The 115,343-nt window shown below is 43.8% G+C and carries 93 protein-coding genes (1 of these 93 running past the window's edge); 49 read left to right on the top strand and 44 right to left on the bottom strand.

Translation table 11 applies throughout. The features are described from left to right. The 3 genes from PLE34_RS02785 to PLE34_RS02775 form a co-directional block, all read right to left on the bottom strand. Positions 1-190, bottom strand: the 5' end (the start) of a protein-coding gene (locus PLE34_RS02785; protein ID WP_324553993.1) for a FecR family protein. Its footprint begins 1,037 nt before the window's first position; only the first 190 of its 1,227 coding nucleotides appear in the window; the start codon lies at positions 188-190; its stop codon lies beyond the left edge, outside the window. 86 nt (positions 191-276) lie between these two features. After that, the gene (locus tag PLE34_RS02780) at positions 277-933 is read right to left on the bottom strand and encodes an RNA polymerase sigma factor (protein WP_324553991.1); all 657 of its coding nucleotides are present in this window, start codon (positions 931-933) and stop codon (positions 277-279) included. Positions 934-1,345: 412 nt separating this feature from the next. Then, entirely contained in the window at positions 1,346-4,753 is a 3,408-nt protein-coding gene (locus PLE34_RS02775; RefSeq protein WP_324553989.1) for a ThuA domain-containing protein, read from the bottom strand. 199 nt (positions 4,754-4,952) lie between these two features. On the opposite strand from PLE34_RS02775, the gene PLE34_RS02770 reads away from it, so the two are divergent. After that, a complete protein-coding gene (locus tag PLE34_RS02770) occupies positions 4,953-5,426 on the top strand; it encodes an SRPBCC domain-containing protein (protein WP_324553987.1) in 474 nt (157 codons plus the stop codon). Between the two features lie 95 nt (positions 5,427-5,521). On the opposite strand, the gene PLE34_RS02765 is transcribed toward PLE34_RS02770, so the two are convergent. The 3 genes from PLE34_RS02765 to PLE34_RS02755 form a co-directional block, all read right to left on the bottom strand. After that, positions 5,522-6,250: a shikimate dehydrogenase family protein gene (locus tag PLE34_RS02765; RefSeq protein ID WP_324553985.1), complete on the bottom strand. Its 729-nt coding sequence runs from the start codon at positions 6,248-6,250 to the stop codon at positions 5,522-5,524. Continuing rightward, positions 6,247-7,020 carry a phosphosulfolactate synthase gene (locus PLE34_RS02760; protein WP_324553983.1) on the bottom strand — a complete coding sequence of 258 codons (774 nt, stop codon included), beginning with the start codon at positions 7,018-7,020 and terminating at the stop codon, positions 6,247-6,249. Before PLE34_RS02760 ends, PLE34_RS02765 begins: the two co-directional genes overlap by 4 nt. Before the next feature lie 70 nt (positions 7,021-7,090). Then, positions 7,091-8,512 carry a tetratricopeptide repeat protein gene (locus PLE34_RS02755; RefSeq protein WP_324553981.1) on the bottom strand — a complete coding sequence of 474 codons (1,422 nt, stop codon included), beginning with the start codon at positions 8,510-8,512 and terminating at the stop codon, positions 7,091-7,093. A gap of 147 nt (positions 8,513-8,659) precedes the next feature. Between PLE34_RS02755 and PLE34_RS02750 the strand changes: the two genes are divergently transcribed. After that, positions 8,660-9,049, top strand: coding sequence for a hypothetical protein (locus tag PLE34_RS02750; RefSeq protein WP_324553979.1), 390 nt, complete (start codon positions 8,660-8,662; stop codon positions 9,047-9,049). Positions 9,050-9,413: 364 nt separating this feature from the next. Then, on the top strand, positions 9,414-10,787 hold the full coding sequence (locus tag PLE34_RS02745; RefSeq protein ID WP_324553977.1) for a 3-keto-disaccharide hydrolase: 1,374 nt from the start codon (positions 9,414-9,416) through the stop codon (positions 10,785-10,787). A 192-nt stretch (positions 10,788-10,979) separates the two neighbouring features. Here PLE34_RS02745 and PLE34_RS02740 read toward each other — a convergent pair whose 3' ends face one another. Together PLE34_RS02740 and PLE34_RS02735 are read right to left on the bottom strand one after the other, a co-directional pair. Then, positions 10,980-11,396, bottom strand: a complete 417-nt coding sequence (locus tag PLE34_RS02740; protein ID WP_324553975.1) for a CBS domain-containing protein — start codon at positions 11,394-11,396, stop codon at positions 10,980-10,982. Between the two features lie 159 nt (positions 11,397-11,555). Then, on the bottom strand, positions 11,556-12,590 hold the full coding sequence (locus tag PLE34_RS02735) for a LacI family DNA-binding transcriptional regulator (RefSeq protein WP_324553973.1): 1,035 nt from the start codon (positions 12,588-12,590) through the stop codon (positions 11,556-11,558). A 130-nt stretch (positions 12,591-12,720) separates the two neighbouring features. On the opposite strand from PLE34_RS02735, the gene iolB reads away from it, so the two are divergent. The 9 genes from iolB (at position 12,721) to PLE34_RS02690 (ending at position 24,710) form a co-directional block, all read left to right on the top strand. Further along, entirely contained in the window at positions 12,721-13,596 is an 876-nt protein-coding gene (gene iolB, locus PLE34_RS02730; protein ID WP_324553971.1) for a 5-deoxy-glucuronate isomerase, read from the top strand. A 53-nt stretch (positions 13,597-13,649) separates the two neighbouring features. Further along, positions 13,650-14,666, top strand: coding sequence for a 5-dehydro-2-deoxygluconokinase (gene iolC, locus PLE34_RS02725; RefSeq protein WP_324553969.1), 1,017 nt, complete (start codon positions 13,650-13,652; stop codon positions 14,664-14,666). Positions 14,667-14,937: 271 nt separating this feature from the next. Beyond that, positions 14,938-16,404: a CoA-acylating methylmalonate-semialdehyde dehydrogenase gene (locus tag PLE34_RS02720; protein ID WP_324553967.1), complete on the top strand. Its 1,467-nt coding sequence runs from the start codon at positions 14,938-14,940 to the stop codon at positions 16,402-16,404. Between the two features lie 153 nt (positions 16,405-16,557). Then, positions 16,558-17,577 (top strand): inositol 2-dehydrogenase, encoded by a 1,020-nt coding sequence (iolG, locus tag PLE34_RS02715; protein WP_324553965.1) that lies wholly within the window; start codon positions 16,558-16,560, stop codon positions 17,575-17,577. An 83-nt stretch (positions 17,578-17,660) separates the two neighbouring features. Continuing rightward, a complete protein-coding gene (locus PLE34_RS02710) occupies positions 17,661-19,271 on the top strand; it encodes a sodium/sugar symporter (protein ID WP_324553963.1) in 1,611 nt (536 codons plus the stop codon). Between the two features lie 48 nt (positions 19,272-19,319). Next, positions 19,320-20,261, top strand: coding sequence for a class II fructose-bisphosphate aldolase (locus tag PLE34_RS02705; protein WP_324553961.1), 942 nt, complete (start codon positions 19,320-19,322; stop codon positions 20,259-20,261). 30 nt (positions 20,262-20,291) lie between these two features. Beyond that, positions 20,292-22,154 (top strand): 3D-(3,5/4)-trihydroxycyclohexane-1,2-dione acylhydrolase (decyclizing), encoded by a 1,863-nt coding sequence (iolD, locus tag PLE34_RS02700; protein WP_324553959.1) that lies wholly within the window; start codon positions 20,292-20,294, stop codon positions 22,152-22,154. Positions 22,155-22,158: 4 nt separating this feature from the next. Continuing rightward, positions 22,159-23,061 carry a myo-inosose-2 dehydratase gene (gene iolE, locus PLE34_RS02695; protein ID WP_324553957.1) on the top strand — a complete coding sequence of 301 codons (903 nt, stop codon included), beginning with the start codon at positions 22,159-22,161 and terminating at the stop codon, positions 23,059-23,061. A 290-nt stretch (positions 23,062-23,351) separates the two neighbouring features. After that, on the top strand, positions 23,352-24,710 hold the full coding sequence (locus tag PLE34_RS02690; protein ID WP_324553954.1) for a Gfo/Idh/MocA family protein: 1,359 nt from the start codon (positions 23,352-23,354) through the stop codon (positions 24,708-24,710). A 106-nt stretch (positions 24,711-24,816) separates the two neighbouring features. On the opposite strand, the gene PLE34_RS02685 is transcribed toward PLE34_RS02690, so the two are convergent. From PLE34_RS02685 to PLE34_RS02660, 6 genes are all read right to left on the bottom strand, one after another. Then, complete coding sequence (locus PLE34_RS02685) at positions 24,817-25,476, bottom strand: hypothetical protein (RefSeq protein WP_324553952.1); 660 nt, start codon at positions 25,474-25,476, stop codon at positions 24,817-24,819. Between the two features lie 329 nt (positions 25,477-25,805). Then, on the bottom strand, positions 25,806-26,546 hold the full coding sequence (locus tag PLE34_RS02680) for a class I SAM-dependent methyltransferase (RefSeq protein ID WP_324553950.1): 741 nt from the start codon (positions 26,544-26,546) through the stop codon (positions 25,806-25,808). 54 nt (positions 26,547-26,600) lie between these two features. Beyond that, complete coding sequence (locus tag PLE34_RS02675; protein WP_324553948.1) at positions 26,601-26,813, bottom strand: hypothetical protein; 213 nt, start codon at positions 26,811-26,813, stop codon at positions 26,601-26,603. Positions 26,814-26,815: 2 nt separating this feature from the next. Further along, the gene (locus PLE34_RS02670; protein ID WP_324553946.1) at positions 26,816-27,130 is read right to left on the bottom strand and encodes a rhodanese-like domain-containing protein; all 315 of its coding nucleotides are present in this window, start codon (positions 27,128-27,130) and stop codon (positions 26,816-26,818) included. Continuing rightward, positions 27,114-27,587, bottom strand: coding sequence for an OsmC family protein (locus PLE34_RS02665; RefSeq protein ID WP_324553944.1), 474 nt, complete (start codon positions 27,585-27,587; stop codon positions 27,114-27,116). Before PLE34_RS02665 ends, PLE34_RS02670 begins: the two co-directional genes overlap by 17 nt. A gap of 61 nt (positions 27,588-27,648) precedes the next feature. After that, the gene (locus PLE34_RS02660) at positions 27,649-28,278 is read right to left on the bottom strand and encodes a Crp/Fnr family transcriptional regulator (RefSeq protein WP_324553942.1); all 630 of its coding nucleotides are present in this window, start codon (positions 28,276-28,278) and stop codon (positions 27,649-27,651) included. A 78-nt stretch (positions 28,279-28,356) separates the two neighbouring features. Here PLE34_RS02660 and PLE34_RS02655 point away from each other — a divergent pair, with 78 nt between their 5' ends. Together PLE34_RS02655 and PLE34_RS02650 are read left to right on the top strand one after the other, a co-directional pair. Beyond that, positions 28,357-29,235 carry a HipA family kinase gene (locus PLE34_RS02655; protein WP_324553940.1) on the top strand — a complete coding sequence of 293 codons (879 nt, stop codon included), beginning with the start codon at positions 28,357-28,359 and terminating at the stop codon, positions 29,233-29,235. Next, positions 29,213-29,596, top strand: a complete 384-nt coding sequence (locus tag PLE34_RS02650) for a DUF3037 domain-containing protein (RefSeq protein ID WP_324553938.1) — start codon at positions 29,213-29,215, stop codon at positions 29,594-29,596. The genes PLE34_RS02655 and PLE34_RS02650 overlap by 23 nt, the downstream gene beginning before the upstream one ends. Positions 29,597-29,748: 152 nt before the next feature. Here the strand turns inward: PLE34_RS02650 and PLE34_RS02645 are convergent, their stop codons facing one another. The 4 genes from PLE34_RS02645 to PLE34_RS02630 all read right to left on the bottom strand — a co-directional run bounded on the left by PLE34_RS02645 (position 29,749) and on the right by PLE34_RS02630 (position 37,036). Continuing rightward, complete coding sequence (locus PLE34_RS02645) at positions 29,749-31,131, bottom strand: c-type cytochrome domain-containing protein (RefSeq protein ID WP_324553937.1); 1,383 nt, start codon at positions 31,129-31,131, stop codon at positions 29,749-29,751. 17 nt (positions 31,132-31,148) lie between these two features. Then, positions 31,149-32,261, bottom strand: coding sequence for an NHL repeat-containing protein (locus PLE34_RS02640; protein ID WP_324553935.1), 1,113 nt, complete (start codon positions 32,259-32,261; stop codon positions 31,149-31,151). Positions 32,262-32,344: 83 nt separating this feature from the next. Beyond that, complete coding sequence (locus PLE34_RS02635; protein ID WP_324553933.1) at positions 32,345-33,811, bottom strand: DUF1501 domain-containing protein; 1,467 nt, start codon at positions 33,809-33,811, stop codon at positions 32,345-32,347. A 24-nt stretch (positions 33,812-33,835) separates the two neighbouring features. Further along, a complete protein-coding gene (locus PLE34_RS02630) occupies positions 33,836-37,036 on the bottom strand; it encodes a DUF1553 domain-containing protein (RefSeq protein ID WP_324553931.1) in 3,201 nt (1,066 codons plus the stop codon). Between the two features lie 319 nt (positions 37,037-37,355). Between PLE34_RS02630 and PLE34_RS02625 the strand changes: the two genes are divergently transcribed. The 6 genes from PLE34_RS02625 to PLE34_RS02600 all read left to right on the top strand — a co-directional run bounded on the left by PLE34_RS02625 (position 37,356) and on the right by PLE34_RS02600 (position 46,701). Then, complete coding sequence (locus tag PLE34_RS02625; RefSeq protein WP_324553929.1) at positions 37,356-38,630, top strand: glucuronyl esterase domain-containing protein; 1,275 nt, start codon at positions 37,356-37,358, stop codon at positions 38,628-38,630. Positions 38,631-38,846: 216 nt separating this feature from the next. Beyond that, complete coding sequence (locus tag PLE34_RS02620) at positions 38,847-39,866, top strand: Gfo/Idh/MocA family protein (protein ID WP_324553927.1); 1,020 nt, start codon at positions 38,847-38,849, stop codon at positions 39,864-39,866. Positions 39,867-39,966: 100 nt separating this feature from the next. Beyond that, positions 39,967-41,310 carry a Gfo/Idh/MocA family protein gene (locus PLE34_RS02615; RefSeq protein ID WP_324553925.1) on the top strand — a complete coding sequence of 448 codons (1,344 nt, stop codon included), beginning with the start codon at positions 39,967-39,969 and terminating at the stop codon, positions 41,308-41,310. 114 nt (positions 41,311-41,424) lie between these two features. Next, a complete protein-coding gene (locus PLE34_RS02610) occupies positions 41,425-42,591 on the top strand; it encodes a hypothetical protein (protein ID WP_324553924.1) in 1,167 nt (388 codons plus the stop codon). A 92-nt stretch (positions 42,592-42,683) separates the two neighbouring features. After that, positions 42,684-45,842 carry a PVC-type heme-binding CxxCH protein gene (locus PLE34_RS02605; protein WP_324553922.1) on the top strand — a complete coding sequence of 1,053 codons (3,159 nt, stop codon included), beginning with the start codon at positions 42,684-42,686 and terminating at the stop codon, positions 45,840-45,842. 34 nt (positions 45,843-45,876) lie between these two features. Beyond that, entirely contained in the window at positions 45,877-46,701 is an 825-nt protein-coding gene (locus PLE34_RS02600; RefSeq protein ID WP_324553920.1) for a 3-keto-disaccharide hydrolase, read from the top strand. A 68-nt stretch (positions 46,702-46,769) separates the two neighbouring features. Here PLE34_RS02600 and PLE34_RS02595 read toward each other — a convergent pair whose 3' ends face one another. Beyond that, positions 46,770-48,134: a TrpB-like pyridoxal phosphate-dependent enzyme gene (locus PLE34_RS02595; protein ID WP_324553918.1), complete on the bottom strand. Its 1,365-nt coding sequence runs from the start codon at positions 48,132-48,134 to the stop codon at positions 46,770-46,772. Between the two features lie 222 nt (positions 48,135-48,356). Here PLE34_RS02595 and accD point away from each other — a divergent pair, with 222 nt between their 5' ends. The 3 genes from accD (at position 48,357) to PLE34_RS02580 (ending at position 50,855) form a co-directional block, all read left to right on the top strand. Further along, complete coding sequence (gene accD, locus PLE34_RS02590; protein WP_324553916.1) at positions 48,357-49,292, top strand: acetyl-CoA carboxylase, carboxyltransferase subunit beta; 936 nt, start codon at positions 48,357-48,359, stop codon at positions 49,290-49,292. A gap of 51 nt (positions 49,293-49,343) precedes the next feature. Beyond that, a complete protein-coding gene (gene smpB, locus PLE34_RS02585; protein ID WP_324553914.1) occupies positions 49,344-49,784 on the top strand; it encodes an SsrA-binding protein SmpB in 441 nt (146 codons plus the stop codon). Positions 49,785-49,904: 120 nt separating this feature from the next. Further along, the gene (locus PLE34_RS02580) at positions 49,905-50,855 is read left to right on the top strand and encodes a hypothetical protein (protein WP_324553912.1); all 951 of its coding nucleotides are present in this window, start codon (positions 49,905-49,907) and stop codon (positions 50,853-50,855) included. A gap of 13 nt (positions 50,856-50,868) precedes the next feature. On the opposite strand, the gene PLE34_RS02575 is transcribed toward PLE34_RS02580, so the two are convergent. From PLE34_RS02575 to porW, 3 genes are all read right to left on the bottom strand, one after another. Beyond that, positions 50,869-52,152: an alpha-amylase family glycosyl hydrolase gene (locus PLE34_RS02575; protein ID WP_324553910.1), complete on the bottom strand. Its 1,284-nt coding sequence runs from the start codon at positions 52,150-52,152 to the stop codon at positions 50,869-50,871. A 369-nt stretch (positions 52,153-52,521) separates the two neighbouring features. After that, complete coding sequence (locus PLE34_RS02570) at positions 52,522-54,915, bottom strand: penicillin-binding protein 1A (protein ID WP_324553908.1); 2,394 nt, start codon at positions 54,913-54,915, stop codon at positions 52,522-52,524. 81 nt (positions 54,916-54,996) lie between these two features. After that, on the bottom strand, positions 54,997-57,897 hold the full coding sequence (porW, locus tag PLE34_RS02565; RefSeq protein WP_324553907.1) for a type IX secretion system periplasmic lipoprotein PorW/SprE: 2,901 nt from the start codon (positions 57,895-57,897) through the stop codon (positions 54,997-54,999). A 195-nt stretch (positions 57,898-58,092) separates the two neighbouring features. Here porW and PLE34_RS02560 point away from each other — a divergent pair, with 195 nt between their 5' ends. The 5 genes from PLE34_RS02560 to PLE34_RS02540 all read left to right on the top strand — a co-directional run bounded on the left by PLE34_RS02560 (position 58,093) and on the right by PLE34_RS02540 (position 62,813). After that, positions 58,093-58,491, top strand: coding sequence for a hypothetical protein (locus tag PLE34_RS02560; RefSeq protein ID WP_324553905.1), 399 nt, complete (start codon positions 58,093-58,095; stop codon positions 58,489-58,491). A 20-nt stretch (positions 58,492-58,511) separates the two neighbouring features. Continuing rightward, a complete protein-coding gene (locus PLE34_RS02555) occupies positions 58,512-58,931 on the top strand; it encodes a bactofilin family protein (RefSeq protein WP_324553903.1) in 420 nt (139 codons plus the stop codon). Between the two features lie 287 nt (positions 58,932-59,218). After that, a complete protein-coding gene (locus tag PLE34_RS02550; RefSeq protein WP_324553901.1) occupies positions 59,219-60,325 on the top strand; it encodes a DUF3810 domain-containing protein in 1,107 nt (368 codons plus the stop codon). A gap of 103 nt (positions 60,326-60,428) precedes the next feature. Continuing rightward, positions 60,429-61,526 carry a Gfo/Idh/MocA family protein gene (locus PLE34_RS02545; protein ID WP_324553898.1) on the top strand — a complete coding sequence of 366 codons (1,098 nt, stop codon included), beginning with the start codon at positions 60,429-60,431 and terminating at the stop codon, positions 61,524-61,526. A gap of 132 nt (positions 61,527-61,658) precedes the next feature. Beyond that, a complete protein-coding gene (locus PLE34_RS02540; RefSeq protein WP_324553897.1) occupies positions 61,659-62,813 on the top strand; it encodes an alpha/beta hydrolase family protein in 1,155 nt (384 codons plus the stop codon). Between the two features lie 137 nt (positions 62,814-62,950). Here the strand turns inward: PLE34_RS02540 and dcd are convergent, their stop codons facing one another. Continuing rightward, positions 62,951-63,487, bottom strand: coding sequence for a dCTP deaminase (gene dcd, locus PLE34_RS02535; protein ID WP_324553895.1), 537 nt, complete (start codon positions 63,485-63,487; stop codon positions 62,951-62,953). A gap of 149 nt (positions 63,488-63,636) precedes the next feature. Between dcd and PLE34_RS02530 the strand changes: the two genes are divergently transcribed. The 3 genes from PLE34_RS02530 to pbpC all read left to right on the top strand — a co-directional run bounded on the left by PLE34_RS02530 (position 63,637) and on the right by pbpC (position 72,343). Continuing rightward, on the top strand, positions 63,637-64,218 hold the full coding sequence (locus tag PLE34_RS02530; RefSeq protein ID WP_324553893.1) for a 4'-phosphopantetheinyl transferase family protein: 582 nt from the start codon (positions 63,637-63,639) through the stop codon (positions 64,216-64,218). A 54-nt stretch (positions 64,219-64,272) separates the two neighbouring features. Then, positions 64,273-69,855 (top strand): alpha-2-macroglobulin family protein, encoded by a 5,583-nt coding sequence (locus PLE34_RS02525; protein WP_324553891.1) that lies wholly within the window; start codon positions 64,273-64,275, stop codon positions 69,853-69,855. A 145-nt stretch (positions 69,856-70,000) separates the two neighbouring features. Then, positions 70,001-72,343: a penicillin-binding protein 1C gene (gene pbpC, locus PLE34_RS02520; RefSeq protein ID WP_324553889.1), complete on the top strand. Its 2,343-nt coding sequence runs from the start codon at positions 70,001-70,003 to the stop codon at positions 72,341-72,343. Positions 72,344-72,346: 3 nt separating this feature from the next. Here pbpC and PLE34_RS02515 read toward each other — a convergent pair whose 3' ends face one another. Both PLE34_RS02515 and PLE34_RS02510 read right to left on the bottom strand, forming a co-directional pair. Continuing rightward, entirely contained in the window at positions 72,347-72,682 is a 336-nt protein-coding gene (locus PLE34_RS02515) for a type II toxin-antitoxin system PemK/MazF family toxin (protein ID WP_324553887.1), read from the bottom strand. After that, complete coding sequence (locus PLE34_RS02510) at positions 72,672-72,902, bottom strand: hypothetical protein (protein WP_324553885.1); 231 nt, start codon at positions 72,900-72,902, stop codon at positions 72,672-72,674. Before PLE34_RS02510 ends, PLE34_RS02515 begins: the two co-directional genes overlap by 11 nt. 262 nt (positions 72,903-73,164) lie before the next feature. Here PLE34_RS02510 and sucD point away from each other — a divergent pair, with 262 nt between their 5' ends. Next, complete coding sequence (gene sucD, locus PLE34_RS02505) at positions 73,165-74,064, top strand: succinate--CoA ligase subunit alpha (protein ID WP_324553883.1); 900 nt, start codon at positions 73,165-73,167, stop codon at positions 74,062-74,064. Positions 74,065-74,197: 133 nt separating this feature from the next. Here sucD and PLE34_RS02500 read toward each other — a convergent pair whose 3' ends face one another. From PLE34_RS02500 to PLE34_RS02485, 4 genes are all read right to left on the bottom strand, one after another. Continuing rightward, positions 74,198-74,998, bottom strand: coding sequence for an ABC transporter ATP-binding protein (locus PLE34_RS02500; RefSeq protein WP_324553881.1), 801 nt, complete (start codon positions 74,996-74,998; stop codon positions 74,198-74,200). A 15-nt stretch (positions 74,999-75,013) separates the two neighbouring features. Next, positions 75,014-75,751 (bottom strand): MlaE family ABC transporter permease, encoded by a 738-nt coding sequence (locus PLE34_RS02495; RefSeq protein WP_324553879.1) that lies wholly within the window; start codon positions 75,749-75,751, stop codon positions 75,014-75,016. A 100-nt stretch (positions 75,752-75,851) separates the two neighbouring features. Beyond that, positions 75,852-76,907: a hypothetical protein gene (locus PLE34_RS02490; protein WP_324553877.1), complete on the bottom strand. Its 1,056-nt coding sequence runs from the start codon at positions 76,905-76,907 to the stop codon at positions 75,852-75,854. Positions 76,908-76,936: 29 nt separating this feature from the next. Next, positions 76,937-77,902: a hypothetical protein gene (locus PLE34_RS02485; protein WP_324553875.1), complete on the bottom strand. Its 966-nt coding sequence runs from the start codon at positions 77,900-77,902 to the stop codon at positions 76,937-76,939. Positions 77,903-78,163: 261 nt separating this feature from the next. On the opposite strand from PLE34_RS02485, the gene PLE34_RS02480 reads away from it, so the two are divergent. Both PLE34_RS02480 and PLE34_RS02475 read left to right on the top strand, forming a co-directional pair. Further along, complete coding sequence (locus PLE34_RS02480) at positions 78,164-80,056, top strand: Nramp family divalent metal transporter (protein ID WP_324553873.1); 1,893 nt, start codon at positions 78,164-78,166, stop codon at positions 80,054-80,056. A gap of 145 nt (positions 80,057-80,201) precedes the next feature. After that, positions 80,202-81,743, top strand: coding sequence for a YifB family Mg chelatase-like AAA ATPase (locus PLE34_RS02475; protein WP_324553871.1), 1,542 nt, complete (start codon positions 80,202-80,204; stop codon positions 81,741-81,743). Here the strand turns inward: PLE34_RS02475 and PLE34_RS02470 are convergent, their stop codons facing one another. After that, positions 81,744-82,526 carry a sugar transferase gene (locus PLE34_RS02470; protein WP_324553869.1) on the bottom strand — a complete coding sequence of 261 codons (783 nt, stop codon included), beginning with the start codon at positions 82,524-82,526 and terminating at the stop codon, positions 81,744-81,746. A 510-nt stretch (positions 82,527-83,036) separates the two neighbouring features. On the opposite strand from PLE34_RS02470, the gene PLE34_RS02465 reads away from it, so the two are divergent. From PLE34_RS02465 to PLE34_RS02455, 3 genes are all read left to right on the top strand, one after another. Next, a complete protein-coding gene (locus PLE34_RS02465) occupies positions 83,037-84,140 on the top strand; it encodes a YveK family protein (RefSeq protein WP_324553867.1) in 1,104 nt (367 codons plus the stop codon). Positions 84,141-84,249: 109 nt separating this feature from the next. Next, complete coding sequence (locus PLE34_RS02460; protein ID WP_324553866.1) at positions 84,250-85,569, top strand: hypothetical protein; 1,320 nt, start codon at positions 84,250-84,252, stop codon at positions 85,567-85,569. Positions 85,570-85,571: 2 nt separating this feature from the next. Continuing rightward, positions 85,572-86,798 carry a hypothetical protein gene (locus PLE34_RS02455; RefSeq protein ID WP_324553864.1) on the top strand — a complete coding sequence of 409 codons (1,227 nt, stop codon included), beginning with the start codon at positions 85,572-85,574 and terminating at the stop codon, positions 86,796-86,798. A 5-nt stretch (positions 86,799-86,803) separates the two neighbouring features. Here PLE34_RS02455 and PLE34_RS02450 read toward each other — a convergent pair whose 3' ends face one another. Then, on the bottom strand, positions 86,804-87,508 hold the full coding sequence (locus tag PLE34_RS02450; RefSeq protein ID WP_324553862.1) for a class I SAM-dependent methyltransferase: 705 nt from the start codon (positions 87,506-87,508) through the stop codon (positions 86,804-86,806). A 169-nt stretch (positions 87,509-87,677) separates the two neighbouring features. Between PLE34_RS02450 and PLE34_RS02445 the strand changes: the two genes are divergently transcribed. From PLE34_RS02445 to PLE34_RS02425, 5 genes are all read left to right on the top strand, one after another. Further along, a complete protein-coding gene (locus PLE34_RS02445) occupies positions 87,678-88,775 on the top strand; it encodes a glycosyltransferase family 4 protein (protein WP_324553860.1) in 1,098 nt (365 codons plus the stop codon). 2 nt (positions 88,776-88,777) lie between these two features. Then, positions 88,778-90,676: an asparagine synthase (glutamine-hydrolyzing) gene (asnB, locus tag PLE34_RS02440; protein ID WP_324553858.1), complete on the top strand. Its 1,899-nt coding sequence runs from the start codon at positions 88,778-88,780 to the stop codon at positions 90,674-90,676. A 79-nt stretch (positions 90,677-90,755) separates the two neighbouring features. Next, on the top strand, positions 90,756-91,949 hold the full coding sequence (locus PLE34_RS02435; RefSeq protein ID WP_324553856.1) for a hypothetical protein: 1,194 nt from the start codon (positions 90,756-90,758) through the stop codon (positions 91,947-91,949). 107 nt (positions 91,950-92,056) lie between these two features. Continuing rightward, entirely contained in the window at positions 92,057-94,204 is a 2,148-nt protein-coding gene (locus PLE34_RS02430; RefSeq protein ID WP_324553854.1) for a bi-domain-containing oxidoreductase, read from the top strand. 10 nt (positions 94,205-94,214) lie between these two features. Then, complete coding sequence (locus PLE34_RS02425) at positions 94,215-95,471, top strand: O-antigen ligase family protein (RefSeq protein WP_324553852.1); 1,257 nt, start codon at positions 94,215-94,217, stop codon at positions 95,469-95,471. Positions 95,472-95,497: 26 nt separating this feature from the next. Here the strand turns inward: PLE34_RS02425 and PLE34_RS02420 are convergent, their stop codons facing one another. The 8 genes from PLE34_RS02420 to rpmB all read right to left on the bottom strand — a co-directional run bounded on the left by PLE34_RS02420 (position 95,498) and on the right by rpmB (position 101,481). Continuing rightward, a complete protein-coding gene (locus PLE34_RS02420; RefSeq protein ID WP_324553850.1) occupies positions 95,498-96,256 on the bottom strand; it encodes a WecB/TagA/CpsF family glycosyltransferase in 759 nt (252 codons plus the stop codon). A 93-nt stretch (positions 96,257-96,349) separates the two neighbouring features. Then, the gene (locus PLE34_RS02415; protein ID WP_324553848.1) at positions 96,350-97,510 is read right to left on the bottom strand and encodes a prenyltransferase/squalene oxidase repeat-containing protein; all 1,161 of its coding nucleotides are present in this window, start codon (positions 97,508-97,510) and stop codon (positions 96,350-96,352) included. Between the two features lie 108 nt (positions 97,511-97,618). Continuing rightward, a complete protein-coding gene (locus tag PLE34_RS02410) occupies positions 97,619-98,923 on the bottom strand; it encodes a radical SAM family protein (protein WP_324553846.1) in 1,305 nt (434 codons plus the stop codon). Between the two features lie 5 nt (positions 98,924-98,928). After that, positions 98,929-99,906, bottom strand: a complete 978-nt coding sequence (gene ftsY, locus PLE34_RS02405; RefSeq protein WP_324553844.1) for a signal recognition particle-docking protein FtsY — start codon at positions 99,904-99,906, stop codon at positions 98,929-98,931. A gap of 274 nt (positions 99,907-100,180) precedes the next feature. Continuing rightward, on the bottom strand, positions 100,181-100,711 hold the full coding sequence (locus PLE34_RS02400) for a GNAT family N-acetyltransferase (RefSeq protein ID WP_324553842.1): 531 nt from the start codon (positions 100,709-100,711) through the stop codon (positions 100,181-100,183). Between the two features lie 73 nt (positions 100,712-100,784). Next, positions 100,785-100,958, bottom strand: a complete 174-nt coding sequence (locus PLE34_RS02395; protein WP_324553841.1) for a DUF4295 family protein — start codon at positions 100,956-100,958, stop codon at positions 100,785-100,787. Positions 100,959-101,038: 80 nt separating this feature from the next. After that, positions 101,039-101,221, bottom strand: a complete 183-nt coding sequence (gene rpmG / locus PLE34_RS02390) for a 50S ribosomal protein L33 (RefSeq protein WP_324553839.1) — start codon at positions 101,219-101,221, stop codon at positions 101,039-101,041. A 23-nt stretch (positions 101,222-101,244) separates the two neighbouring features. Further along, complete coding sequence (gene rpmB / locus PLE34_RS02385; RefSeq protein ID WP_324553837.1) at positions 101,245-101,481, bottom strand: 50S ribosomal protein L28; 237 nt, start codon at positions 101,479-101,481, stop codon at positions 101,245-101,247. Between the two features lie 153 nt (positions 101,482-101,634). Here rpmB and PLE34_RS02380 point away from each other — a divergent pair, with 153 nt between their 5' ends. Together PLE34_RS02380 and PLE34_RS02375 are read left to right on the top strand one after the other, a co-directional pair. Beyond that, entirely contained in the window at positions 101,635-102,645 is a 1,011-nt protein-coding gene (locus PLE34_RS02380; protein ID WP_324553834.1) for a T9SS type B sorting domain-containing protein, read from the top strand. 249 nt (positions 102,646-102,894) lie between these two features. Further along, complete coding sequence (locus tag PLE34_RS02375; protein WP_324553833.1) at positions 102,895-104,559, top strand: glutamine--tRNA ligase/YqeY domain fusion protein; 1,665 nt, start codon at positions 102,895-102,897, stop codon at positions 104,557-104,559. Between the two features lie 16 nt (positions 104,560-104,575). Here PLE34_RS02375 and PLE34_RS02370 read toward each other — a convergent pair whose 3' ends face one another. Next, complete coding sequence (locus PLE34_RS02370) at positions 104,576-105,181, bottom strand: 2,3-bisphosphoglycerate-dependent phosphoglycerate mutase (RefSeq protein ID WP_324553831.1); 606 nt, start codon at positions 105,179-105,181, stop codon at positions 104,576-104,578. A 418-nt stretch (positions 105,182-105,599) separates the two neighbouring features. On the opposite strand from PLE34_RS02370, the gene PLE34_RS02365 reads away from it, so the two are divergent. From PLE34_RS02365 to PLE34_RS02350, 4 genes are all read left to right on the top strand, one after another. Next, positions 105,600-106,190 (top strand): helix-turn-helix domain-containing protein, encoded by a 591-nt coding sequence (locus PLE34_RS02365; RefSeq protein WP_324553829.1) that lies wholly within the window; start codon positions 105,600-105,602, stop codon positions 106,188-106,190. Positions 106,191-106,301: 111 nt separating this feature from the next. Then, positions 106,302-107,540, top strand: a complete 1,239-nt coding sequence (phnA, locus tag PLE34_RS02360; protein WP_324553827.1) for a phosphonoacetate hydrolase — start codon at positions 106,302-106,304, stop codon at positions 107,538-107,540. Positions 107,541-107,560: 20 nt separating this feature from the next. Beyond that, positions 107,561-108,973, top strand: coding sequence for a phosphonoacetaldehyde dehydrogenase (gene phnY / locus PLE34_RS02355; RefSeq protein ID WP_324553825.1), 1,413 nt, complete (start codon positions 107,561-107,563; stop codon positions 108,971-108,973). Between the two features lie 267 nt (positions 108,974-109,240). Further along, the gene (locus tag PLE34_RS02350; protein ID WP_324553823.1) at positions 109,241-109,669 is read left to right on the top strand and encodes an FKBP-type peptidyl-prolyl cis-trans isomerase; all 429 of its coding nucleotides are present in this window, start codon (positions 109,241-109,243) and stop codon (positions 109,667-109,669) included. A gap of 207 nt (positions 109,670-109,876) precedes the next feature. Here PLE34_RS02350 and PLE34_RS02345 read toward each other — a convergent pair whose 3' ends face one another. Beyond that, complete coding sequence (locus PLE34_RS02345; RefSeq protein WP_324553821.1) at positions 109,877-110,311, bottom strand: acyl-CoA thioesterase; 435 nt, start codon at positions 110,309-110,311, stop codon at positions 109,877-109,879. A 245-nt stretch (positions 110,312-110,556) separates the two neighbouring features. Continuing rightward, positions 110,557-112,218 carry an alpha-glucan family phosphorylase gene (glgP, locus tag PLE34_RS02340; protein WP_324553819.1) on the bottom strand — a complete coding sequence of 554 codons (1,662 nt, stop codon included), beginning with the start codon at positions 112,216-112,218 and terminating at the stop codon, positions 110,557-110,559. Positions 112,219-112,628: 410 nt separating this feature from the next. Here glgP and PLE34_RS02335 point away from each other — a divergent pair, with 410 nt between their 5' ends. After that, the gene (locus PLE34_RS02335; RefSeq protein ID WP_324553818.1) at positions 112,629-113,375 is read left to right on the top strand and encodes a DUF6089 family protein; all 747 of its coding nucleotides are present in this window, start codon (positions 112,629-112,631) and stop codon (positions 113,373-113,375) included. A gap of 499 nt (positions 113,376-113,874) precedes the next feature. Here the strand turns inward: PLE34_RS02335 and PLE34_RS02330 are convergent, their stop codons facing one another. Next, positions 113,875-114,279, bottom strand: a complete 405-nt coding sequence (locus tag PLE34_RS02330; protein ID WP_324553816.1) for a hypothetical protein — start codon at positions 114,277-114,279, stop codon at positions 113,875-113,877. Positions 114,280-114,349: 70 nt separating this feature from the next. After that, positions 114,350-115,000, bottom strand: a complete 651-nt coding sequence (locus PLE34_RS02325) for a YdcF family protein (protein ID WP_324553814.1) — start codon at positions 114,998-115,000, stop codon at positions 114,350-114,352. Between the last annotated feature and the right edge of the window lie 343 nt (positions 115,001-115,343).

The raw sequence follows: 115,343 nt of genomic DNA, 5'->3' as shown, positions 1-115,343 counted from the left end.
TATTTTCAAGCCGGAAATCCCCGTTTATCTTTTCTTCAAAACGCAACCGGTCATCCGGGCCAATAAATACAGCCGCTTCTTCAGCATGATCTGCTATGTATTTAAAAAGTTCTTCTGCTGCTGCTCTGCTAATGTCATCATTAATGTATCCTTCCAACAGCGCTTTGTAATAATCCGGTTTGTTGTTCATATGCTTATTAAAATACCTTCAGAAAGCTATCCCTGTACTATGAGACTGCAAACGGTGAAAAAAGGGTGGGTGAAAATGGAGTTTTTTCAAAAAAACTTACCAAGTATAATAACAATAAGGGCCGGTTGACCCTTTTCGGCAAAATAGTTACGGAGAAAACGCAGCGATTGCACCATATGATCTTTTACCGTATTTCGCGAAATACCTAATTCCATTGCAGCCTCCTCATAGGTTTTACCTTTTTCCTTGCACAGGATAAAAATCTTCTGCCGCTGTGGGGTTAGCGCAGCCACTGCATTCCGGTACAGCTCTTCATAATGGTTGAGCCTTTTATCTTCCGATTCAAATTCAATGAAATGAGGATCCATCCATTCCAGTACTTCCTTTCTGAGTGTTGCATCTTTCGCTATTTTTTTTAATGCATCAATCGCTTTATTGTGCGATATCCTGTATAAATAGGCAGAAAAAGAAACAGTGATCTCCATTCGCTCCCGGGCTTCCCATATTTTCATAAATACTTCGTGAACAAGGTCTTCCGCCAGTTGAGGCACTTTTACAAAATCGAGCAGGTAAGCGTATATACCCTGGTGGTAACGGTTGTATAACCCGGTAAATGCGGCTTCGCTTCCGCTTTTCAACTCTTGGAGTAACCGGGCTTCGGTATGGCAGTCGTTTGGGGTCAAAACAATTTGCTCAAAAATGTTTAATGGTGTAAATCTAAATAAAAACTTTAACTCAGCCATACCGGGCTGTTGATCGGGTTTTCAAATTCTCCGGTGGAGCGCAAATCAGCGTATCAGATAAATGCTAGTTTTTTCCCGGAAATGAATTTAAAGACACAGATAAACCACTTATTGATGCGATAAAATCGGAGAACAATATGCTAAAGGTTCACCAAAACAAATGTTACAAAATTTGACGGACCTGGTGCTGAACAATTACTACGCATATCGGGATTATTAGGGCCTGTTAGATTAACCTTCGTGCATGAACAATTGGATAAAATACCACTATAGAACAATCAGACATTTCTTCCTGTATTGATTTTTCCGTTTTTTGAGCAAGCCCTGATCATATATGTAAAAAGATAAGTGAAAAGCAGGACGTGGTATCCTGCTTTTCACTTATCACTTACTACTTACCACTACTTAACACTTACTTCGCCATCAGCTCAAGCACCCCCAGCCCTATTGTGCTGCCGTCATCTTTATCTTTCGGTTTGCTTATAATATAAAGGCTTTGTTTTCCTTCTGCGGTAATCACGTCAAAATTAAATTTCAACTTTGCCATTTTCTGCTTATCCTTAACAGCAGTTCCGTCAAGCACTGCTTCTGCTATCTTCTGACCGTCCGGAGCGCCCAGCTTTAACTCCAACACATACCCCGCCTTTGGCGCATCGTTATCACCCTGCCAGCGGGCCAGCAGCTCAGCACCGTTTACGCCCTGTAAATCAATGCTGTCAACACTGAACCAGCCTTCTTTATCACCGGGTACAACCATAAACCTCATGCCACCGGCATTCATAGCACTATACTCTTTCATATTGGTTACTCCCCCAAACGTTAGCTTACTGCTGCGTAATGCAAAAGCCGCTTCTCCTGAAAGTGGTTTTATGGAAGCGCCGCCTTTATCTGTGTACGTGGCGGAAATGTACAGGGCCTCATTTTCTTTTACCGCTTTAACAGGAATGGAACCCTTTTCGGACAATGATTTTTTAATAGCGGCCGGGTTTGCCAGCGTAAGTATCCAATGCACAATTTGTTTTGCATCGTCTTCTGCCAGTTCGGGATGTGCCGCCATGGCTACTTCTCCCCATACGCCGCTGCCACCTTTAATAATTTTACCCGTGAGATAATTTACCGCACCTTCATTTTTATGATACCGCTTTGCTACTTCGGTAAAGGATGGTCCGATGGATTTTTCATCTGTTTTATGACAGGTTTTACAATCCAGCGAAAGCATAATGCTTCTCCCGCTTACGGTTGCCGCAGCGGTTTGGTGTCCCTGGGGTATGGCTGCTTTATCAGCGCCTTCTAAGTAGTCGGCTGTAACATACAGATGATCTGCAGTAATACCGCTTCCTTCCTCCTTATCATTAACCGAAACGGCATAATATACAGGTTTGCCCGGGAAGTAAAAAGACTGGTTACCCGTAATTTGTATCGTTACTTCCGGCGCCGTGTTGCCCGCATATACATTTATCGTATTGCTTTTTGAAACGGCGCCTTTTTTATCTTTCACTTCTACCGACAGCACATAATCGCCGGGCTTGTCTAACGTAAGCTCCGCTTCGGGAGACGAGGTTTCTTTCGTTTGCCCGTTACCGGTAGTCCAGGTGTAGGTCATGGCATCATTTTCGGGATCTGCTGCTTCAACGGTTGCTTTAACCGTTAGCGGAAGCGCGCCGGAAGTTTTATCTACCTTAATCGCCGCAATTTTAGGCGGCCGGTTTCCCCCATTATAATCTATACGGCTCAGCCCGGCATCTTCATTTCTTGCGAACCAGCCGGTTCCATATTCCAGTACATACAGCTTCCCGTCGGGACCCACTTCCATATCAATGGCATTGTGCCATTTGGTATGCTCCATGAAGGGTTCCATCTTGTCGAAATCACCATTGGGCAGCATGGTTACCGCTTTTATCCATCCTCTTATCCAGTCGTAAATAAATAATTTACCATTATAATAATCAGGCAGCCTGGTTTTTGCAGGCCACATATCGGTATAGTATACCGGGCCTGCCATGGCATTGCGGCCGCCGGTTCCTACCTGGGGGAACTCGGCTGATGCGGCATAAGGATACCATATAAAAGGTGGCGCCACGGCAGGCAGCTCTTTTAAGCCCGTATTGTTGAGCGATTCATTCAAAGGCTTTTCGGGGTCAAACACTTCCCCTGAAGTTCCTGTCGCATAATCGTAACGGTTATACGCATAGTTTTTTCCTACAAACAAAGGCCATCCAAAAAAACCAGCCTTGCGTGCCTGGTTCAGCTCATCATAGCCACGGGGGCCTCTTACGCCAAAGCTGTCGGTACTGGCATCGGGACCAACCTCACCCCAATACAGGAAGCTGTTCTTCTGATCAACAGAAATACGGTAAGGATTACGGTTACCCATTACATATATTTCAGGCCGCGTTTTTTCGGTTCCTTTGGCAAACAAATTCCCGTCGGGCACTTCGTATGTGCCATCTTCATTCACTTTTATCCGCAGTATCTTTCCCCTCAGGTCGTTGGTATTGCCTGAGCTTCTCCTGGCATCATACTGCAGGTGCCCCGGACGATCATCTAATGGCCCATATCCCTGGTTGGTATACTTTTGATTGGGTTCATTAAAAGGTGTGGAATTGTCGCCTGTGGATACATACAATAAGCCATCGGGGCCAAACGCGATAGAGCCGCCGGTATGGCAGCATATTTCTCTCTGCGAATAAAACTGCAGGATCACCTGCTCTGTTTTATTATCAATGGTGTCGTTCTCAAATTTAAAACGCGACAACCGGTTTACAGAAGTATCTGCAGGGCTGTAAAAAATATATACCCAGTGATTCTTACTAAAGTTGGGATCTTTGCTGATACCCAAAACACCTTCTTCTGCATTTGCGCCGGCTGTGCTTGTTTTGAAGTAGGCGTTTAAAAAACCAACCTGCTTCAGTTGCCTGGTTTCATTTTTATACAGCATGATCTCTCCCCTGCGCTGTGTAACAAGGATATCGGAATTGGGAAGAATGGTCATTTCCGTAGGTTCAAAGAATCCTCCCTGCACCAGGGGAGTTTTAGTAAAGCGGTCTTCATCCGGAGGGTACTGCGATACCACTCCACTGTAATCTAATTTTTCATTACCGCCTATGGCATATTGAATGCCTCCCAGTATGTGCTGTAAATACAGGGGTTCGCTGTATGATTCATCCGTATGACCCAGCTCTGTATAAAAAGCCCTTCCTCCGTCATATTCATGATACCAGGCCATGGGGTGATTGTCGCCATTTTTACCGCCCTCATAACTTTTTTCATCAATACTAATCAGCACATGAACATCCTTATTCAGCTTTTTAAAATTATACCACTCATCTTTTCTTGTCCATACATCCGGCAGGTGTTTGGTTGATGCGTGGTTCTTGTCTTTTACTATCAGTTTAGCTTCCTGCTGGCGGGGATGGCTTTCAAAATTAGCCCCTGCCAGGCGGGTATACCAGCCCCAGTCGTACTCTGCATCGGTAGCAGCGTGTATACCTACATAACCACCACCCGCCTGCATGTATCTTTCGAGCGCAATACGCTGAGCAGTATTAAACAGGGGGCCTGTGGTATTCAAAAAAACAATAGCTGAATATTCACGCAGTATATCATCTGAAAACATATTGGCATCAGATGTGGTATCTACATCAAAATCGTTCCCTGCACCAAGCTTTTGGATAGCGGCAACACCTGCCGGTATAGATTCATGATGAAATCCGGCTGTTTTGGTAAACACCAGTATCTTTGGTTTACCACTACGTTTGTTACAGGCAGAAAAAAGAAAGAGCACAACGCAACATAAGAGAAGCGGAAAATTTTTCTTCATTGTGGAATCGTTGAAACATTTTTTAAGAGGGATAAATGTAAGTTCATTTCTTCAATTTACATTACTCACCCGCAAAATTGTTCGGTACCCGCACGGGATGATACCTGTAAAATGATGCATGGAAGGGCATATATTATCGTTATTTTTATCTTTGGTAAAATAAGTACTCCTATACGTTAACCCAATTATAAATAAAACAATGCGTAACCCCTTAATCGTAAAAAACAGCATTACCATCAATGCTGCTCCTGAAAAAGTTTGGGATGCTTTAGTTAACCCGGAGCAAACAAAAAAGTATATGTTCGGCTGTGAAACGGTTTCCGACTGGAAGACGGGGAGCGATTTGTTGTGGAAAGGTAATTATGAAGGAAAAGAAATGGTTTTTGTAAAAGGTAAGATCCTTAGTCTTGAACCCGGTAGTTTTCTATCGTACAGTACCATTGACCCCAATTCCGGGATTGCCGATATACCGGAAAATTACCTTACGGTAACTTATACCCTAACGCCTCAAAACGGGCAAACCCTTTTAACCGTAACGCAGGGCGATTATGCAACGGTGGGCGACGGCGAAAAGAGATACCGGGAAACGATAGATGGCGGCGGCTGGGATCCTATCCTCACTGCGATCAAAAAACTGGCAGAAGAGCCTATCTCAAAAGGGCAGGCAGGTTAGCGACTTTGGGGCAAAATAATGTATGTGCCTATGTTTCTATGTGGTTCAATAACATCCAAAACGCACGTTATTACTTTTTAGACAGGCTATTACAGCTATTCATTCCATAATTCCCAACTGGCTTCAGCCTGTGCAATCAGCATATCATACCCGTTCTGAACAGCCGCACCACGCTCAGCTCCTTTTTCCAGGAATAATGTTTTTTCAGGATTATAAATCAAATCGAAAAGAAAGTGCCGGTCTCCTATAGCTTCATAAGGAATATCCGGACATTTGTTTACATCAGGGAATGTGCCTACCGGCGACGCATTAATGATCAATAAATTGCTTTTAATGATCGCTGCGTTGAGCATGCTGTAACTAATGGCACCCTGCTTCGGGCTGCGGCTTACCAATGTATAGTCAATGCCCAGTTGCTGCAACACGTATTCTACCGCCCTGGAAGCGCCTCCGGTACCAAGTACCAGCGCCCGGGTATGATACGGTTGCAGTTGCCGCATCAGCGACTGCTTAAATCCTATAGTATCCGTATTGAACCCCGTAAGCCTGCCATTGCTTATCCGGATAGAATTGCATGCTCCAATTTGCTGAACGCCGGGAGATAATTCATGAAGAAAGGGAATGACCTTTTCTTTATACGGAATAGTTACGCATAACCCCAGCAGGGAAGGATTATTTTGCAATACGGCAGGAAGGAGTTCTATATTTTCTATAGCGAAATTTTCAAACCGGCAGTTGAGCAGCTCTTTTTCAAATTTTTGCGTAAAGTATTTTTTTGAAAAAGAATGCCCGAGCGGATAGCCAATCAGTCCGTACAATTTCATTCCACATCATCTTTATTTAAAAACAAATGAAAAGTGTCTCCCCGCAGCCCGATACGCATGGATTCCAACGGGATCACTTCCGATGGAGCAATATTACCCAGGTTGGCATTGCAGCCCAGCAGTTCAATAAAATACAATTGCTGCGCTTTTTGCGGGGCTTCCCAAATAATGCTTTCTTCCGGGATCTGGGTCAGGATTTCCTGCACCAGCCCTTCCCGCACTTCGCCCGTACCCCTGTAAATACCTACATTACCGGCTTCCCGCGCTTCAGCGATCACATAAGTTGAGCCCGCGTTCAGCTCAGCTTTCATCAGCTCAATCCATTTATAGGGCGGAATGATATGCTCGGCATCCTTACTTCCCACTTCACTAAACACTACGCCGTATTTGGTAAGCTTCTCAATATAGCCACACTTTTCGGCATGCGGAATAGTAATAGAACCATCGCTTACCTCCATATACGAGATGTTGTATGCTTTAAGAGTATTAATATAATCCTGGAACTGGTTGCGGATCAAAAAAGCTTCAAATAAAGTACCCCCGAAATACAGGGGCAAATCATAGGACTGGTATACCTCAATTTTTTCGCGAAGCTGCGGAGTAACAAATGAGGTTCCAAAACCCAGTTTAACAATATCAACATAGGGGTGCGCTATACTCAGAAAATTTTTTGTCTCTTCAATACTTAAGCCTTTATCCATTACCATTGTGATACCTGAACGACGGGGTTTACTTTTTCGTTCGGGTATCTGACTCAGATTAAAATTCATGAAAGATGAGATGTTTTAAAGAATGCGCAAAAATAAGGAAGATTCTGTTTCCCGTGCAGGTTATTCCTTGCTAGATGGAACGTTTCCGTTTGTAATAGGCAATTAGATCAACTACCTGCTGGTTCTGAAGTATGGTAGGATTAAGTTCTATAAACTTTTTAAGCAGCCTTGGCGCTCTTTCCATAGCCTTTTGCAGGATCAGCAGCGCCTCCTTGCTTTTACCCATAGCAAACAAAACAGCGCTTTGGTAAAACAGGAACAATGGCTTATCTCCCGCAACCTGCTGTGCATTGTCTATCTGCTCTGTCGCTTCTTCCAGGAAATCTTCTTTGTACAGGCATCTTATAAGCGCTTCCCACCCGGCAATTCCCCGGGGTTTAGCCTTTACAACATTGGAAAAGTGTATAATGGCATCCTTGATATTTCCTAATTCCAGCAAACATTCACCCATAGCCAGGTTATACTCCGGTTGCATACGATGGATACGCATGGCCGACTCCAAATATTGCACGGCTTTACTGAACGACAGCTCATTAATATAAGTACAGGCGATCTTATAATACAATTTGCTGTCGTCGCTGTTAAGATGCGAAGCTTTTTTATAATAAAATCTTGCCTGGGCATATTGCTTCAGCCTGTCGTAACAATGACCAATAGCTTCGTAAATCACATCTTCCGGACGTGCCAGCTCAATTACTTTTTCCAGCGATTCAATAGCATCCCGGTATTTCCTTAACCTGATGTATGCATCGGCCATATTCCTGTACGCATAGTCAAATTTTTCATTGATTGCCAGGGCGTACTTATAAGCGTCAATTGATTTTTCAAACAGCTTCAAACCCTGGTATGCCGCGCCAAGGTTAAACCATGCCAGCTCGTTATACGGATACTCATTAATAATGTGCTGGTGCAACCTGATGCTTTCTTCACTTCTTCCTGTAAAATCCGTCCAGAAGCATATTTTATAGAGCGCTTCTTCATTATTAGGTTCGTATTCTAATATATGCACCAGGCAGTCAAACACTTTATCGAACTCTTCGTAATCATCGTATACATCCGCCAGCTCAAACAACAGGTTAATACGGTTTTCTCCTTCAAACAGGCTGATGGCTTCTTCCAAAAGCCCCACCGCTTTCTCATGCTCGTCTAATGCGAGGAACACATCGGTTTTAAGAATGTAAATATCAATATCGGAGCTGTCGAGTATTTCGGCCTTTTCTAAAATTTCAAGGGCATCGTTATACTTGCGGGTAGCAATTAATAAATCGGCCTTTTTAACCATTAAAGAGGCGGAATACGGAAATTGGCCAACACCCAGTTCTGCTGCCTCTAAAGCTCCGGCAATATCATCCTTGTCGTCAAAATAATCTATGATCTTTTCAAAAGCATCTTCTTCCAGGAAGCCATGGCTCATACCGGTCCGGAGATTTTCAAATTGCCTTAGCAAATCCCGCATCTCATCCCTTTCGTTTCGATAAGAATTGTCCTGCATTGTGATGTAAGTTAATGAAAGTTAACACTTTATTAAGAATAAAAGTATTTTTGTAACTTTTTTATTGTGCAAACGTTAAATAACCTGTAAAATTTATGATGAACGGTATAGGAAATACTGAATATAAATCATTATTTTTGCTGAACAATGAAACCGAACAAGAACATACCTGCAAGAATTGTTAAAAATAGCTTCATACTGGTGGCTATGTTTGCAATTGCGCAATATGTATTTGCAGTGAGCGGGATCAGGATGAATGCAGGAGAGAAAGAAAGAAGTAAAGAAGCACGACATGCCTCCGGCGCTTTTTCTGATCTTAAATCTACCATTACCTTTTCTATTAAAGATAATTATACTTTTAATAATAAGAATTACGGGAAAACTGATTACAGGTCTTCCGAACCGGCTAAACAATCCAGTTCCATTATCTCGTACAAAAAAGGAAATACCGTATACATATTACCTTATAAGCCACAGCCTGGTATCAAATTACCCGGTTTCATCAGCATGACCCCATCTGAGCCGGTATCCAGATAGTAAACATTCTAAGCCATTCTCCGCAATACAGGCTAATTAATTATTTTGATGCGCTGCATGCGAAAATAATTCAATGATAAGGCCGTAGGCCTGTCTGCATATTGTAACTCCGGAATAATAAAGCATACTAAGACTTCATTGCTTACAGCTTTCTGTTCTTTACTATCTTCCTTATGCAACGGGCTGAAGCTCGTTGTTACAAAAAAGAGACCGAGGCTACGCCTCCTGGTTCTTACATTATCTGTAATAAAAACGGGTATAGCACATCAAAATATTAATTAGCCATAGTATTCTTCTATGTTCTAAACGGGATATAATGAATATATTAGCGGAACTATAAAATATAAACCATCAAGGCACAGGTATGAAAAATTTATTACTCCTCGCTCTATCTTTTCTTTTCAGTTTTAATTCGCTTCCCGTTAAGGCGCAAAAAGCTACATGGACAAAACTATTCGATGGCAAAACGCTCCAGGGATGGAAACAGCTTGGAGGCAATGCAAAATACACTGTTGAAAAAGGTGTTATTGCAGGCACAACGGTAGCTTCCACCCCAAACAGCTTTTTAATAACCGAAAAAGAATATAGCGATTTTGTTTTAGAGCTGGAAGTGCTTATGCCCGATACCGTTACCAATTCGGGTATACAGATCAGGAGTCATTTTAACCCCGCCGCCAATGATGGAAAGGGACGGGTATATGGCTACCAGTATGAATTAGACGCATCCTCCCGTGCATGGACTGCCGGGATATATGATGAAGGCCGGCGGGGCTGGCTATATCCTTTAGATTTAAACCCCGCGGCCCAAAAAGCATATAAACAGGGGGCATTTAATAAAGTGAAGGTGGAATGTATAGGAAACACCATCAAAACATGGATCAACGATGTGCCCGCCGCTTACCTGGTAGATGACGCGGATGCTAAAGGCTTTATTGCCCTGCAGGTACACAGTATTGGCAAAGCCGAAGATGCCGGGAAAAAGATCCTTTGGAAAAATATCCGTATTCAAACCGGTAATCTTTCTCCTGCACCCTTTCCTGCCCATGTTTTTGTAGTGAACAATGAACCCAATACATTAACCGCTTTTGAAAAAAGCAATGGCTGGAAGCTATTATTTGACGGGGTAAGCCCAAAAGGATGGAGAGGTGCTAAAATACTGAGCTTTCCCGAAAAAGGATGGGAAATAGCAGACGGAAACATTACCGTATTATCTTCAAAAGGAGAGGAATCTGCCAATGGCGGCGATATTGTAACGGACGATTTATACAGCGCTTTTGATTTTTCTTTTGAGTTCAAACTTTCCTTTGGCGGAAACAGTGGCGTGAAATATTTTGTAACGCTTTCCGAAAACAATGTAGGATCCGCCCTCGGATTAGAATACCAGGTATTAGATGATAAAAACCACCCCGATGCTAAAATGGGCATAGCAGGCAACAGAACCCTCTCTTCATTGTATGATTTAATACCGGCAAAAAAAACAGACCGCTTTGTAAAGCCCATAGGCGAGTGGAACCAGGGAAGAATTATTGTATATCCCAATAATCATGTGGAACATTACCTCAACGGTGTAAAAGTATTGGAATACGAAAGAGGCTCGCAGGCATTCCGGGGCCTGGTAGCCGGCAGCAAATTTAAAAACCGTCCCAATTTCGGTGAAGGAAAAGAAGGCAGGCTGCTGCTCCAGGATCATGGCGATGACGTAAGCTTCAGGAGCCTGAAGATTAAAGTATTGAAATAAATAGTGCTGTGTGAAACGTGAGAAGTGAGGGGTAAATTCACTATTACCTGTTCACCTCTCACCCCTGTCCTCTCACTTTTCATGATAGCATACAGGCATCGTTTACCTGACCTAACACTAATAAAAAAGGAGCTGTTAGGATATAACAGCCCCCGACGGTTAAAGTATAGATGTTTTCTTATGTTGCGTTACTTAATACTGGTCGAGCATATATTTTATGACATCGGTAGTGGTAACAATACCTTTCAATTCTCCATTGTCAACTACCGGAAGCGAATGGTATTCTGCCGTACTGAAAATTTCCGCCACCTCTCTGATAGCTGTATCACTGCTTACCGTACGTAAGTCGGCGGTCATTACCTGCGGAATGGTGAGCATCTGCAATATGGCTTCATCGGCTCCTTCCTGGTTATCGAAAAGCGCGCCGAATGTAAGCCGGTTAATATCGTTACGGCTTATCATCCCGGTTATCTTTTCTCCTTTTTTTACCGGCAAATGCCTGATGCTTTTTTTACGGAAAATAGCTGCCACCTCATCTAATTTATCGTTTTCCGCAACACTAATAACATCTTTAGTCATAATATGGGAAACAGGTTCTCTCTTTTTCATATGCTTTACTTTAGATTCAGGTTCAAAATTAAACTACCGTGCATTTCCGGAGTATGATGAAGATCAGGCTTCCCTGCAATTAATATCAGGATAAAAGAAAGAGCGCCGCGAAACTTTCTTTGTGCAATCAACTTCGTGCCTTCTTTGTGCGTTCTGCGGCTATCTTCTAATTCCTGCAGAAGAATCTCTTATGATCAGTTGCGAAGGCAATACAATATGCACGGGGTTATCTCTTTTAGCAGCGGCATCGGGGTAATTCAGGAAGATCCTGGCAGCTTCTTCCCCGATCTGTCTTCCGGGTCTGCCTACTGAGGTAAGCGATGGTGAAATATAGGCTGAGATAGGCGAGTTATCAAAACCTACTACGGCAATATCTTCCGGAACCCTCCATCCTTTTTCTCTTATTACTTTCATGGCTCCTATAGCCACCTGGTCATTCACGCCAAAAATGGCATCAGGCCGCTGATCCAGCTCCAGCAATTGAGCAGTGGGCTCCAGCGCGCTCTCTACTTTAAAATTGGTATTTATAATAAGTGATTCTTCTAATGGTAAGCCGTATTGCCTAAGACATTCCGCGTAACCCTTAAAGCGCTGTTCCGTAACCGCCATACCGTTAGGACCTTTCAGGTGGGCAATGCGTTTTCGTCCGGTGTTTACCAGGTGTTGCACTGCTGCAAAGGCGCCATGGTAATCGTCTATGGTTACGCTTCCTGCAGAAAATCCTTCATAGTCACGGTCAATAAAGATCAACGGCAAATTTCTCTTGCCCACATTTTCCAAGTGCTCATAATGCCCAAAATCATAGGTCTCCTGTGAAACAGAAAGAAAAATACCTTCCACGCGGTTCGACAACAGCTTTGTTATATATTCCGATTCCAGCAGGTACTGCTCATTGGTTACACATATATTAAGCGTATAACCCAATGGGTGCAGTACGCCATCTATGCCTTCAATAATGGCCGATTCATAATAATTATTGATGGTAGGCACAATAACCCCAATGCTTGCTGTTTTTGTATTAAGCAGGTTCAGGGAAACCTGGTTTCGCTGGTAACCTACTTTTTGTGCATATTCCTGCAAGTTGCGCCGGGTATCTTCATTAATGGAAGGATGGTTGTTCAGTGCCCGCGATACCGTTGAAGGCGAGCACCTGAATTTTCTGGCAATATCTTTAATAGTAACAGGCTTATTCATATTTCAATAGCACTAATCGCATCCCAAGTTCCGCTTTTTTCTCAACTCAAAAAATTTCAAACGTTTGCAAACCACATAAACCGTTTAAATAGAATTATAATGTTAAGTTTACCAGCGTAAAATACTACTGATGCCAGATCAAAAATTGCTTGTCAGGCCCGATCCGGGAAACCGGAGGTATCATCATTTCACTGCACAGGATGCAGGCTGGAACTATCTTAACTTTGAAACAAGGTTATTAGATAAAAATGAAGCTTTCTCACAACACACGGGCGACAATGAATATTGCATTGTTTTACTGGGTGGTAATTTTAAGGTAAGCTCCGATAAGGGTGAATGGGAAACCCGTAACGGCAGGAAAGATGTATTCAGCGGCATTGCCCATACCTTATATCTTCCCCGCAATACCGATTTTACACTTACCGCGCAAACCGCTAATACCGATATAGCCATATGCTGGGTAGCTACCAATGAAGATCATCCTCCTTATTTAAAGCAGCCGGAAGAGGCAGCCATTGAATTCAGGGGAGGCGATAATGCTAACCGCCAGATCAATAGCCTGCTCCAACCCGGTTTCGATTGCCATAAAATAGTATGTGTGGAGGTGTATACACCATCGGGCAACTGGAGCTCCTACCCTGCGCATAAGCACGACGAACGCAAAGTGGATGCCAATGGCAACCTGTTGGAAGCGGAACTGGAAGAAATCTATTTTTATAAAACAGATAAGCCGAACGGATTTGCCATTCAGCAGATATATACAGATGACCGGTCATTAGATGAAGTAATAAAAGTGCATAATAACGAAGCGGTGCTGGTGCCCAAAGGATATCACCCTGTTGTTGCCGGGCACGGGTATAATGTATACTATCTTAATTTTCTCGCGGGCAGCGATCAGTCTTTGGCAAACACGCCCGATCCGCAGCAGGAATGGATCTTCGGCACATGGAAGGGACAGGATCCGCGGCTGCCAATGGTTACAGCGGAAATGAACACAAGAATTTGAAATTTCAAACCTGCCTGCCGGCAGGCGGGTTTGAAAATTTGAAATTATACCTGATGAATAATATAAAAAAATACGACCTCCTTACTATCGGGCGATCTTCTATTGATCTGTATTCCGCTAATGTGGGCAGTCCTTTCACAGATATTTCCGCCTTTAACGCTTTTGTGGGCGGATGCCCAACCAATATTGCGGTAGGGGCAACAAGACTTGGATTAAAAACTGCGCTGCTTACCGGCATTGGCAACGACCAGGTAGGCGCTTTCATTAAAAATTTCTTACAAAAAGAAAAGGTAATCACAGATTTTATACCCACAATAACGGGTACCCGAAGTTCGGCCGTTATACTGGGTATTGAGCCGCCGGATAAATTTCCATTGGTTTATTACCGCGATAACTGCGCAGATATACAATTAGATATTGACCATGTAAATGCTATTCCTTTCAGCGATTTTAAAGCGGCTATCTTTTCAGGAACGGCATTAAGCAAAGATCCCAGTAGAACGGCCATGTTTTACGCGCTGGAGCTGGCACAAAAAAACGGAGTTATCAAACTGCTGGACCTTGATTTCAGGGCCGACCAGTGGCACGATCCGCGTGCTTTTGGGATAGTTATCCGCACGATCTTACCACAGTTTAATATAGTAATAGGTACTGAAGAAGAAATACTGGCTGCCTGCCTTACCGATATCAGCCAGGTATCCATCAAACACCAGCAAATATCGGCTCCCGAAATAAAAGGCAACATTGATAATGCCATACAAAATATTATAGCAACCGGCGTTGATACGCTGATCGTAAAAAGAGGAAAAGATGGCGCTTCTGTATTTGAGAAAGGAAAAGAGGAGGTAAAAGTACCAGGCTTCCCTGTGGAAGTATTGAATGTGCTTGGAGCGGGTGATGCCTTTGCAGGAGGGTTTTCATACGGCTATCTGCGGGGATGGGATTTGTATAAAAGTGTGCGCATGGGCAATGCCTGCGGCGCCATAATTGTTACGCGGGAAGGTTGCGCTAACTTTATGCCAACACTGGAAGAGGTGATGCAATTCACAGGTGAACGGGGTGGGCTGTGAGAATTTGAGAACGTGGAAATTTGAAAATTTGAAAATGAAAAATCAGTGGTCGGTACGCGACGAAGGAGCGTCAGACCGCGGGGATGGTTGCAGGTTGCAGGTTTCAGGTTACAAGTTGCAGGTTACAAGTTGGAGGGGGCAAGTTTCAGGGTGAAAGTTTCAGAATCCAGTAAAGAAAGCATTCCTGAGATGAGAAATGAAAGTATAACAGCAACCGATACCGCTGATTGCTGATCGCTAATAGCTGATAGCTAAAAAAAATATAATCAATATGGAAAAACTAAGAAATTATATCAACGGACAATGGGTGAGCAGTAGTGCAACCACGTATGTGAATGTAGTAAACCCGGCCAGCCAGGAAGTGCTTGCCCAGGTTCCTTCGGGTACTCCCGCCGATGTGGATGCAGCAGTTCAATCATCTGAAAATGCTTTTGCCACATGGAAGCGCGTGCCGGCAGGGAAACGGATCCAGTATCTTTTTCATTTAAAAAGATTGCTGGAAGAAAATATGGATGAACTGTCCAAAACCATCACGCTCGAATCGGGCAAAACATATGCCGAGTCGAAAGCCGAATGGGTTCGCGCTATTGAGAATGTAGAAAATGCATGTGGTATACCCGCTTTAATGCAGGGCGATTTTTCGGAAGATATTTCTTTAGGTATTGATGAGTATATGATCCGCCAGCCACTGGGTGTTTGCGCCTGCATATCGCCCTTTAACTTCCCCGGCATGATCCCTTTCTGGTTTCTGCCCTATGCTATTGCATGTGGCAACAGCTTTCTCATTAAGCCTTCGGAAAAAGTGCCGCTTACCATGACCAAGGTAATGGAGCTGATAGCAAAATTAGATCTGCCTGCCGGCGTAATTAACATGGTGCATGGCGGAAAAGCCGTTGTAGATGGCATACTCGAACATCCCGGTATTAAAGCGGTAAGTTTTGTAGGTTCATCTGCCATTGCCCGTTATGTATACGCCAAGGGCGCCGTTAATGGCAAGCGGATGCAGGCGCAGGGCGGAGCCAAAAACCCGGTGATCATTTTACCCGACGCAGATATAGATATGACCACTCAAATTGTGGTAGACAGCGTGTATGGCTGTGCAGGGCAACGTTGCCTTGCCGCTTCTACCATTATTACCGTGGGAGAACATGCGAATATTACAGAAAGCCTGGTAGAACTAAGCCGCCAGCGCACTACGGGTTTTGGCTTAGATGAAGCGGTGCAGATGGGGCCGGTAATTACAGCAGATAGTAAAACACGGGTAAACAGCCTGATAGAGAAAGGCATACAGGAAGGCGGCAGGTTATTATTAGATGGCCGGAATGCGGCCATTCCCGGATACGAAAAAGGTAATTTCATACAACCCACCATTATAGAGGATATCCCGCTTCATGGCGAAATTGCCGGAACCGAAATATTCGGACCTGTAATGAGCTTAGTGCATATCAACAGTATTGAAGAAGCTATTGCCTATGTAAACAGCAATAAGTATGGCAATATGGCCTGTATATTTACCAGCAGCGGGTTGCACGCCCGCCGGTTCAGAAATGAGGCAGATGCGGGTAATATCGGTATTAATATAGGCGTTGCGGCGCCGGTAGCACAGTTTCCTTTCAGCGGGTGGAAAGAAAGTTTCTTTGGCGATCTGCACGGACAGGGTAAACATGCCGTTGAGTTTTTTACTCAAACCAAAGTAGTGATTGAAAGGTGGCTGAAAGAATGGACCAGGAAATTTTAGTGGTAAGTGATAAGACATAAGTGGTAAGGCAGCGATGTCTTCGTTGCGTACATTGCTTCCTTTGTGCTCGTTGCCAGCCCGAATGCATTCGTTTAGGCGGGCGTGAAACAGCAAAAGGCATCAAATTTCAAATGATAAATCTCAAATTATAACATGTCAAAAAAATTAAAAGCCGGCGTAATCGGGCTCGGGCGCATCGGGCAGATACATCTCTCCAACCTGCTGTACAATACACAAAACGCGGAAGTGATCATTGCGTCTGATGTTTCTCCTGCCGCGCATGATTATGCCAAACGCCTCGGCGTGGCACAGGTAACCACAAAGGCGGAAGATGTGATTAACCACCCGGATGTGGAAGCGGTTATTATTTGCGCACCTACACCACAGCATGTGCCTTATACTATCGCTGCCGCACAGGCCAAAAAACATGTGTTTTGTGAGAAGCCGCTGGATGTTACGCTTCCGGCTATTCTTTCCACCCAACAAGCAGTAAGGGAAAACGGCGTAAAGCTTATGCTGGGCTTTAACCGCCGGTTCGATCCCAATTTTGCCAGGATCGGATCATTAGTCAGGAACAACAGCATTGGCGACCCGCATATTTTGCGGATCACCAGCCGCGATCCGGCGCCGCCGCCATTGGAATATGTAAAAGTATCGGGCGGACTTTTCCTTGATATGTCTATACACGATTTTGACATGGCGCGCTTTATAACAGGCAGTGAGGTAAAAGAAGTATATGTAAAAGGAGATGCTTTGATAGATCCCCGCATTAAACAATACGATGATATAGATACCGCAGTAATTGTACTTACGTTTGAGAACGGCACCATTGGTGTAATAGACAATAGCCGTAAAGCAGTGTATGGCTATGATCAGCGCCTCGAAATATTTGGCTCAGAAGGAATGGCGAAGGCTGAAAATAATACGCCTGATAATGTAATCCGGCATAACAATGAAACAGTACAAACTGCTTTACCACTACACTTTTTCTTAGAGCGCTATGAAAAAGCCTACCGCACCTGCATCCAATCGTTCATAGATTGCGTGTTAAATGACACGCCTTCACCGGTAGATGCGCATGACGGGCTGATGGCTACGGCTATAGGACTTGCCGCAGGCCTGTCATTAAAAGAAAACAGGGCAGTGAAGATGGAAGAAATAATAAAAATATAATAATAACGGAAAAAGTGAAAGATGAGAGAAAGAATGATTCACTTACCACTTATCACCGACCACTCACTAAATAACCCCTGACGATGAACCAAACTGGCCTGCACACATTAGACTACCTGGTTTTTTTTATGTATCTCGCTATTATTGGCGGTTATGGCTACTGGATATATAAAAAGAAAACCAACAAATCCAATACCGCTTCAGGTTTTTTCCTTGCAGAAGGATCGCTTACCTTTTGGGCCATTGGCGCCTCGCTCATTGCTTCTAACATTTCGGCCGAACATTTCATAGGCATGTCGGGCTCCGGCTTTGCTATCGGACTGGCTATCTCTTCCTACGAATGGATGGCAGCGGCTGCGTTAATTGTAGTTGCCGTTTTCTTTCTGCCCGTATATCTTAAGAACAAGATATATACCATGCCCCAGTTTTTGCGGCAACGGTATAACCCTGTTGTAGCTACAACCATGGCGGTGTTCTGGCTGTTATTATACATATTCGTTAACCTCACCTCCATCATTTATCTCGGCGCGCTGGCCTTAGAAGTAACCGCCGGCATCAATTTTAATGTAGCGGTTGTGGCTTTAGCGCTCTTTGCCATATTAATTACCATTGGCGGCATGAAGGTAATCGGGTATACCGATGTTGTGCAGGTAATTGTGCTCATTATTGGCGGGTTGATCACCACTTATCTGGCGCTTGACCTGGTGGCAAAAGAATTTGGTAAACCAGATATACTCAGTGCTTTCGGAACATTAAAAACACAGGCCGATTCTCATTTCCATATGATACTGAAACAGGATAATCCATACTACAAAGATTTACCCGGACTGACAGTGATCATTGGCGCCATGTGGATCAATAACCTGAATTACTGGGGTTGCAATCAGTATATTATTCAACGTACGCTGGGCGCCGACTTAGAAACAGCCAGGAAAGGGATCCTCTTTGCGGCCTTTTTAAAACTGCTGGTTCCATTGATCGTTGTTATACCAGGCATAGCCGCTTTTGTGCTGCATCAAAATGGCATGTTCCAGCAGGAAATGGTAGATGCGGCGGGAACGGTAAAACCCGATCATGCTTACCCCGTATTGCTGAACCTTTTACCCATGGGCTTAAAAGGTGTAGCTTTCGCAGCGCTTACCGCGGCTATCGTGGCATCACTGGCGGGAAAAGCCAATAGCATTTCTACCATCTTTACTTTAGACATCTACAAACTGTATATCAAACCCGGCGCATCCGAAAAGCACCTCATCCGCGTAGGCCGTATCGCCGTATGGGTATCCATGCTTATCGCGGTATTAATTGCTCCGCAGTTAAAGGTGCTGGAACAGGCTTACCAGTTCATACAGGAATATTCAAGCTTTATTACACCGGGTGTATTCGCTATATTCTTTTTCGGTATGTTCTGGAAAAAAGCCACGTCGGCGGCAGCGTTAACTACAGCGGTGCTTACCATACCCCTGTCTACCGCATTCAAATTCTGGTTCCCCGAAATACCTTTCTTAAACAGGATGGGTATAGCTTTCCTGATCTTGTCGGCGGTAATGGTCGGCATCAGCCTCACCTCAAAAAACAAAAACAACCAGGGACAAATTGAGATAGAAATGCCTTCATTTAACCTGAGCCGCTCGTTTATCGTTGGCGCTACTATTATATGCGGTATCCTGGCGGCTTTGTATACGGCGTTCTGGTAACGCCATTTGAAATTTCAAATTTGAAATTTCAAATTATAAATTGAGATTATGTTACTAACTACAAAAGAAATATTCAGCAAATGCTACGGGCAGTACGCCGTGCCTGCGGTGAATGTTTTTTTTATGGAAGAGATACATGGGCTGTTTGCAGCGGCACGGGAAGCCAAAGCGCCGTTTATTGTGCAAACCACGCCCTTCGCCCGTGACTATGCGAACGCACACATGTTGCTGGCAATGATACAGGCGGCAGCGAAAATATATCCCGGAACGGTATACGCCGTTCACCTCGATCATGGATATGAAGCACATATATGGGATGCCATTGAAAGCGGAGGGTATACTTCGGTAATGATTGACGCTTCGCACGATGACATGGAAAAGAATATCAGCCGCACAAAAGCCGTTGTAGAAAAAGCCCATGCCAAAAATATAAGTGTGGAAGCCGAACTGGGTGTGCTGGCAGGCGTGGAAGATGATCTTACCGTGGAAGCGGCTCATTCATTCTATACCAATCCAAAGGATGTAGAATTTTTTGTAAACGAAACCGGCTGCGACAGCCTCGCCATTGCAGTAGGTACCAGTCATGGCGCTTATAAATTTTCCGGCGGACAGGGCTTACAATTACAAATACTCAAAGAAATACAGGAACGCCTGCCCGGCTTTCCACTGGTATTGCATGGAGGATCCAATGTAAACGAAGAAGTGGTGCAAAGAATTAACGAAGCAGGCGGGAAATTAAAAACAGGCGCCAAAGGTGTTCAGGAAGATGAGCTGAAAAAAGCGATAGCGCTTGGTATTTGCAAAGTGAATATCGCTACAGACACACGCCTGTTATGGACAATGGTAAACCGCGAATTTTTTCACGACCGCCCGGATGAATTTGCGCCAACAACACCGGGCAAAATATTTATGGAAACGTACAAAGCATTTATGCTGAGGAAATTTGAATTGATGGGGGCAGCGGGAAAGGCGGGGGAATTTGAGATTTGAGATTTAAAATTTAAAATTCATAAAATCGTTATGAAAAAAAGATTAACTGTTGCGCAGGCAACCATTGCCTTCTTAAAAAACCAGTACACGGAACGCGATGGCATTGAGCAACCTTATTTTGCAGGATGCTTCGGCATATTCGGTCATGGCAACGTTGCCGGACTGGGGCAGGCGCTGCAGGAAAACCCTGACTTCAGGTATTACCAGTGCCGAAATGAGCAATCCATGGTGCATACCGCTGTTGCTTATGCGAAAGTAAAAAACAGGCTAAGCGCTTTTGCCTGTACTACCTCTATTGGCCCGGGCGCTACCAATATGTTAACCGGGGCTGCATTGGCAACCATCAACCGCATCCCGGTATTATTATTGCCCGGTGATATTTTTGCCACCCGTGAACCCGCGCCTGTGCTGCAGCAATTAGAAAGCGCTGTTACACAGGATATTTCAGTGAACGATTGTTTTAAACCGGTTTCCAAATACTGGGACAGGATCAACCGTCCTGAACAATTGATCTATGCATTACCTGAAGTGATGCGGGTGCTTACTTCTCCGTCTGAAACCGGAGCTGTTACCCTTTCCATGCCGCAGGATGTGCAAACGCATGCCTATGATTTTCCCGCTTCGCTTTTTGAGAAAAGAGTATGGCATATCCCCCGCTCGCGGCCGGATAGCAGCCTGCTTAAAAAAGCCGCCGGGTGGATCAGCAAAGCCAAGCAACCCGTTATTGTTGCCGGTGGCGGAACCATATACAGCGGGGCAAGCGAAGCATTGCACCGGTTTGCCGCACAAACCGGCATACCCGTGGGTGAAACCTTTGCAGGCAAAGGCTCGGTGATGTACGATGCGCCATACTGCATTGGCGGACTGGGTGCTACCGGCACCAAATATGCCATTGAAATTGCGAATGAAGCAGATGTGGTAATTGGCATTGGTACGCGATACAGCGATTTCACCACCGCTTCCAAATCCATTTTTAAAAACTCCGATGTTAAATTCGTCAACATCAATATAAGCGAATTTGACGCCCATAAGCATAATGCCCTCCCGCTAACCGGCGATGCAAAAGTTACACTGGAAGAATTGCTTTCAACACTTGGAGATTACAAGGTAGATGGCAACTACCGGCAAAGAGTAGCCGGAATGAATAAGGCCTGGGATGATGAGGTAACGCAGATTTACGCAGAAGGTAACGGAACCGTTCCTCCTATTGACCAGGCGGTAGTGATTGGAACGCTCAACAGCTTTATGAACAGGGAAGATATTATGATCAATGCTTCCGGCAGCGCCCCCGGCGACCTGCATAAATTATGGAGAGCAACCGATCCTAAAAATTTCCACCTAGAATATGGCTACTCCACCATGGGCTATGAAATTGCGGCGGGGCTGGGCGCAAAGATGGCGGCGCCGGAACGCGAAGTATATGTTATTTGCGGTGATGGCGGCTACCTGATGAACAACCACGAGATCATTACCTCCATACAGGAAGGCGTACGTTTTACTATCTTATTACTCAATAATAACGGATATGCCAGCATTGGCGGCTTATCGGAAAGTATAGGCAGCGAAAGGTTCGGTACCAGGTACAGGTACAGGGAGGATCAGTCGGGACAGCTAAGTGGTGAAATACTACCTGTAGATCTTGCCAAAAACGCGGAAAGCCTGGGTGCAGTAGTGATAAAGGCTACGGACGCAGCTTCACTGCAAGCCGCGTTGGCATCTGCAAAGCAACAGCAACGCACAACCGTAATTTATATAGAAACGCATTTGCACCGTACCGTAAAAGGATACAATGCCTGGTGGGAAGTGCCCGTTGCGGAAGTATCGACTTCGCCTTCTGTACAAAAGGCCTATGAAACCTATAAAGAAAATAAAAAACAACAACGTATATTCTGATCATATGAATTTCGAAAACATACAGTTGGGCATAGCCCCTATTAACTGGACGAACGACGATATGCCCGAGCTGGGCGCTGAAAATACATTTGAGCAATGCATCAGTGAAATGGCCCTGGCGGGCTTTACCGGCTGCGAAGTAGGTAATAAATTTCCGCGTGATATTACCATCTTAAAAAAAGCGCTTAGCTTAAGAGGCTTGCAAATTTGTAACCAGTGGAACAGTTATGAGCTAACGACTAAGTCGCTGGAGGAGAACAAAAAAAGCTTTACGCAATTACTTGATTTCTTAGAAACGATGGGCGCCAAAGTAATTGGTGGCGGGGAAACCGGCAATAGCTGCCAGGGGAAAAAAGAAGTGCCCGTGCTGGAAGGGAAGGGCATGCTGAACAGCAACGAAGAATGGAAGAACTTTACTTATGGTTTAAACGAATTGGGCAAAATAGCCCGCGACCGGGGCATTAAATTAGCCTTTCATCATCACATGGGCACCTGCATACAAACGCGTGAGGAAACGGAAAGGATGCTGAATGAAACCGATCCGGAAAATGTTTACCTGAATTACGACTGTGGTCATTTTTATTTTGCGGGGGAAGATCCTGTTGCCTGTCTTGAACAGTTTATATCCCGTACCGCACATATACATTTGAAAGATATCCGCCCGAATGTTTTACAGCAGGTAAAAGATAACCGGATGAGCTTTTTAGATGCCGTGAAAGACGGTGTATTTACCGTGCCCGGCGATGAGGAAGGCTGCATTGATTTTCCGGCATTGGCTGCTGTTATTAAAAAAAGCGATTACAAAGGCTGGATGGTAGTGGAAGCCGAGCAGGATCCGGCCAAAGCTAACCCGTTAGAGTATGCGCTGATAGCAAGACAGTATATAAGAAAGGTAACAGGATTGTAAAAGATATTTCAATACAAGCATTTTTTTAACCTCTGTACATATTAGCTATGTATTAGCTATGCGTGGCGTCCCTCGCCACGCATTTATTTATTATCGCTTCCGGCGATCGGTAAAATTGTATTACCGGGACACAGTCCCGGAAGAACATAACAGTTACGAAGTCTGAGACTTCGTACAGCGGGGAAAAAAGTTTTCAGGAAAAAAATAAATTACAAACAGCGGCAAGTGAAGAAAAAAGGATAAAGCTTATTATCTTTAAGCTATTGCATTTTACTTCTAATACTTCTTATATGAGCCAGCACAACTTTAACCGCCGCCAGTTTATCCGCGGGGCTTCCGCTGCCCTTGCCCTCGCTTCTCTTCGCGTTAATGGAATGAATTTGTATGCTCCACCCGCTACAAGGCGCGTGGCCCTGATCGGCACCGGGTGGTATGGCAAGAGCGACCTGTTCCGGCTGATACAGGTTGCGCCGGTAGAAGTGGTAGGATTGTGCGACCCGGATAAACATCAATTGGAGAAAGCTGCGGAGATGGTAAGCCAGCGGCAATCTAATCATAAAAAGCCGGCTACGTATGGCGATTACCGTAAGCTGCTGGCAGAACAAAAACCCGATATCGTACTGGTTGGCTCACCCGACCACTGGCACGCCCTGCAAGCCATAGACGCTATAAAAGCAGGCGCACACGTATATGTACAAAAGCCCATCAGCGTTGATGTGATGGAAGGCGAGGCAATGGTGGCCGCGGCACGAAAACACAACCGCGTGGTACAGGTAGGCACCCAGCGCAAAAGCACACCGCATCTTATTGACGCGAAGAAAAATATAGTAGATGCCGGCCTGCTGGGAAAAATATCGCACGTAGAAATGTGCTGCTATTATCACATGCGCAATAACGGCAACCCGCCCGTGCAGCCGGTACCTGATTTTTTTGACTACGAAATGTGGACAGGCCCCGCTCCTATGCGCCCTTACGATGGGTTACCGCATGTACGCTGGTGGCGCACTTTCATGGAATACGGTAACGGTATTATGGGCGATATGTGTATTCACATGTTCGACACCGTTAGGTGGATGCTGCAATTAGGCTGGCCTATCCGCATCAGTTCCACAGGCGGCATTTACGTTGACAAAACCGGTAAAAGCAATATAGCCGATACGCAGTCTGCCATTTTTGAATATAACGAGCTTAACTGCATATGGCAGCACCGGAGCTGGGGTACGCCTGCCGATCCGGAATATCCCTGGTCGTTTAAGCTGTACGGCGAAAAAGGAACCCTGTGCGCCAGCACCATGCAATATGATTTTATTCCACAGGGCAAAGGCGAAAAAATCCATAAGGATGTGGTATACGAAAAGGAAAAATATCCGGAAGATCTTACGGAACCCGATATTGAATTAAACGCGGCGCCGGCTACCCGTTTGCACATGCTGGATTTTCTGAAAGCTATTGACAACAAAACCAGGCCCGTAGCGGATATTGAAGAAGGCCACATCTCTACGGCAAGCTGTATTATTGCTAACCTTTCCATGAAGCTGGGACGTCCCTTAGTTTATGATCCTGTAAAAAAGCTGATCGTGGGCGATGCGGAAGCTACAAAATTGTTACAACGGCCTTACCGGCAGCCGTGGATACATCCCGCCATATGACCTCCGGCACAAATCCTATGGCAGCCGGGCTTGTATATTTTATGGGAGAAATGGCCAGGTAAAGCATCCGGGGGTTTCACATCGCAATGCGATGGCGTGGTAAGTATTAAAATTGCTTCGCCAGGTCTGTTTCCATTCTTTCCTTTTTAACTACATGATAGGTCGTTTCGTCTTCCGTATAGCTATACGCATCTACCGAAGTGGTAATGATCTTCATTGCATTATCAAAGCCTCTTATCGTACCGCCCTGGGGTAAAGTCATGGATGTTCTTTCTTCCCCGTTAATATCGGGTATTGCCATAAGCGTTCCTGCCGGGAAATAAATGGAATCCTTTCCTATAAGCTGAAAGGACTGCTGAGCGGCATAAGGCGTATCCATATAGCTCGTAAACGGGGCTTCCACGCTGTCCTCGTCATTATCATCGCCAATATAAAATGAAAAGTATGACTTTGTTATTACGTCAAAGCGCAGGTCACTGCCCACCATACTGTTGCCAGTGATGGTAACTGTACCATTATTGTTGTAGGTAACATAATCCGCGGTGATTTTATTTCTATACGTTATATCATCAATGATATAGGTAGTAACGGATTCCGTTGAAACCGTATTAGACATAAATATCCATTCGCCCGTAATAATAAATGGAGGAGCAACCTTATCATCTGTTCCCTTTTTGCATGAAAAGAAAAAAAGAAATAGCAGGAAAGCATAACGCATAAAAAAGCAGGAAGCACCAGATCGCATAGCGTACAGTTTTTTGTTCATTGCCCCGGAATACTGATTGTGTATACTTGTTCTTCCTCTCAGAGGGAATTCATGCGGTTGTTATCCTAACCAAAAAAGTTATAGTCAAAAACCAGGCCATGTCTTAAAAAAACAAAGCTGGTTAATACTATTCAACTGCAAAAATGAAGGGTTGTTCATTAAATGTACAACATTCCGGCTATCGGGCTATTGCTATATGCGTATATACCCGCACATTTTATCATAAGCTAATAAAAAATACTGCTGCCGGCACAATTTATCAGGAACAATTGCAAATATACAGCAGGGAGATCAGAAATGCGGAAATGGAACAGGAAGTATACGCCAATCTATTCTATGGCTATTGTATACAGCAGGAAATGCTGAAGCGGAAGGAAATCGCCTTGATAATATAAACGGAACCCATTGGCGGACATTTCTTTGCTGAGTTGTACAACAGTAGTTTTATGCAAAGGTTTAATACGGATCGCAGGATCTTCGCCACGATACTCTACCAGTAAAATCTTTCCATCTTTTTTTAATGCTTTCTTTATGGATTGCAGCATTTCATACGGATATTCCAGTTCGTGGTATACATCCACCATAATAGCCAAATCAACAGAATGATCGGGCAGGTTAGGCGACATGTGGCTACCTTTTATGATGGTTACATTACGGTTATGCAAGGCCGCTTTTCGCTTTTCAAGCGCAGCGATCATTTCGTCCTGGATCTCTACTGCGTATACTTTACCCTGCGGCAGCTTTTCACTTAGCTTAAAACTGTAATACCCCGTACCGGCGCCTATGTCGGCAACAATATCTGATGAAGACAGCTTCATTTTTTCAATAGCAAGCGCCGTATTTTCTTCCTGTTGCCGCTCATCCCTATCAAGCCAGGCAGCGCCCGCGGCGCCCATTACCTGTGCTATTTCCCTGCCGAAGTAATATTTTCCTGTACCATCCGCAGAAGTATCGCCATAAGTGTATATGGTATCACTTACTAATTTTTGTGCTGTGCGTTTTTGCTGCGCCCGGCAGCCTTCTATACAAAAGAAACCATAACCGGCTAATAACAACCAAACAAATTTCATACAACGGGAATTGAAGGATAAAGTTCCGCATTGTAAAGAAAAGAGAAAGTTTTTTTAATCACTCTTAGTGTGATGTACATCACAACTGCCGCCAAAACAGGTCCCCGAAGCGCACCCAAACCTAAAAACAGCCATTGACGTGAAATAGTTGCCCAATGCTATACCAAGCCATTGCCTGCTAATGGCAGCCTGTATAATTATAATCACCCCCGTAATAAGATAAATCCAGCGCATCCGGTTCCAGCCTGTTAATACGCGTTGTTTCATTTTCATCTGATCTTATTTTGTAAAGTCATCCATCCCCCGCCATTATACACTTTAGTAAAACCATTGGCAGCTAACATATTTTTGGCCGATGCGCTTCGCATGCCGGAAGCGCAGCAGGTAATAATGATGCTATCCTTTTTTATTTTACTTAAATGATTGCCCAACTCGCTTAAGGGAATATTAACCGAGTGTTTTATATGTCCTCCAAGGAATTCACCTTTGCTTCTTACATCAATAATTTCCGCTCCGGCGGCTACCAATGCCGCCCAGTCAACTGCGGGACCAAAGCCTAACATGCTTTTAATTGCCGATATCATTGTGATTTATTTTAAATGAATGGAGATTGTTAAATATCTCTACCTTATTGAACCATACTTCCCAGGTAACGGGCATCGCCTTCTTTAACATGGCGCTAACCCCGCATATATCTTCCTGCGAGCGGTTTATGACACGCAATACATCAGACTCAATCGCACTGTCGCCTTCCGCTTCATACACAACATGGATATTGTTGTACTGCATAGGCGCCGATTTGGTGAGCTCGCCGCTTACCGTTACATTAAAGTTGCCGAGCGTTTTTCCTTCCTTTCTTAACAATGCCACCACATCCATGCCCGTACAGCCTGAAAGCGCAGTGAGCACTAAGGGTTTGGGAATAGTGCCGAGGTCTTCACCGCCCGCACGTTCAGGAGCATCCATAACAATTACGTGGTCATTAACAAGGGAATTGAACTGCATTTTTCCCATCCATTGGGTATTTACCTCGTGTTTCATTGTGTCAGATTTGTTACAATGCAAAAATGGCACAATGGAATGGGATGGTTGGTTACATTTGTTACAATGCGTTGAGCAGCTTTACCTGGTTACGGTAAAGCAGCACCTTTTTATCATTCTCTAATTTTTTAAGCAGCCGGGAGATCACTACGCGGGAAGTGGCCAGCTCGGTGGCTATCTGCTCGTGCGAAAGCTTAATAAGCGTGGAGCCCGTGGCGCCTGATTTTTCTTTGAGATAGTTCACAAGGCGTTCATCTAATTTCTGGAAAGCAATCTGGTCAATAGTTTTGAGCATATCATTAAAACGGCTGCGAATGGTTTTCATTACAAAGCTTTTCCAGGTGGGGTACTTTGTCAGCCATTCATCCATTATTTGTACAGGTACCACCAGCATGTCCGTATCATCTTCTGCCACTGCTTTTATTTCGCTGGGGAAATGCTCCATGCAGCAGGTAAAGGTCATGGCACAACTTTCACCGGGATTTATATAATACAGCAAAATTTCCCTGCCTTCATTATCCGTACGCGAAATCCGTAAGGAGCCCGATAAGATGATTGGCATTACTCTTACGATCTGGCCAACATCTAAAATAGCCTCCCCGGCTTGAATGGTTTTCATTTCCGTTTTGCTTTCCATTTCTTTAAGCAAAGCAGGTTCAAAAATATCTTTAAAATGTGCAGGCAACATCATTTTTCAAATGTAACGGTATTCACAAAACATTAAAAATTGTTTACAGCAGGGGCATATTTACCTCGGGTAAGATAAAAAATGGCTAATTTTCAGGCCGATCCTCTTTTTACAGGTGAAAATGATACTGATGAGAAAAAAGGCATAAATGCGGAATTGCACATGAGCCATACCATACCACCATTAAGAACGGTTAACGTTACCCGTTATGTTACCCCCCTAAGGGAAGGCGGGTCGTTACCTGCTATTGCCGAAGCGGATGACGGTTTTTTATATGTATTGAAGTTTCGCGGGGCAGGACAAGGCATTAAAGCGCTTATAGCAGAACTGCTGGGCGGTGAAATTGCCCGCGCGCTGGGATTAAAAGTACCCGAAATTGTTTTTGCATATGTGGATGAAGCTTTTGGCCGCACAGAGCCCGATGAAGAGATCCAGGATCTGCTGAAATTCAGCGAAGGGCTTAACCTTGGGCTTCATTACCTTTCGGGAGCGATTGCTTTTGATCCGGCCGTTACCATAATTGACGCAAAGCTGGCTTCGCAAATTGTTTGGTTAGACAGCCTGATCACGAATGTAGACCGCACTTCCCGCAATACCAATATGCTGATGTGGAATAAAACATTATGGCTTATTGACCACGGCGCTTCATTTTACTTCCATCACTCATGGGATAATTGGGAAGAACACGCAACCCGGCCGTTTACACAGGTTAAAGATCATGTATTGCTGCCTTGGGCAGGCGAGCTGGAATCCGTAAATGAAGCTTTCCGCTCTCTGCTAACTCCTGAGCGTATCCGCTATATCGTTTCTATGATACCGGATAACTGGCTGACAGCAGCAGCTCCACCCGGAACCGCTGATGAAAAAAGAAAAGTATACATTCAATTTTTAACAACACGTATTGCCCATTCAGCAATTTTTGTAAAAGAAGCGCAGCATGCAAGAGAAGCATTTATTTGAATACGCCGTTATTCGCATTGTGCCCAGGGTGGAACGTGAAGAATTCCTGAATGTTGGGGTTATTATGTATGCTTCCAAACCAAAGTTCTTACAGGTTATGTTTGAATTGAACGAGGAGCGGCTGCGTACATTTGCTGACATGCCTGATATAAACGATATAAGGGCGCATCTTCATTCTTTTGAAAGAATTTGTATAGGCGCACCCGACGGCGGCCCTATTGCCCGGTTAGACATGGCTTCCCGCTTTCGCTGGCTTACGGCAACCAGGAGCACGATTGTGCAAACTTCTAAAGTGCACCCGGGCTTTTGCACAGATCCCAAAGAAACGCTGGAAAAACTATTTAAGCAATTGGTGCTGTAATTTCCTTTACTTCTTACCTCTCACATGTGCAGTCAGCTTTCAGCCGTCAGCTATGAGGTGATTACTATAACGACAGGCAGAGTACTCGATTTGAAATTTTATTTTTGATTTTTTTTTTGGTTCTTGTCTTTTGTGATTTGGTTCTTTACCACTTACCACTCTACTACCACCCCATTGTCCTGCAGCTTTTTTACACTCTCCTCTCCAAACTGCGTTTGCCAGAGGTTGATCTTTTGCAAAGCCGCCATTTGCTGGAACACGGCTACACTTCTATTGGTAATATCGTTTTGCCCTAAATTTAATGAAACCAGTTGCTGCAATGCTTTCAGTGGCTCCACAGCCTCATCCGTTAGCGTATTTTTTTGTAATTCCAATTTATTGAGATTGGGAAGAGCGGCTATCATTTTTATTTCCTCACCGGTAAGCGCACAATTGCTTACATCAAGAAGATAGACCTGTTCTTTTACGGATAAGAGCAACTGTAACGCCGCTTTTTTCTGCTCCGGGCTGCTTTGCCGCATCATTACAAAAGAAATGTCGAGCAGGTTGCTTTGTGCTGTTAACGTGCGAACGACTAATTTCATTTCTTTTAGATGCTTCACCACATTGGGATCGGCGGGAGCAACTTCGGGTAAAACAATTTCCTTATCATTTTCTTCATCAAAGCCAAGATAAAAGGCCAACAAATATTTTGTCTTTTCGTCTAATTTGCTTTCGGCAATGTTGTTCGTAAAATCCGCCCCGGACGCTACCCACCATTTCAACAATCCTGCTTCCACAGTAGTAAGCGGCGGCTGGTTACCGGCAGGCATAAATTTAGTGTTACCCGGATCTAAGCTAACCCTGTATACCAGCTCACTTTTGTCAATATCGCCCGGAACAAGCGTATTGCCGCTTTTGCCTCCTTTCATTATTGCTTCCGGCGAATTAAGCACCAGGTCGCCCTGCTGTTTTCCGGGGTTATGACAACTCACACATTTAGCGCTAAGGATGGGCTGAATGATATGGGCAAAAACCTTTACGGAGTCTAACTGAGCGGGAAGCTGCTGCGGTTGCGCACGGGGTGTTCCGGGAAAAACAGACCGGAGAAAAGCAGGCATATGCGCTGTCAGGTACCCTTCACCATGCGTCATGGTTCCGCCAAAATGCCCACCCACCATGATCAATAATACACACAAACACAGCAGCCATGCGCTAAGCCTGGCTTTCAAAAAAAGAATGTCCGCTTTTTTATTTCTCCTGATCCACCATGCACAAAAGCCAATGACTGCAGTGGCAATGCCTGTCCATTTATGCCAGAATAAGGTATTGGCGTTATAACCACCGCCGGCAGAAAGAAAATAACCGGATACCGCCGCCAGCGCGGCGCCCAGCGACCCGGTCAAAAGCGCTATGCTGATGGCAGATTGCAGCGTTTTGCTTTTTTTATACAGGGCAATGCCACTCAGCAGCGCAGCAAATAACAGAATACCAATAGGAATATGAACGATCAGGGGATGGAAGCTTCCAAAAAACAATGACCAGTCTGTATGCATCTCTCAAATAATATTTACTATACCCGCTCTAATTTAACAGGATATGTTTTTTCTGCATTCCACTGGCAGATATATATATTCTTATCTGCATCCACGCAAACATCATGTCCGTGATAAAAAATATTGCCGTCTGCAAACAGGGGTTGTAACACACCGTTCTTATATTCGGGCGGTGTTCCGCCGGGATTGGAAACTACTTTGTTGTTTTTATCTAATATGGTAACAAAGCCCGATCTGCCGCCGTCCATTTTGCCGGTATCCCTGAAATTAGACCAGCATACACCGGCATAAATATTTTCGCCATCTAACACCGGGCGGCATACATAGGCGCCGGGCAATTTAACCGTTTCAAGATAGCGGCCATCCAGCGTAAAAAACTTAAAAGCATTGTCGTTACGCGAAGTACAGATCAGTTTTGGTGATGCCGGATTGCGTAAATCAACCGCCACGCCATGGGCGTTGTTCAGGTTATGTTCTGCACTGCTGTTATGATGCCCCCCGAAATGGCGGATATACCTTCCGCTGTGATCATACTGGATAATATAATCCGATCCGTATCCATCTGCTACATAAAAATCGCCGTTGGGTGCAACCGCCACTTCCGTGGGTTTAAATGGTTCATCCTGTTTATATACGCCAATGGTAGAGGGGTGCCCTAATGCAAACAGCAATTTGCCATCTATGGTGGTTTTAAATACGCTGCCCGACTGCGACTGCCATTTATTATCCTTTCCCAAAAAATACCCGCAATCGGTAATAAAAAGAAAGTCTTCCTCTCCTTCGGCAGATAAAGTAAGCCCATGCCCTCCGGGATAGCGCGTTCCCCAGGTATCAAGCAGCTTGCCCGATCGGTCGTAAATGATAATATTGTTCTTTACCTCATCAGTGATCATCACCAGGCGCCCTTTGGAATCATTTACCATTTCGTGGCAATCCAGCACCGGTGTTTTTGCAGGATCAAGGTTACCCCAGGTTTTATTTACACGGTACCTGAAATTTCCGTGACCGATAATACCATCATTTGCAGGGCTGGCTTTGCCTGTAATACTAAACCCGGCAATAGCGCCCCCGCCAACAAGCGCAGCTTTTTTAATAAATTGTCTCCGGGGATAGTCGTTACGCGCTGTCATATTTGATAGAATTAGTGGTTTAAGTTGTGAAAATATCTTATGAGCAAAAAAGAAACAAATAAATACAGCTCATACTAACAGGCTTATGCAATAATTCCTTTTACGATTCTGCCTTCCACATCCGTAAGCCTGTATCTTCTCCCTTCCGCTTCGTAGGTAAGCTTTTCATGGTCTACCCCCATTAAATACAGCAAGGTAGCCTGAAAATCGTGCACATGCACCGGGTTCTTTACAATGTTATACCCGAAGTCGTCTGTTTCGCCATAGGTTAAGCCCGGCTGCACGCCACCGCCTGCCATCCACATGGTAAAGCAGCGCGGGTGATGATCACGCCCGTAATCATCTTTGGTAAGCTTTCCCTGCGAGTAATTCGTTCGTCCAAATTCGCCGCCCCATACCACTAAGGTATCATCCAGCAAACCCCTTTGCTTCAGATCTTTTACCAACGCTGCCGATGCCTGGTCGGTAGCCTTACACTGCTGGGTAAGCGCAGAAGGGAGGTTGCCGTGGTTATCCCAGCCCTGGTGATAGAGCTGAACAAATTTTACATTCTTTTCTAATAATCTTCTTGCCAGTAAACAATTGGCAGCGTAGGTGCCCGGAATACGCGCATCGGAACCGTACAGGTCAAACACCCAATCGGGCTCATCACGCATATCGGTTATTTCGGGTATGGAAGCCTGCATACGGAAAGCCATTTCATACTGGGCTACCCGGTTGCCTATACCGGGATCACCAAAGCTTTCCAGCTGCGATTGATTTAAAGCGTTCAGCGCATCCAGCATTTCACGGCGGTCTGCCGCCTCATATCCTTTGGGGTTGTTGAGATATAATACAGGATCTGCCCCGGAACGGAACTGCACGCCCTGGTACTTGGAAGGAAGAAAACCATTGCCCCAAAGCCGGGCATACAAAGGCTGATCCTTAGGCGCGTTGTTTGACACGAGCACGATAAAGGCCGGAAGGTTATCATTATCCGATCCCAGGCCATAATGCACCCATGATCCCATACTGGGGCGGCCCGCCAACTGGTTGCCGGTTTGCATAAAGGTTAAAGCCGGGTCGTGATTGATCTGCTCCGTATACATGGATTTAATAAAGCACAGGTCATCTGCTACGGCTCCTGTAAAAGGCATCAGTTCGCTTACCCACGCGCCGCTTTGCCCGCGTTGCGCGAACTGAAAAGAAGAACCCACTAAGGGCAGGGCAGACTGCTGCGCGCTCATACCCGTAAGCCGTTGTCCTTTCCTCACGGAATCAGGCAGATCCTGTCCATGCATTTTCTCAAGCAGGGGCTTATAATCGAAGGTCTCAAATTGCGAGGGGCCACCGCTCTGAAAGAGATATACCACTCTTTTGGTTCTTGCCGGTATATCGGGCATGCCGGTTATACCGTGAGGCCCGGCAATGGTATTCGTTTTATGCGATAAAACGTCCTGCCCCGCTAAAAGCGAACCCAGCGCCACCGATCCCAGTCCAAGGGAAGCCTTTAACAGAAATGACCTCCTGTTAAGATTGCTGGCAATAAGTTGTTCTATTTCCCTGTTCATTATATTTTCGTTTACTGCAAACCGTTATCTTTTGGTTATGAACGCGTCGGAGTTCATAATGGTACTGGCTACTACCGTTGTGGCAGCCAGTGCCTGCAGGTCTTTTCCCTGCTTAATTGTATAGTCGCCCGCCGTTAGCCACCCGCTCATTTTAGCAGGCTGCTTTTTAAATTTTTCATATTGTACGGCATATAAGTTTTCCAGAATATCCTTTTCTTTTGCCGAAGGCATTCGCGCAGTTAAGGCACGGTAACAGTACAGTATCCTGTCTGTAGCAGCGTTACCATTTGCCAGCGCCTTTTCGGCCAATACTTTCGCCGCTTCAACAAACTGCGGATCGTTCAGTAATACCAATGCCTGCAGCGGGGTGCTGGTTTTCTGTCTTTGCACGGTACAACTGCTCCGCATTGGCGCATCAAAAGTGCTCATAGACGGAGGAGGATTGGTACGCCGCCAAAAAGTATACAAACTTCTCCTGTACAATGCGGATCCCGTATCCTGGTGATATACTTCACTGTTTACCGCCCATACACCCTCTGGCTGGTAGGGCTTTACACTGGCGCCGCCAATAGCAGGAGAAAGTAAGCCGCTTGTTGTTAAAGCCGCATCACGCACCATCTCTGCTGTTAACCGGAACGAGGGTCCACGGGCCAATAATATATTTTCCGGGTCTTTCTTTAATAATTCAGGCGAAGTATAGGAAGATTGCCGGTAAGCAGCCGACAAAACAATTAATTTTTGCATCGCCCTTACATCCCAGCCCGATTCGCGAAAACGAATGGCGAGCCAGTCTAATAATTCAGGATGGGATGGCATACCGCCCTGGTTACCGAAATTGTCGGCATTTTTCTGAAGTCCCGTACCAAAATAAGTTTGCCAGTACCGGTTTACCACCACCCTCGCCGTTAAAGGATTTCCAGGATCCATAAGCCATTTCGCCAGCCCGAGCCTGTTCTTTGGAAGATCCTTTCCAAAAGGCAATATGGCCGCGGGCACATCGGGTTGTACTTCTTCCCCATAATTATCATACACCCCTCTTTCTAATATATACGCTTTTCTTTTTTGCTTCATTTCTTCCATCACCATTATTTCAGGTATGTTTTCCATGGCCGCATTTCTTTCTAACCGTGCCTGCTGCAGTTCAGCGGCTTTCCGTTGCCATCCGGGAGAAACATTGGAAAAATAATATTGTGACAGGTCATCGTCAGTAATAGTTTGGGGAGCGGGGTTGCCTGCCTGCAGTTGAACCAATATATTTACTTCAGCGGGGGTAAGCACACGGTCATAAATCACTAATTCATCTACCAGCCCGTTTTTAAAACCGGTTCCCCGCCAGTCGGCCCCCACCTGCAACCCCGGCTGTTCTCCATTGGTAAACATAATATCCTTATACAGGTTATCCTTCTCCGTTATCATGGCCACCTCACTCCCATCCATAAATAATTTTAGCCCTTTTGCTTTGCCCGAACCGTCGTAGGTAAGCGTGAGCTGTATCCATTTGTCTTTTGGCAAAGGCGCTTCACTTACCTTCAGTATATTGTTGTATGGCCAGGTATGCGCCATTAAAATTTCCGCCTTATCATTCTTTATATTTAAAAAATAGCCCCGGAAATTATAGGTGATATCGCCGCTGCCTTTATGAAAAATAACGCCCCTGTTTAAATCCATTGGAATATTCACCCATACGCCTATGGAAAAAGGCTGAAAGCGGTTAAAAATACCTACTTCACCCAGTTTCAGCACATCATCACCATTTGATTTAAAAGCATTGCCAACCCTGCCGGGAACAAGTACCGGCTCGGCTGTTATGCCTTTATCTTTCGCATTTACCTCGTTAATAAAAGCGCCGTTGGTAAGTTTGTCAAATGTAAAGTGCGCCTGTAATCCTTTCTTTGCATGAAAGGGAATAGCATTTCCCGCCTGTGATTTCCATTGTTCAAAATCCGCTTTTTCATTTTGGGTGATGACATCCAATGCTGCTGCTATAGCGTTTTCTTTTTTAGTCAGATAGGCGATGATGGAATCCTGTTTCGTATCGGTTAACAACATGGTAGGAACCGGCATGGCATTGTCCCATGATATTTGTCCTGCTTCATCTATATTATTAAAGAAGCTGTAGAGGCTGAAGAATTCTTTCTGGGATATGGGATCAAATTTATGATCATGGCAGCGCGCGCAGCTTATGGTTAATCCCATCAAAGCCGTTCCCACTGTGCTGGTACGGTCTACCACATATTCGCTCCTGAACTCTTCATCCACAATACCTCCTTCCATGTTTTGAGCATGGTTCCGGTTAAATGCAGTAGCGATCTTTTGTTCGCGGGTAGCATTGGGCAGCAAATCGCCTGCCAGTTGCCAGGTAACAAAGCGGTCGAAGGGCATATTCTCGTTAAACGCTTTGATCACCCAGTCGCGCCATGGCCACATCGGCCGGTAGCGGTCTACCGTATAGCCGTGTGTATCGGCATAACGTGAAACATCGAGCCAGTCCACCGCCATTTTTTCCCCGTAATGAGGCGATTGCAATAAACGCTCCACCACTTTTTCATAGGCATCGGCCGAATGATCGGCCATAAAAGCATCCGTTTCCTGCAGGGTGGGTGGCAGGCCAGTAAGGTCTAATGTTACTCTTCGCAGCAATGTTTCTTTATCAGCCTCCGGTGAAGGCTGTAGTCCGGTGCTTTCCAGCTTTTGCAATACAAAAGCATCTATCTCATTTTTAACCCACTGCTTATTTTTTACTTCCGGGATACCGGATTTCACCGGTGCAATAAAAGCCCAGTGGGGCTTGTATTCCGCTCCCTGCTCAATCCATTTGATCAATACGGCTTTTTCATAGTCGGTTAACACCCTGTTGGATCCTTTTTTGGGCATCATCATTTCCTCATCGGGGGTAGTGATCCGGAAATACAATTCGCTTTTGGCCAACTTGCCGGGCACAATAGCATGTTTGCCGCTTGTTAATACCGCCAAAGCGCCTTCCCTTGTAGAAAGATTCAAGCCTGCTTTTTGGCCTTCATTCTTATCAGGACCATGACATAAAAAGCATTTATCGGAAAGAATAGGCTTCACGTGCAGGTTATAATCAATATGATCAGGCAGTGATTTGTCGAACTGAGCTATGGAAGCCGGTTTGTCAACAGCACCTGTGTTGATAAAGAAGAAAGCGCCAATAGCGAGTAAAGCAATCAGCACTACCATTTTCCCGGGGATTTTTCTTTTCATATAAACAAGCAAAAACTTCTGCTACAAAATATAATTTTCAGGTATGAAACCAGGCGGGTATAAAGATAATCATTAAAAAGGGTTTACCGGCAGCCAGGATCGTATTTTGAGAAACCTGTTTGGCAGGCATGCATTTTTATTTTACATTCACGATATGATGTTGTTCAAATAATCGTCTTGAACCACAGCGGCAGCGTGGCACAGAGGAACAGGGTTTTTAACTGCTTTGTGATAATTGAAAAACCTCCGTGTGACTCCGTGCATTGCGGTGTCCCTGTGTCTCCGTGGTATATCACACCTAACTCATAATATTGTCAATATGAAATCAGCCTTCATCTCTTTTGTTATAATAGTTTGCAGCTATGGCTCGTCATTCGCCCAGGGACCTCCAACCAATTATGATGAATCAGCTATCCCTTCCTATACACTGCCCGACCCATTGCTTTCCCCCAATGGGAAAGCAGTAACTACTGTTAAGGAATGGGAGCGTAAGCAAAGACCCTATATTTTAAAGCTATTTACAGAAAATGTATATGGAAAAATACCGGGCAAGCCTGCGGGCATGCATTTTAAGATCACCGAAACGGATACTGCTGTATTAAACGGGAGAGCGGTGAGGAAGCAGGTTACTATTTATTTTGGAGAAGGAGATGCCGCCCCGTCAATGGATCTGCTCCTGTATTTGCCTAAAGCAAATAAACCGGTGGCCGTATTTGCAGGATTGAATTTCAACGGCAACCATACCATTGCTGCAGATAAGGCGATTAAGCCGGCGAAATATATTAAAAGGAAAGACGGGCAGCTATCCGATAGTGAAGCTATTGAAGCTTCGAGAGGCTCAACAGCCTCCCGCTGGCCGTTGGAAGAAATTATCAGCAGAGGATACGGTGTTGCCACTGCTCACTATTACGACCTTGAGCCAGACGATAAGGATGGCTGGAAACAGGGCATTCGTACTACCATGAAAGATGCTTTACATATAGCAACAGGTGCATGGAGCGCCATTGGCGCCTGGTCGTGGGGACTAAGCAGGATACAGGATTACCTTGAATCGGACGCGGCCGTGGATGCCGGAAGAACCATACTGATCGGCCACTCACGGTTAGGCAAAACCGCACTATGGGCCGGAGCAAACGACCAGCGTTTTTCCATTGTCATCTCCAATAACTCGGGTGAGGGCGGTGCGGCACTTTCCCGCAGGATATTCGGGGAAACCATCCGCAACCTCAACACCAGCTTCCCGCACTGGTTCATTGCACGGTACAAAAGTTATAACGACCATCCCGAAATGCTACCCGTTGACCAGCATATGCTACTATCGCTTATTGCTCCCCGGCCTTTATACGTTGCCAGTGCCGAAGAAGACCAATGGGCCGATCCGAAAGGAGAGTTTCTTTCAGCAAAAAACGCGGAACCGGTTTATGCGCTTTACAAGCTGCAGGGACTAACGGTTAATGAAATGCCCGCCGTAAACACTCCCGTGGGAGAAACAATAAGATACCATATCAGAACCGGTAAGCATGATGTTACTTTATACGACTGGCAGCAATACATAGAGTTTGCGGAATCAAAAAAAGTAGTAAGTGATAAGTAGTAAGTGGTAAGTGGGTGGCGATCTAAAACAAAAATTAATCCTGTATATTTTCAACAGGCAACTAAATAATTTATTTCTTTTAAACCTGTTTTCTCCATTGATTTTCCTTCTAAAAAAATACAGTAATCATTCATGAAATGAGCCATGATAATGCTTGTCACCAACCGTGATGTTTATTGGCGAATTCCATTTGGCAAAAAAATTTAAAAAAAACAAATGAAACAAAAATACGGGCGCCGCAATTTCATTCATACTACTATTGCCGGTGGTATAGGATTAGGCTTATCCAACAGCTTCTCCGCTTTATATGCACAGGGCAAAGCGCCGCAAAAAAGGATTGGTATTATAGGGTTAGATACTTCTCACAGCATCGCTTTTACCAAAGCGCTTAACGCCGCCGGCGCTGCACCCGAACTAAAAGGATACAAGGTAGTGGCGGCCTATCCAAAAGGGAGCAACGATATAGTATCTTCCGCAGAAAGGATCCCGGGATATACAGAAGAAGTGAAAAAGCTGGGGGTGGAGATCGTAAGTTCTATAAAATCACTACTGGCAAAAACAGATTTTATATTGCTTGAAACCAATGACGGCCGGCTCCATCTTCAACAGGCATTAGAAGTGATCAAAGCCGGCAAACCTGTGTTCATTGATAAACCCATCGCAGCTTCTTTAAAAGACGCGATGGCTATTTTTAAAGCAGCGGAACAATACAAAGTATCGGTTTTTTCCTCTTCTTCTTTGCGCTTCATGCAAAGCGCGCAGGAAGTGGCCAAAGGCAAGGTGGGGAAAGTGCTGGGCGCTGATTGCTATAGCCCGTCGCATTTGGAAAAAACACATCCCGACCTCTTCTGGTATGGCATTCACGGTGTGGAAACGCTATATACGGTAATGGGTACGGGTTGTAAACAGGTGGTACGATTGCATACCAATGATACCGATGTGGTAGCCGGCGCCTGGGAAGATGGCCGCATCGGTACATTCCGCGGCACCCGTTCGGGCAAAAGCGGCTATGGCGGAACAGTGTTCGGTGAAAACGCCACAACCGTACTAGGACCCTTCGATGGCTACGATGCTTTGCTGGTGGAGATCATCCATTTTTTTGAAACGGGTATACCACCGGTAAGCAGCAAAGAAACAGTGGAGATCTGCGCCTTTATGGAAGCTGCCGATGAAAGTAAAAACAAAGGAGGCGTTCCTGTAAGTTTGGAGGAGATGATGAAAAGAGCGGGGGGATGATGCAGTTTGTGGTTTGGAGGTTTGCAGTTTGGAGTTTGGAATATCGCTTCGGATTTTAAATTATTACAAAGCAACGTTCTTCTAAAGTAAAAATATGATCATGAAAAATTCAAGAAGAAACTTTATTAAAAAAACGGTAGCGGGAACAACCGCTTTTTCATTAGGCGGTATATTACCCGGCTTCAGCGCAAAAAGTTATGCGAACATTATGGGCGCCAATGAACGCATACGCGTAGGCGTTATGGGCGTTAACAGCCGCGGCCTGGCCGTGAGCAGCAATTTTGCCGTGCAAACCGGATGCGAAGTGGCATATGTTTCTGATGTAGACAGCCGCGCAGCGGATAAATGCATGGCGGCCATTGAAAAGCTGCAGCAGAAACGTCCAAAGCCTGCCCCGGATTTCAGAAAGGCTTTGGAAGATAAAAACATGGACGCCCTGATCGTTACGGCGCCCGATCACTGGCATGCACCCGCCGCCCTGCTGGCCTGCAGGGCCGGGAAACATGTGTATCTTGAAAAGCCCTGCAGCCATAACCCGCGCGAAGGAGAATTATTGGTGGCTGCTCAAAAAAAATACAACAGGGTACTGCAAATGGGCAACCAGCGCCGCTCCTGGCCCAAAGTAATGGAAGCCATCGCTGAACTCCACAGTGGGGTCATCGGCCGTCCTTATTTTGCTAAAACCTGGTATTCCAATAACCGCGCTGCAATTGGTAAGGGAAAAATAGTACCCGTGCCCTCCTGGCTCAATTATGAGCTATGGCAGGGACCGGCGCCGCGGCAGCCCTATAAGGACAATCTTATACACTACAACTGGCACTGGTTCTGGAACTGGGGTACCGGCGAAGCGCTCAATAACGGCACGCATATGGTTGACCTGGCCAGGTGGGGACTTCAGGTAGATTTCCCCGTAAAAGTAAGCTCGGCAGGTGGGCGTTACCGTTATAACGACGACTGGGAAACACCCGACACCCAGGTCATCAACCTGGAATTTGAAAATAACAGCATGATCTCGTGGGAAGGCCGCAGTTGCAACGGTCAGCCGGTAGAAGGCAGTTCCGTTGGCGTGTTATTTTACGGCGAAACGGGCTCCCTGCTGATTGAAGGAGGCAATGCTTATACCATCTTTGATCTGAAGGGTAAGATCATAAAAGAAGTGAAGCATGAAGACCTGATTGATCCGCGTAACCTGTCGAGCCCTGCACAGGAGCTGGATGCGCTTCATATCCGTAATTTTTTTGACGCTATCCGCAATGGCGCTCCCCTGCGCTCGGATATCACTGGCGGGCATCAAAGCACATTGCTTGTACAGTTGGGCAATATCGCCCAACGCACAGAACGTACGCTGCAAACCGATCCAAAGAACGGGCACATTCTAAACGACAATGAAGCGATGCAGCTCTGGAGCAGGGAATATGAGCCGGGCTGGGAACCTGAAGTATAGCTAACACAAGAACTTTCAGGTATTTTCACATCCGATGACAGCAATTTCAGTTTTGGCGTAGATTAGCGCCCTGAAGAAATAGTGCAATTTCAAAAATTAATACGACCAGGAAATATGTATTCGAGGCGCGTATTTATTAAACAGCATTCATTAGCCGGACTTGGCTTGGTAATTGGATCATCTGCATTTTCGGAGCAGCCGGAATATGCGGATGATATACAATTTATCAGTCCGGTTGAGGGCGATACACTACACAAACATGATGGTGTAATGACGGATGCATTCCTGACAACACAGGTGAGGATTACTGCTCACGATAATAGTTTGATTACGATAAATAATATACCTGCTAAAAAAAGCAAAGGCATTTTTACTGCTGAGATAAATCTGGAACATTATAAAAATAGTATCGAAGTAGTAAATAAGAAAACCGGCGTCAAAAAAAACATTACCGTTTATTGGTTTAAAAACCTGGCAGATAAATACAGGCTTTCTATTGATGATGCCATCTGGTTTTTGAAAGACATTCATACCAACACGGCTGCATATAACTCGATATTTGAGAATCCTTTCCTTGAATTTTTGAAACAGGTGCATGATACCCATGGCACCAAAGTGCATATCAATATTTTTTATGAGACGGACGGTTTTAATCTTTCTCAAATGACGGATAAATTCAAAAATGAGTGGAGAGAAAACGCGGGCTGGCTGCAGATGAGTTTTCATGCCAATGCAGAATTCCCGGACGATCCCTATAAATATGCGGGTTATGCACAGGTAAAAAAAGAATGCAGTGCGGTAATAGAACAAATCAGGCGTTTTGCCGGTGATGAACTGGCATCATCCATTACCACGCTGCACTGGGGTGAAGTGCCGGTGGAAGTATCAAGGGCTTTACGGGACTGCGGTTATACCGGGCAATTATGCGATTTTAATGTGGATGATCATCTTTCTCCCTGTTCCTATTACCTGGATGTGGAGCAAAGAAGACACATGAAAAAAAGATTTGTATGGAGAGATAATAAGGAAGACATCACTTTTATCAAAAGCAGTATTATCATCGACACTAAAAAATTGCCGGAGGTTATTCCTTATTTGGATCAATACGAAAAAGAATCGCGTAAGCCGCCTTATGTGGATCTGCTGGTACATGAGCAATATTTTTATGATTACTATCATAACTATCAACCAGACTATCGCACGAAAGTATTAACTGCAGTGAAATGGGCTGTAGATAAGGGATATACGCCGGCATTTTTGAGTGAATGTATATATGAATAAGTGAAAAACGGGTAAAGTTGCTAACCCTAACCAGGAGATTTTTAAATTATTCAGCCGCAGGGTTGACAACTTTATAAAGAAATTTTTAACTCATGTGTAATGCAGAACAATTGAGAAAAGGAAAACACAATAGCTGCGCTGTATATGCGGGTCTTTTCATACAGTCATTGTTTGTTATACTTCTGTTTGCCAATTGCAGTAAAAAAAAGCAGGTTATAACAGATGGACTGCGTGTGCCCGATGGCTATACTATTGAAAAAGTAGCCGGTGCAGATATGCTGTCTTACCCTATGTTTGCAAGCTTCGATAATAGTGGAAGATTGTTTGTTTTTGAATCGAGTGGGAAAACAACTTCTACAGAAGATATATTGGAAAACCCTACTTTTCTTATTCGTGTATTAGAAGATGAAAACGGAGATGGTATTTTCGATAAAAGCAACGTATTTGCAGATAAGATCCCCTATCCCATGGGAGGTGCTTTTTACCAGGGCAGCTTATATGTAGCCGCACCACCCAATTTGATGCGGCTTACAGATACAGATGGCGATGGTGTTGCTGATAAGCGCGATATTATATTAAGTGGCTGGATATTTCATCACAATGGCGCCACGTTAAGCGGACCCTTTATAGGGCCGGATGGCTGGTTTTATATGGCAGATGCAAGACGCGGATTTAATATCAAAACAAAAGAAGGGGATTCCTTAAAAGGGAAAGGGGCAAGAATATGGCGCTGCAGGCCGGATGGAACAGGATTGGAATCTATATCTGGCGGTGGATTTGACAATTCCGTGGAGATAGCGTTTATGCCATCCGGTGAGACATTGGGAACAATGACCTATTTTACCGATCCGCAGGGTGGATTCCGGGATGCGATTATGCATTGGGTAGAAGGCGGCGTTTACCCGAAACCCCAGGAGGTGATTGAAGAAGATCACCTGAAATTAACCGGAGACCTGATGCCGGTAATGACGAAGTTAGCAAGAGTATCACATGCCGGGTTAATGCGCTACAGGGGAAATGTATTTGGCGAAGCCTTTAAAGGAAATTTATTTACCGCGCAGTTTAATACCGGTCGCATCATGCGGCATATCGTCACGCCTGATGACGCTACATTCCGTACAACAGATGAACCCTTTGTACAATCGGATAGTGCAGACACCCATCTCACCGATGTGCTGGAAGATGCTGATGGAAGTTTATTGGTAGTGAACACCGGTGGATGGTTTATCGCAGGGTGTCCATTGTCGGTAGTAGCCAAAACAAATGTATTGGGTGGTATATACCGTATAAGAAAAACGGGTGCACCTGTTGTGCAGGATCCCTGGGGAAAAAAATTAGATTTTAAAAACGCATCGTCACAGGAACTGGTTACTTACATGATGGATGAAAGGCAGGCGGTGAGAGATCAGGCCATTGAACAAATGGTATTAAAAGGAGATACTGCGGCTGACATACTAAAAAAATCTTTCCCTCTTTTTAAAGATGAAGAAATGCGTGCGGCGGCGGTATTCGCACTTTCCCGTATGCAGTCATCGTCTGCACGTGAGGGCGTAAGAAATGCAATGAATGATGAAAGCGCAATGGTGCGTACCGCTGCAGTAAGATCATCGGGGCTGGCAAAAGATAAAGCGGCACTGGATAAATTAATGGAGCTGGTACAAAATGATCAGGCGCCTGTTCGCCGCCAGGCGGCTACAGCGATTGGTCAAATAGGAGATGAAAAAGCTGTTGCCGCGCTATTGCAGGCAGCCGTAAACCCCGATGATCGTTTTGTGGAACATGCGGTTATATATTCACTGATTACTATCGGGAAAGCACAACTGCTTATTGAGGCGTTGAATGACGCTTCCATCCACAAGCGCAGGGCTGCTTTAATAGCGCTCGATCAGATGGATGGCTCGCCATTGCAAAAAGAACAACTGGAGACGTTTCTGAACAGCAAGGATACCCTACTGCGTAACACAGGTATCTGGGTTGCATTACATCATACCAACTGGAGTGATATCGTAGTAAACTTTATCAGCAAACAATTCAGCGCCGCCGATTCGCCGGGAAATATACCGCCTGCATTGAGTGTATTGATGGAAGCCTTTTGCAGAAAAGAAGCGCTACAGCAATTCATGGGTGCTCAATTGGGCAACGCTGCCACGCCGGTGTTTAAAAAAATATTTTTAATGAGCGTGATAGCACGCAGTGATCTGGGCGATATGCCGCAAGCCTGGATAAAATCACTTGGAGATATATTGAAAGGAACCGATGATCAGCTTCGCCTGCAGGTGATGAGTCTTCTTGAATCAAAGCGTATGGAAGCCATGAATGGCGTGTTGAACCAGATTATCCGGGATCCAAAAACACCTGTTGCATTTCAGCTTAAGGCATTCGGCGCAAGATTAAGATCGGATAAAGAACTTTCGGATAAAGAATTTTCGACACTGCAAAAATATTTGGACTCATCGTATGAGGCCCCGGTAAGACAGGCGGCTGTTAGGTTACTGGCACAGGCTGAGCTGAATGACGCGCAATTGGTGATATTGGCAAAAGAACAGATTCCCAAAGCAGATGTTTTTTTGCTGCCCGGCCTTGTACAGGCTTTTAAGGGAAATAGAACGGAAGCAACAGGCAAATCACTTATTGCGGCGCTGAACAGCTCCACTGACCGTTTGGGGAACTTGTCTTTATTGGATTTGCAGGAACTCATCAAAAATTTTCCTTCAGTTGTACAGGTTTCGGCTGAGCCACTTATCAAAACATTAGAGGCACAACAGGCAACAAGGTTGTTGCAATTGCAACATTTAGAAGCCAATCTTAAAAGAGGTGATGTGAGCGAAGGGCGACTACTGTTTTTTGGGAAAGCTACCTGCTTCACCTGTCATGCAGTAACATCAGAAGGTGGAACCTTTGGACCTGATCTTACCAATATCGGCGAAATCAGGTCCAGGCATGATCTGCTGGAAGCCATAGTATATCCCAGCGTGAGTTTTGCCCGTGAACATGAAACCTCGCGTATAATAACCAAAACGGGAACATACACAGGCATCATTACGGAGCAGTTACCCGATGCCGTGATAATAACGACCGGACCCGGAACAAAAATGAGTATAACCCGTGCTGAAATCAGCTCTATTGAACCGCAAAATGTTTCTATGATGCCACCGGGTTTGGATAAAATATTGAATGAGCAGGAGTTGGCAAACCTGCTGGCGTACCTGGTATCCTTGCCGAGTGGATTAGGACAAATAAAAAGTCATTAGAATAGTAAAAATTATTCATAAAAAGCCATGAAGCATGATAATCAATAAATTATTTTTTCTTTCGGTTGTGGTTTTACTATCAGTGGTAGAGACACCCGAAAAAAACAAATCGGAATTAAGCAATACTGCAAATAAAGAAGCGGCAAAAACCATCAGGCTGTTTAACGGTAAAAACCTTGATGGCTGGTATACATTTATTAAAGATCGCGGACGTGGCAATGATCCGAAGGGTGTATTCACCGTAAAAGATGGGCTGATCCATATATCTGGTGAGGAGTGGGGCTGTATCACTACCAATAACGAGTATGAAAATTATACGCTCACAGCGGAATTTAAATGGGGCGGAAAAACATATGAGCCAAGAATCAATAATGCAAGAGATGGTGGCATACTTGTACATTCAACTGGCATTGATGGCGGTTATTCCGGTACCTGGATGTACGGCATAGAGTGCCAGATGATTGAGGGCGGAACAGGTGACCTGCTGGTTGTAGGAGATGGCAGCAACAATTTTGCCATTACCAGCCCGGTAGCTGCTGAAAAGCAAAAGAGCAGTTATTTGTTTAAAGAGAATGGTGCGCCTGTTACTATTCATGCCGGGAGGATCAACTGGTGGGGAAGGGATGATGATTGGGATGATGTAAAAAACTTCAGGGGAAAACAGGACGTGGAAAAACCTCTGGGCGAATGGAACAGGATGGAATGCATCGTTGATGGAAAAAATATCTCCATTGTTTTGAACGGCATACTGGTTAATCGTGCAGGCAATGTGCTTCCTTCCAAAGGCCGCATTCAGATACAATCTGAAGGAGCTGAAGTGCTATTTAGGCGCGTAGAGCTTAAGATGTTACAGCGATAAAGTCAACTCCTACCACCATAAAAGTGCAGCATGGGATGCCGCACTTTTATGTAATGATGAAAGGATGCCTATATCACCGGCGTATTCAGCGCTGCCAGCGATTGATTAATGTCTTCCTGCGATACTTCATAATCAACCAGCTTACCATTGAGGTATTGCTCATAAGCGCTCAGATCAAAATGACCATGACCGCATAAGTTAAACAAAATGGTTTTGGAAACGCCTTCTTCATCGGCCTGTTTCGCCTGCCGTATTACTTCAGCAATGGCATGGGTAGCTTCCGGCGCAGGAATAATGCCTTCGGTTCCGGAAAACAATAAGCCCGCATCGAAACATTCCGTTTGGTTAATGGCATTGGCTTCAATAATACCATCCCTGAGCAACTGGCTAACAATGGCGCCGGCCCCATGATAACGCAGCCCGCCCGCATGAATAGGCGAGGGAATGAAATTATGTCCCAGCGTGTACATCGGAATAAGCGGTGTCATTCCAACCGTATCGCCAAAATCGTAACGGAAAACACCGCGCGTTAATTTCGGGCAGGATGTTGGCTCCACCGCTACAGCTCTTACATTCTTTCCTCCTGTTAACTTATTTTGTAAAAAAGGAAACGCTATACCGGCGAAGTTGGATCCGCCGCCAAAAGGGGCCACTACAATATCGGGATAGTCGCCTGCTTTTTCCATTTGCTTCAATGCCTCCAGTCCTATAATGGTTTGATGCATCAATACATGATTCAATACACTGCCTAAAGAATATTTGGTATCATCATGCGTGGCCGCCACTTCCACCGCTTCAGAAATGGCAATGCCCAGGCTGCCGGGCGAGTTGGGATCTCCGGCCAGGATACTCCTGCCCGCATTGGTTAAATTGCTGGGAGAAGCATGTACCGTTGCGCCCCAGGTGTTCATCATAATTTTGCGGTAAGGTTTGCCGTCATAACTCACTTTTACCATAAATACCTCACAGGAAATCCCAAACAATTTACAGGCAAAGCTCAGCGCACTGCCCCATTGACCAGCCCCTGTTTCTGTTGAAATTTTCTTTATCCCTTCCTTCATATTATAATAGGCCTGCGGAACGGCGGTATTGGGCTTATGCGAACCCGCGGGACTAACACCTTCGTATTTGTAATAGATCTTAGATTTTGTACCCAGCGCTTTTTCTAATCCGTAAGCCCTGAACATGGGCGTAGGCCGCCAGATGGAATACAGGTTCCTCACCTCGTCCGGTATCTCTATCCATTTTTCGGTACTTACCTCCTGTTTGATCAGTTCCATGGGAAAAAGCGGGGCTAAATCTTCCGGGCCAACAGGTTGTTTTGTTCCGGGATGCAGGGGTGGCAGGGGTTTATTAGGCATATCTGCCATAATATTATACCAGTGCGTTGGTATCTCTGATTCCTGTAAAGTAATTTTTCTTTGTTGTGACATGTAATAATTTTTTGGTAATCAAGATACTGAAAAAGATCAAATTAGCCTGAAATAGCCTCCTGTTGGCAGATTTATAATTTCTTGTTTATATTTGCTCCCCATACTTTTGCTTGCATATTGTATTTTGCCTTTTAGCAGTTCAACCACTTATTTTTTCCGGCACATCCGGGAATGGAATAGCGCAACGGGTATTTTTGTTATTATTCAATAAATTCGTTAATCTTGACCTCCAACATAAGCACAAAGATGCAACACGAAGAAGATTTTGATGCCAACCTTGCCGGTGAGGATGGGAACAATGATGAAGCAAGAAGCCGTTGGTTCAAGCGAATCAAAAAGGGCATACTCACATCTACCGCAGAGAAAAAAGAAACGCCGGACGGATTATGGATCAAATGCCCGAGTTGTAAATACACCTGCACTGTGCTGGAGCTCAAGGAAAACCTTTTTGTTTGTCCTAAATGCCAGTATCATCACCGCATAGGCAGCCAGGAATATTTTGATATTTTATTTGACCAGCAGCAATACGAGGAATTATTCACTAATATCCGTTCTGTTGATTTCCTGAAGTTCAATGATCTGAAACCCTATCAAAAACGCTTAGAGGAAGCCTACCGTAAAACCGGCTTGAACGATTCCATTTCTGTTGCATCCGGAAAGATCCATGATCACGCGATGGTAGTTTGCTGTATGGATTTTAACTTTATCGGCGGCTCGCTGGGAAGTGTAATGGGTGAAAAAATTGCCAAGGCGGTTGATCATTGCCTGCAGCACCACATTCCCTTAATGATTATTAGTAAAAGCGGTGGCGCCCGGATGATGGAAAGTGCTTTTTCGCTCATGCAATTAGCCAAAACATCCGGCAAGTTGTCGCAATTATCTGATGCCGGCATTCCTTATATTTCTCTTTGCACCGACCCTACTTATGGCGGCACTACCGCTTCTTTTGCCATGCTTGGAGATATTAATATCGGGGAACCCGGGGCTATGATAGGGTTTGCCGGCCCGCGGGTAATTAAAGAAACCATAAAAAAAGATCTTCCTCCGGGCTTTCAAAGCTCAGAGTTCTTAATGGATCATGGTTTTTTAGATATTATTATTCCGCGGAAAGAGTTAAAAGAAAAAACAGCTACCCTCCTCACGTTATTTGAATCCTGACCCCGGTAACGCCCAATTTGTTTACCTTCCGGGAAATCACATTTATAAAGTATGTCCAATATACGTAACCGTTCCGCCTGGTATGAATATCACATAGATGACAAATATGTGGCAGGTTTGGTATTAACGGGCACAGAAGTAAAATCACTGCGTGAAGGCCGGGCCAGCTTTAATGACAGTTATTGCTATTTCCATAAAGGCGAGCTATGGATCAAAAGCCTTCATATAGCAGAATACAGCCACGGCACCTACCATAATCATGAACCTTTACGGGAACGTAAATTGCTCCTGAACAAAAAAGAACTAAAGAAGCTGGAATCTAAATTAAAGGAAAAAGGATATACCATTGTGCCGCTCAGTATTTTTTTCAGCGAAAAAGGATTGGTGAAAATAGAAATCGGGCTGGGCAAGGGTAAAAAGCTGCACGATAAACGGGAGAGCATTAAAGCCAGGGACACGGAAAGGGAAATTAAACGAAAATATGGTGTATGATAGCCGCGAATCCTCTGCGGGGAACATACAGGATGAAGATAAACAGTTTATTTACAATACTTTTAGATATCATACGTTACTTTGCATGTATTTACATAACCGTACTATTCTAATAGTTTGATGAGAATAATACTAACCCTTTTTTGTTTTTTTTGTGCAACACATAGTATAGCCCAGGGCATAAAAGGTAGCTGGTTTGGAAGCGCCGATGTATTACTGGGCGGATCGCACAATAATTACCTTGTTGAGCTTGATCTGAAACAGAATAATAACGAAGTAAAAGGCATCATCAGCTATTACTTCCGCGACAGCTACCAGAGCTTTTACGTAAAGGGCACTTACAACCAGCGTACAAGGGAAGTGCTGATCAAAGATGTTCCCATTACCTATTTCCGGGCATCCGCAAGCAATGGCGTGGAATGTATTATGGACCTGAGGGCTATCCTTACAGCCTCCAGGGTAAGCACCAGCATTAAAGGCGTGTTTACCACCCAGGGTAAATATAAGTATACCTGCCCCGATATTGCCTTTGACTTTGTTTATGGCGAAGCGCTTAACACAGACAGCTTAATAGACAAATTTGCCGCTATCAAAAAAATATGGCGGCCCTCCGAAGAAGATGTGGTGGTGAATGATCAGAAAATATATATTCCTGATTCGGTAGACCTGAAGATTAAGGAACCCTCCGCCGAAAAAATGGAAGCGCAAAAGATATTAGAAGAATTCACCAAGCGAAAAGAAGTGGTAGGGCAGGAAATATGGGTGCATTCAGATTCGCTCCGGCTTACCTTTTACGACAATGGCATAGTAGACGGCGACAGCATTTCCGTTTTCTTCAATAAAGAGCCCGTGGCTACACACCAGCTACTCAGCGAAAGAGGTATCGTATTTTACACCGTGTTAGATACCACAAAAGAATATAACGAAATCAGCATGTTTGCCGAAAACCTGGGAAGCATATCTCCCAACACCGCTTTAATGGTATTGACGGACGGAGTAAACCGCCACGAAATATTTTTATCCAGCAGCTTAACACAAAACTCTACAATAAGGGTAAGGCGAAAACGATAAGTGTTTCTATAATTCACGTTACATACACTTTGTATCCCCACGGAGCCAGCTCAAACCACTGGTTGGCCGAACAATCTTTCTCTTCCCCGGTGAAGCTTTCCGTGTACTTTCCTGTAATACCGCTGTCGTTATGCATAAACCGGCTGGGATACGGAGATAAGTTCATCAATACCAATACCGCGTTAACACCACATTTCCTTACGTAACCCAAAATATGCTCATCCTGTTTAAAATCTAATATGGTTGTTTCTGCTTGTCCATTTCCCGAAGCCAGGGCAGGATTTTCAGCTCTCAGGGTAAGGAGCTTTCTGTAAAACGCTTCCAGCGCATATGTGCCATTCCATTCAATAACATCCTTGTCAAAGAATTGCAGCCTTTTGAGGTTGGGCAATTCCTGCCCGCTGTATAGTAAGGGTATACCATCCCATGTGCAGCTAAATACTGCAAGCGCTGGCGCCATATCGCCATATTTTTCAAATTCCGTTCCATTCCAGCTATTCTCATCGTGGTTGGAGGTAAAATACAAACCGGTTGTACCTGGCAAAAAAACGGATTTGTATTGTTGCAGCAGGTTTTCCAAAGCAGGAATATGACGTTGTTTTTTATAAAAATCCTCTGTTTTATGCATCCAGGTCCAGGCATAGGCCGCATCAAATACTTCGAGGTATTCAGGATTATCCAAAGCATCAAATTCACCCAGCCAGAACAATGGTTTCACCTGATCCAGCGCTGGCCTGGCCTTTCTCCAGAAATCCAGCTCCACCCAAAATGCCAGGTCGCACCGGAATCCGTCAATATCACATTCCTTTATCCAGAACGTCATGGCATCAATCATCGCCTTAACCAAATCCGGATTGTTAAAGTCCAGCTCAATAATATCATCCATTCCCGAAGCGGCTTTAAAATTCCCGGCTTCGTCTCTTTTGTAGTATTCAGGATGCGTTTTTGTCCATACATGATCCCAGCCGGTATGATTGGCCACCCAATCTATAATGACTTTAAATCCCAGCTGATGGGCTAAACGGACCAGTTTTTTAAAATCATCCAATGTGCCAAATTCGGGGTTTACGGCAGTATAATCTGAGCAGGCATAATAGCTGCCCATGGTTCCTTTCATCTTTTCTTTTGCAATAGGCGTTACCGGCATGAACCATAACGTTTCTACCCCCATTTTCCTGAGTCTTGGCAGCTCCCCTGCAAAAGCATTGAAAGTGCCCTCTTTTGTATATTGACGAAGATTGATTTCATATACATTGGTATGATGCCTCCACGCTACCCGCCGGTGTTCTGTATGCATAGTTGTTTTAATTAGGAGTTGCTCAAAAACTAAAGATACTTCCGAAGACGATCATAAAAAAACTATATAGCCACAAAGCGTTTTCCTTTGTGTCAAAAAAAATTACGAAACAGGAACTGTAAGTATTTAATTACAACCGAAACCCGAAGGGAATATAAAGCACCAGGAAACAAATAACAAGAACCAAATAAAATTCAAATTTCAAATTTCAAATTCGAAGCGAAATGCAACCGTAAACTACAAACAATAAACTGTAAATTAAAAAAATCCAAAGCAGAAGAACTCTCCCTGTAATTAATAGTAACTCCCCTGTAATCTGCCCCCTGCAACCTGTACCCTGCAACCCGTACCCTGTAACCTGCGCCCCATTCATTCATTCTTTTTTTTACCACCGAAAAGTTTACGGAAGAAGCCTTTTTTTTTCTTATCCGCAGTATCGGGCTGCACTTTATCTTTTTTCTTATTCGCGTTCTTTGCCTCCTCCAGTATTTTCTTTTCTTCATCGTTCAGTTGCGATTCCGTTGTAACTCTTTCCCGCCCGTCGCTAACCGGCACATCAATATACTGGTTGGCATCACCCGGCTGGTTTTCGCCTTCTAATATGGGTGTATCAGATGCAGAAGGATCCACCCAATCATAGATCATTTCATTTTTCAGGCTTTCCGGTTGCACAAATCTTGCGCCGGCATCTATACCAAGGGTTTTATCTTTATATACCTCCTGGAAAAAATAGGCCCATATGGGCATGGCCATTTGCGCACCCTGACCTACGTAATTATTAGATATCCGTAAAATAGGGTCATCTGCGCCTACCCACGCGCCGCCGAGTAACTGTGGGGTAAACCCTATAAACCAGCCGTCGGCATTGCTGTTGGTAGTACCTGTTTTACCCGCTACTTCGCTTGCAATACCATAGGTGCCTCTCAACGAACGCCCGGTGCCAAAATCAACCACTCCCTGCATCATTCTTGTCATAATATATGCATCCGATTCATTGATTACTTCCTTATGCGAGGTAGTGAAAGATTGCAGCACATTACCGTTGCGGTCTTCTATCCTTGCAATATAAATGGGTTTGGTATTCATTCCCCCTGCTGGGAACATACTGTAGGCGCCCACCATTTCAATCAATGAAATATCGGCGGAACCCAGCGCTATGGAAGGATATGGCGGAATGGTGCTGGAAATGCCGCACTGATGTGCGAAATCCACCATCCTGTTCACCCCTATCACGTTCATCAGGTTGGCCGCGGCAGGGTTGATAGACGCTGCCAGGCAATAATTCAAAGGGCGTGTTCCGCTGTATTTTTTATCGCCGATCATTTTGCCGCCCAGGTCAACCGGATCAACCGGCACAGGTGTTTCGGGCGTATACCCGTTCATCACGGCCAGCGTATATAAAAGGGGCTTAAAGGTAGAGCCCACCTGCCTTTTGGTATTAGCATTAACATGATCGAATTTGTAGGTCTTAAAGTCTATACCGCCTACCCATGCTTTTACTTCCCCGGTTAAAGGATCGGTTAGCAAAAAAGAAGCCTGCAGCATTTGCTTATGGTATTTGATAGAATCCAGCGGCGTCATGATCGTGTCTGTTTCACGTTTGGCATTCCAGGCAAACACTTTCATGGGCACTTTTATATCGAATGACTTCCGGATCTCGGCTTCTTTCAAACCGGCACCTGATAAATCGGCCCAGCGCTCACTACTCTTTATCGCTCTTTCCAATACAGCTTTCCCGTCTTTCGTTTTCCATACACTCCCGTCCTTTATATTCTTTTGCGCATTAAATACTTTTTGCAGGTTAGGCATATGGCGCGCTACGGCCATTTCGGCATACAACTGCATGCGCGGATCAATGGTAGTATATATTTTCAGCCCGTCTTTATAAATATTATACGCTTCGCCCGTTTTGGGATTTTTGTGATCCTTGCACCATTGGCGGATATCATTGCGTAGTACATCAATGAAATAAGGCGCCAGGTTGGTATTCTGGTTCATTTTTTCATAATCGAGCTTTATAGGTACCAGCTTAACCTTAGCAGCCTCTGCCGCTGGCAAATAGTTATTCCGGACCATCTGGTCTATCACCGTATTCCTTCTGTCTAACGCCAGTTTGGGATTGGTACGCGGGTTATACGTGCCCGTAGCTTTAAGCATACCTATCAGCACGGCAGATTCGGCAACATCAAGCCTCGAAGCATCCTTTTGAAAAAAAGTACGGGAAGCATTCCGTATACCATACACATGATCACTGTATTCAACCGTATTAAGATACAACGCAAGGATCTCTTCCTTTGTAAAATTCCGTTCCAGCTTAATCGCCACAATCATCTCTTTCAGTTTTTCTATTACCCGGGCTATGGTATTCCTGCTTCCCTGTCCAAGCATATTCTTGGCCAACTGCTGGGTAATGGTACTTGCCCCGCCTTCACTTCCAAAAAAGAAAACAGCTCTTCCAAGGCTCCTCGCGTCAATGCCTGAATGCCTGTAAAACCTTTCATCTTCGGTAGCCACCAGGGCATTAATAACATTGGGTGAAATTTCACTGTAGGGAACATTGGTTCTGTCTGTTACGTAATACTTGCCCATCAGCCTTCCATCGGCGGCATACACTTCCGAAGCAGAAAGAATGGAAGGATTTTCCAGTTCGGATAATGATGGAAGCTTTCCAAAAATTCCCCATGAAATAGCCAGCAGAAATAAAACGGCAAAGCCAAGCCCGGCAAAGAAAATTCTCCAGAAATATTTTACGGTCTTTGTCATTTGCTATTATTATGATTAATAAAGACTGCAACAGAATGCTTAAACAAACTCAAAAGCAAATTCCATGCTTAAATTAACTTCTTATTGGGCCGGGTAATTGGCTTCAACGAATTGCCTGTACCCCTCTATGTCTTTATTGTTTTCGAGCACTTCAAGGTTGCCTGCCGAAATAACAATAAAGGAATACTTATCAGCGGCCAGCCAGGGAACTACCTGCGCTCCGGCCACACGTTTTGCCTTATTTACATAATCTAATGCGCCAACAGCGTCTGAAAAGCCCGACATCAGCATCAGCTTATTATCTTCATCCAAAGGCAATATCGTTATTTCTATTGGCTGATCGTTAAATGATTCGCGGTTATAGCGGCTAAAAGCGTTTTTAGCTTCATTAACATATACAATATCCACTTTATTGAGCACCACAGCCACATAATGCTGTACCGAAGGATCATAGCTGAAACCGGACTGTGGCGCCGGCTTTGGCCTGTTGAATACGGATGAATCTATTGCCGGTTTTATGATCGTTTCTTTTGCAGCGGCTACTTCCTGCGCTCTGGGTTGCCCCGATGTTTTAACCTGTTCCTGTACTCCTGCCCTGGGTTTTTCTTCCACAACAGCAATGGAATCTTCCTTTGCTCTTTCTATATCTAAGCTGGTAAGATACTTTTCTATTTCATCGCGCCGCTTCAGAACATCTATGATATTTTCCGCTTTTTTGGAGATGGGCGCCTCCCGGTCAATATGAATAAGGTGCTGCAACGCGTTGACAGCCGAATTATCATCCTTTTGCTTAATATAGTATACAGACTCTATATACAATAATTGCTGTGTCCAGTAAATATTCCCATAAATACTGTCTGCTTTCGCCTTCTGTATAATGGCTTCCTCAAATTTGCCCTCTAAGAAAAGATCGTATATCTTTTCATAATTCCGGGTAGCATCATCCTTCAGTTTGGTTTTGCGTTCCTCTACCGCCTTAGGGTTATCAATATATTCAATATACTGGCTTTGGGGTGCAATTTTTGCCAGTATTTCCCTGTACTGCCTGGCTTTAACCGGCATATTCAGTTTGGTATAGCAATAATACAGGTCAAAAACTGCTTCTTCCTGGTAGCGGGTATCCTGAAAACGGTTCAATAATGCTTCATAATTTTTTATCGCTTCGGCATAATCTTCAAACTGATCTTTAAATGCCTTTCCTAATCCAAACAGGGCCGATTGAATGCTGTCGTTAGAAACCTGTACAGCCTCCGGGGTAAGCGGAAGGTTTTTCATAAGCCCTTCATAACTGATGTCTTCCGGGTGGCCGGCTGTATTTGCCATTTCACCGGGCGGGTTGTTGCCTGCAGGTTCAGGCGTTTTAAACTGGGCTGTAATATCCGCCATGCGCCTCCAGTTATCTACGTTAGGCCTTGAACCCCAGTTATTACGGAAAGTGGTAAACCCCTTCGACTTCAATGCGTTGTTGTTAAAATACCAATCTCCTTTCCCATCATTTCCCGAAAAAATATCTGCAGTTGTATTATTGGCAAACGGATTGTTCGTATTCATGTTAAGCGAATCATTCTCCTTTAATCCTCTTTCTTTGCGTAAACGCCTGGCAGCGGCTTTTACGTATTTTTCGCGTTCGTCTTCCGGCATGGCGGCAACCTTTTGTAAGCTGTCTTCCACCCTTACGGTGTGTATTTTCGTTATTACACCACCCAATGCATCCTTTCGCAGGGAAATTATTGCGGCGTCTTTCACTACAGGGCTGTTGATGTCTAAGCTGTCGTAGGCGCCGTAGGCCAGCTCATATTCTTTTTTTTCAAAGGCCAGGTTGCCCAAATATAAAAACGAGCGGTTACGCTGATCAATGTCTTCGTTATTATATTTAACACTTCTTAAAAGCCAGGTTTTAGCCGCGTCAAAATTATTACGCTGCATTTCCATTTGCGCCGCCATATAGTAAATAATATTACGATAGTTGTAATACTTATCACGCCTGGCCATTTTAAGCAGTTGCTTTATGTTTTCATCAATAATCTTTTCTTCATCATCGCCCTGGGCCAGTTTTATTTTATTCAGTCTTGCATATACTTCCATCACCGGGTCAATGGTATGCTTAATACAGCGGTCAAAAAAAATACCGGCTTCTGTTGTATTTTTATCCAGCGCATATAACTGTCCTATCAGGTATTCCCGCCTGGCCCGTTCCGCCATATTTTCGGTGTTGTCTAATGCAGGTATCAGGTAGTGCGCTGCGCTGTCCCATACTTTGTTTTTATAAAAAAGGTAAGCATGCATTTCTTCAAGCGCCGGCTTTAACCTGCGGGGAAACAGCTCATCCCGTTTCAGGGTCTGTATCATAGCAGAAGCCGCGTTGTAGCTGCTGTCTTCAATATAATTCCTCAGTTGCCAAACTAAGGCATCATTACGGCGGGGTGGTTCGCTGAAAATTTTTGAAGTTATACCTGTCTTTTCCTTGGTAGAAACCGAATACACATTCCCTTCATCATTAAGATTACTGCCTATATATTTTTTAAATCCCAGCTCTTCCTTAGTCTTGGGCTGAAAATAATAATTAAGATATTGAAAAGCGATATAGGCGGAATCAAATTGCTTTTTAAAAAAATAAGCCTTGCCCATCAGAAAATACATATCATCAATCCATTCATTTCTGAGGTCATGAAGCAAAATACCCGCATTACATTTTTGAAGTACAGAATCCAGCTCAGTTTTTTGCGACGCGGTAGCGTCAAGGGTATAATTATAAAAAGGGAGCAATTCAGTATAATCTTCCCTGAAACTTTGTTTTGCACCCTCCACTACCCCTGTTAATTTAACATCCGCATTAAAGAAAAAATTATAATGTGTGCTCATGCCCTGCATGAGCCTGCGTGGAATAGTGTATTTAGTAGTAAAGGTTTTATCTGATCCTAATATACGGTTGTCATATTTTTCGGGCTTTTTCACATCAAGGGTAGCATCTTTTTGCGCCATCAAAGATGAATAATGCCCACAATAAAATAAAACTGTGAGTATAACCGTTAAAAGGAATTTACTATAATACATGTAGGCGTAGTTCGTTCGTATAATAAACTAAATTTCAGCGAAATTATTTTAATTGTACATTTTTTCAAGCTTTAGTCCTGACAACTAAGCCAAAGTGGTTATTTTTAACACAAATAACTGATAATGGCAAAGATATTTGATGCAGACGGAACCTTGCAGCACCTTCGTAACCGCTACCGGCTGGTGGTAATGAATGACGATACATATGAAGAAGTGGTAACCTTCAGGCTGTCGCGCCTCAGTGTTTACATCACTTTATGTACCATATTTGTAGCGCTGGTAGGTATAACGGTGGCTTTATTAGTATTTACGCCATTGCGTTATTATGTACCGGGTTATGGAAGCGCATCAGACAGGAGAGAAATGATAACACTGAAAATGCAGGTTGATTCGCTGGAGCAGCAAATGAACTACCGCGATAAATACATGGAAAATATACAGAATGTGCTGAAAGGAAATATAACAACTACTATTGATACAACCCTGTTAAATATTCCTTCGGAAGACAAAAGCGAAGATTAATCACTTTAAAACCAATAACTATGTTTTCATCAAAATCCAAATCTGAAATTGAGATACCCGCTTCTTCATCCGGAACAAGTCTTATTGGCGCCGGTACCGTTATTAAGGGCGATGTAGTAAGCAGCGGAGATATTCGCATAGACGGTACGCTGAAAGGGAACATTTCGGGTTCGGCAAAAGTGCTGATCGGCGCCGAAGGTGTGGTTGAAGGCGATATTGAAGGACAGCAGGCCGACATACTTGGAAAAGTCAGCGGCAAGATCATCATCAAGGAATTATTGAACCTGAGAGGCAAAGCTGCTATAAAAGGTAATATCAGCGCCGGTAAGCTGCAGGTTGAGCCCACAGTGAGCTTCAACGGCCAGTGCCATGTTGGCGAAGGCAGCGTGGCGAATGTGGTAGAAATGGCCACTGACGAAGAACATGCCATCGCACAATAATTTTCTTCCTTAACCGGAACCGTTTTATTTGCCCTGCACGACTTTTGCAAGCCGTGCAGGGATGCTATTGTCCGGATGTATTGCCTCTCCTGATGGAGGTTTAATAGTTGATAAGGATTTCAGAGCCGAAATTAAGATAGCAGGGATTTTGCTATCGCTTTCTATAATGTGTTCAACAGGAACTGCGGCATCTCTTTTAAACATAAATTATTTCCGATTCAGTTTGTTGTGCAAAAACCATTTACTTTGAGGTTTCAATATCAAAATCATTCGGGCGCCGGTAAGTTATGCAAAACCCCTCTAAGCGCAGTGTTATAGTCCTTCTCTTTCTGGTATGCCTTGCAGCAGGCATACGTTTATATGCCTCCTTTCCGGGCCTTGTTGAATCATCTTATACTTCCGGGATATACCCTTTTATCAGTGCGTTTTTAAGAATAGCTTTCGGATGGCTTCCTTTTAGCGCCGGGGATGTTTTATACAGCTTTATTTTCCTGTTTGCACTATGGAAAGCTGCGCAACGGATAAAAAGCCTGCGAAAAGAGAAACGGTCATGGCTCCCTTCAAAAAAAGCCTGGCTTAAAACAGTACATTTTTTTTTGCTGCTCTATATCATTTTTAACCTGATGTGGGGATTGAATTATAACCGGAAAGGAATTCACTATCAAATGAATTTTGAACGTGAAAAATATTCACAGGCAGAATTAATACACATCAATACTGTATTGCTGGAAAAAGTGAACGAGTGCAAAGCGGCTTTAATACACCGGAACATACCCTATCCTTCCACAAAAGAATTGTTTATAAAAACAAACAGCGCATTTGCACAGGCGGCACAAAAATATCCTTTCCTGCAGTATGCGCACCCCTCGGTAAAACCCTCTTTTTTTAATTTTATCGGTAATTACTTCGGATTTTCCGGCTATTACAATCCTTTTACCGGGGAAGCCCAGGTTAATACCGATGTTCCGCCATTTCTTCAGCCTTACATTAACTGCCATGAAATAGCGCACCAGTTGGGGTATGCCAAAGAAAACGAAGCCAGCTTTGCCGGTTTTATTGTAGCTACCGCTTCCGGCGATTCCCTTTTTATGTATTCCGCTTATTTCGATCTTTTCCTGTATGCCAACCGCAACCTGCACAGAACAGATTCCATTGCGGCACAGGATTTTTTAACCTTATTACATCCCGGCGTTACAGCAGATATCACAACGCTGAAAGCATATTACAGTAAATATGAAAATCCCGTGGAACCGCTTTTCAGTTGGGCGTACGGGAAATATCTTGAGGCCAATGACCAGCCATTAGGCATGGTTACTTACAGCGAGGTGGTAGCGGATGTAATTGCCTGGTATAAAAAATACGAAAACAATATCTTTATACCTCGTGCCGGTTAAAGGGAGTTTGAGGTTTGGTAGTTGGAGACAGTTAAAAAGTGTATGTCCTGATACCTGAACCTTGAACCCTGAGACCTGAAACCTCACACCTCAAACAACTGTCATGAAAATTATCTGTTATCTTCTCTGCTGTATCTGCCTTCTTCCGGCTGCCTGCATCACCGCGCAGCCTGTTCGTGTAGCCGTTGCCGGTATATCGCACGGTCATTCCGGCTGGATACTGGGCAGGAAACCTCAAAGTGACATTACACTGGTAGGTGTATATGAATCCAGCAAACCATTATTACAACAATCTGCCAAAGCATTCGGGCTGGATGATAAGCTGCTGTTCAACGACCTGGGTAAAATGCTGGATGCCGTAAAGCCGGAAGCGGTAGTTGCTTTCGGGTCTATTTATGATCATCTTTCCGTAGTGCAGGCCTGCGCGCCAAGAGGCATACATGTGATGGTGGAAAAACCGCTGGCCGTAAGCGTAGCGCATGCGCTAGAGATGGATTCACTTGCACGGAAATATAATATTCACCTGCTCACCAACTATGAAACCTCGTGGTACCCGGCTACAGCAAAAGCATACCAACTGATTAACGACAGCAATTATACAGGCGGCTTAAAAAAAGCGGTGTTTCATCATGGTCATGAAGGCCCGAAGGAAATAGGCGTAAGCAGGGCATTTTTAGACTGGCTTACCGATCCTGTACAGAACGGGGGTGGCGCTATTATTGATTTTGGATGCTACGGCGCCAACCTGATGACATGGCTGATGAAAGGGGAACAACCCCTATCGGTAACCGCTGTTACCCGGCAGTTTAAACCCGATGTATATCCTAAAGTGGATGACGAGGCAACCATCATTGTAACATATCCCACAGCCCAGGCTATCATCCAGGCTTCATGGAACTGGCCCTTTGGCCGGAAAGACATGGAGCTGTATGGCAATACAGGATACGTGATTACAGTGAACAACAGCGATATGCGTATCAAACAAAAAAACGACAAAGCGGAACAAAGCCGCAAATACACCGCGAAAGATATCCCGGTATATGAAAATCCTTTCACTTATCTCGCCGATGTGGTGCGAAAGAAAATTACAGTAGCAGATGATGGGCTCTACGCGTTACCTAATAATGTTACCGTGGTGCGCATACTGGAAGCTGCCCGTTCTTCGGCCCAAACAGGGAAAACAGTATTGCTGAACAAATAATCATTAATTGTTGATTTTTAAAATATTTTATTCAGCAGCAGGCTTTTTGGAAATGCTTCCGGCAGTAAGAAAGAAAATCCTAAATTGTTGTTATTATTGTCTGAATAAAGTACTGTTTCATTCTATATCACCATGAATAAAATACTGGTATTCGCTTTCTTTTGCCTGATGGGTTCAGGAAGTTTGGTTGCGCAGGAAGAACTATGCAAAGGCGCTTATTTTACCGAAGCGCAGGGCAAAGCATTCTTAGAGGAACATACACCTGCCGCTTTAAGCAACTGGCAGCATCGTGCCGACCAAATACGGGCACGTATACGCGAAGGCATGCAATTAGAAACAATGCCGGCTAAACCTGTATCCAAACCCATCATTCACAGCAAAAAGATAATGGATGGCTATACCGTGGAAAATGTAGCGTTTGAAAGCCTGCGCGGTTTTTATGTTACAGGAAACCTGTACCGGCCGATTACACCACAAAAATCTTATGCCGGAGTTCTTTCTCCTCACGGGCACTGGGCTGATCCGGACGGCAGATTTCATGAACAAATGCAAATACGTTGCGCTACGCTCGCCCGGATGGGAGCCGTGGTTTTCGCCTGGGATATGATCGGTTATGGCGATTCAAAACAATGCGATCACAAATTGCCAAAGGGGCTGCAATTGCAAACCATAAACAGTACAAGGGCGCTCGATTTCCTGCTATCTCTCCCGGGGGTTGATCCCGCACGCATTGGCGTAACAGGCGCATCGGGCGGCGGCACACAAGCCTTTTTACTAACAGCGCTTGACCCGCGCATTAAAGTTTCCGTACCCTGCGTAATGGTTTCCGCACATTTCTTTGGCGGCTGTACCTGCGAAAGCGGTATGCCCATTCATAAAAAAGGCGATTTCCAGACCAATAACGTGGAGATCGCCGCACTGGCTGCTCCGCGCCCCATGCTGCTGATATCGGATGGCGACGACTGGACAAAAAACAATCCAACGGTAGAATACCCTTTTATGCAGCAGGTATACCGCTTGTATAAAAAAGAAAAAAATGTAGCCCTGGTTCACCTGGCAGATGAAAAGCATGATTATGGCCCTTCCAAGCGAAAAGCCATGTATCCCTTTATGGCCAGGCATCTTGCATTAAACCTCAAAGCCGTTACCAATAGCTTTGGCGATATTGATGAAACACCTGCGAAAGTTTTAGATCAAAAAGACCTGGAAGTATTTAATGCCGCTCATCCACGCCCCGCCAACGCGGTAATGGGTGATGAAGCGGTGTTGAAACTGTTAGACCAGTAAGACCGGACTGATTTGATTTATGGTTTGTGGTTTATTGTTTGCAGTTAGGGGCCTGCAACTTGTACCCTGCAACCTGTACCCTGCAACCTGTAACCTGTACCCTGCCTCCCAATTTTCAAATTACCACACTTTCAAATTTAAAAACTGTTCTTCCACATCATGCTTTCAATCGGCTTATCGGGCTGCCCGCTGTATTTGGCATTTTTTTTCTGGTTGTATTTTACTTCAATTTCACCATCCACCGGAAAATAGATCAATTGACCGATAGGCATTCCTTTATAAATACGTACCGGTTGTTTAACAGATATTTCCAGCGTCCAGTTACCGCAAAAACCCACATCGCCCTTACCTGCGGTAGCATGTATGTCAATACCCAAACGGCCGGTAGAAGATTTTCCTTCCAGGAAAGGAACGTGGGCATGCGTTTCTGTATATTCAAGCGTTGCACCCAGGTAAAAGATATGTGGATATAACACAAATCCTTCATCGGGAATTTCAAAATATTCTATCTGGTTGTGCTTTTTGGCATCTAATATGTGCTCGCGGTAGGTGGCCAGCCATTTACCAAGGTGCACATCGTAAGAATTGCTGCCCAAACACTCCCTGTTGTAAGGCGCCAGTTTAATAGTGCCTTTTTCTATTTCTTCCAGTATTCTTTTGTCAGATAGTATCATTCGCTGATTTATTTGTTTATTTGTCCCGGAATCCCTTTCGCGGCGAATTTCGGATTTCGTTTTTTGTAATGCCCTTATTTTTTCAACATAATATTAACGCATCAACAAAATTAGGGGTTTGGCATATCGCCGAGCCTGAAGATTTTTTTTTGGCACAGGTTCCCCTGCAACAGGAGATCAGCCATCCGCATAAACGCCTGCAACATTTAGCCGGCCGCTATCTCCTGCGCTTTCTTTTTCCCGAATTTCCGCATGAACTGATTGAAATAGCCAGCACCAAAAAACCTTTTTTACCCGATGAAGCTTTTCATTTCTCCATTTCACACTGCGGCGATTACGCGGCAGCTATCGTAAGCCGCTCGTATCGGGTGGGTATTGATATTGAAATTCCCACGCTAAAGGTTGCCCGTGTACGCCATAAATTCCTGCATACGGAGGAATTAAGCATTATGGAAAATGAAAACGGCGTACTCCCCGCAACCGAATCTGTTTTTCTGCGTAAATTAACCTTGCTATGGAGCGCCAAAGAAGCCGTTTTTAAATGGTATGGCAATGGTGAAGTGGATTTCAGTGACCAGATCAGGATACAACCTCCCGGAAATACGCTTTCTATACCGGGAAAAGGAAATATGAACGGTATGTTTTTAAAAGAACAACGCTTATCGCTGGTGCTGCCCTTTGTTAATTTTAAAGAAATATGCCTGGTTTGGGTGATGACCTTACCGGTTTAATGCGATATGTATTAAAATTTTACCTTGCTTTATGCAAGTTTAAACTCATCCTGTATGACGAACATCAAGCGCATCGCCCTTTTTTGCAAACAATGGTATATTCCGTTCTTATTGGTTTCCGTACTGTTCTTCGCCTGTAACCAAAAAGAAAAGATCACAGGCGTTGATCCTGCTTTCAGCCGGTATGTAGACGGTTATACTTCGGGCGTTATTTCAAAAGCGGCCGTTATACGGGTACGCTTAGCCGCAGAAGCACCTTCAACCCATGCGCTGAATGAAGCGCTTAAAGCGCCCCTGTTTTCTTTTACGCCTTCGGTAAAAGGCAAAGCATATTGGGTAGATGCCAGGACCATAGAATTCAAACCTGATGAACATCTTAAGCCTGGACAACTATATACGGTGCATTTTAAGCTGAACAAGGCCACTAATGTTCCGGACGCCTTTGCCACCTTTACCTTTAATGTGCAGGCAGTAGCGCCGGGCTTCTATGTAAAAGAAAACGGGCTGAAAGCAGTGGGTAATTCAAAAGAAATGATGATGCTGAATGGCACAATAGAGACCGCCGATATAGAATCATCTGCTATAGTTGAAAAATTACTGGCTGCCGCTTACGAGGGTAAATCACCTGCTATAAAATGGGAGCACAACGAAAGCACCCGCACCCACCGCTTTACTATAGGAGATATTAAACGCGGAACCGGCGCATCCGCATTAAAACTACAGTGGGATGGTGCTCCGTTAGGACTGAAGGAAAAAGGCAGCAAAGAAGTAGAAGTTCCGGCCATAGGCGACTTTAAAGTACTTAACATCCGGGCGGTACAGGAAACAGAAAACTATGTGCTTGTTCAGTTTTCAGGTGCTGTTGCCACCGGTCAGCAACTCAGCGGGCTGATCACTGTAAGCAATAAAACAGACCTAAGCTATAGCATAGATGGCAGCGAGGTAAAGCTGTACGTGCCCGATGATTTTGACGGTAACTATACGATTACCGTAAACGAGGGCGTACAAAGTATCTGGAACAACAAATTAAATAAAGCATTTACCGCCAACCTGTTTTTTGAAAACCGCCTGCCTTCCGTTACCATTCGCGGCCGCGGGGTTATATTGCCCAACTCCGGCAAGCTGGTGCTGCCTTTTGAAACCATTAACCTCAGCGCAGTGGACATCAGCATTATTAAAATATATGAAAATAATATTCCCCGGTTTTTTCAGTCTAACAACTATGACGGGGCATATGATCTTCGTCGTGTAGCCACGCCCGTTGTACAGCAAACCCTACGGTTAGATAACGACAAAACACTTGACCTGCACCGTAAACAAAAGTTTTCATTAGATATAGACAAATACCTGAAAACAGAACCCGGTGCGATATACCATATAACAATCGGGTTCCGGCCAGAATATTCGCTGTATACCTGCCGCGCCGCTGATAAAAAAATTGACGACGATGAGAACGAATATTATAACTGGTACAGCAGCGATGATGACGGCGGATTAGACAGCGATGACGGCTTCTGGAAAGTATACAACGCGTATTATCCCTACGGGTATAACTGGAACCAGCGCGATAACCCCTGCAGCCCCTCTTATTATAATAAAGAAAGATGGGCCAGCCGTAATATCATAGCATCCAATATAGGGCTAACAGCCAAACGGGGCAATGACAACAGCATGCTTGTTGCCGTAACCGACATCCTGTCTGCAACGCCAGTGGATAATGTGGAGCTGGAACTGCTCGATTACCAGCAACAGGTGCTTTTTAAAACCAAAAGTGATAAAAACGGGCTGGCCAATTTTGACTTGAAAAAAAAGCCTTACTTGTTAGTAGCCAGAAAAGGCAGCGAAAAAGGCTACCTGAAGTTAGACGATGGCAGCTCCTTGCTGCTGAGCCGTTTTGATGTATCGGGCGTGGAAGTAAAGAACGGCCTCAAAGGTTTTATTTTTGGGGAACGCGGCGTATGGCGGCCGGGCGATACCATGTACATTAATTTTATTATTGAAGATAAAGCCGGCAAACTACCTGAGGATCACCCGGTAGAATTGAGTTTAATTACACCGCAGGGACAATTATACAAACGCATGGTTGAAACCAAGGGCGAACATGGCTTTTATCTTTTCACCACTTCTACGGATGCCTCCTCTCCTACGGGCAACTGGCTGGCCAGGATTAAAGTGGGTGGGGCTGTGTTCGAAAAAAGGCTGAAGGTAGAAACGGTGATGCCTAACCGCCTGAAGATTGACCTGGATTTTGGTAAAGACCCCGTATTAGGCAAAGACGGCGTTTCACGAGGCACGCTAAAATCGCAATGGCTATTTGGCACCCCTGCAAAAAATCTTTCGGCAAAAATTGATGTCTCATTATATGCCCGGAAAACGGTTTTCAAAAAATATCCCAACTATCATTTTGATGACCCCACAGCAGGATATGCTACCGAAACCAAAACCATATTCGATGGCAGGTTGAATGAAGAAGGTGCGGCGCCTGTGCAAACAACATTTGGCGCCATAAAAAATGCCCCGGGCATGCTCACCGCCAGCCTGCTCGTAAAAGTTTTTGAGCCGGGCGGCGCTTTCAGTGTAGACAATATGGTTATCCCCTACAGTCCTTATAAAAGCTATGCAGGAATTAATATGCCCGAAGGACAGAAACCCTGGGGATTTCTGTTAACCGACAAAAGCTACGAACTGCCTGTTGTAAATGTAGATGCCAATGGCAATGCATTATCCGGCACACAACAAATGGAGGTAGAACTGTACCGCGTAAACTGGCGCTGGTGGTGGGATAATACCGGCGATGGCTTCAGCAATTTTACACAGGACACCTATAATAAATTATTGAAGAAAGATACCGTTCGTTTAACCAATGGTGCAGGCAAATGGGTTTTTTCGGCTCCCGGTGGCGATTGGGGCCGCTACCTGGTTTTAGTAAGAGACCGCAGCAGCGGGCATACTACCGGGCAGGTGGTATACTTTGATGATCCCTGGTGGCAGGCCCGTGGTAATACCGGCGATCCTTCCGCTGCGGCAATGTTGTCTTTTACTTCTGATAAGGAAAAATATAATGTGGGTGAGGATATCACGCTTCAAATACCAGGCAGCAAAGGCGGAAGGGCTTTGATCAGCATTGAATCGGGCAGCCGTGTTATAAAAACAGACTGGATCGAAACGCAGGAGGGTCAAACCCTGTATACCTTTAAAGCCGAAGCCGGCATGGCGCCTAACATATATGCCAATGTAAGCTTGCTGCAACCCCATGCACAAACGGTAAATGATTTACCTATCCGCATGTATGGTGTTATTCCTATTTTAATTGAAGACAGGAACACCGTGATCAAACCGGTGATCAGTATGCCCGATGTGATACGCCCCGAACAACAAACTACCGTTACCGTTTCCGAAACATCAGGTAAAGCCATGACCTATTGCGTGGCGATAGTAGATGAAGGATTGCTTGACCTTACGCGTTTTAAAACACCCAGTCCGCACGATGCCTTTTATGCAAGGGAAGCCCTGGGCGTAAAAAGCTGGGACCTGTTTGATAATGTTATTGGCGCCTGGGGTGCGGGGCTTGAGCGGATCTTAACCATTGGGGGTGATGAAGCAGCCAGTGGCGGCGCCAAAGAAAAAAGAGCCAACCGGTTTAAGCCGGTAGTAAAATATATGGGCCCCTTCCATTTAAAAAAAGGTCAAAAGCAAACGCATAACTTTCAACTGCCGCCCTATATAGGCTCGGTAAGGACAATGGTGGTTGCCGCAGGAGAAGATGCCTATGGTTTCGCAGAAAAAACCATAGCGGTAAAAAAACCATTGATGCTTCTGGGAACCCTGCCCCGTGTGCTTGGACCAATGGAAACCATTAAACTACCGGTTACTGTTTTTGTCATGGAAAATAATATACGCGATGTAACCGTAACGCTCCAAAACAACGCTTATCTTGAAACTGTGGGCAATGCTTCCCGGAAGGTGTCTTTTACATCACCCGGGGAAAAGATGGTGTATTTTAGCGTAAGGGTGAAAGAAAATACAGGTATCGGCAAAGTAAAGCTTACCGCATCCGGCGGTGCTGAAAAAGCGGAATACGAAGTGGAGCTGGATGTACGCAATCCTAACCCAGCAATAACCACCGTAGTGGGATCGGTGCTCCAGGCGGACCAGCAATGGAATGAAACGGTAATACCTGTTGGCATTCCGGTAAACGGAAAAGCCACGCTTGAAATTTCAGGCATACCGCCCATTAATCTTGAAAAAAGGTTAGCCTATCTTATACAATACCCGCATGGATGCATTGAGCAAATTACTTCCGCAGTATTTCCGCAATTGGTGCTTAGCCAGCTAACGGATTTGAGCGACCGTAAAAAAGCGGAAACGGAAAGGAATGTTCGCGCAGGTATTGAGCGCTATAAAAACTTTCAGCTCGCGGATGGCGGGTTCAGCTATTGGCCGGGATTAACCGAAAGCGATGAATGGGGAACCAGCTATGCCGGTCATTTTTTACTGAAAGCCCGGGAGAAAGGATATATTGTGCCAACAGATCTGATGCAGCAGTGGCTTAGCTATCAGCGCGGTAAAGCTAACGCTTGGGCGCCATCTACCACCAATTTTTATGGTGGCGACCTTACACAATCTTATCGCCTGTATCTTTTAGCTTTGGCCAAATCGCCCGAATTAGGCGCTATGAACCGGTTAAAGGAATTCAAATATCTTTCACCGGAGGCCAAATGGAGGCTGGCTGCGGCCTATGAACTGGCAGGACAGCAAAAAGTAGCATCTGATCTTATTACAGGCTTACCCACCGCCTTCGAAGAACGCAAATTGCCCGGCATTACCTATGGTTCAGGTTTGCGCGACCAGGCAATGGTGCTGGAAACGCTCACACTAATGAATAAACGAAAAGAAGCGGAGGAAGTACTGCGATCCGTTTCCGCCCGGTTAGCAACTGAAAACTGGTACAGCACGCAAACCACGGCGTATAGCCTGGTAGCTATTGCCGCTTATTGCGGAACAAACACGGGGGGAGAAAAAATAATTGCTGCAGCCAGCGTAAATGGTAAAAATGTGAACATTAATACACAATCCTATATTACACAAATACCGGTAAGCGTTACAGACGCCAATAAAAAAATAACCCTTACCAATAAGGGAACAAATGTTTTATATGCACGGCTTATCACACAGGGGCAATCGGTTACCGGGGAAGACCTGCAGGTAAATAATAACGCCGATGTATTATCCCTGAACGTTAGCTATGCCAGCTTAAGCGGTAATCCGCTGAATATTGAAAGCATAGCACAGGGAACAGATTTCGTAGCAAAGGTAAGCATCCGTAATCCGGGCATCCGCGGTAAGTATAACAACATGACCCTTTCGCAGGTATTCCCCGGCGGATGGGAAATACTGAATACCCGCATGTTAGATAATGAAGGCAGCTTTAAATCTTCTCCTTTCAGCTATCAGGATATTCGGGATGACAGGGTATATACCCATTTTGATATAAAGGAAGGAGAAACCCTCACCTATTATGTAATGCTGAACGCGGCTTATGCAGGAAAATATTTTTTACCGGGTGTATATTGCGAAGCCATGTACGATAATACCATTAGCGCAGGCATAAAAGGGAAATGGGTAGAAGTGAGATGATTTGTGATTTATAGTTTGCGGTTTGTGATTTATTGTTAATACAATTAAAGCCCGGATGATATATTTTTAAATGAGCCTGTCTTTTTCTTCCATATATCAGCGGTTCCGCAAACTAAAAAGAAGAACCCAAATATTTTGGGTTGGTATGATTGCAGGATTGGTATGGTTTGGGTTTTGTTTGCCCGATCCCTTGTTCCAGTCGCCCACCTCTTATATTATTGAAGATGCCGAGGGAGAACTATTAGGCGCTACTATTGCCTCTGACGGGCAATGGCGTTTCCCGTATAATGAAAACATACCGGAGAAATTCAGGCAGTGCATCATCAGCTTTGAAGATAAGCGCTTCCGCCATCACCCGGGTATTGATCCCTTAGCTATATTCCGGGCCTTACAGCAAAATATACAATCTTCGCAAACAGTAAGCGGTGGCAGTACCATTACCATGCAGGTGATCCGTTTATCGCGCAATAAAAACAGGAATGTTTTTCAGAAGCTCATCGAAAGCATATTAGCGGTGCGGCTGGAAATGGCCCGTTCCAAAGAAAGTATACTGGCTTTGTATGCATCTCATGCGCCTTTTGGCAGCAACGTAGTAGGACTTGATGCGGCCGCATGGCGGTATTATGGCAGGGCGCCGGATAAGCTCAGTTGGGGCGAAACGGCGGCGCTGGCGGTATTACCCAATGCTCCGGCACTCGTGCATCCGGGGAAAAACAGGGAATCGCTGTTAAAAAAACGAAACCGCCTTTTAGATAAATTGCAGGCAGAAAAAAAGATAGACAGCACTACCTGTGCACTCGCCAAGCTGGAACCCCTGCCCCAGGCGCCAAAGCCTTTACCCCAACTGGCGCCGCACTTATTGCAGCGGTTTAAACAGGAAGCGGCTCCCGGCACTTATACACGTGTTCAAACCACTATTAACCGCAACCTGCAAAACACGGTTACACAGATCGTAGAGCAGCATCACCGTTTCTTAAAAGGCAATGGAATCAACAACGCTTGTGCATTGGTGTTAGAGGTGGAAACCGGAAAAACCCTGGCATACGTAGGCAACGCTTATCACCCCGAAAACATAACACTGCAAAGCAGCGTTGATATCATTACTTCGCGCAGAAGCCCAGGGAGCGCCTTAAAACCCATACTGTATGCCGGCATGTTAACAGACGGCTTGTTACTGCCTCATACTTTGGTACCCGATATTCCTACGCAGATCGGAGGTTATACGCCCCAAAATTTCGACTACGATTATGACGGCGCGGTTCCGGCCTCCCGTGCTTTGTTGAGATCATTAAACGTGCCTGCCGTACGCATGCTGCGTGATTATAAGTACCCGCGCTTTTATGATCTGCTGAAAAAAACAGGCATCACTACTTTAAACCAGCCAGCTGATCACTATGGACTGTCGCTTATCCTGGGCGGCTGTGAAGTTACGCCCTGGGGTATGGCCGGATTGTATGCGGGAATGGCAAGAGCGCTCAAACATGCCAAAAAAAATAACGGGAAAGTATTGGCAAAAGATTTTCATGCACCTTATTACCTTGATGCTGCCAGCCGGCAAAATAGCCCTTCAACTACCCTGGCAGCTCGAACAGCAACCTTCAATTTTGTTGACCCCGTTTCTATCTGGTATATGTTCCAGGCAATGGAGGAGGTGATGCGCCCGGGAGAAGAAGGGCTGTGGAAGCAATTCGGCTCAGCACAGCGGGTGGCATGGAAAACCGGTACCAGCTTCGGGTTCAGGGATGCATGGGCCATTGGTGTAACACCCCGTTTTGTAATTGCGGTGTGGGCCGGTAATGGCAGCGGCGAAGGCCGGCCGGGGCTGATCGGAGTACAGGCTGCCGCTCCTATCCTGTTTGATATCGTTCGTGCATTGCCGGCGTCGCCCTGGTTTGCTGAGCCCGCACTGCAATACACCAATATAACAGTGTGCAGGCAAACAGGGTTCAGGGCCAATACCGATTGCACCGATATTGACACATTAAAAGCTTCACCCAATGCTATTAATGGTCCGCTCTGCCCTTATCATACCGTTATTCACTTAGATGCAGACCAGCAATACCGGGTAACCGAAAATTGTGTGTCACCTTCCGCTATGGTGCATAAAAGCTGGCTGGTGCTTCCGCCGGCAATGGAATGGTATTATAAACGCAAGCATTTCGATTACCAGCCTGTTCCGCCTTATAAGCCGGGCTGTGCAGCCTGGGATTCACATAAGCCTATGGCGCTTATTTATCCCGAACCCGATGCAAAAATTTACGTTCCCCGCGAAATTAGCGGACAAAAGGGAAGAACCGTTTTTACCGCTGCACATCAAAAACCGGAGGCAAAAATTTTCTGGCATTTAGATGATACTTATATCGGCACTACCGTTCATACGCATCAAATGGCATTGGATCCGAATCCCGGAACTCATTTTGTAACTATCGTAGATGAAACCGGAGAACGTATTACCCGGCAATTCGTGATTTTAGAAAAGGAGGACTAAGCTTTATAAGTCTAAAACAATCCTGATATTTTGCTTTAGGGTTTGAATTTGTGCTTTGTTAAGCTTCCCTATCTGCCTGATCAGGCGTCTGTTGTCAATTGCCCTTATTTGATCAACTAAAACATCACCTATACTAATGAGTTGATCTTTCTTTAAATGTACGCGCAGCAATTGAATGTCTGGCTTTACATTGGTCGTAATTGGACAGATGATTGTAGAAAAATGCGCATCATTGAGAAGGTCTGTTTGAATAATAACAACAGGTCGTGTTTTACCAGGTTCTGTTCCTCTGGCAGGATTTAAGTCTGCAAGCCAAATGTCGTATTGCTTAATTTTCATCCATTAACTTTTCAAATTCATGCAAAACCTCCATAGCATCTTTACCTGTGAGTTTTGATTCTTCTAAAAGCTGCTTCTTTAAAAGACGCCTTTTGTTGAAAAGATTATAGATGTTAACCGCTTCATTGATGTAACGATTCCTGGCTATTTTTAACTTTGAAGTAATATCTTCTGTTTCATCAAAAATTTCATCGTCCAGTTTTAATGATAATATTTTCATACTTTCCTTTTAATAAAGGTATATACTTTAAGTATATCCTTCAAATTAAATCATTTTTATAAATGATGCTCAACATACATCACTGCCACCAGGAAGGATTGTTAGGGTTAACGGACCCTTAACCTAAGACAGAGCCTGATACCCATGACACCAACACCTCATACCTTATGCCTCATACCTTCAACCTGCAATCTGCAACCTGATATTCCCTGAAATTCCCCTATTTTTGCGCAGCTACTTAAACAGTAATAATATATACATCATGTCGGTTTTAGTTAACAAGCAATCTAAAATAATTGTTCAGGGTTTTACCGGAACAGAAGGTACTTTTCATGCTACACAAATGATAGAATACGGAACACAGGTGGTAGGCGGTGTTACGCCCGGAAAAGGCGGCAAGCAGCACTTAGACCGCCCGGTGTTCAACACCGTTGCGGATGCGGTACAGCAAACCGGCGCTGATGTTTCTATAATTTTTGTGCCGCCGGCTTTTGCTTCCGATGCTATTATTGAAGCTGCTGAAGCAGGCATCGGGCTTATTATTTGTATAACGGAAGGCATACCTGTGCAGGATATGATCAAAGCTAAACATTATCTGGCAGGCACCGCATCAAGGCTTATTGGCCCCAATTGCCCGGGTGTAATTACAGCCGGCGAATGCAAGGTGGGTATCATGCCGGGCTTCATCTTTAAAAAAGGCAGGATTGGTATTGTTTCCAAATCGGGAACGCTCACCTATGAGGCGGCAGACCAGGTGGCAAAAGCAGGACTGGGCATTTCAACCGCTATCGGAATAGGCGGCGACCCTATTATTGGTACTACTACCAAAGAAGCGGTAGAATTATTCATGAATGATGATGAAACCGATGGCATTGTAATGATAGGTGAAATTGGCGGTGGCATGGAGGCCGAGGCGGCAAGATGGATTAAAGCAAACGGCACTAAACCTGTGGTGGGCTTCATCGCCGGACAAACCGCCCCTCCGGGGAGGCGTATGGGTCATGCAGGCGCAATTGTTGGCGGCGCAGACGATACGGCAGCGGCCAAAATGAAAATACTGCGCGAATGCGGCATTACCGTAGCAGACAGCCCGGCAGACATTGGTAAAACAATGGCTGAGGTAATAGCAATGAAAGCAGCAGAGAAACTTGTGAAGATATAAACCCGAAGTTTACGATAAACTATGCAGTTGGCAGATATGCTAAAACAACTGCTGTACGAAGTCTTCCGCTGTACGAAGTCTCCGGACTTCGTACCTGTTATGTTCTCCGGAGACTCTGTCTCCGCAACGATAGCTAATGGCTGCCATTTTTCCCATTGGGCGCCTTTCCTTCCGCTTCCCGCATGCGCATCTCTTTTACATCCTGCAAAAATTCGGAGGCAAAAATAAAATCATTGAGCTTTTTACTCTTGCTGTATATGATCTGCTTATTGTTTCCTTCCCACTCTTTTTCTCCCTGGTGCATATAAACAATATGATCGCCTATCTCCATCACGCTGTTCATGTCGTGCGTATTAATAACAGTGGTCATATTAAACTCCCTGGTTACCTCGTAAATCAGCTTATCAATTACCAGCGAGGTTTGCGGATCAAGCCCTGAATTGGGTTCATCACAAAAAAGATATTTCGGGTTTAATACAATGGCACGGGCAATGCCCACCCGCTTTTTCATACCACCGCTTATTTCGGCCGGAAATTTTTTGTTGGCATCCTTCAGGTTAACCCTGTCTAAAACTTCATTTACTTTCTTTAATTTTTCTGCATAGGATAGCCGGGTAAACATATCTAAGGGAAACATCACGTTTTGCTCCACGGTTTGGCTGTCAAACAGCGCCGATCCCTGGAACAGCATACCTATTTGCTGGCGTAATTCTTTTCTTTCCTCTTCTTCCATACCGGTAAAGCTGTGGCCACTGTATAATATTTCACCGCTGTCGGGCTCAAACAGACCCACCAAACATTTCATTAAAACGGTTTTCCCGCTTCCGCTGGCGCCAATAATAAGGTTGGCTTTTCCTGTTTCCATTACTGCGCTCACACTATTGATCACTACCTTATCGCCAAAGCTTTTTTTCAAATCTTTTATCTCGATCATGAGGATATATTGATTTTATAAGAGTAATGCGGCCAATACATAATCTGCAAACAGTATCATTATACAACTGGCAACCACGGCTGTTGTACTTGCCTTGCCTATTTCAAGTGCGCCACCCTGCACAAAATATCCAAAATAAGCAGGTATGCTTGAAATGATAAAAGCGAAAGTATAGGCCTTATACAATGCAAAAGTTACATTAAAGGGAAGGAAGCCGCTTAACAGTCCCCCATCAAATTCTTCGGGAGATAGGATGCCCGCCATGGTTCCTGCCAGCCGCCCGCCCCATATGCCCAGTACGCCTGCAATGATCACCAGCAGGGGGATCATAATGAAGGAAGCCAGTATCTTGGGCATGATCAGGTAGGCCTTGGTATTGATTCCCATGATCTCAAGGGCATCAATTTGCTCGCTTACCCGCATGTTGCCCAGTTCGCTCGCAATTTTACTGCCTACCACTCCCGCCAGTACAATACAGGTAATGGTAGGCGCAAATTCAAGGATCACCGTATCGCGTACAATTTGCGCAATGGTAGATTTCGGAATAAGATTACTTACCAGCTGGTAAGCAGTTTGCAGTGTGGATACCGCGCCAATGAACAAAGCCACCACTACTACTATACCTAAAGATCCGATACCAATATCCGAGCACTGGTGCATCAGTTCTTTCCAGTACATTCTCCAGTTTTCGGGTTTGGTAAACATTCCCTTAATCATCAATATATAACGACCAAAATGGTTAAAAAAATTCATGAGGGATATTTAATAGTGAAACAAAAATACCTGAAAATGCTTAATCCGCCGGGATGTATGCTGCATTTCGCATTTCCGGTAATACCGGATGACGGATAATTCATGAGCTTTTATACAAATGCGTTACCACAAGCTCCCTCAACTGGATACGGAGCACCTCAGCCATACTGTGGCACTGAAGAAATTTATCATTGCCGAAATACGCCGCAAGCTCCTGCGACAATTGCCTTATTTTTTCAGGAGGCGCCAGCTCATCCCTATCAACAGAAGCCTTTAGATCGCCTAAGCGGTGCCGTTGCGATTTGATGCGTTTAAAAAGTTGGGCCCGTTCTTCCTGCTGGTACTGTTCTATTACTTCGGCATTCAGGTGTTGTTGCACCAATTGTACAAAAACCCTGTTTTCCTTAAAAAATTGTGGTAAATAAAAGTTTTTTCGCCCTTCATACGATTGCTGGTCAAAATCAATAGCGCGTATGCAAAATTGCACATCATCAAAGTCCTGGGTAATATCAAATACAAAATTATAGCTTCTCATGTCGCCCAATAACCTGGCAAAGCAGCGTTCGTTAAATTTCACAAACTCCTTGGCAATACGTATCGGGTTAAAATCCGGGCGGTGAAGGAACTCATTAATGAACATATCTCCGGGTACGCCGGCTATATGCTCTTCAATTAAAGTATCGTTATCAACTAAGTAATTGATATAATAGGGCGACAGCAGGTGTTCCAGCTCCAGCCCCAATATACGGGACGCGTCTGCTTTTTTTATATAGAGATAGCTATATACGTCGTTATAGTTATTAACTACTTTTACCCGGAAGGGTTGTGAATTGCCGAACACGCAAAAGTCAATTCTTTCTACATGCAAATGATCTTCAGCCTGGTTGGCGCCGGCAGCTTTAATGAAAGAGTATATCCGTATGAGCGACTGGTGAATTTCACGGGTAAGCGACTGATGATAAAAAACGGTTTCCCACAGCGTATCCTCACCATTTTTATTATAACAGGGCATAGCGCCCTGGAAATACCTTAACGAATCGTAAGAAATGGGCAGTTGTATCTCCCTGCCATATCGTTTTAAATATTTTTTAAAAGATTTGCTTACCGCATACACATTCTTTTTACGGGAAATATGGTTATGGTATCCCTCTATCATTCCTTTGCCATTTTGTGATCATACTCCTTTTATTTTTTACCCTGTACCTTCTTTTTGGGTTTCGCTGCCTCTTTTGTTTTCGTATATGATCCCTCAAAAATACATTTAATCCCCCGGTAATTGCCACAGCCCTGCACTTCGCTAAGAGTTACTTTATTCCCGGAAAAGGCCAGTTGCAGCACGCAGGGATCACCGGCCTGCCGGTACTGCGCTATATTAGGCTTCACCAGCACGGCTTCACCTTTCAGCTCGCCGGAGCAATCGTCTTTTCTTTCAAAATGTATAAAGAACAATAGCTTTTTTGCATCTCTTCCATCGCGTACGGAAACAAAATTCTTTTTGTTCTGCACATAATCGCCCGACAGCTTATGCTTCCGGGAAAAAGTGTCTATAGGATTATATACTTCTTTGGGAACAACCGGCTCGTTGGATTCTATCTTAATAAGCGTAAATACGCCCGCGGTATTATAAACATATGCATTCAGCTTATAATACTGCTGTCCGTCGGAACCCTTATGCGTTTCACTGGTAGTAACCACCCAACGCTTGTCTATACTGCCCGTTATAGATTTACGCCGGTCAGGATTGTTATGCACCAGGGGCATCGCAGCCTTAAAGTTTTTATCTTCATCAAAACATAAAATATAAGCCATTTGCCTGGCAAGCGTGGCCGCCTTCACCAGCAGGTACGTTTCTTTATGCTCCACTTCTATTTTACCTAAAGCATAAAACTTAGGATGCGTATTTTTTCCATAGTTTTTGCTGTATACTGTGTCGGGTACAAACTGATTCAGTATTTTGGTACTGATCAATAAAGAATCGGGCAGCTTCCTGCTGATCTGGGTATCGGCCATTGCATAAGGCAGGGGAAGCTCCTGGAAGAACCCGATAAAATCATTGATATCCACCGGGTCTTCGCCGGAAAGGTCCTTCTTTTTGCTTTTACACGCCAGCAACACAAGTACAGCCATACAAATGGTAAGAAACTTTTGCATATTACCTGGTTTCAGCCTGTAAAATATGGCTTTTTAGAATTTTCACCACATAAAACCAGTTCAGGCAACCGGCAACAGGCATATAGCACCGGGGAAATGCTAACATAACCAGGTGCGCATGTCTCCCGAATGCAAGGATAAAACAGGTTGATCTTAAAATTATTACAAAATAAAAAATTATTATTAGATTAGCCTAAAATTTTAATTAGATTATATGAATTATTCTGTTAGCAAACGATCCACTCAACATACAATTTGCACATGATGAACCGCAGCAATAATTCAGACGTATCATTAAGCGAGGTGCATCAAAGCATAGACACTACCCGGTTGCAACACAAACCGAAATGGAAACGGGCGCTGGCTTTTTTAGGTCCCGCTTACTTAGTGAGCGTTGGATATATGGACCCGGGTAACTGGGCAACCGACCTGGCCGGGGGCAGCAAGTTTGGCTATACGTTGATATGGGTACTGCTGATGAGCAACCTGATGGCTTTATTGCTGCAGAGCCTTTCTGCAAGATTAGGCATCGTGCGCGGAAGAGATCTGGCCCAGGCTAACAGGGAAAGCTACCCGAAATATATCAACTTCATCCTCTATATACTGGCCGAAATAGCCATTGCCGCCACCGACCTGGCAGAAGTGCTGGGGATGGCCATAGGGCTGCACCTGCTTACCGGCATCCCCCTGTTATGGGGTGTAAGCATTACCGTATTAGATACCTTTCTATTATTATTCCTGCAGCGCATGGGCATGCGGGTAATGGAAGCTTTTATTATAGGATTGGTAGCAGTGATAGGGATTTCTTTTTTAATTGAGATACTGCTTGCCAGGCCCGATATGGCAGAAGTAGCAACCGGATTGATACCCAGCTTACCCAATAATGAAGCATTGTATATTGCTATCGGCATTATCGGCGCCACCGTAATGCCGCACAATTTATACCTGCATTCTTCATTAGTACAAACCCGGAAAATAAAAAGAGACGAAAAAAGCATCCGCTATGCATTAAAGATGAGCGTGGTAGACAGCACCATTGCATTAAACCTTGCCTTCCTGGTAAACGCCGCCATACTGGTACTTGCCGCGGCTACTTTTTTCAAAACCGGCCGCACCGAAGTTGCCCAATTAGAAGAAGCGCACCAGTTATTATCTCCATTGCTGGGAAGCAATATCGCTTCGGCACTTTTTGCCATCGCATTAATTGCCGCGGGGCAAAGCTCTACCGTTACCGGCACGCTTGCCGGACAAATTGTTATGGAAGGCTATCTCCGGCTGCGCATTAACCCTTTACTAAGAAGGTTGATTACCCGCCTCATTGCCATTGTGCCTGCATTGATCGTGATCGGTATTTATGGTGATAAAGAATTAGACGCTTTGCTGATCCTGAGCCAGGTGATACTGAGCTTACAGTTAGGCTTTGCCGTTATACCGCTTATTCATTTTGTAAGCGATAAAAAAACGATGGGCAAATTCGCCATAAAGCCTGTTACCAAATTCTTTGCATGGACCATTGCTCTCATCTTAGTATACCTTAACATTAGAATGGTAGGCGGCGAGTTTGCCGCCATTTTTGAAAACCCAGGCAATGTATTCTGGAAATTTGTTATTATTGCTGCCGGCGTTTTTTTCTTCAGTCTTTTGCTATATATTAGTTTCCGTCCTTTATTTTACAAAATTGCCAAACCAGCCTCACTTACAGTACATCCGGATATGAAAGACAGCTTTGATTTGAATATACCAAAGTTTGACAAAATCGCCGTCGCGCTCGATTTCAGCAAAAACGACAGCAAACTTATATCGTATGCCCTTGCACAGGGCAATACACATGCCACCTACCTGCTCATTCATGTAGTAGAAAGCGTTTCTGCAAGATTGCTGGGAAGAGAAAGCGATGATCATGAAACAAAAGAAGACGAAAAAAGGCTGCTGTCATATAAAAAAACCTTGCAGGAAAAAGGATATAAAGCAGATATAGCGCTTGGATTCGATAAAAGAGCCGGTGAAATTGTACGTATTACCAAGGAGCAGCAGGCCGATATGCTGGTAATAGGCGCTCACGGGCACAGCGGTTTGCAGGACTTTATACACGGGCAAACCATAAACACCGTAAGGCATGAATTGAAAATTCCGGTACTGGTGGTGAATGTGTGAGGGGGGTGGGATGTTACAGGTTGCAAGGTATAAGGAGGTACAAGGTCACGGCCCTATACCTTTCACCCTATACCCTCCACCCTCATACCTCCATTCTCAAACTATTTCAGTAATTTCATTCTATTCATTAGGCTAACCTTTTTGTATGCTGATTAAAACCTTTGGAAGCGCCGTGTATGGGGTGGAGGCCCTTACCATTACGGTGGAAGTAAACGTTACCGATGGAAAATTTTTCTATCTGGTAGGATTGCCGGATAATGCGGTAAAAGAAAGCGAACAGCGCATTGAAAGCACTTTAAAAAACAACGGGTATTACATGCCCCGCATTAAAGTTATTGTAAACCTTGCTCCCGCTGATATTAAGAAAACCGGTACGGCTTTCGACTTACCCATCGCGCTCGCCATCCTGGGCGCCAGCGAACAACTTCCCAATGCTGAAAGGCTTTCCGAATACGTTATTATGGGTGAACTGAGTCTGGATGGAAATATTCAACCCATCAAAGGCGCATTACCTATCGCCATTACCGCCAGGAAAGAGCAGTTTAAAGGTTTGATATTACCCATGCAGAATTGCAGGGAAGCCGGTATGGTAAATAACCTGAACGTATATGGTGTGAGCCACATCAATGAAGTAATTGATTTTTTTAAGGACGAAACCTCGCTTCAGCCTGTGGTAGTGAATACGAAGGAAGAATTTTACCAGTCGCAGTACAGCTTTGAGTTTGATTTTAGCGATGTAAAAGGCCAGGAAAACATTAAACGCGCGTTGGAAATTACTGCAGCGGGTGGGCATAACGCCATATTAATAGGTCCGCCCGGCGCCGGAAAAACCATGCTGGCCAAACGACTACCTTCCATTTTGCCTCCGCTTACCTTACAGGAAGCGCTGGAAACCACAAAGATCCATAGCGTGGCCGGTAAGCTTCCTGCTAATACTACTCTTATTTCGCGCCGGCCTTTCCGTTCTCCGCACCATACCATTAGTGATGCGGCGTTGGTAGGAGGTGGCGGAATACCTCAACCGGGAGAAATATCATTGTCGCACAACGGCGTATTGTTTTTAGATGAACTGCCCGAATTTAAAAGAACAGTGCTGGAAGTAATGCGGCAGCCCATGGAAGAAAGAAAAGTAACGATCTCTAGAGCGAAAGTGGCGGTAGATTTTCCGGCAAGCTTCATGCTCATAGCTTCTATGAACCCATGCCCCTGCGGCTTTTACAACCATCCGGAAAAGGAGTGTTCCTGCCCTTCAGGCGCAGTTCAAAAATACCTGAATAAAATTTCGGGGCCGCTGTTAGACAGGATTGACCTTCATGTGGAAGTTACGCCTGTTCCCTTTTCAGCATTAGCTGCACAAAAAGGAGGTGAGGATTCCGCTTCCATAAGACAACGGGTTATTAAAGCAAGAGAAATACAGTCCATGAGATATACCGGTCATGCAGGTATTTATTGCAATGCGCAAATTGGCAGTAAAATGCTGAAAGAAATATGCGGCATAGATGCAGCAGGACAAACGCTTTTAAAAACCGCGATGGATAAGCTTAATCTTTCAGCAAGAGCTTACGACCGCATACTGAAAGTTTCACGAACCATCGCAGACCTTGCGGACAGTAGCCATATCAGAACAGAACATCTTGCAGAAGCCATACAATACAGGAGCCTCGACAGGGAAGGATGGGCAGGCTAACTATAAAAAGCCATTCATTCTTTGCCGCATATCTAATAAAAGTTTCTGGTAGGTTTTTCCCCTTATCTCCTTCTGTTTTTCTGCAGTAGTAACAGGGAAGATCAGTTTATAAATAAAAGAGAAGGTCTGTGCCGCTGTTATTCTAACGATGCGCAGATCCATCCAAAAGTTGGCATTTCTCACATAAAAGGCATCCCACTGGTACCGTTTGAAAATGCTTTCATAGGTTTTAGCCGGACCGCGGAATCCTTTTACCTGGGCCAAACCGGTTATACCTGGTTTTACAATATTGCGGAACTTATAATTATCAATAACTTCTGAGAAATGCTGGCAATCGCTGTGCATATGGGGGCGTGGGCCCACAATAGTCATATCTCCCATCAAAACGTTAAAGAATTGCGGTAACTCATCAAGGTTAGAATTGCGGAGAAATTTTCCCACCCTGGTAATGCGGGGATCATTTTGAACCGCCTGCTGTGTATCGGCCTCCTTATTCATCACCATTGTTCTGAACTTATAGCAATTGAACGACCGGCCGAGAAAGCCCACCCGCTTTTGTACAAAAAATATGCTTCCTTTAGAACTTAGCCTGATCAAAATGGCAATTAAGGGCAATAACCAGCTCATTAATAATATAATAACCGAAACAGATAATACAAGATCAAAAGATCGCTTAACAATAAGATATTTCTTTTTCTCCCGGATATAGGTTCGCAATGATTCCTGGCTCTTTAATTTAAGATTCCGGTCGTAGGATAATGGTTTAATACTTGATACAAACATTATGGTCTTCTTTTATAGGTCTTCGTAAAATTCGCCCCAACACCGGTAACGGTATTTTGGAAATTTGCACAAAGAAACAGGTTTCAACGTAAAAAAATTAAGCCAAACTTTCTGTTTGGGCCATCTTTCACAAAAAATTTTCATTTAATGTGTTGAATGAACGGTTACAATGTTTTAGCTATCAGGTTTATTTGACAGGTTGCTTTTGCATAACGTTGCTTTGAAGAAAAAATTTTGATGCCAACTGATTTATAAGAAAAAAAAACACATTTAAGTGTTTTTACTTACAATATAATAATAGAAATAAAATTATATATAGTAACTAAATATCAAAAGCGGCTTTAGGGATATGAACAGCTATAAATATGTTTATCCTATTGAATATAAAGTAGGTTTGTATGAGTATTTGCCACATTGTTTTATATCCACATCGTTTTCATTTTAGAACTCTTTCATATATTTGATTTTTTTAAGTAACTATTACCAACAATACTTTTAACATTCTGTTTCATGCAGCCAGATACTAAACCAACCAATGATCAAAAAGAAAGTGAAATTGATCTGGGTGTTTTTTTGAACCTCGTTGGAAAATTATTTTCCTCTATAGCCAGGGCTATTGGATCATTTTTTTCTTTTCTATTCCAGCTTATCCTTTCCATTTTCATATTCATTAAGCGAAAAATTGTGTGGTTAGTAGCAGGAGCACTGGCAGGTTTGAGCCTGGGCCTATATTTCTATTTTAAAGAAGGTCCGGTATACTATTCAGATATGATAGTAAGATCTAGCCTTGGAAGTTCAAGGCAGGTGTATAATGCTATAGACTATTTTAATTCATTAATTAGTGATGAGAAGATAAAAGAGCTCACTGATGTATTTGACATTACGGAAACAGCCAGCAGAAAATTAATCCGGTTTGAAATATCACCTGTAGATGATGAACTTGAAACTGTTAAATTCTATAAAGACTTTATATCAGATTACAGCCGTAACAACCCGGTCAATGACACCCAAAGAGTAATGGTTATTAAATATGATGATTTCAGAAAAAACCTTACTGGTGTTAATTATCCGCTACAGCGCATAAGGGTGTATAGCCACAGCCCGGAGATATACCGGAGCATACAGTCCGGCTTAGTTAAAAATTTGGAGCAAAACAAGGACCTTATAGCGTTACAGGACAAATTAAGAAATGTATTAAAAGAAGAAGAAGCGCTGTTAAGCCGCTCTTTAACAAGCTTAGATTCTTTGCGCATTGCTTATAATATAAGCATTACCCGGGGAAACGCTAAAGGTGAAGGAGGAAATGTGGTACTGGGTAGCAACAATAAAAGCTTTAGCAATCCTGAAATTGAACTGTACGATAAAGAAATGCAATTGAAAGATGCAATAACCGGCATACGAAATAAGCTTATTGAGGAGCAAAGTACTTTTCGCATTACTTCAGACATTAATAAGAGAGGTATGAAAATTTCGGGCTATAACCAGGAATTTTTCAAATATGCATGGATGGGACTGCTTACCTCTTTTTTCCTGGTATTGCTCATTGAGTGTTACAGGTTCCTGGACAAGATGGATAAAAAGCAAAGCCGGAAACACACTAAACCAGATCAGTAAACAACTTTAAAAATATGCAGCATACGTTGTTCGTCGTGCGGCGAAATGCTGTCAGCGGAAAATTCATCCCCACCAATTACATGGTAGTAATGGCCTTAGTTTGTAACCAATGTTCAAAAGATTATCTCAAATAGCGTTCCTGACCGGTGCAGCGCATGTATTTACCTTGGTTGCACTGAAATTCCTTTCAAAGAACACTTCAGCCGCTACCTTATCTTCCATTGGGGAAATTGATTCTATATTTCAACTGTTAATAAGCATACTCGGTTTCGGGCTGCAGCTTTCAGTGGTCCGGCATATTGCGATGGAGAAAAACTGGAAGCCATTTTATTACCAGGCACAAAGCGCAAGGATCACATTAGGATTGTTAATGATGGCGATCGTTCTGTTTGCCCCCCTGTATCCTGCCTGCTGGCTTTTTATATTCGCTCCTGTTTTTGCATTAAGCGGCGATTATGCGCTGTATGGAAGAGGGCAGCCTGTTAAAGCCGCCATATGGGCATTTTGCAGAACTTTTATCCCCGCTCTGTTGCTTATTATATTTGTCTTTATCAATAAAACATATCTTTCCGCTGCTTACGTAAGCAGCACTGTAGTTATATTTGGGATCACCGGTTTCGCCATCTCACGTCAGCTTCAATGCAAATACCTGCTGTCTCCGGTTTTTCCCGCGCTAAAATTATATCTCCAAAATATAAGCCTGGGAATCGCCACGGTAGTAATGTATATACTGGGATTGGGATTGCTATTCGTTGCGTCTTTTTTTTATAATGAACAGGTGCTGGCGGTGAGCTACCTCGGTTTAAAGTTATACGTTATTTTTAAAGGCATAATGCGGATCATCAACCAATCTTTCATAAAGGAAATGATACACGATGAAATGACACTCAGGGCAGATGAACTCTCTATTCTTGTTGGATCTTCCTTCCTCGGCGCTTCCCTCATTTTCCCTAAAAGCATGATTACTATATTTTTTGGAATACAATACATAGCATTTACAGGTTTTATTATCCTAATCGGCCTATCTGCTTTAGTGATGTGCATTTTCATAAGCTTTCATACCCGTTCTCTTTTTAAGAAAAAAGACAAAATATATGCAAAGTATGCTGCTGCCGCTGCTATCACATCAATAGTTGCCGTTATTATACTGTCTTTTTTCAGGCAAAGCCCCCTTAATATTGGGTTAGCCTTATTTACAGGCGAGTTGATATTTGCTGCAGGACTGGTTTACATTAATAAAGATGCAGCAATATTATTAAGGATAAAATTTCTGCTCACATCGCTTTTATGCCTGCTGCTTCCGCTGATCATAAGGTATTTTATGGATGACACCTTTGCCGGACTTTATACCGGGATGGCAATGCTGGGAGGAGTGTATATTGCGCTTAACTACCGGAAATTATTCAAGACAAATCTCAACTTCAAATAAGTTTGAAATACCCCGCTGTTATATGGAACAAACTTTTTAGTATAGAAGGACTGGTTGTTCTTTATTTCTTTTTACTGCTGTTTTTTGGTAAAGCATTTACCAAATTCCAGGTTGCAGGCCCCCTTTATCTGCACGATCTGTATTTGGGCTTACTTACGCTTATTGCTATGAACAACAGGAAAAAAATAACCCTGCGTTTTATACCTGTTCTTATTATAATTGTTCTGGCATTTATTTATCTTGTATTTAGTCTTGTTTATTACGAACCCAGAGGTGAAATGCTGACCATCACCTTCCGGCAATTCAACCTTATTGTATACCTTTTGTGCAGCTACCTGCTTTTTAATTTACTGGTAAAAAACAACAGTGCCGTCCGGAAGATCATTTCTCTCATCTTGTACCTTTCGGTAGCATCTGTTATACTTCAGATCGTTTTTATTGTATATGGTTATCTTTTTATAAACAATTTTTCTCTTTTCAGAGAGGGAGAATATAATTACTTTTCCCCGCTGATCATTTTTGGCATTATAACTTACGCTGCAGTAGCATTGGCTTATGAAGAAAAGGCTCCGGTCAGGTTCTTAAAATTCTCAGGCTGCCTGGTGTTGTCAACCATGCTGGGGCATTCTTCTGCTTTCCTGGCCATTTTTTGTATTGGATTACTCTATTTTTTTATGCGTATAAAGCCAATGCAAAGACTCATAGCCGTTTGCATTATCCTTTTATCGCTTCTGGTTTTATTTCTTTTGCCTCAATTCAGGGATGCCAATGCAGGCTGGCGGCTATTATACTGGGGACACGTACTGAAAGAATCAGTTATAACAAAACATGCCGTGCTGGGCAGCGGCTTCGGTCAGCCCTTTATGAGCTATCGTTTCGCAGTATATATCAATGAAACCATTCATTCCGCCATCATGATAGATGAATATTACCCGATGGCACGCTATCTTTCACCGCCCCACAATTCGTGGCTTTCCTTTATTTTTCATATCGGGTTGCTGCCAGCCCTGTTGTTCCTGCTGCCATTGAAAAATGTTGGGCTCACTATCATGCTTTCACCTTTGCCTGCCAGCAGGAATAAATCATTTTTGCTGCTTGCCTTTGCCGGTTGCTTTGTTTGGGTATCTTTTAATGTGATACTGGAACTTCCTCATTCTGCAACATATTTCTGGCTCATCTATTTTACAACGGCCTATGCTTTCAGATATAAACACCTGGATCGGATATAGGCCTTCTATTGAGCACGTTTTGCTATTACTATCATCCCTTTCCCATATTGTGGGAAAACAGGCTTTATTAAGTGAATGCTATTCAGCAGAAAGGCTGCAATTTTCTTTTTTACACGTGTAAATGCCGTATCACTAACACGGGTAAAATCAACCTTTTCCCATACTACAATATTGTCTATTACATCAAATGAAAATTTTCCAAGCAGCGCTTTTATAGAATTGAAAGAAAAAACATAGTTGTGATCGGGATGTATGCTCTCTTTTCCAAAAAAGCTGTATATCCAAAAAAGAAAGTAATAATTGTTAGGGGTGGTAAAGATCACAGTGGTATCCGCACGGCAAAAGCGCATTACAGACTGAAGGAAAAGTCCGCAGTTGTCAATATGTTCAATAATTTCACCAAGTACAATTACATCAAAATTTTCATCATAGTTCCACGACTCAAGATCGGCATAATAAACATCCTTGTATCCCTTTCTTTTCATTTCATTTATGCCTTCCTCATCAACGTCAACTCCCACAAGCCGTTTTGCTGTAGTAGCCAGTATGTCGTGCAATAAAAGCTTTGTCGCTATTCTTTCACCGAGCAGTTCGCTGTCAACGCACCCGCCATGTAAAACCGTTTTCCCTTTAACGTACTCCTGCAAAAACTTGTCACGGTTATTGATAACCGTAAGTTTGGGAAATTTACTTGAAAATTTAATATTCATGTTATCAGGCATTAGATTTTAATAACTGACGCTTATTTGCTTCCAGGTCATAAAGTATAACTTGCAGTCTTTCCTGCAACTGGCAATGAAATTACTGCATTAAAAAATAAGTATATGCAATATATTTTTTTTGTTTACAATAGGCATGGATAATATATTTTTGTTCATAATGAAAAAAATTCTTTTTATTGTTCAACTGCCTCCTCCCATTCATGGTGCTTCGCTTGTTAACAGCTATGTTGTTAACAATCCGTTTATACGGGAAAATTTTTTCTGTAAGGTATTACCCCTGCAATTTGCGAATTCTGTAGCGAATATCGGTAAGTTTTCTGTGAGGAAAATATTGCTCACCCCTGTTTTTACGGCCAGGCTGATTTGGACCCTCTTCATTTTCCGTCCCACTCTTGTGTATTACAATTTTGCCCCGTCCGGCCCTGCATTTTACAGGGATGCATTATATGCTTTGATTATAAAAGCCTTTGGTATTAAACTGGTTTTACATCTCCATGGGCGCGGCGTTGCGGAAAACAGCAGCAAGCGGCGATGGAAAACATGGCTATATAAGCAGGTATTCAAAAATACTTTTCCAATTTGCCTCGCCGAACGTTTATCTTCAGACTTCCGTAACGTGCATTTTGGAAAATATTATGTGCTTACCAATGCCGTACCCCTGCAGCTTAATCTGCCCCGGAAAAAAGATCACAGTTATCCAACATTTATCTTTCTGTCGAACCTCTATAAAAGCAAAGGCATATTAACTTTCCTGGAAAGTATGAAAATACTGAAGCAAAGCGGAATAGGTTTTAATGCGCTCATTGTGGGCAACAATGGAGATTTTACCATTGAGGAAGCCAGGAAGTTTATAAACACAAACAACTTAGGAGATCATATCAGCGTTATGGGCCCATTATACGACAGTGAAAAATTTGATGCGCTTTGTTCGGCAGATTATTTCGTATTCCCCAGCTTTTACGTTAATGAGGCTTTTCCGCTGACTATCCTGGAAGCAATGCAATGCGGATTGGTTACTGTTTCTACGTTTACCGGCGCCATTCCCGACATAATTGAAGACGGTAGAAATGGGAAATTGTGTGGCAGCACCGATCCGCAGGATTGGGCAGATCTTCTCGAAAACATGATTGACGACCCCGAAGCGGCAAAGCGTATGGGAGAAACAGCCCGTAGGGATTTTCACGAAAAGTACACCTTTGAAATTTTCGACAAAAATGTATTTACCATTATCCACGATATTTTAAACAAACAGTAAAGATGTGCGGCATAGCAGGGTTTATTAATTTTAAGGATCCCGTTACCCTGGCTCAAATGGCTAACCGGGTACAACAGCACCGGGGCCCCGACAGCCAGGCCCACTGGCAGTATAATAATGTATGCTTTGCACATCAAAGATTATCTATAATTGATCTTGACAAAAGATCGGATCAGCCCTTTACTAAAGGCAACCTCACCATTATATTCAACGGGGAAATATATAACTACGAGGCATTAAAAGATCAAATCCGGCAATGGGATCCCTCAGTGGAATTCAAAACTACTTCCGATACGGAAGTATTGCTTGAGCTTTACCGTATAAAAAAAGAGAAATGCCTTGATGACCTGAATGGAATGTTTGTTTTTGCCATTTTTGAAACTGATACCAATAAACTTTTCATTGCGCGGGATCATTTTGGAATAAAACCTTTGTTCTACACCCGGATCAATAATGCTTTCACCTTTTCTTCAGAACTGAAAACATTACTCAAGGTACCCGGAGTAAATAAAACACTTAATAAAAAAGCCCTGGTGGCTGCCGTTAATTACCTGTGGATTCCCGGAAATATTACCTGCTTCGAAAATATATACAAACTACCGGCTGCGCATTATATACTCATAGATCTTACAGGCGGGTTGCCGGAAATTAACCCCATAAGATACTGGGAGCTAAAGGAAAGTGCCTTTATTGAAAATGAAGCGGAAGCAACTGCGAAGCTGAAGGCATGCATGGAAAATTCCCTTCAAAGGCACATGATCGCTGATGTACCGGTAAGCGCCTTTCTCAGCGGAGGGCTCGATTCCTCGCTGATATCAGTACTTGCAGCAAAACACAACAGCCGTTTATCTACGTATACAATTGCTACATCTGATAAAGACAAAAAAGCGGAACAAATGCCGGAAGATGAACGGTATGCCAAAAAGCTGGCAGCATTGCACCATTTCGATCATAATGAAATCCTGGTAGAGGCAGATATCATTAACGATCTGAAAGAAATGGTGTATACGCTGGATGAGCCCATTGGCGACCCGGCTGCATTAAATACACATCTTATTTGTGCGGCAGCGAGGAAAAAAGGAGTAAAGGTTTTATTGTCGGGGATGGGAGCCGATGAAATTTTCTTTGGCTACCGAAGGCATAAAGCAATACTGCTGGCTAAAAGGTATAAAAAAATACCTGCTGTAATAAGAAACCTGATCACAAGATTGACAGGAACGCTGCCCGTTAAACAGGGTGAAAAAGGTATTCGTTTGTTCCGGTGGGCCAAGCGTTTTATTTCTTTTGCAAATTTAAGCACTGAAGAAGCATATATGAGAAGCTATTCTTATTACAGCGCAACAGAAATACAGCAACTGTTCAGGGAAGATATAACCGCGGAATATGACTGGCTGCGAAGCCAGCACAGGAGCATCTTTAACCAGCTTTATAAAGATGATCTGATTAACCAGGTCTGTCATACGGATATTCATATGTTTATGCAGGGCCTGAATCTCAGTTATACCGACAGGGCTTCTATGGCGGCTTCCGTTGAGGTAAGAGTGCCCTTTATTGATAAGGAAGTTATTGAACTGGCAATGAAGATCCCCGGCAAGCTCAAGTATAAATACAAACAAAGCAAGTACATATTAAAAAAAGTAGCAGAAGATTATTTGCCCAAAGAAATCATATACCGTCCCAAGGCTTCTTTTGGCGCACCTATCCGCTCCTGGATCAGCGGGGAATTGCGGCCGCTGGTTGATGAATTACTCAGTGAGGACGCTGTAAATCAACGGGAGATTTTTAATTACAATTATATCAGAAGGATTATTGATAACGACAGAAAAGGAGCAGAAGACAATGCATACAGATTATATATGCTTATAACAATGGAATTGTGGTTCAGACAATATATAGATTAAAAAGTTGTTAAATACTGCGGCATGATTTCTGTGAACTTATACCTGGCAACAGATTTCATTCGCCTAAAAGAAGCAATTTTTGAATATTTATATTAAGCCTAATATCTCATTGCATGTTATTCTCGTAACCATTTTGATTGCCGGAACAATATTCCTGTCTTCCTGCTCCAAAAATGAACACACAATTTTTGAGATCAATATTCCACCTGCTATACCAGGCTCCAACCTTTTGTTAAATGCAGATTTTTCCACATGGGATAGTGCCTACACATTGCCTCAAAACTGGCAAATGAGACAGATTTATCAGAATACAGATGTGTTTACTCATTCTGCCAACGGACTGAGCATGAAAAGCAATTCAGAAGGAGAACATATCTTATTTCAAACGATAAATGTGCAGCCGAATACTTTTTATAAAGTGAGCACAACAATCAAATACGATATCAGCAATCATATTGCAGGTGGGGTATATGTATTTAATACTGCCACCCGTATGCTCCTGGGAAAATATGAAAAAGCAGACAGTAAAGGCGAAGCATTATTTGAATTTCTTTTCAACAGCGGGATTGCCAATAATGTAAGCATAGAAATTGGCTTCCCGGATGGTATGTCGGGTTCTTTTGATTGTGGCCCGGTTCAGGTGGTACAACAAAATTATGAACCGCATATAACCAAAACCGGTTTTTCGGATTACCTGAATCAAAAGGCGGCGCTGTCTTTCAGCGCTGATCAACTGGATAGTAGTATTTCTTTATTATGCGACTATATAAACGGCGTTTTGCAATCTGTGATCAGAGGATACGATTTATTTGCAGGTGAATTACCCGAATTGCAAACACTGTTGATCAACCGCAATGAATATATTTACCTGCCGTATTATCTAAGTGTGCCCGACAGCGCTTCTGTTGCCTACTGTCAGCGATCGTCGCTAAGCCTGCAGGAAATACTGACCAATGAATTCAATATTCCCACAAGAGCCATACACCTGCAGGATGACACACAAACAGGGTTTCACCAGTTCCTTGAATACTGGAACCCCTTTCAGGAAAAGTGGATAGTAATAGATCCTTATTTCTCCTTCAGGTACCGGAACGAAGATGGCACCTTTCTTTCCGGCGGAGATCTGCAAAATGAAACGGCTCCCTGGGATAAAATAGCTCCATTCGGACAGTATGCGTTCAGCACATTAATAGAAGAGCTACAGGAAATGTGGCACAACAAAGCCTACTTTGTAACCGGGGCATCTTACACGCTTTCCTATCCATTTCAATAAAGCCGGGTAAGTAAATCATAACTGACCTCTGGTTATATAAATGCAATACAATACATTTGTTCACCTGCAATATTGCTGACGACTGTTTAAAGTATAGTATAGCTTCAATGAAACAAGTGATTCAAAATTTTAAAACGGGTGAGCTGTATGTAGATGAAGTACCTGCTCCGGCATTAACCAAAGGCATGGTTCTAATAGAAAATAAATTTTCCTTAATCAGCGCCGGAACGGAAAGGAGCACCGTAAAAGTGGCTAAGGCTAACCTGCTTGGAAAGGCCAGGCAACGTCCGGACCTGGTAGCGCAGGTTATACAAAATGTAAGGAAAGAAGGCCTGAAGGCAACACTTGAAAAAGTACGCACCAAATTAGACACGCTAAAAGCATTGGGTTATAGCACTTGCGGCAGGGTAATAGCCTCAATGGATACCAACCATTTTTTTAAGCCCGGCGATAGGGTAGCATGTGCGGGACAGGACTATGCATCGCATGCTGAAGTGATCTGTGTTCCTCAAAACCTGGTAGTTAAAATTCCAGACACCGTTCCATATGAAGAAGCAAGCTTTACTACCCTGGGAGCAATAGCCATGCAGGGCCTGCGGCAGGCCGATCCCAAACTCGGAGAAACGGTTTGTGTAATTGGGTTAGGTCTTCTTGGACAGATCACATGCCAGTTGTTGAAAGCCAATGGATGTAAGGTACTTGGCATTGATATTTCAGAATCTCTTGTTCAGCTAGCACGCAATCTGGGGGCAGATGATGCTGTTCAGCGCAGCGATGCCAACCTTATGGCTATGGCAAACCAGTTTACCAATGGCTACGGGTTTGACAGCGTAATTATCACCGCGGCCACTTCCTCAAACGACCCCATAGAATTATCGGCCGAAATTACGCGTAAAAAAGGAAAGGTGGTAGCCGTTGGCGCCATTAAGCTGGATGTGCCCAGGGATCCCCATTTCTATCGCAAAGAGCTGGATTTAAGGCTTTCCTGTTCGTATGGTCCAGGCCGTTATGATACGGAATATGAAGAAAAAGGCATTGATTATCCTTACGCCTATGTAAGGTGGACAGAGCAACGGAACATGGAAGCGTTTCTTCAACTGGTGGCGCAGGGTGGCATTAACATTAAACCACTCATCACCCATACATTTGATATAACAGAAGCGGAAACGGCTTATGATATTGTAACAGGAAAAAGACAGGAACCGCATATTGGTATTTTGCTGCATTATCCCGACAATGACAGCAAGTTCATACACACAAAAATCATTCAGCATAACGGGGCAGCGCAGCAGCAAATTGAGGCGGGATTTATAGGTGCAGGAAGCTTCGCACAAAGTTACCTCATTCCCAATGTAAAAAACTTTGGAGGAGGATTAAAAGTAGTAGTAACCTCAAAGGGTATTACAGCACAAAATGTAGCTCAGAAATTTTCTTTTGACAGTGCGTCGTCAAACAGTAAGGATGTAATTGACAATAAGGAAATAAATACAGTTTTTATTGCCACACCACACAATTCACATGCTCCTTATGTAATAGAAGCGCTAAAAGCAGGCAAAAATGTATTTGTTGAAAAACCGCTTGCAATGCACGAGGAGGAACTGGAAAACGTAAAAGCCTGCTATATGCAACAGGGCGGGAGACTAATGGTGGGATTCAACCGCAGGTTTTCTCCGGTAGCAAGTGCATTGAAACAAAATTTTAAGGGTATTAATGAACCGCTGGTAATGAATTACAGAGTGAACGCCGGTTTCATTCCTAAGGATCACTGGACCCAGGATGAGCAAACCGGTGGAGGTAGGATCATTGGCGAAGTATGTCACTTTATTGACCTGATGCAGTATTTTACGGAAGCGCTGCCTCAAACCGTATTTGCCCAATGCATCCATTCGGCTAATAGTGTTAATAAGAATGACGACAATATCGTGATCAATATCCAGTTTACAGACGGGTCAGTGGGAAGCATTGTATATGTGGCTACCGGCGATAAGGCATTACCAAAAGAACGGCTTGAAGTGTATGGGGGAGGGAAAATTGGCATTATCAACGATTTCAGGGGCGGCGAATGGTACAGCAATAATAAAATGGTCAAATTAAAAATGGAGGGAAAAGGTCATACGCAGGAAGTTCATGCATTTCTTAACGCAATAAAGGAAGGACACCCCTCACCTATTTCTTTTGAATCCATGTATGCTACCACCAAAGCAACTTTAAAAATATTAGACAGTTTACATACCGGTTTGCCCCAGCAAATATAAATTTGACTTTTTGTTGACCACCGATAAAATATACAGGTATTGCCTGCTGGGTGTGGCAATTGTTCTGCCGTCACCTTTATATGGAGGCGTATTATTTTTTTTAGCTATAGCAGCAGTTTGCTGGATCATACAAAAAAATTACCGGCAGTTGCCCGGATCTCTATATAAAAAGCAGGTGTTGTTACCCACTTTACTCTACCTGTACATAGTTGCGGGGTTCTTTTTCTCTGAGAACTTCAGAGTAGCGCTAAGCACATTATCCACCATGCTGCCCTTTATTTTATTCCCTGTTTTTATAGGCACATCTCCTCTTATCAACAGGGAATTACTCCGGAAGATCAGTATATCTTTCCTCATTTCCATAACGGTAACCTTATTGTTCGCCGTGATTTACAATATTATCAATATAGCGGTAACAGGTATTACCAGTGTAATGCTGTTTGACGGGTATTATCATAAGCTGCACTCATTCGGGCTAACCAATGTTTACTATAACTGGCATCCCACATATGGGACAGCTTTTGCCAACCTGGGGATCGCTATATTATTCCATCTTTACTTTACATCCAAAAACAGCCACACGCGCAAACAGAAAATACTGATGCTGTGTACCGCGTTATTTTTAAGTATCAGTATTTTTTTACTTGATTCGCTTGTTGGGATTGGCGTTTACTTTATGCTATTGTTATTATTGCTGATTAAGCAGCAAAAGCATCAGAGATATTTTAATACCGCTTTCAAAAAAATTTTAGCTATATGCGTATTGATCGCCGGTATAGCTATTTTATACATCAACCCTTATAAAAACGCTAAAATAGATTCGCTGAAAAATAAAGCGATTGTTATTACAGATGTTCAGTCGGAAAGAAATTTATTTACTATACGCCTGGCAAAATGGAGCGTGTATTATAACATCTTTACATCTAAACCCGTTTGGGGAACTACTCTCGGCGATATCGCAGACGTAAGAAAAGAAAAATATATTGAAAAAGGATTTGATGATCTCGCACTTCACAATTACAATGCGCACAACCAATACATGGAAATACTTGCAGCACTCGGTGTAGTGGGCTTATCTGTTTTTCTTACACTTATTTTTTCTCCTCTTATCAGGAATGGGGTTTATACCTTATACTTTCCGTTTCTTATTGTATGCCTCATTACATTCTGTACAGAATCTCTATTGCACAGACAGCAGGGCATATTGTTTTTTATGTTTTTCTATTCCGTTTACACACATTTTAACCTGCGTAAAAGGTCTTCTTAGCAGCGTACCAAATGCTGTTGTGGTTATTAAGAAGAAGTATACGACTTTCCGGATAGTTTATACTTAATAAGAAGTTGTATGAATTTAAAATTACCGACAAGATACCTCTTGAACATTCTGCGTGGTTCCTGGTAAACCCGGAATAACCATTCCAATCCCGAGCGCTGCATCCATAAAGGCGCTCTTTTAACGTAACCTGCTACGACATCGAAGCTGCCGCCTACCCCCATTATAAAATTCACATTTTTCAGCACATCCCTGTTTTCATATAAAAAATTTTCTTTTATGGGAGATGTAATGGCTACAAACAGCATATGAGCTTTGCTGTTATTTATCTGACGTGCTATCTCTTTTTCGTCTTCCTTTTTAAAGTATCCGTTTCTGTAACCTGCAATGATTTCAGGAGAATATTGAAGGCTGTATCTGGAAACCAATTCCTTCAGTACATCCTGTTTCGCTCCCAGGAAAAATATTTTATATTGATTCTTAAAAGCAAATTTCACTAAGCTACTCATAAGATCTATACCCGCAACACGTTCTTTTAAAGGAGTACCCAGTAACTTGGAAGCCCACACTACAGCCTGCCCATCGGCATTAATAATATCGGCATTGATAACACTTTCCCTTAGCTGCTCATTCGAATGCATGGAAACAATTTTTCCGGCATTTACCACGGTATGATGAAGATGCTCATGTCTTTCTATAGCATTCTTAATTAAATCCAGGGTCTCTTCCATTGTAAGGTTATCAATGGGAGTTCCCATCAGGTAAATTCTTTCCTTCATACCGGGTATTTGCTTGTAAAATTATTAAAAAACATACGTGAAACTGACAATATTGAAAGTATACGACTTACGTCATTATTAAAAGCTGTATTTTTAAGTATACGTTTTATAATAGCTCAATGCGTAAAACATCCACGCCTGCGCCCAGCGCATATAAGGAATTCTGGAGCTGAAATACCGCTTTTTCTGATAAAAGAAATAGCCGCTTTCATCCTGCATATGTGTAATTGTCCAAAGCAGCACTTTTTCAGCAAGTATACGGTGTTGTTCCAACTGCTTTAATTTGGCAAGCGTAACTATTAATTGTGCAGGAGCATGTATATCTACGGGATACAAACTGTTATGGTAATATTTAGAGATACCTTCTTCAGTAAAAAAAGTATCCAGGTAATACTTTAGCCCTTTATCAACATTCGGAGTAAATGAATTATCTCCTGTATACTGTTGATAAGCATGGATACACTCAAGATTAAAACCAGTATGAAAATTATCTATCCAGGCATGATAAGGCAAAGTGCCATAGCTCCATGCGCCATTTTCCTGCTGGTGATCGCAGCTAAACTGCACTGATTTGAGTGCAACTTCCTTCAGTGTTTCTTCCTGTGTATAATAATACGACCTGCTTAATAATTTTGTCCCTAACAGGGAGGCATTAAAAACGGTTGTGTCATCAAGGGGAGAATAAGAAAAAGAAAAATTCCCTTTGCCATCATATGTCCTGTTGAGGTCTTTCAAAACAAAGTTGGCGGCCGACAGAGCGGTATCGCGGTATTTCGTTTCACCTGTAATTTCAAAAGCATTGAATAAAGCATCTGCAACAAAAGAGGTAGCTACCACAGTTGGAGTATTCGCCGGCTGAAAAAAAGCTCTTGCCTGCCAGTCGAAATAATATCCCCAGCAGCTACCTGAGTAGCCTTTGCATTGCAATTCAATAATTTTATTTGCCAGGAAATGAATCTTATCGCTCAGCTCAGTATTTGCTTCAGCTTTGTGCAAGTTACAGTAACCTGTAAGAAAAAGCCCCAACCCCTTAGCATTATATTGTTTGGGAATGAAAACAAGCGGACGCAGATTGACCGGGTTGCGTTTAAATAGCTGTATCCACGCCAGACGGCAAAAACGGCTTTTACTGATAAAGGGGAGGTGCTGAAACAGCTTGCTTGTTAAACCATCGTAAGGATCCCAACCTTTATACCCTTCCGCTTCGCAATATCCTTGCAGTTTCTTAAAACTGTCTTCAAAAATCCTGTTCATAGTTCAGGGAGCTGATCCCAAATGCTTTAATCAAAAATAAATTCAATGCAGAACATCCGGAGATTTATACAACTTAATGACAAAGAAAACCTTCTTATACTCCTAACTTCATCCATGCGCAAAATCCATCTCATAATCCCCCTGAATCCTTTCTATAGGCGGATTAAAATATCCGAATTTTAAATGAGGAAACTCCTCACGGATGAGTGACATCAGTTGTTTTATGCCTATGCATTCACCCGTTTCATAAGCGCCGATTTTACCCATATACCAGTCGGGATCTATATTAAAATTACGCCACTGGATCATACACAGGTCCGTATCTTTTATCAGCTTCCTTAATGCCTCATATTCTTCCACGCTATCGGTCATGCCGGGAAACACAAAGTAGTTGATGGATGTCCATCCGCCATAACTGCGCACTACCTTCAGGCTCTCTACAATGTCTTCAAAAATATAATTATTTGGCCGGTAGTAGGGTTCATAAATGTGCTTACGGGCCGAATTGGTGCTTACTCTTATACTGTTCAGCCCTGCCTCACACAGTGCTTTTACAGCCGCGGGCTTAGAACCATTGGTATTGATATTGATGCTTCCGTTGGGCGTATGCCTGCGTATTTCAGCAATGGCTTTGCTTATGGTTTCCCACATCAGCAGGGGTTCGCCTTCGCAGCCCTGTCCAAAGCTCACCAGGGGAAATGGCGCTGTTTGCAAATGCGGCACGGTAAACTCTACAATTTCTTCCGGCGTGGGTTTAAAAGTAAGGCGATCCTGCGTAGAAGGTATGCTTTCTTCCTGCGGCTGAAAGGAGATACAGCCAATACAATTGGCGTTACATGCCGGTGATGAAGGAACAGGACATTCCCATCTTCCAATAAAATAATTCCTGGCGGCCGGACAATGATAAGTAAGACAGCAATTTTCTGCCAGGTGCTTTACCAAACGGTTATGCGGATAAGCCTGTAATAAGGTATCAACTCCCTGGTGAATAAGCGTATCATCATAACCGCTGCATTCCTGCCGGATGTCCTGCTCAATACGTACTGCGGGAACATAAAACTGGTCGTTAAGCCATGCGGCTGCCGTGTAACAGAATAAAGGCAGCACCGGCGCTTCGGGTTGCGTTTCGTACGCGGCTATATACAGACCGGTATGGGCAGGCGGAATAAAAGCAGCAACGGCCCATCCTTTCTCACACAGCCGCATTTCACCTGTTTCCACATCAATGCCGATGCCCCTCCGCCCGGGCAGTTCATACAATGACCCTCCATCGGGTAAGGGTATCCAGTCTTCCACCGGCACCGCCACTGCATCCCAGCCGGTTCTGCCAACAGCGTATAAGGAGGTATCTTCAAAAATGGCTCCACTGCCATTGGAATATAAAATATATGGTGATTGCTGTAACACTGCCATTCGCTTTATTGATCGTTTTTTGAATGGTTGAGACTGAAAAGACTATCCACAAATTCATGTTTATCAAACACCAGCAGGTCTTCCATTTTTTCTCCCACACCAATGAACTTTACCGGTATCTGAAAATGATTAGCAATAGACAATACCACGCCACCTTTGGCTGTGCCATCCAATTTAGTAATAGTAAGCGCGGTTACTTCGGTAGCCGCTGTAAAATGTTTTGCCTGTTCCAGCGCGTTTTGCCCTGTTGACCCGTCTAATACCAGCATCACTTCATGAGGCGCATCGGGAATTACTTTTTGTATTACCCGTTTTATTTTGCTCAGCTCTTCCATCAGGTGCACTTTATTATGCAAGCGCCCGGCGGTGTCAATTAATATCACATCAACGCCTCTTGAAACGCCGCTGGTTACCGTATCAAACGCCACAGATGCAGGATCACTTCCCATTTCTTTTTTTACAATGGGCACGCCTACCCTGTTGCTCCATATGGTTAGCTGGTCAACAGCGGCTGCCCTGAAGGTATCGGCGGCGCCCAGCAAAACAGATTTCCCGGCCGTTTTAAAATTATGCGCCAGCTTACCAATAGTGGTGGTTTTACCCACGCCGTTAACGCCTACCACCAGCATTACGTAAGGTTTAGCCGGCAGCTCCGTATTAAAGCCATAGGCATTTTTTTCGGGTGCAGTAACCAGGATCGCTTCAATTTCCTGTTGTAAAATGGTATTCAGTTCCGCCGTATTAAGGTATTTATCCTTAGCTACGCGGGCTTCTATGCGTTCAATTATTTTTACCGTGGTATCTAATCCCACATCAGCCGTTATCAATGCTTCTTCCAACTCATCTAATACTTCTTCATCTACCGTATTCTTTCCCGCAATTGCCTTTGTTATTTTAGAGAAAAAATTTTCCTTCGTTTTTTGCAGGCCTTCATCAAGACTCTCCTTTTCTTTTTTCCCGAATAATTTTCCAAAAAAACCCATAATATCAATTTAATGCTGAAAAAAGTAACAATATTCAAATCATAAGAACCAAACAAAGATCAAATAACAAAATCCGAAGATATAAGCTCTAAATCCGAAGGAATACAACAATAAACTAAAAGCTAAAAACCATAAACTCCCGGTCCGAAATCCGAACAGAAAACACCAAAAAACAAATCACAAGCTCCAACCAAATCTCAAATCTTAAATCTCAAATTTCCTGATGTGCTGTCTGCACTTCGTGCCAACACCGCTGACCGCTGATAGCTGACACCTAATAATATAAATCCAAACGCATCAAAAAATCATCCTGCTGCATGTGCTTACCGTAGCTAAACAGGGCTGTTTCATATACCACAAAACCCGCTTTCTGATAAAACTGGATGGCTTTGTGGTTATGTTGCCATACCTGGAGCCATATAATATCAAACTTTTCACGCATAGCTACCTGCCTGCATTTTTCCATCATTTCCCTGCCCACTTTAAATCCCTGGTATTCCTTTAAAACATATATCCGCTCTATTTCGATAGCCCTTTTATCAGGTAATCCCTTAGCTATCCTGTCGTACCGCATCCTGGTAAAGGCCACCGGTTCGTTATTAACAAAGCCAATATAAAAACAAGCTTTGGGATTATTCCATTCCTCTTCTATCTTTTCGGCAGAAAGCCTTTTTTCTATATACTCCTGCACGGCGGTGTTGCTGCTTATTTCTGAATAGGTTTCCATAAAGGTTCTTTTTCCCAGCTCTACAATAACAGCGCAATCTTCCCTTACTGCTTTCCGTATATGAATAATAGTATCCATGCAATTACTTAAAATAACAAAAGCCATCGCGACAGATATCGTGACAGCTTTATACGCTCTTAAAACTATTCAATTATTTCTGAGCCAGGAATTCTTTAATCTTATCCTTATGCACAATAGCTTCTTTAAAAGTATATGCACCGGATTTAGGGCTACGTACCGCACGTACCACTTTAGTCCAGTTCTTTGCGTCGGCGACAGATTTTTGATCTTTTGATTTTATAGCGGTTTTAGCTGCTTTTGCCATGATTCTGTTTTGAACTTTTTAAATTAACCTGCACATGCGTGAACTTTTATAAGCACCTCACCGCGTATGCATAATAGTGATTACTTAATCTCTTTATGAACGGTAACCTTTTTTAAAATGGGGTTAAACTTCTTCAACTCCAGGCGTTCAGGAGTATTCTTTTTATTTTTGGTGGTGATGTAACGGCTGGTTCCTGCCTGACCACTGTTTTTGTGTTCAGTACACTCCAGAATTACCTGTACCCTGTTACCTTTCTTAGCCATTGCTTATAAATTTTAAATTGTTATCAGATTTTTTCTCCCTGCGCCCTCAGTTCCTTTACTACAGTATACAATCCTTTTTTGTTGATGGTTCTCAATCCTTCAGTAGAGGTTTTCAGGGTTATCCACCTGTCTTCTTCCGCCAGGAAAAAACGTTTTGTTTGCAGGTTAGGTAAAAACCTGCGTTTTGTTTTAATGTTAGAATGCGACACACGATTTCCTGTGATGGGAACTTTACCGGTAACCTGACATACTCTGGCCATAATCCTATTTTTTTGGGACGGCAAAGTTCCGTAAAATATCATTACTATCAAAAAAGATTTTACCTGTTTAAGCGTTCTTTTATCGAAATTAATCGTTTATAGTTCTGTTTGGTGTGATAATTGCCCCACAGAAGCGGTTCTAAATCAATATCCATGAAACCATTTGTAACAGTTTTAGCGCTGGTATTGTATGCTGCGGTTAGCAAAGGGCAATGCCCCACCGCTTCGGCTATTATACAAAAAGATACCCTCATCATTTGCGCAGATACTACCTATACGCTTACGTTACCTGGCGGACCGGGCAATTCCTATACCTGGTCAACCGGGGAAACCACCAACAGCATTAACATAGATCAATCGGGGAAATACTGGGTTACTCTTGAAAATGCCGTTTGCCCACCTGTTACAGATACCTTTACCCTGCTCTTTAACTCGCTGATACTGGAGCCGGCCGTTAAAGATACCCTTTTGTGCCTTAACCAGCCAGCTACCTCACTTGTTGCATGGGGAAAAAATCTAATGTGGTACGATTCTCCTACAGCTATTGCCGGCAGCCCCGTACCGCCTGTTCCTTCTACTGCCGATACAGGAATGACCTGGTACTATGTTTCACAAACTATACTGGGATGCGAAAGTCCGAGGGCCAAACTAACGGTTGAGGTAATTGAGAAACCAGCTTTTGATCTTGGCGAAAACATAGTGATCCCCTGCGGAATTAAAGGGGTGGTATTGCAAACTGTGGAACAAAAGTACACCAGCTACGCGTGGCAAAATGGCAGCACAGCCCCTGAATTTCTTGCTACAGAAGCCGGTAGCTACACTTTAAAAGCCAGTAATATTTGCGGCTCTTTTGCAGATACCGTACAAACGGTGCTTTGCAATACGCATTGCGTAAATTTCCCCAATGCCTTTACCCCTAATAACGACGGACTTAATGACACTTTTAAGCCAGGCGCTTTTTGCCCGGTTACCACTTACAGCTTTATGGTTTACGATCGCTTTGGCAAAAAAGTATTTGAGTCCAAAAATCCTTCCCAGGGATGGGACGGGAAGATAAACGGCAAAAAAGCCGACATGGGCACCTACGTATACTACTGCATTTACGATGACTTTATGCTGAAACGGGAATTATTGCTGAAAGGAACGGTAACGTTGCTGAGGTAGCGAATGGCGAGTGAGTTGCAGGGTGCAGGGGCAGGGGCAGGTTACAGGTTACAGGGTGCAGGGTGCAGGTTACAAGGTGCAGGTTACAAGGTACAGGGATGGGTAAAACCATGTAATTTTTATTCATGACGGCTTGTTCCTATCCCTTAAATAAATGGCGGCCAGGTTTTTTCACCCACTTTAACGCTTTCAGCCCGCTTAACTTACTTCACTAAGACTTACATTTGTGTTTTAAACGCATACGCAGCAATGATTGAAGAAAAAGGGCTCAACTTTATTGAGGATATTATTGAAGAAGACCTGAAAAATGGTAAATACAATCAAATTATTACCCGCTTTCCACCGGAGCCCAACGGCTATCTCCATATCGGGCACGCTTCCAGCATATGCCTGAATTTTGGATTAACAAAAAAGTATGGCGGATATACCAATCTGCGCTTTGATGATACCAACCCGGTTACAGAAGAAACCGAATTTGTAGATAGCATTAAAGAAGATGTACGGTGGCTGGGCTTTGAATGGAAGAACGAGTTATATGCTTCCGATTACTTTGATACGCTTTACCATTTTGCCATTGACCTCATCAAAAAAGGACTGGCTTATGTGGATGACAGCAGCTCCGAAGAAATTGCCGCTTTAAAAGGAACACCCACAGAGGCGGGGAAAAACAGTGCTTACCGCAACCGTACCGTTGATGAAAACATAGATATGTTTGAGCGCATGAAAAATGGCGAATTCAAAGACGGGAGTAAAACACTCAGGGCTAAAATTGATATGGCGCATAGTAATATGCTCATGCGTGACCCGGTATTATACCGCATTAAGCATGCCCGTCACCACCGTACAGGTAATAAATGGTGCATTTACCCGATGTACGATTTCGCCCACGGGCAAAGCGACAGTATTGAAGAAGTTACCCATTCTATTTGTACACTTGAATTTGTGCCGCACCGGGAACTGTATGACTGGCTGATCGAAAAATTAGAGATCTATCCTTCAAAGCAATATGAATTTGCCCGCCGCAATCTTACCTACACCATAACAAGCAAGCGGAAATTGCTGCAATTGGTAAATGAAAATCACGTAAACGGATGGGATGATCCGCGCATGACTACCATTAGCGGCATGCGCCGCAGGGGCTTTACACCGGAAAGCATCCGCGATTTTTGTACCCGGATAGGCGTGGCAAAAAGAGAGAACCTGGTAGATATGAGCCTGCTGGAGCATTGCGTAAGGGAACATCTGAATAAAATAGCCATACGCCGCATGGCCGTGCTTGACCCGGTAAAATTAGTGATCACCAATTACCCGGAGGGCCAAACAGAAGAAGTGCTCAGCGAAAATAACCCTGAAGCGGATAACAACGGGGGAACAAGACCCGTTATTTTTTCGGGAGAGCTGTGGATAGAAAGGGAAGACTTTATGGAAGTACCGGCAAAAAAATGGTTCAGGCTGGCGCCCGGCGCTATGGTTCGGCTAAAAAGCGCCTACATTATAAAATGCGATGAATGCATAAAAGACAGTGACGGCAATATTACAGCTATACATTGCAGCTATATTCCCGAAAGCAAAAGCGGTAACGATGTGTCGGGCATACGTGCCAAAGGAACCATTCATTGGGTAAGCGCAGCGCATGCGGCAAAAGCTGAGGTAAGACTGTACGACCGGCTGTTTACCATAGAAAATCCCGCTGCGGAAGATGGTGATTTTACCTCTTATATCAATTCCGGTTCCCTGCAGGTTATAAAAGCAGCATACATTGAAGCTTCCCTTAAAAACGCGGCGAAAGGAGAAAAAATTCAGTTTATACGCAAGGGATATTTCACGGTTGATAAAGATTCTGCGCCCGGGCATCTGGTGTTCAACAGAACGGTTACATTAAAAGATACCTGGGCCAAAGAAAGTAAAAAATAATTGCCGGCGCTCCATTTTAAAGATACAGGACGTCTACCAGCTTCAGGTGGCTGCTGAAGGTATAGATCCGCGGCGCCCCTGTTGGAATATTAACACTGATAATATTTTCAGGGCTTATCTTTTCAAGATACATCATCAGCGCCCTCAAGCTATTGCCATGCGCCACTACCAGTATATTTTTATCAGCTATTAATAAAGGTTCCATTTCCTGCTGGTAAAAAGGGATAACCCTGGTAGCGGTTTCCTTTAAGCTCTCACCGCCCGGCGGCTGTAAATCGTAGCTCCTGCGCCATAGCTCTACCTGTTTTGCGCCATACTTTTCTGTTACTTCGGCTTTATTCAATCCCTGCAGTGTTCCATAATCCCTTTCATTTAGCGCACTGTTCCTGGTAACAGGTAACTCCATTTGTTCAATTTCACCTAAAATAATCGTAAGCGTTTCTTCAGCTCTTTCCAGTAAAGAGGTAAAAGCATGGTCAAAGACGATATTTTTAAGCTTTTTCCCGGCCACATGCGCTTCTTCCCGGCCCAGTGCCGTAAGCGGCACATCTTTATTACCCGTAAACCTGTTTTCCAGGTTCCATTGCGATTGTCCGTGTCGTACAATTACCAGTAAAGGCATGAGTTAATGAATTGAAATGAAAGAATGCTTTTATTCAGCTTGCTAAGGCAGCAGGAGCAGAAAGATACAAAAACTATTAAAAATGAAAGTGATTAGCTGTCAGGTGGTATATAAGGTATGAGGCATGAGGTATAGGGTATAAGGATATAGGGTATAGGGTATAGGGTTATAGGGTGTAAGCTACTAAGGATACGCTGAAGACTCCTTTTTTTAACTCACACTTTGCTCTTAGCTGGATTCCCTTTCGAATTTCGGGTTTACAACTTCGGATTTGAATTTTCTTTGGTTCCTGTGATTTGGTATTCCTGATGCTTACTGCATTCCCTGCCATTTTTTAGTTAGGTATATAATTATTATATCACAGAAAAAGCTTAATATTATCTTTGTCTATTGATTCAGACGCCGAAAAACAATCCCAATGCAGGAAGATGTACTTATCCAGATCAGCAATAAAATTAAAGAAACCCGGAAAACACAAAAGAAAACGGTGCAGGAGCTCGCTACCAAAGCCCAGGTAAGCAAGGGGCTTATATCGCAAATAGAAAATAACCGTACTGTGCCTTCATTGCCGGTTTTAATGAATATTGTGCTGGCACTGAATATTGACCTGAAAGACTTTTTCGAGGATATCAGTCACAACAAAGAGGGGCAGCAAAAAATCATTATCAAAACGGCCGCCAGTTACCAGTCGTTTGAAAAAGAGCCTGCCAAAGGTTTTAAATACAAAAGAATATTAACCCGTAATATGAACGCGGGGCCTGTTGATACCATTTTGCTTGAGCTTAAAAAAGGAGCACGGCGCACCCAAATGATCAAAACGGACGCGTACGAATACAAATACATTATTAAAGGCAGGGTAGAGTACCAGATTGAAGAAGAAAAATATGTGCTGGAAGAAGGAGATTCCCTCTTCTTTGATGGCAGGCTCTCGCACAAGCCCGCCAATATTGGCAATACCGACGCATTGATGCTGGTTATCTATTTCTTTCTCACCAACAGTAAAGACTAATTGTTAAGCACTCCCGGGCTCATTTCTTTCCTGTAATTTTTTATACAGATTAATATTCAATAAAATGTTTAATTTTGCTATATCTTTATTTAGTATTTATAAACATTTTTCATGTCTATCATCACTACTTCTTTTACGGTTAACGGTACCACCTATAACCCTGCGGCCAAACCCATTGTTGTAATTTGTATTGACGGATCCGCAGATGAATATCTTGATATTACCGCTGCACATGGCCGCCTGCCGCACCTTCAGCAAATGAGCAAAACAGGTTTTCGCGGAATGGTTCGCGGCGCCCTGCCTTCTTTTACCAATGTAAATAATTCTTCTATTGTAACAGGTGTTTCGCCTGCTGTGCATGGTATAAGCGGTAACTTTTTTTATAATGTTGCCAGAGACGAGGAGGTAATGATGAATTCTTCAGAATACCTGCGTGCGGAAACCATTCTTGCGGCAGCAGCCAATGCGGGGCGTAAAGTGGCCGTGGTAACGGCAAAAGAAAAGCTTCGTGACATTCTCTCCTATAAATTAAATGGCATTGCCTTTTCGGCCGAAAAAGCCAACCTTGCAAAAAAAGAAACCCATGGCTTGGATGAGGCGGAAAAAATAGTGGGTTATCCAACGCCGGCTATTTATAGCGGAGACGCGAGCCTGTTTGTATTACGTGCAGGTGTTGCGCTGATACAACAAGGACTGGCAGACTTCCTTTACCTGTCGCTTACCGATTACATGCAGCACACCTACGCCCCGGAAGCCGAAGCATCGCTGGCATTTTACGAACAGATAGACAGGGAGATAGGCAAACTGCTGGCAACCGGCGCTATTGTGGGCGCAACCGCCGATCATGGCATGAACGCCAAGGTAAAAGCCAACGGACAACCCAATGTATTATTTGTAGAAGATATGCTGGAAGCGGAGTTTGGTGAAGGGTTCCGCGTTATTTGCCCTATTACCGATCCCTATGTTAAGCATCATGGCGCCCTGGGTTCCTATGTGGTAGTGCACATTAATGATAAGGAAAAAATAAACGCAGTAAAAAGCTGGTTATCTTTACAGCAAGGCATAACAGAAGTGCACGATAAAGCCACTGCCACCCGTTTGCTGGAACAACCGGAAGACCGCACGGGAGACCTGGTAGTGCTGTCTGCCAGGGATGTGGTGCTGGGCCGCCGGCCGCAATATCACGACCTTTCCGCGCTCGACGGAACACTGCGCTCACACGGAGGACGATACGAAGAAATGGTTCCGCTGATCATTTCCCACCCACTGAATGCTGCCTACCACATGAAAGCATGGGGCGACCCCAGGAATTTTAATGTATTTGATTTTACCATCAATGGCACACGATAATTAACGATTAAACCACATATATGACAATGACCTGTTATGTTGCAGGAACTCCTGTACAAAGCGATTCCATTCTTGAAGTGAAAAGCCCTTATGATAACCGTGTAGTGGGCACCGTTACATTAGCGAACGCCTCTCATGTTGAGCAGGCGATACAAGCTGGGCTAAAGGGAGGAAAAGCGCTTACGCGGTACGACCGCTTCAGTATCCTCGATAAGGCAAGACAATTGCTGGTGGCGCGCAAAGATCAATTTGCCCAAACCATCAGCGCTGAATCGGGTCTGGCTATCCGGGAAGCGAATTATGAAACCGGCCGGGCACATGATGTGCTGTTGTTTGCGGCTATGGAAAGCTTAAAGGATGATGGCCAGATATTCTCCTGCGACATTTCTCCGCAGGGAAAGGCAAGAAAAATATTTACCCTTCGCGAGCCCCTGGCACTGGCAGCATGCATTACTCCATTCAATCATCCGCTTAACCAGGTGGTGCATAAGCTGGCGCCTGCTTTAGCCGTTGGCACACCGGTAATCTTAAAGCCTTCCGAAAAAACACCACTCACGGCCATACTGCTTACAGAATTACTGTATGAAGCCGGATTACCACACTATATGCTCAGCACCCTGCTGGGTCCAACCAATGAAATAGCCGAACCCCTTGTAAAAGATCCGCGGATTGATATTGTTTCCTTTACCGGAAGCGTGGCCGTGGGTAAACGCATTGCCGCTTCTGTGGGATATAAAAAAGTAATACTGGAATTAGGCGGAAATGATCCGCTGATCATTATGGAAGATGCGGATATGGATACAGCCGTTCACCTGGCTGCCGAAGGATCATTTCGTAACAGCGGACAGCGCTGTACCGCGGTTAAACGCATACTCATACATGAAAAAATAAAGGACGTGTTCCTTGAAAAATTCCTGCAGAAAGCCAAAACATACAACTGCGGCGATCCTGCCGACCCGGAAACACGGGTAGGAACGGTAATTGACGAACCCGCCGCTATTTACCTGGAAACTGTGGTGAACAAAGCCGTAGAGCAGGGTGCAAAAGTATTGCTTGGCGGAAAACGCAGGGGCGCGTTATTAGAGCCTACTGTTATTGATAATGTGCCGCGCGATGCGGAAATGATCGTGCATGAATCTTTTGGCCCCCTGGCGCCCATCTTAACTTTTAAGGATATAGATGACGCTATTGCATTGTCTAATGCTACGGCTTACGGACTGTCGTCCGGCATTGTAACCCATAACATGGATTATGCGCTCCGTTTTATAAAAGAATTAAAAGTAGGCACGGTAAATATTAATGAGGTGCCGGGTTACCGTATAGAAAGCTCTCCTTTCGGAGGCATCAAAGATTCGGGACTGGGCATAAAAGAAGGCGTAATTGAGGCCATGAAATGTTTTACCTACGTAAAAACGTTTTCATTGCCCTGGTAATGATATCAGCGAAAAAATAACACAGCATCTTTTATACAAAGCCTATGTGCACAATCCGGCACATAGGCTTTGCATTTGCAGCTACTTTTTTCCACGCTGCATATATACACAATATCTAATGATTGTTTGCTTTTGGAATCAATAGAAACTTTATAGTGTTATGACTATGGGTTTTTGCCTAGAAATTTACAGATTCCTATGCCACAATTTGAAATGCACCCGGAATCATTTACCTTTCCGGATTTTAAATACTCAAAATTACATTTTATGCAACAGGCAAAAAAAGGAGATGTGGTACGTGTGCATTATACAGGCCGTTTAACGGATGGTAACCAGTTTGATTCTTCTGCCGGTCGTGAACCATTGGAATTTACTTTAGGCGCCGGGCAAATGATCAAAGGATTTGATACCGGTGTGGAAGGAATGGCCGTGGGAGAAAAGAAAATAATTTCCGTTGCACCCGAAGACGGGTATGGATTAAGAAATGAAGAAGCCATTATTGAATTCCCGGTGGAGCATATTCCTGCCGATATGAAATTAGAACCCGGCATGCAGCTTACCCTTCAGAACCAGGAGGGGCAACCCGTTCCTGTAGTGGTTACCGAAGTAAAGGAAAAGGTGGTTATTTTAGATGCCAACCATTTTCTGGCAGGCAAGGATATCGTATTTGATGTGGAGCTGGTGGAAATTGTATAAGAAGCAGCCTAACACGGGAAGTGAAACGAATGTTTTGTCAGGAGTGAAACAAGAAACGTGAGAGGCGATAAGGGGTGGTGAATAGTGAATAGTGAATAGTGAAACTCCCTATTCACCATTACCTGTTCACTTCCATCCTCTTACTTTTCACGATAACATACCAATATCATTTGCCCTCACTTAACACTATTTTACTTCCCGCTTTTTTTATTGCCATTCAAAATTTTCGGCACGTGGTATTTTATCGAATACCACCGCAAATAATGGTGGCGGCGTAGCCAGTCGTCTTCTTTCTGTATTCATCCAGGCGCCATCAACTGTAATTACAGCAGCCAGCGTGTCGCCATTTATATAAATATGGTGCTGCATGGTCCAGCGGGAGCCGTCTTTCCTGGCTTTCAGCATTACCAGGCTTATCTCTACCCGGTCGCCAAATTTTATTTCTCTTTTAAATACGCATTCCTCCCTGAAAAGTATAGGCCCCATGCTGTGTTCCTGCATTACCGCCGGCGACAGACCATGTTCAGTTAAAAAACACATGCGTACATATGCTCCCAGGTCGTAATACTTAGAATGAAGCATGTGAAAATTGGGATCAAGATCCGCCCATCTTACTTCAGGATTTTTTTTATACGCTTCCATGTCTTATATAAGATTAAAATGCGTGTATAACCAGAATGGCAGTACCCAATACCTGCTAAACAATAATATGCAACTACATGAAATGACAACGGGTGCTATGTCAAACGTCAAACGTGAGAAGTGAGTGGTAGTGAATGGTGAGATTCACTATTGCCCCCGTCCGACTGGTGTCATCCGGGCGGCATTGCCTGTTCACCTTATCTTCTCACTTTTCACGATACAGACATAATTTGCCTGACTTTACATTATGCATTATAGAGTAACCTGTAATACTCATCTGCCATTCTCCCGGAATCAAACCTGAAACGGGTGTCTGTCATGCCATTTTTCATAACCTGCCGCCACAGATCCGGGTGGTCATAATACAGGGGAAGGATTTCCTGCTCTAATATTGCATATATCTTTTCAAGATCGTATGCATCCTGCTCCTGCACCGTCATATGCGCATAATCTGCCTTTGGCACTACAAAACCATTGTGCCCGTGATGAACAAATTCAGGGATCCAGCCATCATCCGTTGAAAAATTCACGGCGCCGTTCATAGCGGCCGTCATTCCACTGGTGCCCGATGCTTCACGGGGTACGCGCGGGTTATTCAACCACAGATCTGCAGCCTGCTTCAGCCGTTTGCTCAGGGTGAGCTCATAGCCTATGCATACCGCCACGTTTTTATATGCCTTACTGAGGTTAACAAGGTAATTAAAATCGCTGATAGCAGGATAATCAACCGGGTAAGGCTTCCCGGCCCAAATGATCTGCACAGGATATTTGATACTGCTCAGCAGCGCCTCAAAGCGATGCTTGTCGCGGGTAATTAATTCTGCCCTTTTATACCCTGCAAAACGCCTCGCCCATACAATGGTAAACACATTCGGATCAAACAGCTTACCACTTTGATCGGCTACCGTATCAAAAGCTCTTTTTTTCAAAAACCATTTACGGTCAATAAAATTATCTTCATTATTTTCTTCAGCCGCATAGTACAGTTGCTTATCGGCCCAGTACCGCCAGTTTTGTGAATTGGTGATATGAATGATAGGACAAATGCCGGGGTACTTGCTCCACATGGCTCTGCTTACATGGCCGTGCAACTCACTAACCCCGTTAGATAAACGTGCAAACCGCAACGCGGCCAGGGAATGATTGAACTGATCGTCTGTTATGCCGGTAAGTCTGCGCACCTCATCGAGCGGTACGCCACAGAAATAGCTCATTTTTTCACAAAGATGAATTTCATGCTTTTCATTTCCCGCTTCTTCCGGTGTATGCGTGGTAAATACCAGCCGCTTTTTTACATCTTCCTTATTACCGAATTTTTTATAGAGGTAGAATGCAGCAGAAAGTCCGTGCGCTTCATTTAAATGATATACTTCGGGATTGAATCCCAACACATCCATGAGTTTGGCCCCGCCCACTCCGAGGAGTATAAATTGTGCTACTTTGGTTGCCACATTGGCATCGTACAGGCGGTGGGTGATGGTTTGTGAAATATAATCGTTCTCCGGCAGGTCGGTGCTCAGTAAAAACAGCGGCGCGCTCTTAAAGGTTTCCGGGTTCAGGTAATAGGCTTTTATCCAAACCGGGTGATCATGAATATTGATCTGAAACTTTATATTATGATCTTCTAAAAAATTGTAGATTTTTTCATTCCACTGCACCTGCAGGGTTTGATCCTGGTTGCGCGACTGATCATAATAGCCGTATTTCCACAAAATACCTATGCCTACCATATTCTGTTTGAGCTCATAGGCACTCCGCATATGGGAACCCGCTAAAAAACCCAAACCGCCACTGTAGATCTTCAGCGGCTGATGAATGGCAAATTCCATTGAAAAATAAGCAACGCGTTTGGTGTACCTTTCATCTATAGCAGCATAGGGTACTTTGAAATTGGTAAATGAAGTCATAATGTGAACCTTTCCTTAAAATTCGCCGCAATATAAAGGGATTTTTTTAAAAGCGGGTGATTTATCATAATGCAGCCCTACCAACAATAGATTTCAACAGACATTCTTGCAGGCAACCCGCTGTATCCAGGAATATAAAATAATGAAATATTTAACAAGGTATAACTGCTTGTGGCATTATTTTCTCTTCATAATTCATGGCCGTTAAGCACCAAAACCAAATCACAGGAATCAAAAAAAATCTAAAAGTGAAGCGTGAGAAGTGAAAGAATGAATACCCGTCCTGTCGTTAGCAGTTACTCACCTGATAGCTAATAGCCACAAATCTTTTGTTCCTTAATACTATAATTATAAGATAGAACTCTACACGGTATCATTTCTTACTTAAACCAAATTTACCGATGCGTTCTATGGCAAAAAAAATAGCATGGCTTATACCATTGGTAACATACAGTCATTTTATATACGCACAGTTTTATACCCACCGCTATGAGGCCGGTATCGGTGCAGGTACTTTTGTTTACCAGGGCGATCTTACCCCATCTGACGCCGGATCGTATCAAACGATAGCGCCAAACATCGGCTTTTTTGCAGCCAGGATACTGAACAGGTCATTTTCGGTGCGGGCTAATTTTACTTTCGGGAAACTAAAAGGGGATGACGCCCGGTATGAAAAACCGGAATATCGCAGGCAGAGAAATTTTAATTTCTCTACACCCGTAACCGAGCTTTCGGGCGCACTGGTATGGAACATCCTGGCAAAAAACGCAAGGGAGCAACCTACGGGATTTTCACCTTATGTATTTGCAGGAGCAGGCGTATCCTTATTGCATATCAGCCGTAGCTGGAGTAATTATAATGCGGAATATTTTAACAGCGAATCCGTTTCGGCAGGTTTGGCAGCGGATATTGCGCACCGTACACCAGGCGCAGCCATTATATTACCCGCAGGTGTGGGATTAAAATATGCGCTTACCCCAACCATTTCGCTTGCAGCGGAAACCGGCTACCGGTTTATGTTTACCGATTATTTAGATGGATTTAGCCAGGGGGCCAACCCCAACAAAAAAGACAGCTACCACAGCCATTCCATAGGGCTTGTTTTTTCGCTGGGATATAAGGACAGGTACGATTGTCCTCCAGTAAGTAAACGATAAGCGCCCCTGAGCGCTTTGAAAATGATATGGGTATTACTGGCAGGGCGCCGGGGTTTGTGGTTTATAGTTTATAGTTGAATTTCGCTTCGAATTTTGAACTTTCTTATTCGGATTTGAGATTTATCTGGTTCTTACTATTTGGCTCCTGATGCTTTGCATTTACATAGGATTTGAACTTTACCTGGCTCCTGACGCTTTTATAGCCTTAGTCTTTTCTGTTACTTTTTGTGGAAAAAGTAACCAAAAGCCACCCGAAATCGATATACAGCCCGATTTCGGGAAGGAGCTCTGATCGGGCTTTCGCACTACTGTGACTTCAGCTTCATTTCGCTGCTGCTTTCTCATTTTTCAGTAGTTCGCGCTATAGCGGTTTGATTTGAAATTTGCAGTAGTATCCAGCTTTCGGATTCCGGACTTCGGATTTCGGATTTGAGATTTATTTGGTTCTTGCTATTTGGCTCCTGATGCTTTGTATTTACATCAGGCTTCAGAATTAATTTCATGATGGCTTCTTCTCCTTATCCGCTATTTTCATGTCGGGAAAAAGCGCTGCCACCAGCATAACCACCGAGCCTATCAGCACTAAATATATTCCATACCTTCTTTCCGGACAGGTACCCATTTCGCAGCGGGCATAGATCAAAAAATTACGCACAGCCCAGGCCAAGCCCATGGCGCAAAAAAACCAGTTTATTCTTTTCGCCCATACTAAAGGAAGCAGGAACAGAACAAATGCCGGTACGCAAAAAATGATGTGCAGCTTACCGGGCTTACCCAGGTTGGTACCCTGCCCATCCATACCCGTAAGTATGGCCGGTAAAGATGCAATTTCAATCCAGGGCAAATAACAGGCAATAACCACCCCTATGGTGGCAGCCAGTCCTATCCATTGAGAATATTTCATTTTTACAGCAGGTTAAATACAACTACGATCAGGCTGCAAGTATACTATTTTTAGCGCAGGCCGGAGCGGTTTAATCTTTCATCAAATGTTTATTGAACCCTAATGCAACCAATCTTTCATAAGCATCCCATATTTCAGCAGGTATGTCCTGGTAAATTTGAAACCCTCTTGCAGGATAATATTTAATGCGCTGCAGGTCGCCGATCATAATATTGATCACCCGCTCCAACGGTATTTCATCTGTTGCGTATTCATCAAAAGCCAGTTGCGGGGAGGTTACCAATACCTTTTTATCGGACCAATGCTTTTTAAAAGTAGCATACGAACGTCTTTCCATATAAGGCTTCTGCACTACGATAAAACTATTGGGATCTATTCCTTTTTCTTTTAACAACCGGGCGGTAAATAAAATATTCTCCCCCGTATTGGTTGACCTGTTTTCAATAAATACCGCATCGGCCGGCACGCCCTTTTGTAGGGCTATGGCGGCAAACTGATCGGCTTCCGTTTCCGTCCACATATCCTGTGTAAAATTGCCTAACCCTCCCGACATGATAACCAGTGGCGCCCATCCCTGCAAATACAGTGCTGCCGCCCGGTCTGCCACCCGCAGGTCGTGGCTGCCCAGCGCCAGTATACAATCAGACTTAGTAAGCGTATGATTCATGTGATGGTAATCCCATAGCCGGCGGGCGAGTAGCAAAGCTTCTTCTGTAATCATACAGGTTATATTGTAAACGAATAATAGAATAGTATTCCGGCTGCCAAAGATATTGGCGATGAACGTTAAATAAAAACCGGGATAGCATTATAATACCTAAAATTTGTTCTTTAATGCAGTTCCTGTCCTGCCCCATCCCGCCCCACTCCTGTTTCAAATACCAACCTGCCGGTATAATGCAGCAGCTATCCACTGCACAAATACGCTTAAAAATAATTTGATTTCATATAAATTCAAAAGCCTGTGTTTTTTTATTATATTGCCTGAATGTTTGCGTTAATCTTTTGAAAAAAAATTCCATAACTCACTAAACCAAATATTAATGAACGAGAACATTAACAAA

Source organism: Agriterribacter sp. (assembly GCF_035445465.1).
Lineage (GTDB): Bacteria > Bacteroidota > Bacteroidia > Chitinophagales > Chitinophagaceae > Agriterribacter.
Note: the sequence above shows the minus strand (reverse complement) of the source record. Positions and strands in the feature narration are given on the sequence as shown.

Excerpts from the sequence above, each read along its gene's own strand:
- PLE34_RS02780 (WP_324553991.1), bottom strand. The coding sequence starts at position 933 with ATGGCTGAGTTAAAGTTTTTATTTAGATTTACACCATTAAACATTTTT.
- PLE34_RS02775 (WP_324553989.1), bottom strand. The coding sequence starts at position 4,753 with ATGAAGAAAAATTTTCCGCTTCTCTTATGTTGCGTTGTGCTCTTTCTT.
- PLE34_RS02770 (WP_324553987.1), top strand. The coding sequence starts at position 4,953 with ATGCGTAACCCCTTAATCGTAAAAAACAGCATTACCATCAATGCTGCT.
- PLE34_RS02765 (WP_324553985.1), bottom strand. The coding sequence starts at position 6,250 with ATGAAATTGTACGGACTGATTGGCTATCCGCTCGGGCATTCTTTTTCA.
- PLE34_RS02760 (WP_324553983.1), bottom strand. The coding sequence starts at position 7,020 with ATGAATTTTAATCTGAGTCAGATACCCGAACGAAAAAGTAAACCCCGT.
- PLE34_RS02755 (WP_324553981.1), bottom strand. The coding sequence starts at position 8,512 with ATGCAGGACAATTCTTATCGAAACGAAAGGGATGAGATGCGGGATTTG.
- PLE34_RS02750 (WP_324553979.1), top strand. The coding sequence starts at position 8,660 with ATGAAACCGAACAAGAACATACCTGCAAGAATTGTTAAAAATAGCTTC.
- PLE34_RS02745 (WP_324553977.1), top strand. The coding sequence starts at position 9,414 with ATGAAAAATTTATTACTCCTCGCTCTATCTTTTCTTTTCAGTTTTAAT.
- PLE34_RS02740 (WP_324553975.1), bottom strand. The coding sequence starts at position 11,396 with ATGAAAAAGAGAGAACCTGTTTCCCATATTATGACTAAAGATGTTATT.
- PLE34_RS02735 (WP_324553973.1), bottom strand. The coding sequence starts at position 12,590 with ATGAATAAGCCTGTTACTATTAAAGATATTGCCAGAAAATTCAGGTGC.
- iolB (WP_324553971.1), top strand. The coding sequence starts at position 12,721 with ATGCCAGATCAAAAATTGCTTGTCAGGCCCGATCCGGGAAACCGGAGG.
- iolC (WP_324553969.1), top strand. The coding sequence starts at position 13,650 with ATGAATAATATAAAAAAATACGACCTCCTTACTATCGGGCGATCTTCT.
- PLE34_RS02720 (WP_324553967.1), top strand. The coding sequence starts at position 14,938 with ATGGAAAAACTAAGAAATTATATCAACGGACAATGGGTGAGCAGTAGT.
- iolG (WP_324553965.1), top strand. The coding sequence starts at position 16,558 with ATGTCAAAAAAATTAAAAGCCGGCGTAATCGGGCTCGGGCGCATCGGG.
- PLE34_RS02710 (WP_324553963.1), top strand. The coding sequence starts at position 17,661 with ATGAACCAAACTGGCCTGCACACATTAGACTACCTGGTTTTTTTTATG.
- PLE34_RS02705 (WP_324553961.1), top strand. The coding sequence starts at position 19,320 with ATGTTACTAACTACAAAAGAAATATTCAGCAAATGCTACGGGCAGTAC.
- iolD (WP_324553959.1), top strand. The coding sequence starts at position 20,292 with ATGAAAAAAAGATTAACTGTTGCGCAGGCAACCATTGCCTTCTTAAAA.
- iolE (WP_324553957.1), top strand. The coding sequence starts at position 22,159 with ATGAATTTCGAAAACATACAGTTGGGCATAGCCCCTATTAACTGGACG.
- PLE34_RS02690 (WP_324553954.1), top strand. The coding sequence starts at position 23,352 with ATGAGCCAGCACAACTTTAACCGCCGCCAGTTTATCCGCGGGGCTTCC.
- PLE34_RS02685 (WP_324553952.1), bottom strand. The coding sequence starts at position 25,476 with ATGAACAAAAAACTGTACGCTATGCGATCTGGTGCTTCCTGCTTTTTT.
- PLE34_RS02680 (WP_324553950.1), bottom strand. The coding sequence starts at position 26,546 with ATGAAATTTGTTTGGTTGTTATTAGCCGGTTATGGTTTCTTTTGTATA.
- PLE34_RS02675 (WP_324553948.1), bottom strand. The coding sequence starts at position 26,813 with ATGAAACAACGCGTATTAACAGGCTGGAACCGGATGCGCTGGATTTAT.
- PLE34_RS02670 (WP_324553946.1), bottom strand. The coding sequence starts at position 27,130 with ATGATATCGGCAATTAAAAGCATGTTAGGCTTTGGTCCCGCAGTTGAC.
- PLE34_RS02665 (WP_324553944.1), bottom strand. The coding sequence starts at position 27,587 with ATGAAACACGAGGTAAATACCCAATGGATGGGAAAAATGCAGTTCAAT.
- PLE34_RS02660 (WP_324553942.1), bottom strand. The coding sequence starts at position 28,278 with ATGATGTTGCCTGCACATTTTAAAGATATTTTTGAACCTGCTTTGCTT.
- PLE34_RS02655 (WP_324553940.1), top strand. The coding sequence starts at position 28,357 with ATGGCTAATTTTCAGGCCGATCCTCTTTTTACAGGTGAAAATGATACT.
- PLE34_RS02650 (WP_324553938.1), top strand. The coding sequence starts at position 29,213 with ATGCAAGAGAAGCATTTATTTGAATACGCCGTTATTCGCATTGTGCCC.
- PLE34_RS02645 (WP_324553937.1), bottom strand. The coding sequence starts at position 31,131 with ATGCATACAGACTGGTCATTGTTTTTTGGAAGCTTCCATCCCCTGATC.
- PLE34_RS02640 (WP_324553935.1), bottom strand. The coding sequence starts at position 32,261 with ATGACAGCGCGTAACGACTATCCCCGGAGACAATTTATTAAAAAAGCT.
- PLE34_RS02635 (WP_324553933.1), bottom strand. The coding sequence starts at position 33,811 with ATGAACAGGGAAATAGAACAACTTATTGCCAGCAATCTTAACAGGAGG.
- PLE34_RS02630 (WP_324553931.1), bottom strand. The coding sequence starts at position 37,036 with ATGAAAAGAAAAATCCCCGGGAAAATGGTAGTGCTGATTGCTTTACTC.
- PLE34_RS02625 (WP_324553929.1), top strand. The coding sequence starts at position 37,356 with ATGAAATCAGCCTTCATCTCTTTTGTTATAATAGTTTGCAGCTATGGC.
- PLE34_RS02620 (WP_324553927.1), top strand. The coding sequence starts at position 38,847 with ATGAAACAAAAATACGGGCGCCGCAATTTCATTCATACTACTATTGCC.
- PLE34_RS02615 (WP_324553925.1), top strand. The coding sequence starts at position 39,967 with ATGAAAAATTCAAGAAGAAACTTTATTAAAAAAACGGTAGCGGGAACA.
- PLE34_RS02610 (WP_324553924.1), top strand. The coding sequence starts at position 41,425 with ATGTATTCGAGGCGCGTATTTATTAAACAGCATTCATTAGCCGGACTT.
- PLE34_RS02605 (WP_324553922.1), top strand. The coding sequence starts at position 42,684 with ATGTGTAATGCAGAACAATTGAGAAAAGGAAAACACAATAGCTGCGCT.
- PLE34_RS02600 (WP_324553920.1), top strand. The coding sequence starts at position 45,877 with ATGATAATCAATAAATTATTTTTTCTTTCGGTTGTGGTTTTACTATCA.
- PLE34_RS02595 (WP_324553918.1), bottom strand. The coding sequence starts at position 48,134 with ATGTCACAACAAAGAAAAATTACTTTACAGGAATCAGAGATACCAACG.
- smpB (WP_324553914.1), top strand. The coding sequence starts at position 49,344 with ATGTCCAATATACGTAACCGTTCCGCCTGGTATGAATATCACATAGAT.
- PLE34_RS02580 (WP_324553912.1), top strand. The coding sequence starts at position 49,905 with ATGAGAATAATACTAACCCTTTTTTGTTTTTTTTGTGCAACACATAGT.
- PLE34_RS02575 (WP_324553910.1), bottom strand. The coding sequence starts at position 52,152 with ATGCATACAGAACACCGGCGGGTAGCGTGGAGGCATCATACCAATGTA.
- PLE34_RS02570 (WP_324553908.1), bottom strand. The coding sequence starts at position 54,915 with ATGACAAAGACCGTAAAATATTTCTGGAGAATTTTCTTTGCCGGGCTT.
- porW (WP_324553907.1), bottom strand. The coding sequence starts at position 57,897 with ATGGCGCAAAAAGATGCTACCCTTGATGTGAAAAAGCCCGAAAAATAT.
- PLE34_RS02560 (WP_324553905.1), top strand. The coding sequence starts at position 58,093 with ATGGCAAAGATATTTGATGCAGACGGAACCTTGCAGCACCTTCGTAAC.
- PLE34_RS02555 (WP_324553903.1), top strand. The coding sequence starts at position 58,512 with ATGTTTTCATCAAAATCCAAATCTGAAATTGAGATACCCGCTTCTTCA.
- PLE34_RS02550 (WP_324553901.1), top strand. The coding sequence starts at position 59,219 with ATGCAAAACCCCTCTAAGCGCAGTGTTATAGTCCTTCTCTTTCTGGTA.
- PLE34_RS02545 (WP_324553898.1), top strand. The coding sequence starts at position 60,429 with ATGAAAATTATCTGTTATCTTCTCTGCTGTATCTGCCTTCTTCCGGCT.
- PLE34_RS02540 (WP_324553897.1), top strand. The coding sequence starts at position 61,659 with ATGAATAAAATACTGGTATTCGCTTTCTTTTGCCTGATGGGTTCAGGA.
- dcd (WP_324553895.1), bottom strand. The coding sequence starts at position 63,487 with ATGATACTATCTGACAAAAGAATACTGGAAGAAATAGAAAAAGGCACT.
- PLE34_RS02525 (WP_324553891.1), top strand. The coding sequence starts at position 64,273 with ATGACGAACATCAAGCGCATCGCCCTTTTTTGCAAACAATGGTATATT.
- pbpC (WP_324553889.1), top strand. The coding sequence starts at position 70,001 with ATGATTGCAGGATTGGTATGGTTTGGGTTTTGTTTGCCCGATCCCTTG.
- PLE34_RS02515 (WP_324553887.1), bottom strand. The coding sequence starts at position 72,682 with ATGAAAATTAAGCAATACGACATTTGGCTTGCAGACTTAAATCCTGCC.
- PLE34_RS02510 (WP_324553885.1), bottom strand. The coding sequence starts at position 72,902 with ATGAAAATATTATCATTAAAACTGGACGATGAAATTTTTGATGAAACA.
- sucD (WP_324553883.1), top strand. The coding sequence starts at position 73,165 with ATGTCGGTTTTAGTTAACAAGCAATCTAAAATAATTGTTCAGGGTTTT.
- PLE34_RS02500 (WP_324553881.1), bottom strand. The coding sequence starts at position 74,998 with ATGATCGAGATAAAAGATTTGAAAAAAAGCTTTGGCGATAAGGTAGTG.
- PLE34_RS02495 (WP_324553879.1), bottom strand. The coding sequence starts at position 75,751 with ATGAATTTTTTTAACCATTTTGGTCGTTATATATTGATGATTAAGGGA.
- PLE34_RS02490 (WP_324553877.1), bottom strand. The coding sequence starts at position 76,907 with ATGATAGAGGGATACCATAACCATATTTCCCGTAAAAAGAATGTGTAT.
- PLE34_RS02485 (WP_324553875.1), bottom strand. The coding sequence starts at position 77,902 with ATGCAAAAGTTTCTTACCATTTGTATGGCTGTACTTGTGTTGCTGGCG.
- PLE34_RS02480 (WP_324553873.1), top strand. The coding sequence starts at position 78,164 with ATGATGAACCGCAGCAATAATTCAGACGTATCATTAAGCGAGGTGCAT.
- PLE34_RS02475 (WP_324553871.1), top strand. The coding sequence starts at position 80,202 with ATGCTGATTAAAACCTTTGGAAGCGCCGTGTATGGGGTGGAGGCCCTT.
- PLE34_RS02470 (WP_324553869.1), bottom strand. The coding sequence starts at position 82,526 with ATGTTTGTATCAAGTATTAAACCATTATCCTACGACCGGAATCTTAAA.
- PLE34_RS02465 (WP_324553867.1), top strand. The coding sequence starts at position 83,037 with ATGCAGCCAGATACTAAACCAACCAATGATCAAAAAGAAAGTGAAATT.
- PLE34_RS02460 (WP_324553866.1), top strand. The coding sequence starts at position 84,250 with ATGTTCAAAAGATTATCTCAAATAGCGTTCCTGACCGGTGCAGCGCAT.
- PLE34_RS02450 (WP_324553862.1), bottom strand. The coding sequence starts at position 87,508 with ATGAATATTAAATTTTCAAGTAAATTTCCCAAACTTACGGTTATCAAT.
- PLE34_RS02445 (WP_324553860.1), top strand. The coding sequence starts at position 87,678 with ATGAAAAAAATTCTTTTTATTGTTCAACTGCCTCCTCCCATTCATGGT.
- asnB (WP_324553858.1), top strand. The coding sequence starts at position 88,778 with ATGTGCGGCATAGCAGGGTTTATTAATTTTAAGGATCCCGTTACCCTG.
- PLE34_RS02430 (WP_324553854.1), top strand. The coding sequence starts at position 92,057 with ATGAAACAAGTGATTCAAAATTTTAAAACGGGTGAGCTGTATGTAGAT.
- PLE34_RS02420 (WP_324553850.1), bottom strand. The coding sequence starts at position 96,256 with ATGAAGGAAAGAATTTACCTGATGGGAACTCCCATTGATAACCTTACA.
- PLE34_RS02415 (WP_324553848.1), bottom strand. The coding sequence starts at position 97,510 with ATGAACAGGATTTTTGAAGACAGTTTTAAGAAACTGCAAGGATATTGC.
- PLE34_RS02410 (WP_324553846.1), bottom strand. The coding sequence starts at position 98,923 with ATGGCAGTGTTACAGCAATCACCATATATTTTATATTCCAATGGCAGT.
- ftsY (WP_324553844.1), bottom strand. The coding sequence starts at position 99,906 with ATGGGTTTTTTTGGAAAATTATTCGGGAAAAAAGAAAAGGAGAGTCTT.
- PLE34_RS02400 (WP_324553842.1), bottom strand. The coding sequence starts at position 100,711 with ATGGATACTATTATTCATATACGGAAAGCAGTAAGGGAAGATTGCGCT.
- PLE34_RS02395 (WP_324553841.1), bottom strand. The coding sequence starts at position 100,958 with ATGGCAAAAGCAGCTAAAACCGCTATAAAATCAAAAGATCAAAAATCT.
- rpmG (WP_324553839.1), bottom strand. The coding sequence starts at position 101,221 with ATGGCTAAGAAAGGTAACAGGGTACAGGTAATTCTGGAGTGTACTGAA.
- rpmB (WP_324553837.1), bottom strand. The coding sequence starts at position 101,481 with ATGGCCAGAGTATGTCAGGTTACCGGTAAAGTTCCCATCACAGGAAAT.
- PLE34_RS02380 (WP_324553834.1), top strand. The coding sequence starts at position 101,635 with ATGAAACCATTTGTAACAGTTTTAGCGCTGGTATTGTATGCTGCGGTT.
- PLE34_RS02375 (WP_324553833.1), top strand. The coding sequence starts at position 102,895 with ATGATTGAAGAAAAAGGGCTCAACTTTATTGAGGATATTATTGAAGAA.
- PLE34_RS02370 (WP_324553831.1), bottom strand. The coding sequence starts at position 105,181 with ATGCCTTTACTGGTAATTGTACGACACGGACAATCGCAATGGAACCTG.
- PLE34_RS02365 (WP_324553829.1), top strand. The coding sequence starts at position 105,600 with ATGCAGGAAGATGTACTTATCCAGATCAGCAATAAAATTAAAGAAACC.
- phnA (WP_324553827.1), top strand. The coding sequence starts at position 106,302 with ATGTCTATCATCACTACTTCTTTTACGGTTAACGGTACCACCTATAAC.
- phnY (WP_324553825.1), top strand. The coding sequence starts at position 107,561 with ATGACAATGACCTGTTATGTTGCAGGAACTCCTGTACAAAGCGATTCC.
- PLE34_RS02350 (WP_324553823.1), top strand. The coding sequence starts at position 109,241 with ATGCAACAGGCAAAAAAAGGAGATGTGGTACGTGTGCATTATACAGGC.
- PLE34_RS02345 (WP_324553821.1), bottom strand. The coding sequence starts at position 110,311 with ATGGAAGCGTATAAAAAAAATCCTGAAGTAAGATGGGCGGATCTTGAT.
- glgP (WP_324553819.1), bottom strand. The coding sequence starts at position 112,218 with ATGACTTCATTTACCAATTTCAAAGTACCCTATGCTGCTATAGATGAA.
- PLE34_RS02335 (WP_324553818.1), top strand. The coding sequence starts at position 112,629 with ATGGCAAAAAAAATAGCATGGCTTATACCATTGGTAACATACAGTCAT.
- PLE34_RS02330 (WP_324553816.1), bottom strand. The coding sequence starts at position 114,279 with ATGAAATATTCTCAATGGATAGGACTGGCTGCCACCATAGGGGTGGTT.
- PLE34_RS02325 (WP_324553814.1), bottom strand. The coding sequence starts at position 115,000 with ATGATTACAGAAGAAGCTTTGCTACTCGCCCGCCGGCTATGGGATTAC.